Below are 94,254 nucleotides of genomic sequence, written 5' to 3'. Positions count from 1 at the left end.
CGGGCGGCGGGGGCGGCACGGGTTGGGCCGAGGCGGCACGGAGCCAGCCGCCGGTGCCGACGAAGGCGGCGGTCAATCCGATGGCGCGCAACCAGGAGCGTCGATTCATGGCGTGTCCTGTTCAGTATTCGAGGCTGCCTTACATTAGCCGGCCGGTCCGCCGGGCGGGTTACGCGCGCGGTCAAGGCTGTTACCGTGTGTCACGGCAGGCGGGCGAACCGCCAGCGGGCGGAGGCCGGTCTCCCTGTTTTTCTGCGGCTGACGACGGATGTTGCCCGCGCTGCACGAATGTCGCGTCCTGTTTACCGGCTGACGGATGTGTTTTAGGCGCTCGGAGCCCGAAATTCGAGATCGGATCGAGTAAAATTTGCCGATTTCGGGGTGCCGCACCGAATCCGTTTGTTGTTTCTATGCAACCGTCAAGACGATGACATGAAAGAATGGTGCGATGAAAGCCTTCAAAAAGCCCCCGTCAAGAAGTCAAAAACAAACGTCAAAACAAATACTTATAACTCGGCCCCACTTTCATTATTTCTAGTTCTGGAAAAGCTTATTTCTTTATTTGCGGATCGCTCCCCTAGGGTACACCCCTAAACTCACGGTTCCCAAACGGGCAACTATCCGGGCGCGGCCAGCAGGATCGATGGCGCTCCCGGGCGGTTGCAGACCGTTTATGAACAAGGTCGCGAGACCTGCCTCTTTTTAGAAGGGAGCTCCACGAATGAACAAGACTCTGATCGTTGCAGCAGCTGCAGCATCGTTCGCAACCGTCGCTCACGCGCAAAGCAGCGTCACGCTGTACGGCGTGCTGGACGCAGGCATCACCTACACGAGCAACGTCCAGCCGGCACTGGGCCAAGCTGGCAAGTCGCGTTGGGCGATGGGTTCGGGCATTGACCAGAGCCGTTTCGGCCTGCGTGGCTCGGAAGACCTGGGTGGCGGCCTGAAGGCAATCTTCACGTTGGAAAGCGGCTTCAACATCGGTAACGGCAAGTTCGCGAACGGCAACGGCGGCATGTTCAACCGTCAAGCTTTCGTCGGCCTGTCGAGCCAGTACGGCACGGTTACGCTGGGTAAGCAGTACGACGCAACGCAAGACTACCTGGCACCGCTGACGGCAACGGGCTCGTGGGGCGGCACGTACTTCGCGCACCCGCTGAACCTTGACCGTCTGAGCACGAACGGCGACGTCGCACAGAACAACACGATCAAGTTCACGAGCGCAAACTACGCTGGCCTGCAATTCGGCGGCACGTACTCGTTCTCGAACAACACGAACTTCGGCAACAACCGTGCATACAGCGCGGGTGCTGCATACCAGTTCCAAGGCCTGAAGCTGGCAGCAGCTTACTCGCAAGCGAACCTGGGTGACGGTACGAACGCAAACGGCGCAACGTCGTCGGCGATCGGTGGCATCGCTAGCCAAGGCCGCGTCCGCACGTACGGTGCTGCTGCTGGTTATGCATTCGGTCCGGCACAAGTCGGCGCAGCATGGACGCAAGCGCGCCTCGACAACAATGCAGTTGGTAGCCTGGGTTCGGTCCGCACCGACAACTACGAAGTCAACGCAAAGTACAACCTGACGCCGGCTCTCGGCCTGGGTGCTGCTTACACGTACACGAACGCGAAGATCAACAACGGCAGCACGCACTGGAACCAGTTCGGCCTGCAAGCTGACTACGCACTGTCGAAGCGCACGGATGTCTACGCTCAAGCTGTGTACCAGCGTGCAGCGAAGAACGGCGTTGGCGCATCGATCTACAACGGCGACAGCTTCAGCAACAACCTGCCGAGCTCGTCGATCAACCAAACCGCAGCAACGGTTGGTCTGCGTCACCGCTTCTAAGCGTGACGGCGGGGTAACCCGCTTCGCAGCATCGAAAAAGGCGCCTTCGGGCGCCTTTTTTTCGTCTGTGGAACGAGATGTCGGCGATTGGCATCGTCCGGATGCAAAAAAGCGAGGCCCGTGCCTCGCTTTTCTCGTTGTGCGCCGTTGCGGGGCAATACCCGCTGCATACGGCTCAGCGCGTGTATTCGCCGTTGGCTTCCGGCTGGAACACGATCGCGGCGACCTTCATCAGCTTTTCGGCACCGCTCGGCTGCATCACCTTGACCATCTGGCCGCGTTGGGTGCCTAGCAGTGCCATACCGACGGGCGAGAAGACGTTCAGGCGGCCCAGTTCGAGATTGGCGGCGTCCGGATAAACAATCGTCCAGGTGGCCTGTTCCTGGGACGCTTCGTCAAGCAGCGTGATTTGCGAATTCATCGTGACGACGTTCGCCTTGATGGCATCGGGCTGGACGATGTCGGCGCGCTCGAGCAGCGTGTCGAGCATCGTCTGGAAGCGCGGGTTGTGTTCGGCGTGCTTCTCGAGGCGGGCAACGTCGAGTTCGGTCAACTGGTAAAGGCGTTGTTTCATGGCTGTTCTCCAAATGATCGGCAGGGGCAGGCGTGGCGTGCCTGTGAGGATCGCCCGGAGCCTGTCTGACCTGGCTCCGGGAGGAGGCCGAGCCGTCAGATCAGGCGCCGGGCAGGGGCGAGCGGCGCCTGGGCCGTGCGTCGAGCGAGGGGATGCGCCGGATGGCCGGCGCGCGCGCGCACGCCGGCCGGGCCGGACGGCGAAACCGAAAGAGGCGTGAGCGCGTACATGGTGGATGGAATATCGACTGGCGAATAAAACCTTACGATTCTACAACACAACCTTCGGTATATGTGATCTGGTCGTCAGCAGTTCGTCAGCGATTGTTGTGCTGCTGAAGCAAGTTGCCGCGATATCGCCCGAAAACGATCGGCTATTTTTGTCGAAATCGCAACGCTGTTTGTTCAAACTAAGGGTTTCCCCTTGGGAATGCGAGAACTACACTGCATTCAATCGCTTCAGACAGTCCTGCCGAGGCGACGTCATAAGAGAACATATTCCGGAGGTAAATCATGAAGTCGATCATCTACGCAGCCATCGCCGCATCCGTCCTTGCCGCCCCGATCGCATCGTTTGCACAGTCCGAGCAGGGTTTGACCCGCGACCAGGTCAAGGCCGAGCTCGTGCAACTCGAACAGAACGGCTACAAGCCGCTGGCGAGCGATTCGCAGTATCCGGACAACATCCAGGCCGCCGAACAACGCATTCAACCGAACCAGCCGATGCTCGCGCAAGCCGATACGAGCGGCTACGGTGCCGTGGCAACGGGCGCCGGGCAAGCCGGCCGCCGCATGACGCGTGAAGCACCGAACCCCGTGAACTCGGTCTACTTCGGGAACTGAACACCGCCGGGTCTGCCCGAGCGCACAGCTTAATCGGCGAGACGCGCGCCAGTTGAGCGCGTCATTCGCCCGCAGGAGCAGAACCTCCGTCGCCGCATTCCGGCGGCTTTCCGCCCAGACGCTCACGCGTTTGGGCCTTTTTTGCTGGGGCGGGTCAGGCGGACGTAACCGCAGGCGTGCCGTGGATATAGTGTTCGAGCTGGCTGATCGTGAACTGCTGATCGGCAATCACGCTCTTGACGAGGTCGCCGATCGAGATGAGGCCGACCAGCTTGCCGCCGTCGAGGACGGGCAGGTGGCGCATCCGGTGTTCGGTCATCAGCGCCATGCACTCGTCGGTGGATTGCGACGGTTCGACGTAGCGCACCTTCGCCGTCATGATTTCCTCGACGCGGGTGGCTTTCGACGAGCGATCCTGCAGGACGACCTTGCGCGCGTAATCGCGCTCGGTGACGATGCCTGCTATGTCGTCGCCGTCCACGACCAGCAGCGCGCCGATGCCCTTTTCGGCCATCAGCTTGATGGCGTCGTAGACGAGATCGGTCTTCGTGACGGTATAGATGGTGCGGCCCGAATCCGGCTTGGCCTTGAGAATCTGCGCGACAGTCGTGCTCATTCGCTTTCTCCGTGTGCAGGTCGATGCTGGGCAGGCAGGGCGTGATGCGTGTCACCCGACGAGCCCAGTATAGCCGCGCAGGTGGCGGCAGTCGCGTGACGATTCCAGATTAGCGGTAAACTCCCGTCACGCACTATCCACACAACTCCTACATTCCTGAACGTTTCGATTGAATTCATGATGTCTTCGCGTCCACAATCGCCCACGCCGGGCAATGGCCAGGCCGACGAGTGCGTGACGCTCGTCGCCACCGCGTCGCTGCCCACACGCTACGGTACGTTCAAGTCGTACGCTTTCCGCGTATCGGGCAGCGATGCCGAACATCTCGCGCTCGTGATGGGCGACGTCGCCGGCGAGCAGTCCGTGCTGACGCGGCTGCATTCCGAATGCCTGACCGGCGACGTGTTCGGCTCGTACCGCTGCGACTGCGGCGAGCAACTCGATCTCGCATTGCGCTACATCGCGGCCGAAGACCGCGGCGTGCTGCTGTATCTGCGCGGGCATGAAGGGCGCGGGATCGGCCTGAGCAACAAGATTCGCGCTTACGCGCTGCAGGAGCAGGGGCGCGACACCGTCGAGGCGAACCTCGACCTCGGCCTGCCCGACGATGCCCGTGAATACGACTCCGCCGCCGCGATCCTCCGGATCCTCGGCGTGACGTCGGTGCGGCTGATGAGCAACAACCCGGCGAAGTTCGACACGCTCGCGAAGCACGGTATTCCCGTCTGCGAACGCGTGGCGCTTGCGGTGCCGGTGCGCGAGGAAAACGAGCGTTATATCCGCACGAAGCAGACGAAGTTCGGGCATTACTTCGAAGAAAACGAGTAACGGAAACAAGGGGCTCTGCGGAGCCCCTTGCTCCATCTGGCTTTCGCACCTCGAAGCCTTTATGGTAAAGGGTTTGAGCCGAAAGTTGCGTTTGTCAGGTGCCTTGTCTGCACTTGACGAAATAGGCGAAAACTTGGCGCTCTGGCGTAACATTTTCCTGCGCCAGACCGAAAAGCTACGCTGCGGTCCCGGCCCACAACAAAAACCTACGCCGACCGCTGATGAGATTCGACGCACGAACCGCGAGCAAGCTGCCTGCCGGCCAGCACATGACCTTTGACGGATTCCCGGGACTCCGCTTTCAGGCCAGCGAGAGCCGTCGCTCCTGGATCTACCGATATAAATCCCCCATTGACGACCGGATGCGTCAGGTGAAGCTCGCCGCTCGCCTCCGCATGGAGTTATCCGACTAAGTAATCTGGTGTAGAAAGCGAGGTTTGATCAAACGGACAGCGTCAGATCGTCTGACTCGGTCCGGCCGGTTTCGCTCACTGCACACGGATTGCGGAACCGTAAACAATATGACAGTACAAAAAACTCATGCGAGTTCCAGGAGTCTGCGAAACATCTCGTTTCCCTTTGGCGTGACGCTGACGAGACGGGATTTGGGTGAGCGCACGATCCAGCTTTGACCGATGTAGAGGTTGAGCATGTGCGCGCCCAGTGCACCGCCGAGATGGGGGCGCCGTTGCGTAAGATCTGCACAGGAGCGTGCAAACACGCGACGCTCATCTCGCGCAGAATCAAAGTCAACGCCAAGCGCGCGCAGCTGATGCTCGCCGAGCCGAGTGGCGATCAGTTCGCTATCCTTCCGTCGCAACCAACGCGCCTTCTGCATGGAGGCAAGTACGCCCACCGCGATCTCCCCGGCCAAGTGGTCGTAGCAGGTTCGGGCATGCATGAATGCCTCGGTCGACGAACGCGCAGACGAAAGGGACTGCGGCAGGCCGAGCTCCGTTCCCGAAGCGAGGGCGGCCATGCTCTCGATCATGCAGGCTACCTCGGCGTTGGCGATCCGAAAATAGCGATGACGCCCCTGTGCCTCGACGGCCAGCAGGCCGCCATCGACCAGCTTCATCAAATGTCCGCTGCACGATTGTGCCGAGATGCCCGCTTGATGGGCCAACTCGCCCGCGGCACGAACTGAACCATCGATCAATGTCCACACGATCCTGGTGCGTGCTACGTCAGCTAGGAGTTTGGCAACCCGTGGAATATCCGGCGTATCGTCCATAGTTCACCGTCTGATGAAACGTTGTCGAGGCTGATTCGCGGATACTAACACCGCCGTCCAATGCAGACTCGCCCGCCTCAAGCTGGGCCGAATCCCCGCAGGATTGAGGTTATACCGGGTACAAGAAACAACGTTTCACTCATACAGGAAGGGTGCGTGACATGGAAATTGCCAACATTCAAGAGGCTCTGCAACTTTACTTCGATGTTATGTATGAATGCGATCTGGAGAAATTTGACTTAATATTTCACCCGACCAGTTCGCTTTTCACGATGAAAGACGGGGAGTTCAACCTTCGCCCATTCGCCCAGTATCGCTCGGAGATTGCTACCCGCAAGCCGCCGAAGAGCATGTTGCAACCGCGCGTGGACGAAATTCTGCAGATTGGTATCCTGTCTCCGGAGATTGCGTTTGCACAGGTTCGCGTTCGCATCTTCGAGAAGATCTTCGTCGATAACCTCAATCTGCTGAAGTTCGACGGGCGTTGGATGATTGTGGCAAAAATCTTTCATCACGCTGAGACGATCATGGCCTAGAAGAGAAGGTCGCAGCTAGCTCGAATCTCGCCGCAAGCCAGTTGTCGAACGAGTTATTGTGGCCGATCGGCGACAATCAGATCGTGGAGTACTCGCGCCAATAACTCCATGCTTCTGGAGCACGGTTAGATGGCAATCAATTGATGGTGACGGACCTGGCGCGGTTAGCACCCACTGTGTACGGATGTGGCTGGCCCGCGCCATAGCGTTCCCCGTCTATTGCCGCGTTGATGAAACACCGGGCATCGCATCCAAACAAATCCATGGACATCAGAACCCTTAGCGCATACGACGAAAATTCCGCCGCGTTTGCAAAAGACTGGGAGGAGCAGCCTTCAGCGGCAGACTTGCACGCGCTGATACGGAAGTACTTCCGTCCGGGACGCACGGCGGACGTCGGCTGTGGCAGCGGACGCGATGCTGCCTGGCTGACCGCACATGGTTTCCCGACCGTGGGCTTTGAGCCCTCAACGGGTTTGTTGCGAGAAGCTCGACGACGCCATCCCGACGTCGAGTTTCAGGTTGCCGCTCTACCAGAGCTTGAGGGCATCGCAGAAGGCAGTTTCCAAAATGTACTGTGTGAAACGGTTGTTATGCACCTACAAGCTGAACGGATAGTGCCTTCGGTTCGCAAGCTCCTGCACATCACCGAACCGGGTGGCACCCTGTACTTGAGCTGGCGCGTCACCGAGGGAAGCGACCGGCGGGACGAGCACGGACGGCTCTACGCTGCTTTCGATCCTTCGCTGGTTTTTGAAGCCCTGTCTGACGCCGCTGTTGTTTTGGATGAGCAAGTGGCGAGTCCTTCGTCGGGTAAAGCTGTCCGGCGCATCATTGCTAGGAAGGCATAGACGCACTCGCCGAGTATTGGAATCGGCAGTCAATATGGCGCAGGTCTTTCGTCTGCCCTTGCAATTCTGCATGCCGTTGATGCCAACGGTTGAACAACAGGCCCGCGGCGGATCGAACTGTCAACACATGCGCCATATCCGACCGCATCGGGCACAGCTCGGCCATGAAGGGATCTTCGACATTTCCACGTAGTTCGTGAGCGATAAGTTCAGTGATCGCATAACAATCTCCCTTTGCGCCATGCCGTCGGAATGCGGTAGCGAAGTACGAAGCACGATGGCCGATTAGCTTATGCGCACGAGACTAATTTTTGACGAGGGAATACCCGTATGAAAATGGACGCATTTGCCTTCGGCACGACCAACTGGGTCGAAGTCGAGGCGACGGAGCACAGAGGGGAAACTGGAATAGCTTATTGGCGCACACGTTTTTTCGGTGAAAAGCCGAACCAAATCCGAGTGCGGATGGTGGAATATACACCTGGCTATCTAGCGGACCATTGGTGTCAAAAAGGGCACGTCCTTTTCTGCCTCGAAGGCGAGCTGGAAACAACCCTCGAAGATGGACGGAAATTCGTCTTGACCGCCGGCATGAGTTACCAGGTTGGCGATAACGCAGAGCCACACCGGTCCAATACGAAGACGGGTGCAAAGCTCTTTATCGTTGACTGAGCGGCCGCAATTGAGCACGTCAAAGGACCGTTCTGGGCTGCGGATTCAACCCGTCCATAAAAGTGCGGGCGTGGGTTTCAGCGTAGCTTCGTGAGGCTTCAGATATGGCGCAGGTACTGCTGCATCATTGGAGTGACGGGTGCAGGTACTGCGGTGAGTTGCATGCTCGTGTGACCGGGAAAAGTTGCTTTGGCTGATGTCCGGTGAAATGACGCCCTTACTTCGCAAACGTTGTCAATTTCGTTTTGTTCCACGAGAGTCGAACATATAATCGCGCTTCGTCAACCAACCTATTCCACGCGGAAGGAATCCATGACAAAGAATAGAGTATGGACCACTGTCCTGACGCTGTCACTGACTGTGCCGATGTCAGGATGCGGAAACGTGGTTCCGACCATACCGGAGATGGTTGCCCGCTCCAAATGGGAAGGCAAGCCTATGAGTCAGGCCTACCAGAAATGGGGCCAACCGGCCGGATACGCACAGGCGAAGGACGGTGAGAAGGTGGCGTACTGGAACACGGCCTCGCTGGGTACGGTGCGCAGGGCCGCTGGCCAGACCATGGAACAAACGGCAGGCGGTTTGGCTATCACTGACCACTGGGTCGACGAGACGATCACCTACGAGTGCACGCTCGTGTTGAAGTTCAACCAGAACAACGTCATCACTCAGTTCAAGACGCTCCAAAACCGGTTGGGTGGTTGTACGAATTTTTATTGGGGAGGTAACGGCCCCTGACGGCCCTTGCGGCGGGCGCGGACATTGGATCAGCCTCGCGCCGTACCGCTAGGATGTGCTGGCTGACGAAGATGAACAGAGCGGAGGGCGCAATGGCGGAATTGAACATCGCGGAAGTTTTGTATCCAAGCGGTGCGCTTAGATATCGCTATAGCAGATACATGGCTGCTGATGGGCGGCGATGGATTCGGCACGGTCTCTTCGTTGAATACAGAGAGGACGGCACTCTCGCGTCTGAAGGAACCTACGAACACGGCGTTGAGCACGGAGCCTGGAAGGATTTCCATCCAAACGGACAACTAGCCGCCCTTGGGGACTACGATCACGGAACCGAAGCGGAGAACTGGACGTATTGGGATGCTGAAGGCCAACTCGAGGGAACGTGACGGCCGATCTCGACAGCGGCGCGCGTAGGTCTCAGCGTAGCTTTCTACGCTAACCTTTGTCAGCTAAGGCGCAGGTACTCCTGCATCATTGGCGTTACGGTGGCAGGTGCTGCCGCGGGTTACATGCTCATGTAACCGGGAAAAGTTGCTTTGAAAGTCCAGTTTCCCAGTGCCATTGACTGGAAACCATGGCGTGCCCTCGGGCGGGATTATGCGCAGCTTCTGATGTAATAGCCTTCGATCGCCGGTATTCACGTGATATCGTCGCGGAGCGACAGAAGCATCCACCGTTCATCCGTTATGTGGGGCGACATGCGTCTAGCCGATTTCATCGTTCGGAACATGGAACCGATTCTGGTGCAGTGGGAAGCGTTCGCTGCCACGCTGCTACCGGCCGCACGAAGCATGGACTCGCGCGGGCTCCGCGACCACGCACGCCAGATCTTGGAGGCCGTGGTCAAGGACCTGCGTAGCCCGCAAACGAGGGAAGCGCAACGCGAAAAATCGCTTGGGCGCGCTCCCGAACCGACGAACGCCGAGGAGACGGCGGCGCAGACGCATGCCGTCCTGCGCGCTCGGCGAGGCTTCGACATCAACCAGTTAGCGGCCGAATATCGGGCTCTGCGTGCCAGCGTGCTGCGCTTGTGGATCGATGAGTGCCAGCCGAGCGCACCACACCTGGACGATATGATTCGCTTCAATGAGGCGATAGATCAGGCGCTCGCAGAATCGGTCGCTTTTTTTACCGCGCAGGTCGAGCAGGCTCGCGACCTGTTGCTGGGTATGCTGGGTCACGACATGCGCACGCCGCTGCAGGCCATTCAGTTAACGGCCACATATCTGGCGGCGCTCAATGCGGGCGAGGAAATATCGGACGCCGCAGCCCGGCTGATCAGAAGTGGTGGCCGCATGCAGGCTCTCCTTGACGATCTCTGCGATTTCAATCGGACTCAGCTCGGGTTAGGCATCGGCGTTGTTCCTCGCAATATGGATCTCGCTCAGGTCCTCGCGAATGTAGTCGATGAATTGCAGGCAGTTCATCCGAATCGCGAGATCAAGGTCGACGCGAGCGGCGACCTGCGGGGAGACTGGGATTATCAGCGACTGCAGCAACTCCTGAGTAATCTGGTGAGCAACGCCGTCAAGTATGGCGCGCCCGATACCCCGGTGCGGGTGGCGGCGACGTCGGACAATACTGAGGTGCATATCGAGGTGGAGAATGGCGGGGTTGCCATCGATCCGCTCGTGCTCGACCGTATCTTCGACCCGCTTCAGCGTGGAGTCGACAGATCGGAAAGAAGCGATGAGGATGTCGGACTGGGGCTCGGCTTGTACATCGCCAGCGAGATTGCTAAAGCCCATCACGGGCGAATTGAGGCGCGGTCCGATCACACAGCAACGGTATTCGCGGTGCATCTGCCAAGGGGCACACAAAGTGAGCATCCGGGAGCCCGTGTTGAGCCGCAATAGCGCGGCGTAGCTTTCGCACTTTCCCGTTGTCAGATAAGGCGCTGGTACTGATGCCTCATTGGGGTGACGGTTGCAGGTGCTGCGGTGGGGTGCGTGCTCATGTGACCGAGAAAAGCTGCTTTGGCTGCCCGAGATTACCAGCGGCTTGCACGGGATCGGTTGAAGTTCGCCGTTCGGCCAGTCGCCGGAGATTACGATCGGCGGCTACCACCGCCAGTTTCGGCCATTCAACCAAATTCGTGAGGATCGTCGTGCTTCCCGAAGCGGACGTTCAAGGCTGTGCGGGTATTCGGCCCTCCTCAGAAGTAACACGGGAATGGATGCGGCAGGGCACTACAGACATAAGTGGGATGCCGCTACCACCAGCACCACGACAATTCGCCCGAACAAATTTCGCTGACAGAGAAAAATATTTGACTCTTGCGAGAGGGAGCCGTATAGTTCCTGACAGCAGCTAGCGGAGACTTTATCTCGTGTTGTTGGGGCGCGAGCCTCGTGGGGAGGCAACTCTCTAATGTTTGCCCGTTCATGTCCTTCTGGACGCGTCGGGATAGGCGGGTTCCGCGAGAACGGAACCCGGTGAGGTAGGTGGGGGACAAGGCACTGTTCACTCCGCGTTTTTGCTATCCAAAGATGTGCGAGAGGCCGTCACTGTTGTGCGCATGGTGCTCACGACGTAGTAGTGAAGGTCATTCTTTGGAGTTGTAAATGCAAAAACTGAAACAAGCTGCAGATCAGTGCCCGTCCGATTCGAAGCTCTCTAAGTGGATCGTGCTCATCCGAGTGATTCTTCGGCTCTGCACGGTGCTGTACCACCTGTTTAATGCAGTAGACAAGCTGATTGCCTACCTGCTTAAGCTGGGAGGACATTCGTAAAGGGCTTACCCCCTTATTTTCACTCGATCTTATGGGAGGGCTGCCATGTTAGGCGAGGCGCTTCGACTAGTCCGTGTGTACCACGACCTTTCGCAATCTCAACTGTGCACGGAGCTCGGCGTATCCAATTCATACGTCTCAGAAATCGAATCAGGCAAGAAGCAGCCTACTTTGGAGCTGCTACAGAAATACTCGGCGGAGTTCGGCATCCCCGTTTCATCGTTAATGTTTTTTGCGGAAAATCTAGACGATCCGAAACCGACGGACAAGCTACGCAAGATGGCTGCTAGCCAAGTGATTTCGTTGCTTCAATGGGTGGAGAATAAGAATGCCCGTAAACGCATCGGCGAAGCTTCTAGCAAGAAGAAATCATAGTGAGCGCTATGACATTGATCAAAGCCACCTGTTTCGCGTCGGGTCGCCTGCGCGCCTCTCGAAAGTCTTGGGTGTCAGCTTAGACAAGCTCCTGGAACTGTCTCGACGCACTGACAATTACAAGCTCTTCCAGAAAGAAGATGTCGACCCATTTGCACGACATCATCGGAGACGACGAGACATTCAGGAGCCCAAGACGGCGCTGAAGAAAGTCCACGAGAGAGTCGCCAAGTTGCTCAAATTTGTTCGCGTACCCGCATATCTTCATTCGGCAGTAAAGGGGGTTTCGTATCGAACAAATGCGCTCGAGCATGCGGAGCGCGGCGTATCTATCCTTACGATGGATATCGCGGATTTTTACCCTTCGACACGTGAATCTCGAGTGTTCGATTTCTTCCGCAATGACTTGAAGTGCGCACCAGACGTTTCAAGGCTCATGGCGAAATTGCTGACGTGGCGCGGCGTGCTAGCGACGGGTAGCCCTGCAAGTTCTCTCTTGTCTTTCCATTGCAACCGGCCAATGTTCGATGAGATGGCTGCGGTAGCAGCGAAGCACAAGTTCACGTTCACGTGTTACGTCGACGACGTTACGTTTTCGGGTGTGAACGTTCGACGTGGTTTTGCAAGCGAGATTGCGCGCATTGCTCGTCGACACGGTCATCGCATCAAGGAGCACAAGACTCGCTTCTATTGCGGAGGCCAGGCAGGAATCGTCACTGGCGTGGTAGTTGAAGATGGCTCAGTCAGCGTTCCCCACGAGCGACGCCTCAAGGGACGGCGCATCGAGACAGCCATAGACGGCGCGACAGATCTTGTCGAACGCATCGCGCTTACCGAAAAACTGATGGGCCTTGCTGGCGAGGCGGCGTACCTAGATAAAACGTTTCGTCCTTGGGTGGACTCGATCAGAGGAAAGCTTAAGATATTGCGTCGCTCCTACGCGCCAAGGCGATAACGGATTTGCTCTTGCCTACGCGTGGCGCTGCCCCCAAAAAGCTTGCTGACCCGCTCATCAATGGGACCATGCGGGCGCAAGAAAGTCCGTCAGACTGTCCGTTTAATGTGTGATTCGAGCCGGTCGCACGATATTCCCGATGGGCCGCTCCGGGTCGATGACGGCCCTTGAAGAGGTGGCGGCGATGTCACTCAGATGTGATCTGATGCTGACCTAGAGTTCGGGTCTTGGCTTGCGCAAGTGAACTTGCGGCGCCGGTTACTATGGCCGGTATTGGGAGGAGGCGCGAGATCCGATTCCGGGCATGCTTCTGCCCAGGCTTCAATCTCGCGCGTCAGCCATGCCACCCGGCGGTCGGAAAGAAGGCGCGGCTTCGGAAATTTTCTTTCGCGTACCAGTTTCTGGACGGTCGCTTCCGATAGACGACTGACCGCGCCCGCATCGCCGGCCAGCAGTGTGAGCGCGACTACGACGCACTGACGATTGCGCACTGATCGTCGATCGTATGTAGCGGTTCTAGGTCAGAGCCTCCGACCGTTAGATCTTGGGGTTTAGCACTTCAATCATTCGAATCACGTCTCGAAGTGCCCCCCACTGTTCCGGTATGTTTCCCCACCACCGCAGTCGCGTCATGTTGAATCCGGCGGTCAAGTCTAGCTCGTAAGTAACGCCGTCGCATCCTATGGCGAACGGCGGGAGCGGTGGTAGTCGAAGCTCTTGGATCCGGTCATAGATATCGTCTGCCGCTTGTACAGGCACATGGAGCGGCTGAGGTGTAGTCGCGTTACGAGGGGTGTCCCTGTTCGATTCCTTCCAGAATGGCGGAGATACATCGAAATCGAGTCCCAAGCCGCCTTCTTGGAAGAAGAGCTCTGCCTCCGCCCCGACTTTTTTCGTGCGCCGAAGGAAGTAGGAGTACGAGCTCTCGAAAGAGGGAATGACAGAGTAGCTGATCGTCCAGATCATATGATCGTTTCACTTCGGTTGAGAGGTGGGGCGGACGATAGCAGAATGCATGAAAGACCTATCTCGAAATTTGAGAGCGGTTGATTTGAGCCCATGCTCGAACTAGCGTCGCTGATGCAGCGTGACCAATCACATCATACCGGCGCGTCCCTTTTCCTTCCTGAGAAGATGGCGCAGCTCCTGAAATTTTCCAGTTTCGCCGCTCAGTTCACCGCGGTCGGGGATGTTCTTGTCGACGTAGTCGAACCACTCCTGAACCCTGTCCAGCGATTTTCGAAGAGCAAGTATGTCGAGGATGAGCCAGCGCACCTGAAGGTCGGTGTACTCGCGCCATAGTGCTCGCAACTCGGCGCAGCGCGCGTTTCCTTCCCGTCAACGGCCCCGGCGTGAGCAGCCACGCGGCTCGACTCGATGACACGCATATTTTTTTATCCCCGAGCTCCATTTGCATCCAGCATTCCAGGAGCAGCTTGCGGACTTGTTTGTTGCTGCCGCGACCGGCGATCCAGAGATTCATAACGGAAAGACGCGAATTCGAGTGATTGCTGAGACTCATAGCTCTAGCTTGATTAATAGGCTTGGGGAGCTGATTGCAGAAAAAAAGGTCTCGCGAGATGATGTGCAGGTTGTTATGTTCGATCAAAAATCCGTTGATGGCGAAATGGAAATACGGATTTCTGAATTTGATGGGGACGGTGTTTTGACGAATTGGCCGTACGGCTTCTTTTCGACGGGGCGTACGGAATGATTATATTTTTGGATGACGAATTTGAAGAGATAGATTTCTCTGTTAACAAAGCGGCACTTGTTGGCTTGGAAACCATCGCCCTGTCAGTGAGGCGGGGTGAGCATTACGTGCTTGCTAAACGATCGGTGATTTTCAGGCTTTGTGATGATGCAAGCTTGAGTGAGCATGCGCGTGGCGTATTTCAGTCTTTGAGGGGTGAGTATGCTTTTATCGCTGAAAGGTTGAAGTCGTTCAGATTTAGAGTGACCGTTTCCGTTGCGGGCGAATTAACGCGTGTATCGAAAATGCGCTGGATTATCCCTGTGACTCTAATTGCAAACAAGGGGTTGTCGGAAAGTATTTTGTTGGCGGAAAATTCCGACGATGCGGATATGTACACTCACGCCGCTCGGCACTACCAGGTGCACGAGAAAATATCCGGAATTCAGATCAAGATTACACCCAGAAACGGGAATGGCGCGGGAATATACAAGGAGCTTGGGCGAGTAGTCGAGCAGGAGAGGGAATTTTGCCTATGCGTGACAGATAGCGATCGCCTTTACCCTGGTGCGAACTTGGGGGAAAATGGATCTAAGTGCGAAAAGACATTGGCAGATGCGAAGTGGGTTGCTTACCATTGCGCGCCAGTGGGCAGGGAGATTGAGAACGTCATTCTATTTAAGCTGATTATCGAGGCTGCCGAAAAGAACAATGCGAAGCATTGCGATGCCTGGTTGGACGGAATGAAATTAATTGGGGATGAGCCGTCGTTGTACGCTGATCTTAAATATGGCACCAGTTTAAGAAATGTTTTTTCTCACGCTGAAAAGAGTCGGGCTAGATTTTACTGGAATAAGGTAATAGATAAACTTCCGACGATTAGGCAATCGAAGTGTAATGGTGAAGGGGAATGTTCGGCCGCGAAAGAAGAGAAGTGTCAGTGTAGCGTGGTTCCCGCGCTGGGCGAGAATATTGCGAACCATGTTCGAAAGGTTTTGGGGGACGACGGACCCCATGCAACATATAAGCGAGCGAAGTCATCGACAAACTTTGATGACTGGCTCAGGCTGGGGCAAGATGTTTTCGAAATCGCGGCCGCACCGAAACCGATGCGGTTGTAGATCGATAAGACCCATCATCCGACTGCCACTGCTACGAGCCAGCGGATCTAACGCCACTGTTCAGAACACATAGGTAAGTGCTTGATTCTTATGGCGGCAAGATGCACACTCTGGCGGGTAATTTCTGCCGAAATGTGCGTCCAACCAATTGAAATCTCAAGAAAAACTGCCGAATCGTCCCGCCTATTTGATTGAAACGTGTTCTGCCCGTTGAGATCGGCGTAAGTTTTGGCGTAGGTATGCTGTTTTGTCCCTGACCGATAAGATGTCAGCATTACTTCGAAGAAAACGAGTAATCCCCACGGGTGCTGCCGGCGCCCGTTTCTCGTCATCAGTTCCCGTGATCGTCGCCGGCGGACGCGACGATCGCGATTCCCCCTTCGTCCGCGCTGCCTTCGGGTCGGTGACGACCCTCCTGTCACGCCGCCTGAACGATCCTGTTCCCCATGTCCACACCGTCGAAAATCGAAACCGCGCGTCTGACGCTGCGTCGCTGGCAGCCGGTGGATGCGGGCGCGCTGTCGGCGCTGCATGCGGATCCGGACGTGACCGCGTGGCTCGCGCGCGGCCCGATGTCCGTTGACGAGGCGAGCGACGTCATCGCGCGCTTCAACGCGCATTTCGATGCGTACGGTTTCGGCCCGTGGGCGGTCGAGCGCCGCGCCGACGGGATGTTGATCGGGGTGTGCGGCCTGTCGCACGAGGTGCGCGCAACGCACCCGATGGCGCCGTGCGTCGAGATCATGTGGCGGCAGGCTCGCCACGCATGGGGGCATGGCTACGTCGCCGAAGCGGCTGCTGCCGCGTTGGCCGACGGGTTCGAGCGGATCGGGCTCGGCGAGATTCTCGCGTGGACCGCCGACACCAATCTACGATCGCAGCACGTGATGCAGCGGCTCGGCATGCAGCGTCAGCCCGCGCGCGATTTCGACCATCCCGCGTTGCCGGAAGGGCACGCGCTGCGTCGGCACGTCGTGTATGCCGCGCGCGCCGCCGGCCTGGCCGGCGCATAACGACTCACGCGGATTCGCCCGTCAGCGCCACGTACCGTTCTGCAGCACGATCCGGTAGCCGTCGGCGTCCTCGAAGGTCTGGCCGGATATTTCCCAGTACGGATTGAACGAGGTCACGGGCATGAAGCCGTGCGCCGTGGCGCGTGCGCAGGCGGCTTCCCATTCCGGCCGATCGGGCAGGTAGAACACGATCAGGTCTTCCGGCGTCGGCGACGGCGCGATCGGATGGTCGGGGCAGTGCGTGAATTCGAAGTGATAGTCGAGGCCCTCGCGTCCGAGCATCACGCCGGAAAAGCCGTCGTGATCCTCAAAGCGTGCGAGAACGGACAGGTCGAGAGCGTCGCGATACATGCGCTCGGTTCGGGCGAGGTTGCTGACCGGGCGGGCAATGCGCAGATGGGCGTGCAAGATGGCCTCGGGGGAGCGTGGCAGACCCGCCGATGATAATCGATCCGGTTCGTGGCGCGCCGGAATGCCCGGGCAGGCAATCGATGAAGGAGGGCGGTGGTATGGCCCCGCAATTCGAGCAGGCAAGAAAAAGCCCGCTACATTGAGCGGGCTGAATCCATGTTTGGAGACATGGAGGAGACAGACATGAATTTAAGGGAAAACCCGAGTCATGGCAAGCCCTAGTTGTATCAATACAACTTCATGTTGCGCTGCGTTCACATACCGCCGGCCCGCGCGTGCGCCGCAAACGCGCTGAATCGCTCCTGCGCGACCGGCAACGCGAACTTGTCGCGCATCTCGGTCTCGATCCATGCACAGGCCTCGCGTGCGCAGTCGGTCAGCGCGTGGCGTGTCGCATGCCCGTCGATGTCGTAGAGGAAGCGCACGCCGACCTCGTCGTCGGCGACTTGTCGCTCGAGCTGATTGAGCTGCAGTTGCGGCCCGTGCTGTTGCGACAGCGCGCGCAATTCGTCGAAGTGATATTCGAGCCAGTCGGCAAAGAACAGCGCGTCGCTGTGGCACGGCAGCCGGAAGGCCGCGCTGCGCGATGGACGCGGCCCGGCTTCACCGGCCGGTGCGTGCGGTTCGCCGTCGGTGGCGATGGACGTGTCGACAGGGGCGAGCGGGTGCTGAAGCCGGCGGTAGGGCTCGCGATCGCGCAGCGCATGCCACAGCAATTCGTCACCGGCGGCGCCGGACGGCTGCATCGTCAGGTCATGCCGGCCTTCGCCGGCCGGGGCGATGTCGCGGATCACGAGGCGCAGCGAGCAGAGCGGCTCGTCCGCGACCAGCAACGTCGCCGCACGCGGCAGCCCGCAGACCAGCGGCGCCGCGCCGGCGGCACGGAACACAAGGCCGCGACGGTCGAGCCGCACGAGCGGCAGCGGCCGTGGAAACGACGGGTAGGCGACCGTAATGCGGGCGCCGCCGGCGCTCGTCAACCCGGGCATCATCGCGCGAAAGACCTGAGACTGGTCCACGTTGATTCTCCTTCGTTACGATGCCGCCCGGCAGGAACGCGCGTTCCGGGTCAGGCGGCGATGGCTTGCCGGGCGGCCTGCCCCGGCTCGATTCCTAGTGCGGCAAACGTTTGCGGATCGATGTCGATCCAGCACGCGACCACCAGACGCCCATCCACCTGCTTCGGCGGGCCTGCGCGGTGCGCGTGTATGCCGATCCGGCGGAACAGCCGCTCCATGCTCGCGAACGTCACGCCGATCAGCTGCCGCGCGCCGAGCTGCGCCGCGCACTCGACGACGGCCGCGAGCATCGGGCGCACGGCCCATTCGGCATTGCCCGGCCCGCCTTCGTCGTCGGTCGCCGCGAACCGGGACAACTCCCAGACAGCGGCCGATTGCGGCAGCGGCATGTCTTCGGCGATCAGGTCGGCGAACAGCGACTTCAGCAGATACGGGCGCGTCGTCGGCAGCAGGCGCGCACATCCGCACATGTCGCCGCTGGCGTTTCGCGCAAACACGTAGACGGTATCGTCGCGATCGAACTGGTCGCGCTCGAAGCTTTCGTTCGCCGACGGGAGCGCCCAACCGAGCTGTTCGACGAACACACGGCGCCGATAGCGCCCTAGATCCGCTGCAAGTTCGTGTGGCAACCGCCCTTCCTCGTGAACGAAGGTCCGCATGGTGTCCTCGGATCTGTGCTTTTGTATGTGCGCATTACATCGCGCCGCACGAGGGGGCTGTAACTGGTAACTCTTACAGGGTGACGGTGGAATGATGCCGATCAGGACGTGGTAACGGTTTCTTGATCAACGGGATTGAAAACCGTGCCGCTTTTGCTTATAAAGAGCGCCAGCACTGCGTAAATTGTCAGAGGAATGCGGGGCCAGTTGTCACTGGAGCGTCGGACCGGCATGATAGGCGTCGTTGTGCCCGAGCAGGGCTGACGCGACCGCTGCGGGCCAGTCGATGCGCGCGAGCCGCGCGGCAAGCGCGGCGGCCGTGCGGAGCATGCCGATGTCGGCACCCGTAGCGTCGACGGCCATCACGTTGCTGCGGACGTCGCCGCCCGCGATCACGAACGTGCCCGTCGCGCGTTCGAGGTACCAGTCCCAGCCGACCGTCACGTAAGCGACGCCGGCGCTGGCCGGGCGATGCCATTCGGTATAACCGGCGAGGCGTGCGTCGATTGCGCTGTCGCGCAGTTCCGCATGCAGCGACGCGTCGAGGCCGCTTGCGACATGGTCGAGCGCAAGCACGGCCAGTGCGCTTTCTGACAGGCGTACGTAGCCGTCCGGGGACGGGCCGGGGACCGGGTGCAGCAAAGGTGAAGTCATGCGCGGAATGTATCAGCGTCGAACGGGTGCTGGAACCTGACAAGTATGACAGCGTGACGTTGTCGGAGAATGAATGGAACTGCGCTGGCAGGATGCCTATCAACAATTCAGTGCCGCGGAAGACGAGCAGCAGCTCTTCCAGCGGATCGCCGCCTATTCCAAACGGCTGGGATTCGAATACTGCTGTTATGGCATTCGCGTGCCGCTGCCGGTATCGAAGCCGTCGGTAGCCATCTTCGATACCTATCCCGACGGCTGGATGGCGCACTATCAGGCGCACAACTACATCGAGATCGATTCGACGGTTCGCGACGGCGCGCTCAGCACCAACATGATCGTCTGGCCGGACGTCGACCAGATCGCACCGTGCCCGCTGTGGCAGGACGCGCGTGATTTCGGGCTGTCGGTGGGCGTCGCGCAATCGAGCTGGGCGGCCCGCGGCGCGTTCGGCCTGCTGAGCATCGCACGCCATGCGGACCGCCTGACGCCGGCCGAAATCAACATGCTGACGCTCCAGACGAACTGGCTCGCGAACCTGTCGCATTCGCTGATGAGCCGCTTCATGGTGCCGAAGCTGTCGCCGGCGGCGGGCGTCACGCTGACCGCGCGCGAGCGCGAGGTGTTGTGCTGGACGGCCGAGGGCAAGACCGCGTGCGAAATCGGCCAGATCCTCAGCATCTCGGAGCGAACGGTCAACTTCCATGTCAACAACATCCTCGAGAAACTGGGTGCGACGAACAAGGTCCAGGCGGTCGTCAAGGCAATCTCGGCCGGGCTGATCGAGGCACCCTGACCTCAAACGAGGGCGACCGGCAGCGCGAAATGCCGCTGCCGCCAGGCCGCTCACTCCATCATCGGCTCCGCTTCCTTCGCGGTCCAGCTCACGCTGGAAATGCTCTTCTCCATGCTCATCCGGCTCGCGATCTGCTCGAGCTTCTGCTGATCCTTCGGATGCAGCTTCAGTGTCGCGGTCACCTTCAGCCGATCCGGCTGGTCGGGCACGTCCTCGCTCGTGAGGCTCTGGAACGACAGCGGCTTCGCGTACATCGAGTTCGACAGCAGCGTGCGGATGTGCACTTCGTCGGCGGTCAGGCAGATCACGGTGATCTGGTATTCGCGCACGAGATCGGCGTTCGACACCGGGGTTGCGTTGATCGCCTGGCTGACGCCGCGCAGCACCGTGTTGGTGAGGAGTACGACGCCCGTGCCGGCAAGCGCGGGCACGTAATGACCGGAGCCGGCCAGTACGCCGACGGCGGCCGAGCACCACAGGGTCGCGGCCGTGTTGATGCCCTGGATCGAGCCCTTGTCGCGCATGATCACGCCGCCGCCGAGAAAGCCGACGCCCGACACGACGTATGCGGCGATCTGCGTGACGCCCGCGACGCCGTTGCCGGTCAGCACGCCGAGCGTGACGAACAGGCACGCGCCGCTCGCGACGAGCGTGATCGTGCGCAGGCCGGCCGTGCGCTGGCGCATCTGGCGCTCGAGGCCGATGGCGACGCCGCAGGCGAACGCGGTGAAAAGGCGGAGTGCGAAATCGAAAGTCATGGTTGTCCTGCCGTGCAAGAAGCGCGTGCCGTCCCGTGCCGCTGCGGCGCAAGGCCGAAGGCGACACGACGATAGCCGTCATCGCGCGGTACTGTACCGCGCGAATGCGTCATTCAGTGTGAAACGGTAGGCGTGCGGCTCGCGGAACGCGAGCCGGGCAGGAGAACTGCGTCGGACAGGCGTTCAGGCGGCAAGCGGCGCACGCAACGGAGTGCTGCAACTGTCCACGATGGTTCCTGAAGGAAGAATCGCCGGCATTCTAGTGGGCGGCGCGCGCATGCGTCAACCGCCTCGCGGCGGTCGTGCTACTGCGCCGAGCCGATCGTCCCCGTTGCGAGCGCGAGCGCGGCGGCAGCGGACAGCGCACCGGCATAGCTGTCGACCTCCGCGTTGCGCGCGGCGAGCAACTGGCTTTGCGCGATCGTCGCATCGGTGACCGAACCGACGCCGCTCCGGTACGCGGTCAGCGCCGCGTCGTAGCTCGTCTGCGCGGCATCGACGAGCGCCTTCGCGGCGTCGTGCGACGCAAGGCTCGTCTGCACCGCGTTCTGCGCGGCGACGACCTGGCGGACGGCTTCCTCCTTCGTCCGCGTGAGTCGCGCGGACGCGCTTTCAGCGTCGTTGCGCGCCTGCATCAGCACGGCCGAGCGCATGCCGCCGTCGTACAGCGGGATCGTCACGCCGAGGAACACGCCGCCGCCGTAGCGGCTGCCGTTCAGGTTGACGGTCGGTGACTGGTCGCCGATCGCGGGCAGCGCGGAGATGGACGTGCCGCCGCTCGCATACGACGTCGACGCGGACAGGAAGATCTTCGGCATGAACGCGGCTTCCGCGGCCTTGATCTTCGCGCGATTGGCTTTTTCAAGCGCGAACGCGCCCTGCAGGTCGGGGCGGCGCGCAATTGCGTCCGACACGATCGCGTCGACCGACGAGCCGAGTCCGGGCGGCAGCGGCCGCTTCGGCAGCGCGGCGATGGTCGGCTTCGACAGCGGCGAGATGCCGAGCGCGGAGACGAGGGCGAGATAGCTGTCGCTCTCCGCGCCGTTCGCCTGCACGAGCGCGAGGTTGGCCTGCGCGCGGTTCTGCGTCGCCTGTGCGAGCTCGACGACCGTGCCGACGCCGTGCTTGAGCCGCGCGCGGGAGGCCGCGAGGATCGCGTCCGCGTTCGCGAGGCCCTGCTGCGCGCTGAGGGCGCGCGAGCGTGCGGCTTCGTAGCGGTAGTACGCGACGGTCACGTCGTGGATCACCTGCTGGTGCACGGCCGTGAACGCGACGTTCGACGCGATCGACGCCTGCTCGGCCGCCTCGACGCGCGCCGCGCGGCCGCCGAAATCGAACAGCAGCCATTGCAGCGACAGCGCCGAGATCGTGCCGTGAACGGTGGTGTCGCTCGACGAGTCGCCGAGGATCGTCGACGTCGAGCCGTGGTTTGCCTGGTATGCGCCCATGGCCGTCGCCGACAACCTCGGCAGGTAGGCGGCCTTGGCCAGGCCGACCGCGAGCGCCGCGTTGCGCGCGTCGTTCCAGGCGATGCGGGTCAGCGGGTTCGCCGATTCGGCGAGATCGATCAGTTCGGGCAGCGTGTACGCGTGCGCGGCATCGAGCGCAGCCGGCGGCGAGACGGACGCGAGCGCGGGCGACGCGGGCAGCGTGTAGTCGTGCGAACCTTGCGCGGACGCGCGCGGCGGGCCCGGCACGATGTCGCCGGCAGCCGACGTTTGCGGCTGCCATGGGCGGTCGGACGCCTCCGGCGCCAGATCGATCGACGACGTCGCGCAGCCGGCCAGCACGACGGCGGTCGCGAGGGCGGCGGCGGCGATCGAGGCGGCCGGCGGTTCAGGTAAGCGCATGGGGGGCAGGCTCCTTCGGTGTGGCTTGACGGGCGGCGTCGGCGATGTGTGCGAGCCGCGTGTCGATCAGGTTCAGCAGCGCGTCGCGCGCAGGGTCGGCAGGGGCGAGGCCCGGCGCGGTGGCCGGCGGCGCGGGCGAATCCGCATGACGCGCGGCTTCGTCGTCGCGCGGGTCGGTCACGCGCGCGAGCTGCGCGGCGATCGCCGCGTCGCCGGGCTTGCGTTCGGCGAGCAGGAACAGCGGGCCTTCGAGCGCGCCGAGTTCCGCGAGCGCGCGCCGCCGTGTGGCGAGCCACGTGGCGGCCGGACGCACCCACGACGGTTCGTAGTGAACCAGCCCGAGCGCCTGCGCGATCGCGCCGTGGCGGGCGAACGCGTCGGCCGCGAGCGCGCGCCGCTCGGCCGGCTGCGCGACCTGTGCGACGCGCCGCCACTGGTCCGTCAGCGCGGCGAGCCCGGCGTCGATCTGCTTGCCGATGCTGACGGGCCAGATGCGCGTGAACACGAGATACACGACGACGTTGCCTAGCAGGATGCCGATCGTGCGGTCGCGCGCGATCGTCAGGTCGAAACCGGGGCCCGCGCCCTGGATCACGCACAGGAAAAACGCGAACGCGATCTGGAAGCCCGCGTATGCGATGCGCGGCGAGCCGAATGCGACCCACGCGGCGAGCCAGCCGCCGGCGAACACCAGCGCCATCAGATGGCCGACCGACGACAGCGACGGCACGACGAACACGAGCGCGGCGGTGCCGAGCAGCGCGCCGACGATGCAGCCGAGAATCCGCAGCGTGAGCTTCTCGACCGTCTCGGCCGTCGAGCCGAGCGACACGATGTAGCAGGTGACGACGCACGTATGGATGCCCGACCAGTCGAGCTGCGAATACAGCAGGTAGCAGAAGATCGCCGCGGCGGTTGTCTTCAGTGCGTAGCGGATGTGGTCGGGATTGGTGCGCGCGTCGGGCAGGAAGAAGCTGTTGCGCGGTGCGGGCGGCGCGGCGGCAGGCGTTCCGGGCGCGGCCGCCGGCGTGTTGGCCGCAGCAGCCGGGGCATCCGTCGCCGCTTCGGCCGCTGCGACCGGTTCCGCGAAGCGCGTGATCGCCGCATGGATATCCGTGACGGCGACGCGCGCGAGCGGCGGCAATGTGTCGGCCGGCGGCAGCGTGAGCGTCACGTCGACGGGGTAGCCGCCCTGGTCGAGGATGTCGGCCATCTCGTCGAGCGTCGCGGCGATCGGGGTGGCGTATGAGTCGGGCAGCCGCGCGCCCGGTTCGCGATCGGCCAGCGCGACACCGACGAGCAGCGCGGTGCTCGATGCCACGGCCTGCCGCAACGCCGCGAAGTCGGCGGCGGACGACGAGCCTTCGAGCGTCGACAACTTGAGCCATGTGAGCAGCTGCTTGTCGCCTTCATGAAGGCCGGCATCGAATGCGTCGCGTGCCGCATCGTCGCCGCGCAGCCGTTGCGCGGCGAGCCGCAGGCGCTTCGCGAGCTGCGCGTGCGCGAGCTTGCGCGGCGACGGCGCGATCAGCAGGTTGACGACGATCGCGACACCGGCCGGGATCGCGATCGTCAGCCAGATGTACAGCAGCGCGCGCGTCGCGGCTTCGCCGAACGGCGCGAGGCCGAGCTGGTCGAGCCCGAAGCCGACGATCATCGCGAGGATCGCGCCCACCGGGCGCAGCTTGCTGGCGGAAGTCAGGTACAGGAGGGCGACCGACAGCACGGCCATGCACGCGACCCGCAGGATCGAATAGTCGATGCTGAAGATCGCGATGCCGAGCACGAGCCCGATCACGATCGTGACGATCAGCAGCAGCGCGGCCGCGAGCACGACGCTCGTCACGCGGTCGGCACGGATCATGAAGAACACGACGTACGCGGACAGGGCGGCTTCGGGCGTGCCGTATGCGGCCGTCACGAACGCGGTCAGCGCGCAGATCAGTGCGACCCGCGCGGCAATCGACGCGCGCCCCGGAAACGGTGCGAGCAGCCGCAGGACTTCGCGCGGGCCCGGCGAGCGAACCTCAGCGGCAGGCAGTGCCATGCCGGACCTCGACGATCGCGCTGGCGCCGACGCGCACGAGCGTGCCGTCGGGTTCGTCGAGCTTCACGCGCACCGGGAAGCGCTGCGCGACGTGCACCCAGTTCACCGAGTTCTGCACGATCGGCAGCGAGCGCGGCAGGTTGATGCGCGCGCTGTCGGCGATGCCCGCGCCGATGCCGACGACCTTGCCCGTCAGCGGGCGGCTGCGGTCGATCATCGAATAGACGGTCGCGCAGTCGCCGACCGCGATGCGGCTCAGCGCCGTCTCGCGGAAATTGCCGACCGCGAACCATTCGCGCGCGTCGATCAGCGTGAAGATCGACTGGTTCGGCGCGAGGGTTTCGCCGGCGAGAACGGTCAGGCCCGTCACGATCCCGTCGTGCGGCGCGCGCACGACGGTGTCTTCGAGCGCATGCTGCGCGCGCGCCAGCGCGGCCTCGCGCGCATGCAGCGTCGCGATCGCGTCGGCTTCGTCGCCGATCGTCTGCGCGGACGCGCGCTGCTGTTCCTGTGCCTGCGTGAGCGACACGGCCGCGTCGCGCTGGCGAACCTTCGCCTGGTCGAACTGCTGCGCGCTGACGTAGCCCTGCGCGGCGAGCGGTGCGAGCCGGTTCACGTCGCGCGTCGCGAGATCGTGGTTCTGCGTCGCGCGCTTGACCTGCTCGGCGGCCACGGCCGCGTTCGAGCGCTCGCCGATCAGCGAACGGCGGCGCGTGTCGAGCGACGCGCGCGCGAGCTCGAGGTCGGCCTGCGCCTGTGCAACCGTCAGCCGGTACGGCACGGGATCGATCACGTACAGCAGGTCGCCCTTCGCGACGCGCTGGTTTTCATGCACCGCGAGCTGCACGATGCGGCCGCCGACCGGCGACGCGACGTGCACGACGTCCGCGTCGATCGACGCGTCGTCGGTGGACGGGTAGGCGGTCGTGCGGAGGTACGCGTATGCGAGTGCGGCGATGCCGAGCGCGACGATCGCGAGGGCGATCACGCGGCCTTTGACGGAGGGGCGGGCGGTGCCGGCGGCCTTCATGCGAACGGCCCCGTGCCGGTGAGCCACACGATCACGGCGACCACGAGCCCGATCGCGGTGCAGACGGCAAGCTGGTAGGGCACCGTGGCGGCCCAGCCGGTCGCGACGAATACGCGGTGCGCGACGATCGCACCGATCACGCCGACGATCGCGCTGACGAGCCAAAGCGGGAAATATGCGCCGAACAGGACGTACGACGGTGCACCGCGCGATGCGCAACCCGCGAGCGGCAGGGCTGGCGCAAGGACGGCGGCGACGCGCAAGGGCGCGCGCGGCGTTGTTTTTCTCATGATGTGACGAGCTCGACGGTGGGGGTGGATGCCGGGCGCGGCGCAATGCGGATCGTCGCCGCGACGACGGTTCCGGGATACGGAGCCGATAATAAATCAGCGCGGTGCGGATCGCCAGCCATCCGTCCCGCGCAACATCGCGGCGCGTTGGCGGTTCAGGGAGGCCGGTCCGCACGGCCGGCATCGCGTTTTCGCAACCGGGGGCAGCGCAGACCGGGCCGTCGCGATTCTGCCAGTGCGGGCACGCGTAGGGTTGCTAACGAACTGTAAAGGATCGTCAGACGAACGGAGCGGGCTGAATTTGCGATGTCGGGAGAGCGGAATCGGTGCGCAATCAGCGCGGAAGCGGTCGATTGTCGTTTGAACGCATGGTAATCAGGCGGCCCGGCGGGCCGATGAGGGCGCGGTCGCGCGCCGTGCCGGACGGCATCGACGCCAAACCCGGCGACCGGTCGTCGCCGCCGCGATCTGTGTACCATCGTACGCATGGCGCGGCGCGCGGAACGAAGCCTCACGGCCTCGTGCAACGCGCGTCGCGGAAGCGTCAAGGCCGTATCGCAACGAAGGTGAACGTTCCATGCGAAGTTTTTTTGTCCGGTTCATTGCAATCGGCGTGTTGTTCCATCTGTACGTCGGGATGCGGATCATTCCCGATGCGTTCGCGTCGCCGGTCGTGCGCACGATCGCGGCGCTCGTGCTGGCGAGCTTCGTCGTGCTGATCCCGGTCGGCATGTTCTCGCGCCGCTTCGACGAAGGCTGGGCCGCGACACTGGCCGGCTGGGCCGGCTCGGTCGTGATGGGCTTCTTCTCGTCGCTGCTCCTGCTGACGTTACTCCGCGAATTCGTGCTGCTCGGCGTGTTTGCATGGCGGCATCTCGGGCACGACGGCGCGTGGCCAGGCGCGGCGACCGGCACGGCGCTCGGCGTGCTGGCCGGTGCGGTGTTCGTTACCGTGGTCGGGTTCGTCGGCGCGCGCCGCACGGCGGCGGTCAAGCGCGTGTCGATCCCCGTCGAGGGGCTGCCGGCGGGGCTCGACGGGCTGACGATCGTGCAACTGTCCGACATCCACGTCGGGCCGACGATCAAGCGGCCCTATGTCGAACGGATCGTGCGCGCGGTCAATGCGCTCGATGCCGACCTCGTCGTCGTGACGGGCGACGTGGTCGACGGCTCGGTCAAGCGCCTGCGCGAACACACGGCGCCGCTCGGCCGCATGCAGTCGCGGCACGGCAGCTTCCTGGTGACGGGCAACCACGAGTATTACGCGGGTGCGCACGCGTGGATCGACGAATTCCGGCGCATCGGGCTGACGGTGCTGCTCAACGAGCACGTGCTGATCGACCACGACGGCGCGCACGCGGTGCTCGCGGGCGTCACCGATTTCACGGCGGGCGGCTTCGATCCCGCCCATCGCAGCGATCCCGAGCAGGCGCTGGCAGGTGCGCCGCGCGAGGTGGCCACGAAGATCCTGCTCGCGCACCAGCCGCGCAGCGCGGAAGCGGCGAACCGCGCGGGGTTTACCGTGCAGTTGTCGGGGCACACGCACGGCGGCCAGTTCCTGCCGTGGCCGCCGTTCGTGAGGCTGCAGCAGCCGGTGATCGGCGGGCTGAGCCGCTTCGGCGATCTGTGGCTGTATACGAGCCGCGGCACCGGATACTGGGGGCCGCCGAACCGCTTCGGCGTGCCGTCCGAGATCACGCTGATCCGGCTGACGCGCGGCGGGTAGCGCACGGTTACCATTCGCGGGGCTGCCGCCCGCCCGTCGTCAGCGGGAGCCGGGCGGCAGCCTGCCTCGTCTGCGAATGACAGCGCATGGCGGCGTGCGATGCCGTTGGCTAGTATGCAGGCATGCACCGTTCGCTCCGCTCATCGCCCGTTCCTCCCGACATGTCGACGCCCGATCTCTTTGCCGACACGCCCGCTCCCGACGTGGACTGGTACCCGGACTGGCTGGCGCCGCCCGATGCCGATCGCGCGCTGGCCGCGCTGATCGACGAGGTCGCGTGGCGTCAGGACACGATCCGCACGCCGCGCGGACGCATTCCGTTGCCGCGGCTCACCGCGTGGCAGGGCGAGCCGGATGCCGTCTACGTGTATTCGGGGATCCGCAACGTGCCGGCGCCGTGGACGCAGGCCGTGCTCGACCTGAAGCGCGCGGTCGAGGTGACCTGCGGCGCGCGTTTCAACAGCGTGCTGCTCAATCGCTACCGCAACGGGCTCGACAGCCTCGGCTGGCACGCGGACAACGAGCCCGAGCTTGGCGATGCGCCGGTGATCGCGTCGGTGAGCCTCGGTGCGATGCGCGTGTTCGACCTGCGCCATCGCGCGACCGGTGTCACGCATGCGTATCGCCTCGTGCACGGCAGCCTGCTCGTGATGCGCGGACGCACGCAGGCCGAATGGCAGCATCGCGTGCCGAAGGCGCCGGGCGTGCAGGGCGAGCGCGTGAACCTGACGTTCCGGCGCGTGATGCCGGCGGGTACGGGCCGGTAACGATCCTCGTCGCCGAGGTGCCCGGATCGCCGGGCGATTCGCGCCCCGATTTTGCGAGCCACGGGCGACCGATGCAGGCAAGCGGTCGAGCATGCGGCACGTTGCCGCATGAGTACCGAACCGTGTGCGATCGATCGGCGCTGAGACCCGTCCCATATGGGTTACAGGTAGATTCGATCGACCGCCCGGTACCGATAGATGAGTGAAACCTCTGATGGTGCGTCGCAACAATCCTTGACTAGACTGTCGAATGGCAGAAGCGCGTCGTATCCCGGCGCGACCCTTTCGACATGCCCCGAGCGTCGCCGATGCGGCGCGCAAGGGGGCAGGAGTAAAACGCGTGACCGTAATCGACCCTTCCTTCGAACCCTCGCTGCACGTCTTTGAACAAGACGGCGGATGGCAATGGGCGCTGACGGTGAAGCGGGCGACCGGCGTTGGCGTGAAAGTCGTTGCGTTCAGCCGGGAAGGCTTTCGCGGCGAGGCCGAGGCTTATGCCGCCGGCCAGCTTGCCCGCGCCGCGTATGACGCCGCCGTGACCGCCTGACGCCGTCGCGTCGATCCCGCCCGAGGATCGCCTTCACCGCTCACCACCCGCTGCCGGGTGTTTCTTTCGATCGCTTCCCGTTTTCCATCCGTTTGCCCGCCCGCCGGGCCGCGTCGTGCCGTGCCCGTCGCGCGATAGCGGAGGCGGCGCGCCCGGGCGCCCGTCCGTCCGGGCTGCCCGCGCCAAATGGTCCGTACCATTCGACACGCGTGTGCCATACGCCGCGCTTAACGTCCCTGCACGGCGTCCGTCGCGCCGGCGATGCGGTTGTGAGCCGCGATCGGCATACCGGACGCCGGACGACGATCCATCGACAAGAATGCAGGTCATGTGCGACGACAGAACCGACTACAACCGCCATGCGCGCGGCGGATCGCGCACGGCGCGGGCGCCGCAACGGGGATTCACGCTGATCGAGGTGCTGATCGCGCTGGCGATCGTCGCGGTGGCGCTGGGTGCCGTAATGCGCGCGATCGGCGCGCTCGCGTCGGATACCGACATGGCGCGGATGCGCCTGCTCGCGTTATGGAGCGCCGACAACGCGCTCGGCGAGATCCGCATCGCCTCGACCTGGCCGTCCGTCGGCACGAACACGTTTGCATGCCCGCAGGGCCGCTACCGGTTCGTGTGCCGCCAGTCGGTGGCCGCGATGCCGAGCCCGCTCGTGCGGCGCGTGACCGTGAGCGTATATCCGTCCGCGTCGAGCCGCAACGTGCTCGCCGAGGTCGTCACGGTGATCCAGAATGAAGCGCGCCGCTAACCCGCGCGCGACGGCGCGTGCCCGAGGCTTCACGCTGATCGAGATGCTGGTCGCGATCACGCTGCTCGCCGTGATCGCGCTGCTGTCGTGGCGCGGCCTCGATGCGACGATCCGCGGCCGCGACGATATCGCGTCGAATCTGGCGCAAACGCGTCTGCTCGGCCGCTACTTCTCTCAACTGCAGTTCGACCTGACGAACCTCGTCACGCCCGACGAAGTGTTCGGGCCGCCGCTGCGCATTCGTCCGGGCGAACTCGTGATGGTGCGTCATCTCGGCGTCGGCGGCGGACCGACGCAGATGCAGGTCGTGCGCTACCAGCTCAACGGGCGCGAACTCGTGCGCAGCGCGTCGCAGCCGCTTGCGTCGCTTGCCGAAGTCGACGACGCGCTGCATCACATGGATGCGCTCGCGCGCGTCGTGGTCAGCAACGATGCGCGCTCGATGCAGGTATCCGTATGGATCCCGCCCGGCGGCTGGACGACGAGCCAGGCTGACATCGAACAGTCCTATGCGCAGTTTCTCGCGCAGCACGGCATCAGCAACTCGACGTCGATCGGCGTGCCGGTGCCGCGCGGGGTGCGCTTCTCGGTCACGATGGGCGCGCCGGCGGTCGAATACGTGCGGACGATCCCGATCGGACAGTAAGCGCGATGCCGTCCGGCGTACGCGGCGAGGCCCCGAAAGCCGTTCCGTCCCCCGGACAAAATGGTCCGTAACTTTCGTCATACGTCTGTTATTGGCCGTCCGTTAGTCTCGTGACGAGCATGACCGCCGCGACCGGTTCCATCGGCCGGTTCAGCGGCGGCGTCGGCAAACGGGAAGGGGGCGAACGTGACGGTCGAGCACCGGCATGATGCACACGCGGGCGCGTCGGGACACGACGCGCGCGGGCAATGGCAAGCGGCGGCGATTCTGGGCCGCGCACAGCAGTGGCATGGCGCCGGTCGCTTCGACGACGCGGCACGGGAATACCTCGCGGTGCTCGCGAAGGAGCCCGATCATCCGCAGGCGCTGCATCTGTACGGCGTGCTGCAATTCCAGCGCGGAGCGGCCGATCAGGCCGAAGCGCTGCTGCGCCAGTCGGTTGCGATCGCACCCGACGTGCGCGCATTGTCGGATCTCGGGGCGATCGTCGGCGAGCGCGGCCGCGTCGACGAAGCGCTCGGCCATTTCGCGAACGCGCTGCGCGCGGCGCCCGACGACGTGCAGACGCTCGTGCGCCACGGCAACACGTTGATCGGCCTGCGCCGCTACGACGACGCGCTTGCGTCGTTCGACCGTGCACTGGCGGTGTCGCCGCTCGTGCTCGACGCGCTCTGCAATCGCGGCGGCGCGCTGCGCGCGCTCGGCCGCCTCGACGACGCGCTCGACACCTACGACCGCGCGCTGATGGTCGATCCGCAATCGTTCGAATCGTGGTTCAACCGCGGCCTCGTGCTGCGCGCGTTGCGGCGCGCGGCCGATGCGCTGCATTGCTTCGATCGCGCGAACGCGATCCGCCCGGGCATCGTCGCGATCATGGCCGAGCGCGGCCGTACGCTTGCCGAGCTCGACCGCCTCAACGAAGCGCTTGCCGCCTTCAACGACGCACTCGCGGCCGATCCCGCGCGGCTCGACGCGCTCTGCGACAGCGCGGCCGTGCTCGAACGGCTCGGCCGTGCGGACGAGGCGCTCGCGCGTTGCGAACGTGTGCTGGCGCTCGATCCGGATCACGCTCGGGCGCTCGCGAGCCAGGGCAATGCGCTACTGCAACTCGGGCGCCACGACGATGCGCTCGACAGCCATGACCGGTCGCTCGTCATCGATCCGCGCTCGCCCGACACGCTGTGCAATCGCGGCACCGTGCTGCGTGACCTGCAGCGCTTCGATGCGGCGCTCGCGAGCTATGACGCCGCGCTGGCACTCGACGAGCGGTTTGCTGAAGCGTGGGCGAACCGCGGCACGGTGCTGAGTGACCTGCGTCGTTACGAAGAAGCGATCGCGTCGCTCGATCGGGCGCTCGAGCTGCGTCCCGATCTTGCGACGAACTGGCTGGCCCGCGGCAACGTGCTTGGCGAAACGGGGAAGGTCGAGGAAGCATTCACCGCCTACGATCGCGCGCTCGCGCTGCAACCCGACTTCGCCGCCGCACATTGCGCGCGGGCAGCGCTGCACCTGGCGGAAGGCGATTTCACGCGCGGCTGGCGTGGCTACGAATGGCGGTTACGCGATCCGCGGCTCGCGCGCCATGCACGGCCGTTCACGCAGCCCGTGTGGCGTGGCGACGAACCGCTCGATGGCAAGACGATCCTGATTCATGCGGAACCGGGCATCGACGACACGCTGCAGTTCTGCCGTTATGTCCCGCTCGTCGCGGCGCGCGGCGCACAAGTGGTGCTCGAGGTGCAGCCGTCGTTGCGCGTGCTGATGGCGTCGCTCACCGGTGCGGCCCGCGTGATTGCGCGTGGCGAGCCGCTGCCCGCCTTCGATTGCCATGTGCCGCTGCCGAGCCTGCCGCACGTGTTCCGCACAGAAGCGGACACCATTCCCAATACTGCCGCGTACCTGCACGCGGACCCGCAGCGAACGCGCCAGTGGGACACGCTGCTCGGCGAACGGCGCAGGCTGCGCGTCGGACTCACGTGGGCGAGCGAGTCGACACGACCCGATGACGCCGGCCGGTCGATCGATTTCGCGCAACTCGCGCCGCTGTTCGATCTGAACGTCGACTGGATCAGCCTGCAGCAACCGCTGCATGAGTGCGACGCCGCGCGGCTGGCGGATGCGCCGGTATCTCGCGTCGACGACGAACTCGGCGATTTCGCGGACAGGGCCGCGCTGATCGGCGCGCTGGATCTCGTGATCGCGGCCGATTCCGCGGTCGCGCATCTGGCGGGGGCGCTGGGCGCGCGCGTGTGGGTGCTGCTGCCCGACCCGCCGGCGTGGTGCTGGATGCGCCGGCGCGACGATAGCCCGTGGTATCCGTCCGCGCGGCTGTTTCGCCAGCCGGCACCCGGCAACTGGGCCGATGCGATCGACGCGGTGCGTGCCGCGCTCGAACCGATGACACGTTAGACACGACACGCGATACGCGATACGAACAGCGACCAGTGGGGGCCACACGATGACACCGAACGGGGAAGGGACGACACTTGCGAGCGCGCCGGTCGCGCCGGATCGCCGCCCGCCCGACACCATGCAGCTCGAACGGCTGCTCTTGCGCGCGCGCAAGGCGCATCATGAGGGCGCGCTGCAGCATGCGGAGCATGCCTATGCCGAGTTGCTGGCGCTCGATCCCGAGCATCCGGAGGCACTGCATCTGCTCGGCGCGGTACGGTTCCAGCAGGGGCGCCTCGACGATGCCGAGCCGCTGATGCGGCGCTCGGTCGAGCGCCAGCCGGTGCCGCTCGCGCTCGCGAACTACTCGGCGGTGCTGGCCGGGCTCGGGCGCGAGCACGATGCGCTCGCGCGGCTCGACGAGGCGCTCGCGATCAATCCCCTGCATCAGCGCGTGCTGTTTCAGCGGGCCGGGCTGCTTGCGCAACTCGCGCGATACGACGAAGCATGCGCGGTCTACGATCGCCTCCTCGAACTGACGCCCGGGTTCGCCGACGGTTACGTGAAGCGCAGCGACATGCTGCGCGCGCTCGGCCGCGCCGGCGATGCGCTCGCCGATTGCGATCGTGCGATCGCACTCGCGGGCCGCACGTTCGACGCGATGCGCGCGCGCGGGCTTGCGCTGCGTGATCTCGGCCGCTTCCGCGATGCAGCGGACAGCTATGGTCACGCGCTCGCGCTGCGGCCGGGTAGCGCCGATGCGCTGTTTCTGCGCGGCGTCGCGTATCTCGACCTGCACGACCCCGAACATGCGCTGGCGGATTTCAACGCGGCGATCGCGGCGAGCCCGACGTTCGTCGATGCGATTTTCAACAGCTCGGTCGCGCTCGAACAGCTCGGCCGACACGAAGAGGCGTTGATGCGTTGCGACCGTGCGCTTGCGATCGATCCGCGCCATGCGCGCTCGCTCGCCAATCGCGGCAATGCGGCGAGCCATCTGGGCCGCTTCGCGGATGCGGTCGACAGCTATGCGCGCGCGCTCGAAGTCGAGCCGGGCAGCACGGGCGTGCTGTGCAACTATGCAAGCGCGCTGATGCGGGTGGCGCGTCACGACGACGCACACGAGATGTGCGACCGCGCGCTGGCGCTCGACCCGCACTATGCGCCCGGATCGTTCACGCGTGCGCGTGTCCGACTCGAAACGCACCGCTACGACGACGCGCTCGACGATCTCGCCCGCGTGATCGCCGCGACGCCGCGCGACAAGCTCGCGCACTTCCATCGCGGCAGCGCGTTGCGCGCGCTGCGGCGGCACGAGGACGCACTGCACGCGTATGCGGAAGCGATCGACATCGACCCCGACTATGCGCTGGCGCACTGCATGCGCGCGTTCCTGTGCCTGTCGATCGGCGACTTCGAGGCCGGGTGGGCCGAATACGAATGGCGCTGGCGCGACAGCCAGCTCGACGGCAGCCGGCGCGATTTCGCGCAGCCGCGCTGGACGCACGGCATGCCGCTCGACGGGCAGACGATCCTGCTGTATCCGGAGCAGGGGCTCGGCGACACGTTGCAGTTCTGCCGCTATGTGCCGCTCGTGAAGGCGCTCGGCGCGCGCGTCGTGGTCGAGGCGCCGGTCGAGCTGAAGGCGCTGTTCGCGACGCTCGACGGCGTCGACGTGCTCGTCGCGCGCGGCGACCCGCTGCCGCCGTTCGACCTGCATTGCCCGCTGTTGAGCCTGCCGCTCGAATTCCGCACCGACCTGTCGTCGATTCCGGCGGGCGGGCCGTACCTGCGCGCCGATCCCGCACGAGTCGAGCACTGGCGCGCTCGGCTGGGGGAGAGCGACCGGCCGCGCATCGGCCTCGTGTGGTCCGGCAATCCGCTGCACCTGAACGACCGCAATCGCTCGATCACGCTCGCCGACCTGTTGCCGCTGCTCGATGAACGCTACGAATGGATCAGTTTGCAGAAGGTGATCCGCGACGAGGATCGTCCGGTGCTCGATGCGAGCCCGATCCGCTTCGTCGGCGACGAACTGACGGATTTCGCGGAAACGGCCGCGCTGACCGAGGCAATGGATGCGGTGATCAGCGTCGATACGTCGGTCGCGCACCTGGCGGGCGCGCTCGGCCGGCCGCTCGCGGTGATGCTGCCGCACACGCCCGACTTCCGCTGGCTGCTCGATCGCGACGACAGCCCGTGGTATCCGGGTGCGCGACTGTTTCGCCAGCCGGAAGGCGGACAGTGGGCGCCCGTCGTCGAGCGGCTGCGCGACGCGCTGCCGGCGCTGGTGGCGGGAGCGTCGCGATGAGCACGGCGCAGGCACCGGCGTTCGGCGCGGGTGCCGCGCCGCTGCGGGCCGCCGTCGACGATGCGCTGCGCAATGCGCGCGCACGACTCGAGCAACGCGACTACGCGAGCGCGAGACGGCTCTACGAGGGTGTGCTGGCGATGATGCCCGATCACGTCGAGGCGCTGCATCTGCTCGGGTTCGTGCATCTTCAGCTTGGCGACGCCGTGCGCGCGGAGCCGCTGATCGCGCGATCGATGCAGTCCGGGCTGAATCACCCGTGGAATTTCGTGAATCATGCGCAGGCGTTGAGCGGCACGGGCCGTCATCGTGAAGCGGTGAACGCGGCTGCGCAGGCGCTCGAGCGCGATCCCGGCCATGCGCAGGCCTACGCGGCGCGTGGCGACGCGCTGCATGCGCTCGGCCGGCACGGCGAAGCGGTCGGCGCCTACGATCTTGCGCTGACGCGCGAGCCGGGCCGCGCGGTGTCGTGGGTGCGGCGCGGCGAGGCATTGCGCGCGCTCGGCCGGCCCGCCGACGCGCTGATCAGCATCGAGCGCGCGCTGCGGATCGCGCCGGACGACCCGGCGGCGCTCGCCGAGCGCGGCCATGCGTTGCGTGCGCTCGGCCGCGGCAACGAGGCGCTGCATTGCTTTCGGCTTGCGATGGTGGTGCGCGGCAAGACGCCCGATCTCGTCTACGCGTGCGGCTATACGCTGATCGAACTGGGGCGTCCGGCCGAAGCGCTGGCGTGTCTCGACGAAGCGCTCGCGCGGATGCCGGACGACATGCAACTGCTGTTCGTGAGTTGTGTCGCGCTCGACTTGCTGCATCTGCGTGACGAATTGCTGAAGCGTAGCGACCGGCTGCTGGCGCGCGACCGCGACAACGTCGGCGCGTGGGTCGGCCGCGGCAACGCGCTGCTCGGGCTGCGGCGGCACGAGGAAGCCGCACACGCATATGGCGAAGCCCTCGCGCGCGCACCGGCGGATTTCGACGCGCTGCGCAACCGGGCCGGCGCGCTGCGGGCGCTCGGTGCGTTCGACGAAGCGCTCGCGCATTACGACCGTGCGCTCGAAGCATGCGGCCTGCACGCGGAAGTGCTGTGCAATCGCGCGATCGCGCTGCAACTGCTCGGCCGCTACGACGATGCGCTCGCGAGTTACGCGGCGGCCGTCAGCGCGCCGGGCCGGACGGCGCAGGAGATCTACGCGCGCGCGGTTGCACGGCAGCAACTCGGCGACCATGAAGCCGCGCTTGCCGATTTCGCGCTGGCGAGCCGGCGCGACCCGAATCACGGCGTCGCGCGCCGGTCGGAGGCGTTCTGCCGTCTGTTGACGGGCGACTTCGACGCCGGCTGGCAGCAGCATGAAGCGCGCTGGGATGCCGCCGACGTGACGCTGCATCGGCGTCACGCGGACCGCCCGCAATGGACTGGCGACGAACCGCTCGCCGGCCGCACGCTGCTGCTGCATGCGGAGCAGGGATTCGGCGACACGCTGCAGTTCTGCCGCTACGCGAGCCTCGCGCACGAGCGCGGCGCGACCGTGGTGGTCGACGCGCCGGCCGCGCTGGCCGACCTGCTCGGGACGCTGCGCGGCGTGAGCCGCGTCGTCGCCGACGGACAGCCTGCGCCGGCGTTCGATTTGCATTGCCCGCTGATGAGCCTGCCGTTCGCGTTCCGCACGACGCTCGACACGGTGCCGGCCGACGTGCCGTACCTGCATGCCGACCCGCAACGGCGCGCCGCATGGGTCGAACGGCTCGATGCGGCCGCTTCGCCGCGACGAATGCGCGTGGGGCTCGCGTGGTCGGGCAATCCGGCTCATGCGAACGACGAAAACCGGTCGATGACGTTCGCCGCGCTCGCGCCGCTCGTCGCGCTCGATGCGACGTTCGTGAGCCTGCAGGTCGGCGTGCGCCCGCGTGACGCCGAAGCTTTCGAGGCAAGCGGCGTGCTGTCGTTCGAGGCCGAGCTGAAGGATTTCGCGGAAACGGCCGCGCTCGTCGACACGCTCGATCTGGTGATCGCCGTCGATACGTCGGTCGTGCACCTGGCCGGTGCGCTCGGACGCCCCGTGTGGGTGATGCTGCCGCGCGTGCCGGACTGGCGCTGGCTGCTCGAACGCGACGACAGCCCGTGGTATCCGTCCGCGACGCTGTTCCGGCAGGGGCTGCCCGGCGACTGGCCGGCACTGGTCGAACGCGTGGCGCAGGCGCTCGCGGCCCGCATCCTTGCGCATCGCGACACCGCGTGACCGGCCCGGCCGACTGTGACAAAAGCTACGGACCTTTGGCAAGCGGCCCGAATGGTCCGTAACACCCGCCACGCGGCTGCCATCGGGCCTTCGTATGTTCTTGGGATTCCAGTGGCCGGGGTCGATCCCGGTTGCAACGACCGAGCGCGAAAACGGATTGGCGCCGCTTTCCGCGCGACCGTCGTCCAGCGCAATTTCATAGGATTCGGGGTGAAGAATGGCAGCACGCGCACGCACGGCACGACAACCTGACGCGACGGGCTCGCGCCCGGTCCTGAAATCGGAACTGCGGCCGCTGGTCCGGGCCGTGGCCTTGATGCTGCTGGCGGGCGCGTCCGCGCACGTGCACGCGGCCGGCATCATGAACCTCGGGGCGGCGGCCGCGCGTGCATCGGGCGGCGGCGCGGGCGGTGCCGGCGGCGCGCCGGGCATGCCGAATCTGGGCGTGTCGGCGCAGCAGGCGCTGCAGGCGAGCCAGCCTTCGATCCGCAACCTCGGGTATGCCGCGCATGCGATCGCCGCGCAGATCGCCGCGCAGCAGAATGCGGCGGCTGCGGCGGCGAAGCTGCCTTCGACCGTGCCGAACGGGTTGACGCCGGGCGGGCTGCAGGTGGCGGCCGGCGCGTCGAGCGATACGAACAATCCCGTGCTGTGGTTCAACGCGAATGCGCCGACGCAGAATGTCGACAGTAGCGGGCACGTGAACGTCGACGTCAAGCAGACCGGGCAGAACGCGGTGCTGACGTGGGAGACGATGAACGTCGGCCGGCAGACGACGCTGAATTTCGATCAATCGGGCGGCACGCAGACGAACGGCGCGAACAACTGGGCCGTGCTGAACCGGATCAACGATCCGAGCGGCAGGCCGAGCCAGATTCTCGGGAACATCACTGCGCAGGGGGCGGTGTATGTGATCAACCGGAACGGGGTGCTGTTCGGCGCCGGGTCGCAGGTCAACGTGCATTCGCTGGTTGCTTCGTCGCTGAACCTGCTCGACATGAAGAACCAGCTCGTGCCAACGCCCGCGGGCATCGTCGCGAGCAACCAGCAGTTCCTGAGCCTGCCGGCGGGGACGACGGGCGGGCTGGCTTATCCGCAGTCGGGGAGTTCGAGCGGAACGGCCGGGGACGGGGGCAAGCCGAACGAGGTGCTCGGGCTCGGTAGTCAGGCGCTGCTGAGCGGTGCGTATCAGCCGCCGGGCGACGTGACCATCGAGCAGGGCGCGTCGATCACGACGCACACCAACGGCACGGCCAGCGACGGCGGTTTCGTGCTGGTCGCCGCGCCGAACGTGACGAACGCGGGCAGCATCGCGGCGACGTCGGGACAGGTCGTGCTGGCGGCGGGCGTGGGGGTGAGCCTGCGGCCGAACGGAGCCGGAACGTTGGGCAATCCGCAAGTGCTGCTGCCGGAGCTGAGCGGGCAGATCGTGACCGTCGACCCGGCCACCGGCGCGTCGATCGACGTCACGCCGGCCGGCACGCTGACGAACACCGGTATCGTGCAGGCTGCGCGAGGCAACGTGAACCTGCTCGGCAGCCGCGTCGCGCAGAACGGCGTGGTGGGCGTGACGACGAGCGTGAACACGCCGGGCACGATCACGATCTCGACGGCGGACGAATATGCGTCGAACAATCCGCTGGGCAATCCCTATACCGGCTCGACGCCGGTCACGGGCGGCCCCGGCGGCGGCGACAACGTCAATCGCGCCGGTCTGCTGAGCTTCGGGCCGGGATCGGTGACGACCGTGCTGCCCGACAACAACGGCCAGACCGCGACGTCGACGCCCGGCACGACCTTCACGCCGGGCGGCATCGCGATGACGGCCGGCTCCGTCTGGTTCCAGGGCGGCTCGCTGATCGAGGCGCCGGGCTCGAACGTGTCGGTGACGGCCTATGCGCCGTCGGTCGTGACGAACCAGGTGTCGGGCCAGACCGCGGTGCCGGGCCGCATCTACGTGGACGACGGCGCGACGATCGACGTGTCGGGGCTGGCGGACGTGCAGGCGCCGATTTCGCAGACGCTCGTGACGGTCGACCGGATCGGCCAGAACGAACTCGCCGATTCGCCGCTGCTGCGCAACAGTTTCCTGTTCGGGCTGAAGGGCGTGGTCGTCGACAGCACGCTGACGGGCACGCGCAGCGACGGCGTGCAATGGGTCGGCAGCCCGATCCTGAACCTGTCGGGTTATGTGAACCTGATTCCGCGTACCGTCGACCAGTTGCTGACCAACGGCGGGACGATCACGCTGTCCGGCAACGAGGTGATGACCGCGGCGGGTTCGTCGATGAACCTGAACGGCGGGTATGTGCATTACAGCGGCGGGATCGTCAACACGACGCGGCTCGTCGATGCGAACGGCGCGATCGTACCGATCGGGCAGGCGAGCCCTTACGACAACTATGTCGGCATCGCCGGGCAATTCGTCGAAAATCATCCGCGCTGGGGCGTGACGAAATCCTGGTACAACCCGCTGCTGACGAGCGGCACTTACCAGTCCGATTACATCGTCGGCGGCAACGCGGGCACGCTCGATTTGTTTGCATCGCAGGCGCTCGTACTCGACGGCGACATCAGCGCGCAGGCGTTCGGCGGCGCGAAGCAGATGCAGGGCAACAGCCTGCCGTCCGGCGGCACGTTCAACCTGGGGGCCGATCCGAAGCTGGCCGGCAATGCGCTGGCCGGGATGACGTGGAACGTTGTCGCCAACACGACGCTCACGATCAACGGCACCTCGGGCTCCGTGGTCCTGCAGGACAATGCACCGCAACTCGGCGCGTTGTTGCCGGGCTTCTCGATCGACACGCCGCTCGACAAGACCGCGCTCCAATCGCTGGCGGCCAACGATCCGAACAACCTGCTGACGACGCAGGTCGTACCCGTTGCGAAGCTGAACAACGGCGGGTTCGCGAACCTGAACGTGACCGAGGACAAGAACGCGGGCAAGGGCATCGTGGTGGCGCAGGGCGCACAACTGAACCTGCAACCGGGCGGTTCGATCTCGCTCAACAGCCCGGCGGTCGGCGCCGACGTGACCGTCGCGGGGCGCCTGTCCGCGCCGTCCGGTTCGATTTCGATCACGAGCGGCGGCAATGTGGTCGTCGGGCCGCAGGGCGCGCTCAGCGCGGCCGGCCAGTGGGTGAACAACGACGTGCAGGCCGCACCGGGCACGACGCCCGGCAACAGCCAGTTCATCAACGGCGGCAGCATTTCGCTGTCGGCGAGGGAGAATGCGACGTTCGTGAACGGCACCGCCGTGGATGCGACAGGATCGATCCTGCTGCAACCGGGCAGCGTGCTCGATGTGTCGGGCGGCGGCGAAATGCTCGCGAACGGCCAGTTGCTGATGCAGAACGGCGTGCCGGCCGGGCGCGGCGGCAACGTTGCGTTGCAGACCTATGCGGTGCCGGCGGGCGGCGCGCAGTTCGGTCATACGAACGACGGCGGCGCGAACCTGCCGGACATCCAGCCGACTGCCGGCACGATTGCGATGGGCGGCACGATCCTGAGCGACGGTTTCTCGGGGGGCGGGACGATGACCCTGGGCGCGCTCGGCTTCCGGATCGGTGGAGACAAGGCGGCAGCGGCGCCGTGGGACGTGTATCTGCCCGAGAATTTCTTTGCGCAACAGGGCTTCGGCAAGTACGTGCTGAACGCGTACTACGACTCGACCATCGCGCCGGGCGCGACGGTTGCGCTCACGCAGAGAAATCTGCTTCCCGACGCGCTGGCGCTGCAGCAGACGGGTTCGGGCGCGAGCTTGTCCGCGGGCGGCCTGACGACGGTCGGCCAACTCGATGCGTATCACCGGCAGCCGACAGGGCTCGTGCTGACCGGCGGTAACGTCGTGTCGTGGCTGACGGCGGCAAACAACGGCGCGGTGCCGTCGTATCCGGGCGTGACCGGTGCGGTGACGCTGTCGTCGGGGGCATCGATCCACGCGGACGCCGGTGCAGGCATCGTGCTCGCATCGCCGAAGCAGGTGACCGTGCTCGGCTCGGTGGTCGCGCCGGGCGGGTCGATCGTACTGAGCGCCGATACCGGCACCACGGCCCCTCAACCGGGCCAATTCAATGTCTTCACGCCAAGCAACAGCCGATCCGCGTGGCTCGGGTCGGACGCAACGCTCGACGTATCCGGTGTCGCGCTCGCCAATCCGCTTGCCGCGCCGGTCAAGATCGGTGGAACGACCGTCGTGCCGAATACCGGCAAGGTTCTGCCTGGCGGTTCGGTGACGCTGTCGAGCGATGCGGGCTATGTGGTGACGCAAGCCGGGTCGAAGATCGACGTGTCGGGCACATCCGCGAACTTCGACCGATTGCAGGCGAACGGCACCTATGCGTCGCAGCCCGTGTGGAGCGATGCGGGCTCGATCACGCTGGCGCCCGCGTACGGCCTCTTTGCGGACGGGACAATGGCCGGCCATGCCGGCGCGTCGCAGGCGCGCGGCGGTACGCTGACGATCCTGCCGCGGGCGAACAGCAGTGCGCCCGGTGCGACGGCGCTCGTCGTGCAGCAAAGCGGGATGCTGTTGCCCGCGGGGCTTGCGCCGGGCAAGGATTTTCCGACGCCGATCGATCCGACCACCGGGTTGCCGACCGGATTGCCCACCGGCGTGATCCAGTTCGCCGTCGATCGCCTGAACGATTCGGGAATCGCGAATCTCGTGCTGGGCGATGGCACGCCATCCCCGTTCGCGGCGCCGCCGATCGCGTTTGCCGGCAACGTGAACCTGACGCTGCCCGAATCCGTCACGCTGAATACCGGCCGGATCGCGGCGATCGGGATGGATCAGCTTTCGACGCTGCTGTCGACCCCTGCGAAGCCGGCGGGTGGCAACTCGGCGCTCGCGGACCTGCTCGCCCAGCCGCCGGCCGTTCCGCTCGGCACGACGGTGACGATCAGCGCGCCGTACGTCGCATTTGCCGGCCCGATGGCCCCTTCGGGGACACCCGCCTTCACGCCGGTCGCCACGCGTTCCGACGCGACGCTGAACGTGAATGCGTCGTTCGTCGATCTGCGCAACCAGTTCCAGCTCAACAATATCGGGCAGGCGAATTTCACCAGCAGCGGCGACATCCGTCTGAGCGCTTCCAATCCATCGGGCAAGGGGCTGTCGCCGGGCGTGCTGTACACGCCAGGCAACGTGACGTTCAACGCGGCGAGCCTGTATCCGGCGACCGGCAGCACGTTCATCGTCGATGCGGTCGGCCCGGTCGATTCGACCACCGGCAAACCCGCGCCGACCACCGTCACGTTCGGCACGACCGGTGTGTCCGGCACGCCGCTGTCGGCCGGCGGCACGCTGCTCGTCGATGCAACGAACATCGTGCAGGGCGGCACCGTGCGTGCGCCGTCCGGCACGATCGTGTTCGGCGTCGGTGACCCGACGAACAGCGCCACGCAGAGTCAGTTCGGCAACCTGCTGCTCGTGGCGACGGATTCGGTGACCTTCGCGAACGGCAGCGTGACGTCGGTTTCGAACGGCGGTTCGATCATTCCTTACGGTACGACGGTCGATGGCGTCGAATGGCAATTCAATCCGATCGCTGGCACGACGGCGTCGGACCTAACCGCGCCGCCAGCGAAGTACATCGGGGTCAACGGCACCAGCGTCGCACTCAACAAGGGCGCGACGATCGACCTGTCCGGCGGCGGCGACCTGCAGGCCGCCGAATGGGTGCCCGGCACGGGCGGCACGCGCGACGTGCTGTCGCAATACAACGTGAGCTATGCGAGCGGCAAGGGCGCGACGGCGGTGCCGGTCAATGCGGGCGGCGGGAACGTCTATGCGATCGTGCCGGGCACGCAATCGCCGGTCGCAGCCTACGATCCGCTGTTCGCGCAGACCGTGCAGCCGGATGTCGCCAGCAACGGCACGCCGACGACCAAGACCGTGACGCTCGGCGTCGGCCAGGCCGGGTTGAACGACGCGATCGGCAAGGCCGTGTACCTGTCCGGCGTGCCGGGACTCGCGCCCGGCTATTACACGCTGCTGCCGGGCAAGTATGCGACGCTGCCGGGCGCGTACCGCGTGACCGTGTCGGCGACGACGGGCAACGTCGTGCCGGGCGCGTCGCAGGTGCTGCCGGACGGCACCGTCATGACGGCCGGGTATTTCGCCGATGCGGTGACGGGCGGCCGCAGCGCGACGCCGACGCTTTTCAACGTGCAGTCGGGCGCGACGTGGCAGCAGTATTCGCAGTACACGCTGAAGGGTGCGAACGACTTCTTCACGGCACTGGCCGCGAAGCAGGGCAACGTGACGCCGCCGCTGCCGGTGGACGGCGGCCAGCTCGTGCTCGCCGCGACGAAGGCGCTGACGCTCGGCGCGACGGTGAACGCGGCGGCCGGCCCGGGCGGCGCGCCGGCGGAGGTCGACATCGCGTCGCAGGACATCCAGATCACCGGCAACGGCAACGCCGCATTGCCCGGCTATCTGCAGATCGGCGGCGATGCGCTCGATTCGCTGAATGCCGGCAGCCTGCTGATCGGCGGCACGCGCGCGGCGACGACCAAGGGCGTGACGATCACGCCGATCGCGAACAGCGTCGTGGTGTCGAACGACGGGAATTCGTCGCTGAAGGGGCCCGAGATCCTGCTCGTGACTAAAACCGACGCGAGCGGCGCGGATCCGAGCGCGGCGAACGGTTTGCGCGTGGACGCGGGTGCATCGATCACGGCGGCGGGCGACTACCCGGCGGCGAAGGATCAGCCGATCACGATCGCCGGCGACGGCGCACTGCTGCGCGTGTCGAATGGCGCGATGGCGCCGCTCACGCGCACGGGTGGCACCGGCACGGGGCTGCTGACGGTCGGTGCAGGCGCGACGCTGTCGGGCGGCCAGGCGCTGATGCTCGATTCCTCGGGCAACCTGAAGGTCGATCCGAGCGCGGTGCTGTCCGCGAAAGCGATCACTGTGGATGGTTCGGCGATCACGTTCACGAACGCGAGCGGCGCGGCCGCGGCGGCGCTGCCGGGTTTCGTGATCGATCCGGCGGGCCTGGCGCAACTCGCCAACGCCGATCTCGTGTCGCTGCGCAGCTACGGTGCAATGGGCTTCGTCGGCGACGTGAGCGCGACGTTCGGCAAGCGCGTCGACCTGAGCGCGGGTACGTTCACGAGCGACGGCGGCCGCGTGACGCTGAACGGACAGCAGATCGCGTTCACGAACGAGACGGGCGCGGCGAACGGCACCGTCACGCCGGGCAGCGGCGTGCTGACGGTCAACGCAAAAGAGATCGACTTCGGCGCGGGCACGAAGACGCTGAGCGGATTCTCGTCGGCGAACCTGACGGCGACCGGCGGCATCGTCGGGCAAGGCACGGGGACGTTCGATTTCGGGGCGCTGCCGGTGACGCTCAACGCGCCCGTGTATCTGGCCGATACGAGCTCCGCGTCGACCGTGAAGACGACCGGGGCGCTGACGTTGAGCGGCGCGGCCGGCACCGCATTGACGAATACGCCGGTCGGCGGCGCATGGAAATTCGTTGGCGGCACGCTTGCCGACAACGGTGCGACGATCGCGGCGCCCGCCGGCAACGTGAGCCTCGAGGCGACCACCGGCAACCTGACGATCGGCGGCGGTTCGACGGTCAGTTCGGCGGGCGTGTCGAAGCAGTTCTTCGACGTGACGCAGTACGCGCCGGCCGGTTCGATCATCCTGAGCGCCGATGCGGGGACGGTCGACGTGCAGCCGGGTGCGACGCTCGACTTCTCGGGCGCGAAGGGGGGCGGCGCGGCTGGCAGCCTGACGCTGTCGGCGCCGAAGCAGGTCGTGAACCTGAACGGCACGATCAAGGGCGGCGCGACGAACGGCTACGCGGGCGGCTCGCTGTCGCTCGATACGGCCGGCGCGGCCGATCTCGATGCGCTCGCGAAGACGCTCGCATCGAGCGGCGTGAACCAGTCGATCGACATTCATACGCGGTCGGGCAACCTGACGCTGTCGGCCGGCAATGCGCTGACCGCGCGGGCGGTGTCGCTGACGGCCGATGGCGGCGCGGGCAACGCGTCGGATGCGGCGAACGGCAACGTGAACGTGCTGGGGACGATCGATGCGTCGGGCAAGGCGGGCGGTCAGATCAGCCTGTACGGCAAGAGCGGCGTCGATATCGAAGGTTCGCTGCTCGCGAAAGCGACCGATGCGAGCCAGCGCGGCGGCAAGGTCGCGATCGGCACGAGCGCGACGTTCGATCCGGCCGTAGCCGATCCGTACAACGCGACTTACGGCTACGAGAATGTATCCGCCGCGCAGTCCGGGTTGATCCGGCTCGGCTCGAATGCGTCGATCGACGTGTCCGGCGGTACGCCGGGCGGCACGCTCGACGGCACGGTCAATTTCCGTGCACCGCTGCTGCGCGACGGCACGGTCAATATCGCGCTCGATGGTGGCGGCGTGCATGGTTCGCGCAAGACGACCGTCGAGGCGTATGCGGTGTGGAGCGCAGCGGATGCGACGACCGGCTCGCAGCATTTCGACGGCCTCATCGATCCGGCCGGCTGGTACGACGGCAGTGGCCATCTGCTTGCCGGAACGTTCACGGTGCCGGGCAGCACGCCGGCGACGTACAGCTATACGCCTGGCGGCGCAGGCGGCGGAACGCTCGTCAACAACGCGACCGGCGAGTCGACGGCGGTCACCGAGGATCAATTGCGCAACGGGATTTCCGGCAGCGGCTTTACCGGGCTGACAGGTGCGTATTTCGTCGCAGGGGCCGCGAATGCCGATCATGTCGCGTTCTATGGATATCGCGCCGACGGTTCCGGTACGTCGCCGGGCACGTTGATGGCGTTCGTTCAGCATGGCCCGGATGGCGTCGCCGGCCAGTTCGCCGGTGCATCGCTGCAGAATTTCAGCGTCGTGCCGGGCATCGAGCTCGACAATCCCGGCAATGCGGTCAACGGCGGCAATATTTCGGTGCTGTCGAACTGGAACCTCGGCGCGGGCGCACCGAACAATAGCGGCAGCATCACACCCGATTTCCGCTATCGGTCGACGATCGCGCCGACGCTGACGTTCCGCGCGGCGAACGATTTCGATGCGTACGCAAGCATTTCGGACGGGTTTTATCAGAGCCAGGTCGCGTCGATTCTGGGCGGGGTGGGGCCGGTTACGGCAACCGGTACCTACACGGACGCGAAGCAGAAGTTCGATCAGCTTGTGTCGATCGATGATCCGACGCAGGTGACGGTGTCTTTTAACGATGGAGCCACGGCGAACCTGACGGCACTCGATCCGAATGCGACGCTCGCCTCACCGCTAATGGGTCAGACGGCCGGCTATTACTCTGCGTATTTGTCATATACCGGAGCTTGGCAACAGGATATCGAGGCATGGACGTCGCCGGACACGGCATCGAATTACATTGGGCACATCCTGCCGGTCAGGCCGTCGACGACGCCGGCGCCGGTGCTGGCTGATTTCGCCACATACTCGGATTATCTGACTGCCTATTGGGGGCCGGACCTGACAGGCGCCAAGAGCTCGACATCGTATCTGTATGGGTACGCTCGCGCGTCGGTAATCCGATTCGGGACGCCCGCTGCGCCTACGCCTCCGGTCGGGTTACAACCCAATTCGGGCAATTCTGCCCAAGCGGCGTACTTGGCAGACTATTCAAACTACATGCTGGCGTACTCGGACTACTTCAATAGTCGATGGCCTAGTCTTTTCGCACCTAGAAACTCCTACAACATGTTCTATGCACCGATCGCACCCGCATCGGTGCCAGACACAGGCATCGTCAACATCGGTGCATTGCCCGGTAACGCGGTAGCCAACGTGCCGACGCCAAACAACCCGATGCCGGTAGCTTTCGCGACCTTGCTTGGCGGTGGTAGCTCGTCATACCGGATCGTGTCGGGTGCCGATGTGCAGAGTGCGAATCCGCTCGCATTGCAACCGGTTTCGACGCTCACGAATGCAGGGGCGACCTCAGCCGGTACCGGCAATGTGATGCTGAGCGGGCATACCGGCTACGTCGACAGCAACGGTCTGACACTCGTCGAGCCCGTAACGATCCGCACCGGCACGGGATCAATCGATGTGGCGGCCGGCAACGGAGTGTCGCTGTTCGATACGAACAAGACAGCCGATTCGTCAACCTTGATCGTTCCTGGCGTGATCTACACGGCCGGTGCGCCTGCTGCAGGGGCGCCATCGGTGGGTACTGCCGTTGCGATTGCCCATGCCCCGAGTGGCGGCCTGCAAGACGTCCTGGTTACACCTGCCGTGAATCCCGATTCGGCCGGTGATATCACGATTCACGCGCAGGGTGATATCGATGGCATGCAAAGCGTGATCGATACGAAAGGAGCCGTGACAGGGAGCACGGGTAACGACATTGGCCAATACTGGTGGCAGTGGATGCAGATTACCGCGGGGAAAACAACCGACGGTCAAGTTGTTGTCGCGCCGCTGACCCGAACCTCGATCGACTTCGGCGCATTCGACCAAGGCGTAATGAGTGTCGGCGGTAATGTATCGATCAGCGCCGGTGGCAATATCTCGGATCTCGCCGTATCGCTGCCGACCACGTGGTACCTGAACGGCAGCGGCAAGCCTGTCACCGTCGGTGGAGGAAATCTGACCGTACGCGCAGGTGGAGACATTCTGAGCGGTGACTATTTCGTTGCGAAGGGAGCCGGCACGATATCGGCTGGCGGTCGCATCGGGTCCGATATTTCCGTCGCACCTCGTGTGCTCGGCGCTGGTCCGATCGACGTGTCGACGGTGCTTGCGACTCAGGACGGCATATTCGACGTTACCGCACGTCAGGGTGTGGGGATTGGCGCGGTATTGAATCCGTCTTATTCAAGCAGCTTTTTTCAGAGCGGTGGACAGCCGACCGGTGTCATCAATCTTTCGAGCTATGGCCAGTATCCCGACAATCAGGTCTATTCCCCGACTTCGGCGGTCAATGTGCTGTCCACGACCGGCGACGTTCAACTCGGCGCGCTCGGAGGAGCGTTGACCGGTGCAAATGGCGTGTTGCCTGCGAGCCTCGGCATGACCGCATTCGACGGTGCAATCGACATCCAATCCGGAGGCGTTCTCTATCCTTCGGCAGTCGGTCAGTTGAACTTGATCGCGGGTCAATCGGTGTACCTGTCCAATGTATCGGCCACGCGGATCGACGCAGCATTGCCGAAAACGTTCGGTCTATCGGACGCCGATCCATCGCAGATGCCGTCGCCGACGAATCCGAGCTTGACACCGAATATCCCGGCGTTGACGAATACGACGCTTGCAGCTCATGCGCTGAATCCGCTTCACGGTGCAGATTTGCAGCCTGTGCGCGTTTACAGCTTGAACGGAAGCATCGTCAATGGCGGGATAAATACATCAGTTACCGGCGACGGCTTTTACCAGAATCTCGTCACGTTTTCGGTCGACAAACCCGCGCTTTTGCAGGCCGGGCAGGACATCGTCAATCTGGCGTTCTGGGGGCAGAATCTGCGCAGCTCCGATGTGACGCGCGTCGTGGCGGGGCGGGACATTTACGATACGCCGATTTCGACGACCACCGGTGCGGTGCCGGTACTGTCGCTTGGCGGACCGGGATGGTTCGATGTTCAGGCTGGACGTAATATCGGCCCGCTGACGAGTCAAGCCGAGTTGTATAACCGGAAGGTCAACGTGGGCGGACTCGTGCACCTTTTCACCGGCATCGATGCAGTCGGAAACGCGAACAACCCGAATCTGCCGCACGAGAGTGCGAGCATCAATGTGCTGTTCGGCGTAGGCCCAGGCATCGATCTTCCCGGCTTCGTCTCGACCTACGTCGCGCCGGGCAGTTCGGTTGCCGGCGTACCGAGCGCAACGCCCGCACTGATTGCATTCATGGAGCAGTACGACGCGGGAATTGGCGTCGACACGGGCCTGCAGGCCGACAAGGATGCGGCGCTGGCGAAGGTTGGCCGGCTGACGGCCGACGAAGCGTGGAAGCAATTCCAGGCGTTGCCGTCGTACGTTCAGCAACTCTTCGCGGAGAAGGTGCTGTTCGGCGTGCTCGCGCAAGTCGGTGCCGACTTCAACGATCCTGCGAGCCGATACAGCGGTCAGTACGCAAGAGGCTATCAGGCGATCAACACGCTGTTTCCGGCTTCGTTCGGCTATACCGCGAACAATCTGGGCGGTGGCTCGAATGGTGCGAACAAGCAGGTCGCTACCGGCGATCTCGACATTCGCAGCACGACGATCCAGACGCAGCAAGGCGGTGACGTGACGATCCTCGGTCCCGGCGGGCAGGCGCTCGTCGGCAGCACGACGGCGCCGCCGCAGATCGTCGACAGCACCGGAAACGTCGTGGCCGGCCCCGGCACGATGGGGATCCTGACGCTCGAGAAGGGGAACGTCGACATCTTCACGGATCAGAGCGTGCTGCTCGCGCAGAGCCGGATTTTCACCGAGCAGGGCGGCGACATGACGATCTGGAGTTCGAACGGGGACATCAACGCGGGTAAGGGTGCGAAAACGTCGGCCGACACGCCGGCGCCGCAGTATGTCTGCGATGCGAACCATTACTGCACGGTCGATTCGCGCGGTCAGGTGACGGGGGCGGGTATCGCGACGCTGCAGAGCATCCCGGGTGCGCCGAAAGGCACGGTCAACCTGATCGCGCCGCGCGGGACCGTCGATGCGGGCGACGCCGGCATTCGCGCGGGCAACCTGAACGTTGCCGCTTTGCGTGTTGTGAATGCCGACAACATCCAGGTGACGGGCAAGGCGACCGGGATTCCGCTCGTGCAGGCGGTGAACACGGGCGCACTGACGGCGGCGAGTTCGGCGGCGTCGGCGGCGAGCCAGGTCGCGCAGGACATCGCGAAGAACAACGCATCGGGCGTCGCGCCGCGTCGCTGGACGATCAGCGTGCAGGTCGAGGGCTTCGGTGATAACGGCGCGGATGGAGGATCGAAGCGGCGCAGGTCGGAGCAGGTTGGCTACGATTCGTCGAATTCGGTTTCGCTGCTGGGATTTGGGGCGGCGGCGGGGGCGACGCAGAAAGCGTTGCTGAGCAAGGAGGAGTTGGCGAAACTCAACCGGCTCTGATTGGCGTGTAAGCGGCCACATAGCCGAGACGAAAGCTGTGTTTTCGCCAACCGGAAGTGGGATGCCCGGCTTGATTTGGCCAAGCTAACCGGTTGATACATCAGCCGCCTTGATTATCGAGGCGGCTGCCGTGCGTTGTTGCGTTAGTCTCGATTCTGGTTCCGGTCAATGTCCCTCGTCGCCTCCAAGGCCGCAGACGCGTGAATTGTCGGTGCCGAGAAAAAATGCGTTCGTGTCGCTCAGGAGGTTCGCCGATTCAAGAGAATCCGGTCCGTGCCCGAGACCGGATAACCGGATGCGGGTTGGCCAGTGACAGGCATCAGAGCCGGAAAACGAAGCCCGCTTGGTGGAATCGGTCATATCACCACCGGACGCAGAAACAATCGTCCCGTGCGCCCTTGTCGTATTCGGGTGAGTGCGGCTGGAGTCGCATGCATCGAGACATGACGTAAGCCAGCTTCGGCATAAAAAAACCGCCTCGATCACTCGAGGCGGTTCATCAGGACGTTGATTCAGAAGCGATCCTGCGTGTTACCGGCCGGTGAAGCCGCCCGCGCCGCACACACCCGAATCGTTGATATCGAGGCCGTTGCCGCTGGAGTTGCTCAGGAAGTTCGACGAAATCGCGGTCTGGAATCCCGACGGAACGGTGTCGAAACCGTTGCCATGGACGACCGACGCGTAGCTGGCGTTCGTGTAGTGGTTGTTCAGGAAGTCATGAACAGCCGTACCCGCTGCGGCGTTGGAGTAGCACTGGCTCAGGATGATCTGGCTCGTGCCCGAGACCGGATAACCGGAAGCGGGGTTGGCCAGGGCGGCATACGCCGAACCGGAAACCGGAACCCACTGGGTCGGATCGCCGGCAGCGGTGCCCGACGGGGCGGTAATCGTACCGATCGCCTTCGTCGCGTTCGCGTACGTCGGTGCGTAGTACTTCGTGTCCTTCGTGTTGTACAGGCTGGCGATCGGGAGTTGCAGCGCGCCCGACGACGTCACGACCGAGCTTTGCGAAGCAAGGAACGTGTTCGTGTAGTCCGGGCTCAGGTAGGCAACGGCGGCCGTACCGGCCGACGACAGCGACGCGAGCGAACCGCGAACGCCGCCGCTGCCCGAGGCCGCGACGAAGTTCGCCGGCACACCCGACGGGAACGCCGACGTGTTCGCGAACGTCAGCGAATCGATGAACTTGACGCCCGAGGCCGTGTTAGCGGTCGTGCAGACGGCAGCCAGGTGGCGGGTCAGCAGTTCGGTCGTACCGCTGCCGTCCGAACGGTAGACGACCTTGATCGGCTTGCTGGTCGTCGTGTAGACAGCGCCCGTTTCCGGGTTGATCACTTTGTTCCAGTCGGTAATCTTGCCCGAGAAGATGCCGCACAGGTCGTCGTCGTTCAGCGCGATGCTGTGCGCCTGACCCGGCGTCGTTTGCGGCGTCGTCGAGCTCGTCACGGCCGGCGCGTTGACGACCGGCACCGTGATGGCCGTCACGATGTACGGGATCTGGATCAGCGGGCCGTTCGTGGTGCCGAGGCCCGTGTTGTTGTACGCGGTGACCTGAGCGGTGGTCAGTGCGGCATCGCTGTTGGCGAAGTGAACCGTGCCGGTGACACCCGAGCCGAAGAACGTCGGCTGGTTGTTCAGGAACGCGTTCTGGCCGGCGCCCGAGCCGACCGAGTAGTACGTGAACGTGCCTTCGGACGTGCCGAACAGGCCGATTTCGCTGGCGGGGTTGCTGACCGAGCCGATCGTCGGCGCGACGAGCGACGAACCGCCACCTTGAATCACAGGGCCTGCGGCCATCGCGAGCGATGCGCCCATGCCCGAAACGACGAGAGCGAGGACTTGACAGATCTTGCGCTTGCTGGATTTCATGAGAAATTTCCTTGGACGAAGATAAACGGAACCCCTGCTACTGCGGTTTGAATACTTGTGGACCGCCGGGTAAATGTAGGGGGAATTCCGTATGACGCGTGTGAATTTTTAATAACGAATGGTACGGAACATTTTTCTCGATATTGCCAATGCGTTATCCGGATTGGCTGGCGAAAAATCGTGATCGATTCGCGTGGCGAGCGATTCCCAGATGTTGGGAAGCCGGCGGCCCGATGCGGCGCGATGTCGTTCCGCTGGCGTGCTTGTGCGCACAGCGGCGGTATCTCAACATCAAGTCGGTTTCGTGGCAGATGCTACGGAACATTTCTTCCAGAGGTGAATCGATCATCCGGTTGCGATATTCCTGAAATTCATTTAATTGAATCATTGGGAAATCATTGGATCGTGATTGCTGGATGATTAATGATTGAATAATTGATGTCGCTTCCAAGAATGAAATCGTTTATCCAATATAAGAACAAAGGCCGGAAGTAATAAAGCCCGCCAAACCTCAAAAAGGTAGCCCAACATCCGTCACAAATCTGCGCCGGTTCACTCCTTAGTCTTCTCCGACGACTCCGTCCGACTCGTTGCACGACGTCGCCGGGAAAGTCGCACACGTGACCCGAGGGCAGTGACATGTCGGCATTCCGCTACGAAGCGATCGATCCCACCGGCCGCACGCTGAAAGGCGTGCTCGAAGCCGACAGCGCGCGCGCCGGGCGCAGCCATCTGCGCACGCAGGGGCTCACGCCGCTCGTCGTCGAACTCGCCGCGCAGCGCCTGCACGGCGAACGTCATCAGCGCCTGTCGCTCGGCCGCAAGCTGTCGCAGCGCGAGCAGGCGATCCTCACGCGCCAGCTCGCGAGCCTGCTGGTCGCTGGGCTGCCGCTCGACGAATCGCTGTCGGTGCTGAGCGAGCAGGCCGAGCGCGAATACCTGCGTGAGCTGATGGCGTCGATCCGCGCGGAAGTCGTCGGCGGCCATTCGTTCGCGAACGCGCTCGGCCAGCATCCGCGCGATTTCCCCGACATCTACCGCGCGCTCGTCGCGGCCGGCGAGCACACGGGCAAGCTCGGTATTGTGCTGTCGCGTCTGGCCGACTACATCGAACAGAGCAATGCGCTGAAGCAGAAGATCCTGCTGGCATTCACGTACCCAGGCATCGTCACGCTGATCGCGTTCGGCATCGTCACGTTCCTGCTGAGCTACGTGGTGCCGCAGGTGGCGAACGTGTTCACCAGCACGAAACAGCAGTTGCCGACGCTGACGGTCGTGATGATGGCGCTGTCCGATTTCGTGCGGCACTGGTGGTGGGCGTCGCTCGCGGGAATGGTTGCGGTTGTGTTCGCGATCCGCAAGGTGTTGTCGCAGGAAGGGCCGCGACTGAAGTTCGATCACTGGCTGCTCACCGCGCCGCTCGCCGGCAAGCTCGTGCGCGGCTACAACACGGTACGTTTCGCGAGCACGCTCGGCATCCTCACCGCGGCGGGCGTCCCGATCCTGCGCGCGTTGCAGGCGGCCGGCGAAACGCTGTCGAACCGCGCGATGAGCGCGAACGTCGACGATGCGATCGTGCGCGTGCGCGAAGGCTCGGCGCTGTCGCGTGCGCTCGCTCACACGAAGACGTTCCCGCCGGTGTTGGTGCACCTGATCCGCTCGGGCGAGGCGACCGGCGACGTGACGACGATGCTCGACCGCGCATCGGAAGGCGAATCGCGCGAGCTGGAGCGCCGCACGATGTTCCTGACGAGCCTGCTCGAACCGCTGCTGATTCTCGCGATGGGCGGTGTGGTGCTCGTGATCGTGCTCGCGGTGATGATGCCGATCATCGAGCTGAACAACATGGTGCAGTGATGCGCGGTTCGGCTCAGCGCACGAACGCGTTCGCCTTCTCCGTGGCGGGCAGCGCGATCTCGCGTTGCAGGCCGTGGCGATCGACGACGATCGAGCGCGCGCGAACCTCGGCGAGCTGCGCGGCTTCACCGATCGCCGCGCCGAGCGACACGACGTGCGCCGCTTCGCCGCCGACGCTGACGATCGCGGCCGCACGGCGCGCGTCGAACGCGAGCACGCCGAGCAACTGGATCGTGTCTCGGTTGTCGTCGGGTTTCGCGCCGAAGAGTTGCGCGCTCGCGGTGACGTCGATCGGCGCGGGCACTGCGACGGCCGCGGGCGCCGATGCGTCGGGCACGGTCAGCAGCCGCACGGCCCACAGCGAGACGGCGACGAGCGCGGCGCCGGAAGCGAGCGTCGCGACGAGCGGCAGGAGATCGGCGCGGGACGGAACGATACGGTGCAGGGCGAACGGTTTCATGGCGAAGAGTCGATGCGATGGACGAAAGACGATTGCCATTCTTTGATGGAAGGGTGAATGCATGATGACGGGCCCGCACGAAACCCGCATGTTGCGCGCAGGCAAGCCGCAGGAACCTGCATGTCGACGCGCGCAACGCGGCTTCACGCTGATCGAGATCATGGTGGTCGTCGCGATTCTCGGGATTCTCGCGGCGCTGATCGTGCCGAAGATCATGAGTCGTCCCGACGAAGCGCGCCGCATTGCGGCGAAGCAGGACATCGGCACGATGATGCAGTCGCTGAACCTGTATCGACTCGACAACGGCCGCTATCCGTCGCAGGAGCAGGGGCTCACCGCGCTGATCCAGAAGCCGACGACCGACCCGGTGCCGAACAACTGGAAAGACGGCGGCTATCTGGAGCGGTTGCCGAAGGATCCCTGGGGCAACGCGTATCAATACCTGAACCCGGGCGCGCACGGCGCGATCGACGTGTTCAGCTACGGTGCGGACGGCAAGCCGGGCGGCGAGGGAAACGATGCGGACATCGGTTCGTGGCAGTAACGGCAAAGGCTTGGCGCACATGAAGCGCACGAACGCGCGGCAGCGATCGCGTCGATTTCGTCAATCCGGCTTCACGCTGCTGGAAATGCTCGTCGTGCTCGTGATCGTCGGGCTGCTGGTCGCGGTCGTGACGCTCGCGCCGTCGCGCAATCGCCGCACGGATCTCGCCGAGGAAGCGCAGCGGCTCGCGAACCTGCTCGAATCGGCCGGCGACGAAGCGCAGGTGCGGTCGATGCCGATCGCGTGGCAGCCGGTAGGCGGTGGCTACCGGTTCGTGCAGCGCACCGAGAGCGGCGCGTGGGCGCCGATGTCCGACGACCTCTATCGTGCGCGCCGCTGGGGCGCCGAGGTGACGGGTGTGTCGGTGCGTTACACCGGCGGCGGCGAAACACCTTCGCAGATCGTGCTCGGCAGCGAAAGCATCGACGTGCCGGTGACGATCACGCTGTGGTCCGGCGACGTGCGAATGGCCGTCGTCGGCACGGGCATCGGCACCTTCGTCGTGCGCCGGCCTTGAGCGACGCGTGGCGCCGGGTGCGGATACGACGCGCGAACGCGTCGCGATTGAATCATGCCCCTGCACGCTTCACCTGACTGTCACAGTGCCCGCTCACAATCTGTCGTTCGCTTGCGACGGAACCGCTCACGGGGGAGCGCGTTTCGCCGGCAGCGTGCAACTCCACTTCCGTCCAGGAATTCATGACTCGTTCACGGGCGCCGACCGGTGTCCTGGCGCTCGTCGCGGGGCTCGCGTTCGTCGTGCTGTGCATGCGCGGCGTACAGGCACAGGAGACCGGCACCATCGGCCGCCAGCCGGGCAGCGCGGTGCATTTCGATCTGCCCGCGCAGCCGCTCGCGAAGACCTTGCAGGACTTCGCGCGGCTCACCGAGCTGATCGTGCTGGCGCCGGCGCCGCTGCTCGACGGGCGCACGAGTGCGCCGGTGCAGGGCGACTTCGCGCCGCGCGATGCGCTCGCGCGGATGCTGGCGGGAACGGGGTTGCGTGCGGAATTCTCGCGTCCGGACGAAGCGATCATCGTCGCGCAGCCGGCCGCCGAGACGCCGCCCGCGACGGCCGACACGCCGGCGGATGCGGCGCTGCCGATCGACGGGATCGGCGATTCCGGCGAGCGGCGCACGTTCGCGGGTCTGCTGCAGGCGCATCTGATCGATGCACTGTGTGCGCAGCCGGCGGCCGTGCCGGGCAGCTATCGACTCGTCGCGCAGGTGCGCATCGACAACAGGGGGGCGGTGGTGGCGGTCAACATGGTGGCATCGAGCGGCTCGGCCGCCCGCGACGCGGCGGTGATGCGCGCGCTGCGCGCACTGAAGCTGGACGACGCGCCGCCTGCGGACCTGCCGCAGCCGGTCACGATCCTGTTGCGGCCGGCCGGCAACGGCGTGCATTTCCGTTGCCCGGCGCCGCAGCCGGCCGTCCGGGGCTAGGCCGCCATGTCCGACAGCAACCGCTCCGGGCTCCGGAATCTGCTGGCGACGCGCTACGCGTACCTGGTCAGGCGGCTCGAACGCGTGACGGGGTCGAAGGACGGCGCCGCCGATGCGCTGCACGAAACCTGGCTGCGCCTCGAGAACGCGAACGTCTCCACGCAGGTGACGAACGCGGACGCCTATATACTCGGGATGGCGAACAATGTCGCGATCGACCAGCATCGCCGCGAACGGCGGCATCTGCACGACGACGATGTCGAGACGCTGCTCGAGATGCCCGACGAGCTGGCCGATCCCGAGCGGATCGTGGCGGCGCGCCGCAAGGTCGAGACCCTGAAGGACGTGCTGCGCGGCCTGCCGCCGCGGCGCCGCGCGATCCTGCTGGCCGCCCGCGTGGACGGCCTGCTGAACCGCGAGATCGCCGAGCATTTCGGCATTTCGCTGCGGCTCGTCGAAAGCGAGCTGAGCGCGGCGATGAAGTACTGCCTGCAGCGCATGCAGGAAGATGGTGATCCGTACACGGGCACGCGAGGCGGCCCGCGTAAATTTTGAGCATCAGGACGATGACGAAAGCCCAGGCCCAACCTGCCCACGACGAACTCGACGAAGCGAGTGCGTGGCTGCTGCGTCTGCGCTCGGGAGAAGCGAGCCAGGCCGAAGCCGATGCGTTCGAGCGCTGGTGTGCCGATCGTCCGCAGGCCGCCGATCTGCTGCGCGACACCTGGAGTTCGCTGCGCACGGCGGCGACCGAGCTTGCGCACGAGGAGCGGGCGGCCGCTGCCTGGGCAAACGTTGCAAGGCGCGAGCGCACGATGCGCACCGGGCGGCGCGCATTCATCGGTTTCGCGGTCGCGGCCGGCGCGTCGTGGCTCGCGGTACGGCCGCCGATGCAGCTGTGGCCGTCGCTCGGCGATATCGCCGCCGATTACCACACGGGCACCGGCGAACAGCGCAGCGTCGCGCTGTCGTCGCGCGTGACGGTCGAGCTGAATACGCAGACGCGTCTCGACGTGCTGGCCGCGAGCGATGCCGCGCACGGCGTCGAAGTCGTCGCCGGCGAAGCGGAGATCGACGCGGTCGCGCCGCCGGCCGGCCGCGCGACGCCGATTCAGCCCGTCACGGTGGTGGCGGGTGGCGGCCGCATGCAGGCGACCGTCGCGCGCTTCAACGTGCGGCGCACGGGCACGCAGGTGTGCGTGACCTGCCTGTCCGGCACGGTCGCGCTCCAGCATCCGCGCGGCGCGCGCATGTTGAACGCCGACGATCAGGTCGTCTACGACGATCGCGGCGTGCAGCCCGTGTCGCGGATCGATCCGGGCGCCGTCAGCGCATGGCGGCGCGGCATGCTGGTGTTCAACGGCGTGCCGCTGTCGGACGTCGTCGACGAGATCAACCGCTACCGGCGCGGCAAGGTCATCCTGCGCCGCGCGTCGCTCGGCGCGAACCGGATGCAGGCGCAGTTCCCGATCACGCGGCTCGACGACGTGATCGACATGGTCGGCCGCCTGTACGGCGCGCACATCACGCGCCTGCCCGGCAACATCGTGCTGTTGAGCTGACCGGCTTCCCGCGCTTCATTCCCCCGTTTTCCTTCCGCGCGCGATGCGTTCGCGTCGCTTGCGGCCGTCCGCGCACTGCGGGTTACGGCCGTCCGATACGACTTGATCAATGAGGGCCGGCAAACGCCGGGCTGTCCTTGATGGCGGCCCGGTGTGACGTCGTCGGACCCGAGGCGTGGGTGGCAAGCGCCCCGGCCGCGCAGCGATGCGCGGTGCGGGGGATGTGTGTCGATGGAGCTTCGGGCGGTGGCGTGATCATGAACGAATCGCAACGGGACACGGATCCCGGCGACGCGAATACGCGCGCCGATGCGATCCGCGAGGGCGCGGTGCGCTGGCTGCTGTGGCTGCGCGCCGGCGATACGACGGAGCAGGAACACGACGCTTTCGCGCGCTGGCGCGCGCAGAGCGACGAGCATGCGGCCACGGTCCGCGAGCTGATCTGGATGTGGGCGCTGCTGGAGGCGGTCGGCCGTCATGAGCCCGGCGGATCGACACGCACGCATTGACATGGCGGCGATCCGCGCACGCACCGGTGTGGTGCGCGATCGCGTTCGCGCGATCACCCAATGGCGCCGGAAGAAAGTCTGCGGGTTATGCAGGCCCGCTTCGACCTTGTATACGAGAGAGCGAGGGGGCCGTGTAGCAGGACCGTGAAGAGGGGCGGTAAAGCGGAGACCGGGGAACGGGGGCCGGAGACGGCTCCCGGATCGCCGTTCATGCATGGCGGCGGCGCGCGTGGCGAGTACGTGCCGGCCGCGTCACGACAACCCGGATTCCCGATTCAGGATGGCGACCCGGGCTGCAGGCCCGCGCGTGCGCCGTTCCATGCGGCATCGAGCGGATCGCCGGCATCGCGCAGCGGCTCGCGCAGAAAGGGAAAGCGTTCGACGAACGATGCGGATTCTTGCAGGGCCACGATATGGTTGACCATCCATTGCAGCAGTTCGCCGCCGTGCCGGACCTGTTCCGGGCGCCAGTCCGGCATTGTCGCGAAGACCGCCGAGAAGCCGCTCCAGCGCGACGGCCGGTCGTTGTCGCCGGGCCGGAAATACGTGTTCATCGCGACGTCGTCCGCATCGGTCAGCGCGCCGACGAACAACCCGTGCGGCGTCGGCACGCCGATCTGCCGCCAGCCTTCCGCGAGCGCGAGCGAGCGCATCACGCGCGCCGCGACGAATGCGATGCGCGTTTCATGTTCGACTTCCGCCAGCGACATCACGCCGTTGCGCTGCATGCAGCGCGCGACCGCGTGCGGCCGGATCACGTTCGATGCGAAGCTGCGCAGCACGAGGTCGGGCACCGTCAGCTGAAGCTGGAATTCGCGCAGCCCGTGCTCGGCGCTCATCGTCGAGAAATTGACGAACAGCCCTTCGGCCCGGCCGAGCGCACCGACGTACGGTTCGAGCCCGAGGCGCGCGAGTTTCGGCGCGATCTGGCGTTCGAGCAGCCGCAGCAGGTTGCGGCGGTTGCGCACGCCGTTGAAATCGTCGATGCCGCGCGTGACGACGTCGCTGATTTCCCAGCGGCGCTCGTCGGCGACGAGCCGTGGCGAGCCGCTCAGGTCGAACCGGGCGCGGCCGTGCGCCACGCGGGGATCTACGTACATGCCGGTGCCTCGTGCATCGATTGCGGGCGGACCGTCGCGACGGCGTGTCGTCGCGCGGATCGGGTCGCCCACGATGCTGCGGTGTCGACCGCGCGCCGTCAAGTGCGAACGCATCGCGCCGCACGCGTGCGCGTACCGTTGCGGCGGCCCGCGCGGTCAACCGGACAATGTGGGGTAACCCGATGATGCGCACGATCGTGGAACGCTTTGTCGAGCAGAGCCCGATGACGATCATGGCGCGGCTCGTGCTGCAATGCGCGCTGCACGACGACTGGGTCGGCGCCGCGGCGGACGCCGGCGACGAACCCGACGGCGAGTCGATCCGCGAGGCACTGTTTGCCCTGGCCGTCGACGCGCTCGCGTCGATTGCGGGGAGACGGCGGATGTCCGACGGCGAGGCGGCCGCTGCGCCGGGGGTGGGTACGGCCGTGACGGCGCTGCACGATTGCATGAGCCGGTGGCGGGCCGGCTGGGGGCGCGCGCTGGTAAGGGACAGCGTCGACCTGCTGCTGCCGGTCGCGTCGGTGCGCGGCGTCGACGGTGCGCGTGCAGTCGACGGGATGCGGCTGCGCGTGCTGGACGGGGCCGGCGAGGCTTGTGCGCCGCGGGCCGGCGGTTGCGACTGCGGGCGCGCGTGCGACGACCCCGCGCGCGATGCGGCGGCGGGCGGCGTGCGCGTCCTGCCGGTCTACGATCCGGATCTCGGGATGATCGTCGACCTGCTGCCGTGCGAGCGGGGTCGGTCGCAAGAGCGTGCATTCGTCGGCGCGCTGCTGGAAACGGTTCGGCCCGGCGAGCTGTGGATCGTCGACGGGCGCTTCGATACGGACGCGATCCTGTCCGGCTGGCCGCGTCGCGGCGGTGCGTTCGTGCTGCGCGAATACGCCTGCCCGGCGGCGTGCCGGCCGCTCGGCGACTGGCGGGAAGCGGGCGTGTTCGGCGCCGGGCGCGTGCGCGAACAATCCGTCGGGATGGCCGGCGAAGGCGGCGTGTCGGGCGCGTTTCGGCGGATCGAATGGCGCGGCGCAGAGGCCCCCGGCGACATCGTCACGCTGTTGACCGATCTGCCGGCCGGGCGGTTCGACGCGCCGCAGGTCGTTGCACTGTCGTGCCGGCGCTGGCGTGACGCGTTGCCGCTGGCGCTCGAGCCCGTCGTGGACGGCGCGCCGTTCGGCGCCGTGCCCGCGCGTGCGGCACTGCTGGCGAGCGGGATCGCCGCGTTTGCCTACAACGCGTTCAGCGTGATGACGCGTGTCGTCGGCGGCACGCTCGATCTCGACGCGCGCGACGTCGAGCGCCTGCCGGCGCTGATCGCCGACGGCGTGGCGGCCACCTACGCGGGCATGATGATCGCGCTGCCGCCGGACTGGTGGCAGCGTTACGACCAGTTGCCGGCGACCGCGCTCGGCCAGATCGTGCGGATGCTCGCCGCGCACGTCGACCCGCGCAGCGAGCGGCGGCGGCGCCGTGACAACCGGCTGTCCGCGAAGTCGCAGGCGATGCTGCGCGCGGCGACGCTCGAGCGCCTGATGCACGACGACGGCGACGATCCGGCCGCGAACGTGTTCAGTCTGCGCACGATCGCGATGGCGACGCGCGACTTCAGCAGCAATCCGTCGAAGGCGCTGCGGCACGCGGGCGAGGCGCTCGTGATGGTCACCAAGTACAACCGGCCGATCGCGCTGCTCGTGTCGATCGACGACTGGAACCGGCTGCTCGGCGAAGTGCGCGAGACGAGCTTCACGCGACTGTCGTTCGATGCGGCCGCGTCGCAGGGCCTGCGCCCGGTGACGCTGAGCGAGTCGTCGTTGAATTAGCGGGCGCCGGCCGCACGTTGCCGGCCCGGCTTGCCGTTCATCGCGCCGGCACGTGCCGCCCTCGGCTTCAACTCGTCAGCCGACGCACCCAGATGACCGACGTCCACGCGAAATTGCCGCTGCCGTAGCGCGCGATCAACGTGTCGATGCGCGTGTTGATCCGCGCCGAATGCACGCGGCAGTGCACGATGAAATAGCCGCTGTTCACGCCCACGGCCGAGCCGTCCGGCAGCGTCGGGTTGCCGCCCTGCGCGGGCAACAGGTATTCGGCGATGTCGCCGGTGCTGACGAAGTAGGCGGTGGCGCGCCGGTCGACGAGCCGCCTGGCCTGGCTCGCCGACAGCGTCGGAATCGCGGCGACGAGCACGGGTTCGGGCGCGGTGTTCGCGTTGACGACGGTCAGGTCGGGCAGGATCGTGACGAACGGCGCGAGCGTTGCGACCGCATGCGCGTCGTAGCCGGGAATGCGTGCGAGATCGTCGACGGACACGAGCTGCAGCGGCCAGCCGCCCGGGCCGTTCGTGTCGCGCAGCGAGCGCAGCATGTAGTCGGCCGTCGGTTGCGCGAGCGCCGGGTCGAGCGACAGCTGCCCGAGCAGGCGCCGGTACGCCAGCACGCCTTCGCCGTTGGACTGCCACGGCTTGCCGGGCGCGGCGCGCGACACGAGGTTCGTCAGGTTGAAGCGCGCCTGCGCGTCCTCGACGCTGCCCGAGATCCACGCGCGCGACAGCTCGGCGTTGACCGTTAGCGCGTCGGACGGCAACAAGTCCGAGAGCGGCACGTCGGCAACCGGTGCCGACCACGTCTGGCCGGCGAACGTGACGTTCGACGTCGCGCTTTGTGCGCGCAGCGTCGCGCGTGCCCATTCGACCGCGGCGCGCTCGATCCACATCGTCTGCGTCGCGAGCCGCTGGTTCTCGACGTCGCGCGTCGCGACCTGCTGGCGCCACAGCACGCTGGCCGCGAGCGTGGCCGCCAGCGCGACGACGAGCAGCACCGTCACGATCGCGATGCCGCGTTCGCGTCGTGCGTGCGCCGTCCTGTCTTTTCCGAATCGATGCATCCGCGTGCCCCCGCAGTGTCGGCGCGGCGCGCTCACACCTCGAACGCCAGCCACGCATGCGCGATGCTCGCATGCGCGGATGACGCGACGCCGAACAGCGCGGCCAGCCCCGCGACCCACCATGCGAGCGTCGCGGGACGCATGCCGTCGTCGGCAAGCGGGCCGACGAGGCCGGCGATCGCGTGCGACCGCCACAGCAGCAGCACGAACAGCGCGCCGCCGACGGCCATCGCGATCGCGAACATGTGCGCCGCGACCGCCGGGCGCCGCGTGAACGGCGCGCGGTGATGGCGCTGGTTCGTCGTGACGATCGCGACCCCGTTCGCGACGGGCACGATCGCCATCGCGAGCGCCCAGAACAGCGGCTGGTCGCTCGACGGATTGATCAGCAGCAGCGTGCCGATCGTCCAGATCGGCGGCGCGAGCAGCGTGAGCGCGGACCACGACAGCAGTTGCCACGCGAGCCACGGCGTGCGCCAGCGCAGCGGCGGATGCGGCGCGACATGAGCGGCGGGCGGCAGCGGCCGGCCGGGCATTCCGGCGGCGCCGGACAACCGCCCGGCGAGCCACCGGACGAGCATCGTGGCGAATGACATGGAGTGTCCTGTCGTTGACGTGTTCCGTTCTCAATAGCTAGGACGAAGCGGGCGCGCGCAAGCCGCAGGATTTCGTGCGTGCCGTTGCGTGCGTCGCGATACGGCGATGCGCCGGCGATGCACCGTAAACGGTCCCGGCGATCCCGCGCCGTGTTTCGCGAGCGTTTCGTGAATATCTTCAGCGGAATGTCACAAAAACTTCCCGGTTGAAACCCGAGGATTGTCGGGCCGCACGCCGGCACGTCGCGTTTTCGCGAGGGCCGGCCAGACGGCGACACGTTATCCGGTCGTCCGCGCGCAATGGCGGCACGCTGATGCGCCGCAGGTCGGCCGGACGACGCACGTACACGAAACGGGGGCCAAGCAAGGTCATGCACCGCGTCTCGCGCGTCCTGCGCGAGGGAGCGGCTGCGCGCGCATTGCAGGCCGCTTGCGTCGACCGCCTGCCCGTGCCGGCGGACCGGTCGACGTCACGCAAAAAAACATTGCGGCAATGCGCGCTTCGTTCCGTCTAGGTAGGTGGGAGCTGCGACTCGGTATGCCGTATGCGGCCCCGTCCGCGACCGGCGCGCATGCGTCGTGCCGGCGGGCGGGAACACGCGGACGCGCGCATTTTTTCTCATCAGGCGGCGTGAAGCCGACAGGTGCATGACAGTGGAACAGTTCGAGGAAACCCGGCCGGCCGGCGAGCGCGGCACGCCGACGGACGACGTATCGGCGCGGCAGGCGCAAGCGCTGTCGCCGGTCGTCAACCTGCGCGACACGGGGCGTTTCCTGCAGGTGCTCGAGGCGCTCGGGTGCTCGCTGGCCGTGAGCCGCCGCCCGTCCGGCGTGGCCGTGATCGGCGTCGATGACGGTGTGCCAACGTTGTCCGCGTGCCTGTTGCCGCGCTCGATGGGGATGGCCGTGTCGGGTAACCGGCTCGCGGTCGCGACGATGCACGAGCTGATGGTGTTCGCCAACTTGTCGACGCTCGCGCCGCGCTCTCCGCTCCGCCCGGATCATTACGACGCGATGTTCGTGCCGCGGATGTCGTACTACACCGTCGATCTTGACCTGCACGACATGGCGTTCGACAAGCACGTGCTGCTCGCGGCTAACACGCGCTACTCATGCATCAGCGTGATCGACGGTTATTTCAATTTCACGCCGATCCGGCAGCCGCGTCCGCGTGAGGACGATGAACCCGCGAACGCGGCGGAGCAGGCGTGATGACGATCGATCGTTGCGGGTTTCCCGGCGTCGTTTCGTCCTTATCGGTAGACGGAGCGTGCGCAGGGTGGAGAGCGTCGCCGCGGGCCGGCGGGGTGTTGTGGCTCACGGGGCTGTCGGGCGCGGGCAAGACGACGCTGGCCGATGCGGTGGCGGCGCAACTGCGCGGCCGATCCGTGCATCCGGTGGTGCTCGACGGCGACCGGCTGCGGACGGGGCTGAATCGGGATCTCGGCTTTACGGTGCAGGACCGTTTCGAGAACGTGCGGCGCATCGCCGAAGTCGCGGCACTGACGAGCGAATCGGGCGCGCTTGCGATCGTTGCGGTCATTTCGCCGCTCGCGGCGATGCGCGATGCCGCGAGAGCGATCGTCGGGCCGGCATTCCGTGAAGTGTATGTGAGCACGCCGCTCGCCTGCTGCGAGGCGCGGGATCCGAAAGGGCTGTATGCGAAGGCGCGGAGCGGTGTGCTGCCGGAATTCACGGGTGTTTCGGCGCCGTACGAGCCACCGGTCGAAGCCGATCTCACGATCGACACCGGCCGCGCGTCGCTCGCGATGTGCGTCGACGCGCTGATGCGGTTCGCCGTCGCGCAGTTCGGTGGTGCGGCCGATCCGCAGGCGGCACCGCTGCGGCACGGCTGAGTCCGGATCGATAGCAGGAAATGGTATTTCGCAGTTCATGCTAAGGATGACGAACAAAGAGTCATCAAAGTGAAACAGGCAACTGATAGCGGAGCGGCGACAGTTCGCGACAGCTTCGCTTCGATCCGGAACAACAAAGGGGAATGGCGCATGCCGCCGAGAGTAGACCGCAAGTCACGCGAACGATGGCGGCTGAAATGCCGATGCCTGGCGGGCGTCGTGCTGGCCGGAGGGATGGGCCTCGCACCGGGCGTTCATGCGCAGGAAGCCGCGCCGGCCGCGAAGGCGGCACCGGCCGCACCGCAGTCGTTCGACGTGAATGCCTTCGTGGTGCGCGGCAACACGACGTTGCCGACGCTCGAGATCGAGAAGGCCGTGTATCCGTTCGAAGGGCCGGGCCGCACGCTCGCCGACGTGAACGCGGCACGTGACGCGTTGCAGAAGGCGTACCAGGATCGCGGCTACCAGTCGGTCGTCGTCGAGCTGCCGCAGCAGCAGGTGAAGAACGGTGTGATCCTGCTGCAGGTGACCGAGGCAAAGGTCGGGCGCCTGCGCGTGGACGGCGCGAAATACAACTCGCCGCAGAACATCCGCGATGCGGTGCCGGCGCTCGCCGAAGGCCAGGTGCCCGATTTCAACCAGGCCCAGCAGCAGCTCACCGACCTGAACCGCTCGGCGGACCGCCAGGTGATTCCGGTGCTGAAGCCGGGCGCGTTGCCGCAGACGGTCGACGTCGACCTGAAGGTCGACGATCACAGTCCGCTGCACGGCTCGCTCGAACTGAACAACGACAACAGCCCGGGCACGTCGACGCTGCGCACGACCGCGAGCCTCAGCTATTCGAATCTGTGGCAGCTCGGCCACGTGATTTCCGGCACCTACGTGATCGCGCCGCAGCATCCGAACGATGCGCGCGTCTACGCGTTCTCGTATCTCGCGCCAATCAGGGATTCGCGCTGGAGTTTCCTCGCGACGGTCGTGCATTCGGACAGCAACGTCGCGTCGGTCGGCAACACCAACGTGCTGGGCAAGGGCACCACGTACGGCTTCACCGCGATCTATTCGCTGCCGGCGACGGAGACCTACGCGCATTCGGTCAGCATCGAGATCGATCGCAAGCATTACGACGAGGACGTGTCGCTGCCGGGGCAGGGCGGCTCGACGGCGCCGCTCACGTACGTGCCGGTGACGCTGTCGTACAACGGCCAGTTGAGCCTGAAGAACTCGCAGACGTCGTTCTCCGCGTCGCTGACGACGAACATCCGCGGCCTCGGCAGTGACTGGGGCGCATGGGACAACAAGCGCTACAACGCAACGCCCGATTTCGTGTACGGCAAGTTCGACGTGAACCATACGCAGCGCTTCGCGAACGACATGCAGGCCAACGCGCACGTGAACGCCCAGATATCGAACTCGCCGCTCGTGTCGAGCGAGCAGTTCGCCGCGGGCGGGATGAACAGCGTGCGCGGCTACATGCAGGCAGAGGACACGGCCGACAGCGGCGTGATCGCGTCGCTCGAGCTGCGCAGTCCGTCGCTCGCGAAATGGCTCGGCGGCGCGGTCGGCAGCCGCGTGAACGAGTGGCGCTTCCACGCGTTCTTCGACGCGGCGCACCTGTGGCTGCTGAGCCCGCTGCCGGAGCAGACGGCGCGCTTCAACCTGATGAGTGTCGGCGTCGGCACGCGGGTGCAGATCATGAAGTATGCGAGCGCGGATTTCGAGGCCGGCTGGCCGTTGAAGGCGGGCGTCTATACGCGGCAGTACAGCCCGCGGTTCGATTTCTTCGTAAGGCTGGGGTTCTGACGGATTTTTTTGATCGTGCCGGGGCGATGCGACGAGCGCGGCGCCCGCACATTCGGGGAGTGGATCGTGAAGCGAGTCTTGTTTTTCCTGTTGGCGGTGATGCTCGGCGTGCTGCCCGGCATCGCGAACGCATGGTGGCAGAACGACTGGTCGTACCGGAAGGCGATCACGATCGACGCGAGCGCGAAAGGCGCGAACCTCGCGGAGTCGGCCGGCCGCGTGCCGCTGCTGATCCGCCTGCACTCGGGCAATTTCCAGTTCGACGGGCTGGCCGACAACGGTGCCGACATCCGCTTCGTCGCCGGCGACGACAAGACGCCGCTGAACTACCACGTCGAGCAATACGACCCGGTACTCGGCGTCGCGCTGATCTGGGTCGACGTGCCGAAGATGCCGGCCGGTGCCGCGGAGTCGATCTGGATGTACTACGGCAACAAGAAGGCGCCCGACGGCAGCAAGCCGGCCGAGACGTTCGATGCCGACTACACGCTCGTCTATCACTTCAACGGTGCGGCCGGCGCGCCGCCGAAGGATGCGACCGCGTATGGCAACAATGCGCAGAACGCGGCGTTCCGTACGGTCGAGGACGGCATCGTCGGCAAGGGTGCGCGCTTCGACGGTGCGGGGTCGCTGACGTTGCCGGCAAGCGCATCGCTGAATGTGGCGGCCGGCGGCAGCTTCACGTTCAGCGCATGGGTGAAGCCGTCGGCGCTGGCGCCGAACACGCTGCTCTACAGCCGCCGCGATGGCGCGAACGCGCTGCTGGTCGGCCTCGACAACGGCGTGCCGTTCGCGGAAGTCCAGGGCGCAGCCGGCAATCCGGCACCGGTGCGCACGCCGGCCGCCTCGCCGGTCGCCGCGAACCAGTGGACCTATCTTGCGGTCACGGCCGACGGCAAGAACCTCACCGTCTACGTGAACGGCAAGCAGGCCGCGCAAGTCGCGGCGACGCTGCCCGCGTTGACCGGCGCGGCGACGGTCGCGGCGGACACGACCGGCGCGCCGGCCGGGTTCGCCGCGTATGCGGGCGCGCTCGACGAGCTGCGCCTGTCGAAGGTCGCGCGCTCGCCGGCCGCGATCGCGGTCGATGCGCTCGCGCAGGGCTCGGAATCGAAGCTCGTCGCGTATGGCGCCGACGAGAAGCAGTCGGGTTTCGGCTTCGGCTATTTCGGCGTGATCGTGCAGTCGGTGACCGTCGACGCGTGGGTCGTCATCACGATCCTGCTCGGCATGGCGCTCGTGTCGTGGATCGTGATGTGGACCAAGGCGCGCTACGTCGGCACCGTCGACAAGGCGAACCAGTATTTCGTGCAGCGTTTCCGCGAAGTGGCGGGCCGCCACCTGGTCGGTCTCGCGCATGTCGACGAAGCGAGCGCCGACGGCCGCCGGCTGTACCAGTCGTCGCTGTACCGGCTGTACAAGGCCGGCGTGCATGAAATCCACAGCCGCGTGGACGGCAACGGCCGCACGGTGATCACGTCCGAATCGATCGAGGCGATCCGCGCGTCGATGGACGCGACGCTCGTGCGCGAAAACCAGCGGCTGTCGAAGTCGATGGTACTGCTGACGATCGCGATCTCGGGCGGCCCGTTCCTCGGGCTGCTGGGCACGGTGGTCGGCGTGATGATCACGTTCGCGGCGATCGCGGCGGCCGGCGACGTCAACGTGAACGCGATCGCGCCGGGTATCGCGGCCGCGCTGCTCGCCACCGTCACGGGGCTGTTTGTCGCGATCCCCGCGCTGTTCGGCTACAACTACCTGCTGATCCGCAACAAGAACGTGACCGCGAACATGCAGGTGTTCGTCGACGAATTCGTCACGCGCCTCGCCGAAGCGCACCGCGCGCCCGATCACGCGGTGCTGGCCGACTGACCGCATCGCACGCAGGAGACCACCATGCAGGTTCAGGACGACGACAAGCCGTACGACGACATCAACATCACGCCGATGCTCGACCTCGCGTACGTGCTGCTGATCATCTTCATCATCATGACGACCGCGTCGGTGCAGGGCATCAAGGTCGATCTGCCGAAGGCGAGCTCGTCCGCGAGTCTCGCGAAGCCGAAGACGAAGGCGATCACGGTCGCCGATTCGGGGCAGGTGTTCCTTGACGCGTACCCGGTGACGATGGACGAGCTCGAAAGCCGGCTGCGCACCGAGAAGGCGACCAATCCGGAATTCCCGATCGTGCTGAAGGGCGACGCGGCCGTGCAGTACCAGAAGGTGATGGACGTGCTCGACCTGCTGCGCCGCCTCGACCTGTCGCAGGTCGGCCTGGTGACCGGCAAGGCGAAGCAGGGCGGCTGACGCGATGGAAATGACCTACAACGGCGGCCCGCCGGACAAGGGCCCCGGCCGCTACGTGAAGCCCGTCGCGATCGCGCTGGTGCTTGCCGGCGTGGCCGCGCTGATCTGGCGTTTCGCGGGCGATACCGCGGGCGTGAAGCGCGTGAGCGCGCCGCAGGTGACGACGGTGATCCCGCTGCCGCCGCCCCCGCCGCCGCCGAAACAGAAGCCGCCGCCCGAGAAGGTGAAGGAAGAGGTCAAGACGCCGGTCGAGCGGCCGACGATCGCGCCGAAGCCGTCCGAGGCGCCGAAGCCGTCGGACAACCAGCCGAAGCAGATGACGATGAATGCCGACGCGCAGGCGGGCAGCGACAACTTCGGCATCGGCGCGGGCGACGGGTCGGGCATGCTGGGCAGCGGCGGGGGCGGCAAGTTCGGCAACGCGAGCTATGCGCAATACATGGTGTACGTGCTGCAGCGTGCGATCGAGCAGGACAAGGGCGTGCAGGAGGCCGGCGGCGCCCGTTTCGCGGGCAGCCTGAACCTGTGGATGGACACGTCGGGGCGGATCACGAAGGTGACGATCGCGCAGTCCACCGGCGACGCGAAGATCGACGCGGCCGTCGTCGCGGCGGTCGAGGCGCTCGGCAGGGTCGATGAGGTGCCGCCGCCCGCGACCGCGTATCCGGTGCTCGTCAAGCTCCAGGGCCGCAAGCCGGCATGACGATGCGCGACAGAGACCACGCAAGAATCATGGGGCAGCGCCGTCGCACGGATGCTGCCGGAAAAGAAACGAAAATTGTTCGGAGTGCTTCGATGATTCGGAAGATGAACGGGCGGGGTGGGGTGCCCCGCAACGGCGCGCTGCCCGCACGCCTGTCGCGCGTCGGTGCGGCGGTGCTGACGCTCGGGCTGACGTGCGCGTCCGCCGCGCACGGGCAATCGCTCGAGGCGCAGGCGGCGTCGGGGAAGGCCGCGCCGACGGAAAGCGTGGTGATCAACCTGATCAACCTGCTCGTCAAGCGCGGCGTGCTCACGCAGCAGAACGCGAACGAGCTGATCAGCGAAGCGCGCACGGAAGCCGTGCAGGCGAGGTCGGCGCGCGCATCGGGCGCACCGGTCGTGGCGGGCGGCGTGGTCAACCCGCCGACGCAGCCGGGCGACGTCGCGGTGCCGTACGTGCCGCAGCTCGTGCGCGACCAGATCCGCGACCAGGTGAAGCAGGAAGTGATCGCGCAGGCCAAGGCCGAGAACTGGGCGCAGCCGAACACGTTTCCCGACTGGGTGTCGCGCATCAAGCTCGACGGCGACATGCGCGTGCGTGACGAGTACCACTTCTACGGCAGCCGCAACGCGAACAACGTGACGAACTTCGCGGCGATCAACCAGGGCAACGGGTTCGACATCAACTCGAACACCAACACGACGCAGCTGCCGACCCAGAACACCACGCAGAACCGCAACAACCTGCTGCGCTATCGCGCGCGGCTCGGCGTGACGGCGACGCTGTCCGACGAGATGATCGCCGGCCTCCAGCTCGCGAGCGGCAACGACAATGGCCCCGTGTCGACGACGGGAACGGCCGGGGGCGGCTGGGGGAAGAAGAACATCTGGCTGAACAAGGCGTTCTTCGCGTACCGGCCGACGTCGTGGCTGAACCTGACGGCCGGCCGTTTCGACAACCCGTTCTTCAAGTCGGATCTGGTGTTCTCCGACGACCTGATGATGGACGGGCTCGCCGCGAACCTGCGCCATGCGCTGCCGTGGAATCCGGACGTCACGCTGTTCGGCACGCTCGGCGTGTTCCCGATCCAGTACACGAGCGAGAACTTCCCGTCGAACAGCACCGACAAGGCCGGCAGCGACACGAAGTGGATGTTCGGCGCGCAGTTCGGCGCGGACTGGAAGATCGATGCGAAGAACCGGCTGCGTGGCGCCGTCGCGTATTACGACTTCCAGAACATGCGCGGTACGTTGTCGTCGCCGTGCGCACTGTATCTCGGCGCGACGAGCTGCAGCACCGACAACGAGGCGCCGGCATTCATGCAGGGCGGCAACACGCTGATCGCACTGCGCAACATCGTGCAGAACCCGAACCTCGCGCCGGGGATGACGCCGCAGCCGCAGCTGTTCGGTCTCGCGTACAACTACCGGCTGCTCGACCTGAAGGCGCAGTGGGATACGGTCGTCGCCGACCGCTTCAAGCTGCGGCTCGACGGCGAATACGTGCGCAACCTCGCGTACAACGACAACAAGGCGTTCGCGGCGGCGTCGCTGCCGGTCAACAACTACGAATCGACGTCGGTGAACGCGACGCGTGCCGACTACCGCAGCGGCCCGAACGGCTTCCTCGCGAAGGCGACGTTCGGCGAGCCGGAACCGCGCGAGAAGGGCCAGTGGAATTTCTCGATCGCATACAAGTACCTGCAGCCGGACGCCGTGCTCGACGCGTTCAACGATCCCGACTTCCACCTGGGCGGCACCAACGCGCGCGGTTACGTGCTCGGCGCCGCCTACGCGGTTGCACGGGACACGTGGGTGTCGGCCCGCTACCTGAGCTCGAAGGAAGTGTACGGGCCGCCGGTATCGATCGACGTGCTGCAGATCGAGCTCAATGCTCGCTTCTGACCGGAGCCGGGAATGAACACGATCACTCGCACGATGCTCGCGGCCGCCCTGGCCGGCACGCTGCTGTCCGCGGCCGGCGGCGCGCATGCGCAGAGCATCGAGGACAAGCTGCGCAGCCAGTTGCGCTCGACCGTGCAGGAGCTGCGCCAGTTGCAGGACAGCCAGGCGCAGTTGCAGAGCGACAAGGCGGCGGCTGAGAAGCAGCGTGACGACGCACTTGCGCAGCTGAAGGCGATGCAGGGGCAACTGGCGGCCGCGCGCGGCGACTCGGGCGCCGAGGCCGCGGCGAAGCGCGCGCTGGCGCAGGAACGGGCGGGCCGCGAGCAGGACGCGAAGTCGCTGGCGAAATACAAGTCGTCCTACGAGGACCTGCTGACCGTGTCGCGTGCTCGCGACGCGCAGCACACGCAACTGCAGAAGGACGTCGCCGCGCGCGACACGCAGCTGAAAACCTGCCAGGCACACAATGCCGAGCTGTATCGCGTGGGGCACGAGATTCTCGACGCGTACGAGCACGTCGGCATCGGCACGCTGTTCTCGTCGCGGCAGCCGTTCGCGCAGTCGGCGCGCGTGAAGTATGACGACCTCGCGCAACGCTACGGCGATGCGCTGTACGCGGGCAAGTACGATCCGGCCGCGCGGCCGGTTGCCGCCGCGCCGGCACCGGCACCCGCGGCACCCGCGTCGGCCGCTTCGGCGAACGCGCAGTGAGCGCGCGGCCCGCAACCGGGATTGAACCGATCGATTCGTTGAACATGGGGAAGACAGACATGCAAGACAAGCAACCGAACGCCGGCGACGAACGCGCGGCACACGACGCGCCGATCGAAGCGATCAGCGCCGACCGTCTCGCCGACGTGCTGCGCCGCGCGGGCTATCGCGTGACGGCGGCCGAGCAGAACGGCGCGGTGCAGCTGATGAGCGCGAGCCAGGGCATCGGCTTCGCGGTGCGCTTCGGCAACCCGGCTGCCGCGCTCGCGTCGCAGGCTGCCGATGCAACGCCCGCCGCGCTGCCGTACATCGATTACACGCTGTCGTGCGTGCTGCAGGTGCAGGGTGAGTTGCCGGCCGAGCTCGTCGCGGACTGGAACCGGACCAAGCGCTTCGCGCGTCTCGCGAGCCACGGGCAGTTTCTCGCGCTGGAAATGGACGTGATCGTCGCGGGCGGCGTGTCCGAGCGCTACCTGCGCTCGACCATCGAGCTGTGGGACCGGCTGATCCAGGAATTCCTGCTGCACCTGCGCAACCGTCCCGCGATGGCTGGGCAGGAAGCGGCGGCGCGTGCGGCGGCCGGCGACCAGGCACGCGCATCGACCGCCGAAGCGGCCACGGCAGCAGTCGAGGCTGCCGCGCAGTGATGCGCGGCGGCAGCCGGATCGGCGCCATGCTGCGTGCGTGGTTGCCGGGCCGCGCGCGGCACGACGCGAAAGCCGCGGCCGCGAGCGATGTACCCGCCGCGTGGGGCGCGTATGCACAGCGCATCGCGCGGTGGCTGCAGGCGACGCTGGACGGCGACAACGAAAGCGACGACGCGGCGGTTTGCCGCCTGCGCGCCGGCATCGAGCGCTGGGCCGGCGAACGGGCCGATGCGGGCGACGACCGTCCCGTGCTGCCGGTTCGCGCGTGGCTCGACCGGTACGGGCACGTGACGCGCATCGACAGCGGTGCGGCCGGGCAAGCGGCGCTCGACGCGGCGCCGCCACGCGGGATGGCGCAGCCGCTTGTCCTGCGCATGACGCTGACGGACGCGCGCCGATGCGGCGTCCGCAATTCAGGAACGATCGAGAGGGCAGTCGAACGATGATGACGAAGATGAAGATGCTGGCGACGGTGGCAGGCAGTCTCGTGCTGGGTGCGCCGTTCATTGCGCACGCACAGGACGACGTGATCGCGAATGCCGCGCAGGCATCGGTCACGCAGGCCGATATCGCGGGGCTGCTGAAGTCGGTGAGCCCGGAAGGGCGCGAGCGTCTCGCGGCCGATCCCGCGGCGCTCGACCAGGTCGTGCGTTCGACGCTCGCGCAGAAGGCCGTGCTGGCCGAGGCGAAATCGAAGGGCTGGGACAAGCAGGCGCAGGTGCAGGCGGCCGTCGAACAGGCGCAGCGCGACATCGTCGTGCGCAGCTACCTGGCGTCGGCGAATGCACCGCCGGCCGACTATCCGTCGGACGCGGAGCTGCAGTCCGCGTATGACAGGAATCGCGCCGCGTTCACCGCGCCGCGCGCGCTGCACGTCGCGCAGATCTATATCGCGGTGCCGCCGAACGCGGATGCCGCGACGCTCGACAAGGCGCGCAAGCAGGCGGCCGATCTCGCGAGCCGCGCGCGCGGCGGCGATTTCGCGGCGCTCGCGAAGGCGAATTCGCAGGACAAGGCGAGCGCCGCGAACGGCGGCGATCTCGGGTTCGTGCCCGATCAGCTGATGGTGCCGGCAGTCCGTCAGGCGGCCGACGCGTTGAAGCCGGGCCAGGTCTCCGCGCCGATCCAGACGCCGGCCGGCTTTCATGTCGTGAAGCTGATCGACGTTCGCGCGGCCGCACCGCGCCCCCTGGCCGACGTGAAGGAGCAACTGCGCGCGATGCTGCGCGCGCAGCGCACGCAGCAGAATGCGCAGGCGTATCTCGCGAAGCTCGCCGCTAACGCGCCGATCAACGAAGACGCGCTGAAGAAAGCGCTCGCATCCACCCGGTAGGCGCGCGCATGGGAACCGTCCGTTCGACGCCGCGCGTCGGCGTACCCGACGCGGGCACGCCGGGGCGCCGCCGCCCGGCCGGGGCTGCCGACCGCCCGCGCATGCCGAAAGCGAACCCGTGGCCGGGCCGGCCCGGCGAGTGGCCCACGCATTGCCCGCTGTGCTTCGGGGCGCTGGAGCCGTTGCCCGGTGCGGGCGGTTACGCGCGGCACCGGAGCGCGCGATGCTCCGCGCAGTGCGTGCTCACCACGCGCCAGTACCAGCCGGAGGACCTGACGATTCGCGGCTCGCGCGACGCGCAGGTGGCCGCCCGGCATCGCGAGCGCTTCGTGGCGCACTGGGCGCGTCATTACGCACTGATGCGGCGCGCGTGGCCCGCGCTCACGATCGGGCGTTTCATCGCGGTGATCGCCTGCGTCGACGTCGCGGATCTCTGGTCGTACCGGATGTTGCGCGACGACGATCTGGCGGCCGTGCTGCTCGTGCTGGCCGGTTTCCTGCGCGTGCCGGACGCGTCGGGTGCCGATGTTTCGGGCACCGATGCGTCGGGCGCCGATGCGTCAGGTGTCGACGCACGCGCGCCTGGCGTGCGGTGGGTGCGATTCTGGTTCGACGCGAGCGTGCGCGACGTCGGCGATCTGTGGGCGGCCGGTAACGGCGCGCCGTCGCTGTTTCGCGTCGACTATCGCGAGCCGCTCGTCACGCCGTACCCGACCGGCGCGCAGGTGCAGGCGTGGCAGCCGGTCGACGGCATGCGCGACGCCTGGGCGCAGCGGGTCGATACGCAAGAGCCGGCCGTCGACGACGCCGATCGCGCGGCGTTCGCGCGTTTCCTGGCGCGCGCGTCGGCGGCGGGCGCGAACGTGTGACCGCGGCAGCGCGGGTGCCATGGCGTCATTTCTGAAGGAGCGCGCATGAAGATGCGACGAAGCGCGATCGCGACGATCGTCTGCCTGCTGGTGGCAACGGGCACGCACGCGCAGGGCGGCCGCGCGGCGGCGAGCGCGGGGGCGGCCACGAAGCCGGTGTGCGTCGATGCGGAAGTCGACGGCAAGCGTGCGCTGTCGTACGACTGCCTGAGCCGGCAACTGACGCCGAAGGCCGATCCGCAGGCGGGCGCATCGCAGACGGATGCGGAGCGACTGTCGAAGCAGCCGTCGAACCGTCTTGGCACGTTCAACCTGTCGACCGAGCGGAATCGGTTCGGCTCGAACTGGGGCCGGTCGGTGACGCCACAGCGGCCGGATGCGCCGGTCGTGGTGCCGCCGAAGTAATCCGTGCGGCCGGGCGTGCCGCGCGCGTATCGATGAGCCGGCGGCGTTCCGGCGCGAACCGACGAGGAGCAGCGACATGAAGGCGGGCAGGTACACGAACCGGGCGGTTGTGCTGCGAGCGATGGCGGGCGGGCTGGCGCTGGCCTGCGCGTGCGCCGGTGCAACGACACCGACACCGGCACCGGCATCGGCCGCCGAACGGCCGGCGCAGCCGGTTGCCGCGTCGCCTGCGCCGGCCGTTGCGCTGCCGAACTTCGCCGCGCTGGTGCGGCGCGTCGGCCCGGCCGTCGTCAACATCAGCGTCACGCGCGAAGTCACGCAGATGGGCATCCAGCTGCCGCCGGGCATCGCGCCCGATCATCCGCTCGCGCCGTTTCTCGCGCGGCGCGTGATCGGCAACCGCGAGGAAGTGAGCCTCGGCTCCGGCTTCATCGTCAGTGCGGACGGCGTGATCCTGACCAACCGGCACGTGGTCGGCGACGCCGTCGCGATCGACGTGAAGCTGACCGACAAGCGGCAGTTCAAGGGGCGCGTGATCGGCAGCGACCCCGTCTCCGACGTTGCCGTGATCCGCATCGACGCGCACGACCTGCCGGTCGTCGCGACCGGCGACCCGGCACGCACCGAGGTGGGCGACTGGGTGATGGCGATCGGTTCGCCGTATGGATTCGCGAACACGGTCACGCAGGGCATCGTCAGCGCGAAATCGCGCTCGTTGCCCGGTGAGCGCGCGATTCCGTTCATCCAGACCGACGTGCCGATCAACCCCGGCAATTCGGGCGGCCCGCTGTTCGATCTCGGCGGCCGGGTGATCGCGATCAACTCGATGATTTTCTCGAAGACGGGTGGCTACCAGGGGCTCGCGTTCGCGATCCCGATCGACATCGCGCTCGACGTGAAGGACCAGCTGCTGCGCACCGGCAAGGTCACGCGCGGCCGGCTCGGCGTGGCCGTGCAGGAGGTAAGCCAGGCACTCGCACGTTCGTTCGGCCTCGCGAGCCCGGACGGCGCGCTGATCACCATGGTCGAACCGGATGGCCCGGCCGCGCACGCGGGCCTGCAACCGGGCGACGTCGTGCTCGCCGTCGACGGCAAGCCGGTCGCCGAATCGGCGGATCTGCTCGGCACGGTCGCGCTCATGCGGGCCGGGCGGCAAGCCGACCTGCTGGTGTGGCGCGCGGGCAAGGCGAGGCACGTGATCGCGACCGTCGCCGCATTCGACAGCGGGTCGGCACCGGCAAGCGGCGAGCAAGGGCCCGCGCGGTTCGGGCTCGCGTTGCGCGCGGCGACCGAGCAGGAGCGCCAGCGGCTCGGCGTCGGCCAGGCGCTCGTCGTCGAGCAGGCGAGCGGCCAGGCCGCGCGCGCGGGGTTGCAGGCCGGCGATATCGTGCTGTCGGTCAACGGCACGCCGGTCGCGAACATCGGCGCGCTGATGACCGAGATCGATGCCGCGCGCGGCAACGTCGCGCTGCTCGTCCAGCGCGGCGGCACGCGCCTGTATGTGCCGATCGAGATCGGTTGAGCGGGTGGGCGGTTGATCGGGCGGGCAGGTGGGCGGCTGCGCGGGCGATGTCGCGCGGCACGACGGCTCATCGTCGAAACGGGAGGCGGAATGAAGCGAAGGCAGGAATGGCGCGTGTCCGGCGGGTGGCGGGCGATCGTCGTCGCGTGGGCGCTTGTTTTGGGTATCGCGCCGGCCGTCGCGCAGACGACCGACGTGCCGCAGGCATGGATGCGCTACGGACAGCTTGCCGGGCAGCAGTTCCAGACGTGGCTCGAAGCCGACGGCGACGCGGCCGATCGGCTGCACCGCTATCTCGAGGCGCGCGTGCTGAACGCGAGCGCCGCCGCGCCGCCGCCCGCGATCGTCGTGCGCGCGTGGATCGGCCCGAACGGCGCCGTCACGCGTGTCGAATTCGCGTCGCTCGGCGATCCCGATGCAGACGCGACACTGCGGCAACTGCTCACGGCCGGCCCGCTGGCGGAACCGCCGCCGCCCGACATGCTGCAGCCGTTGCGCGTGCGCCTGCGGCTCGCGCCGAATCCCGATGCGGCCGCTGCCGCGCCGGCATCGGCCGCCCGCATGCCGTGACGCCCGGGCCGGAATGCCGGCGTGGCCGGATATCGTAATAACATATGACGTTATTGCGTCGGCAGGACGATGACGTCCTGCTTCTTCACGAGGAGCCACCCATGCAACTGAGCCAGTTAGGCGGGCATGTCGCCCAATCCGGTTTCGCCGAACGGCAGAAGCACGCGCAGGCGCTGATGTTCGGCATGGCCGACATCAACGAGTACGTGTCCGGCGGCGTCTGTTACGACGCCGCGGCCTATGTCCGGTATCTGCTGCGCAGCGACGCGATGATCGCGCCCGGTGCGCTGCTCGACACGATCGGCCAGCACTGGCGGACCCGCTTCAACTTCGAGACCGGCGGCGAATGGGACGGGCGCGCGAGCATTCCGGCCGGAACCGCGGTCGGCTTCTCGCGGGGCGGCACCGTTTTTCATGCCGCGATCGCCGTCGGCGGCAGCCGGATCCGGGCGATCAACGGGGGCCGTCTCGGCAGCGGCTGGATGTACGCGGTCGACCTTGCGCGGGTGCTCGAGCCGGACGCGGCCGGCGGATTCACGTATGACCGCGCGAACATCCGGGTACACCTGTCGCGCCTGTAGGCGGCGCGGCTTCGGCTGCCACGCCGGCCGCCGCGCGCCGCGCCCACGGCCGGCATCGCGTCGTTCGGCGATTTCCGCATGGCGCCGCGCTGTCCATCGCTGCTATCCTCTCGACCGTGAATGACTATTCGTGGGGCCGTGGAAGCGCATGCTGCGCCGCGGCGATTCACGCGGGTGCGAGCCCGCGTGCGCGCCGGGGTCGCATGGCCGCCTGCCCACGACGATCCATGACCCGTTTCGTGATTGATTTCCTTCCGTCCATGTCCACATGGCCAAGACAACGATGAGCGACGCGCCTGAATCCGCGGCGCCCGGCGACGACGAATCGTCCGGCGGCGCATCGTCCTACCTGGTGCCGGGGCTCGAACGCGGGCTGCGGATCCTCGCCGAATTCTCCGCGCGCGAGCCCGTGCTCGGCGCGCCCGAGTTGTCGAAGCGCATCGGCATTCCGCGCACGACCACGTTCCGCCTGCTGCAGACGCTCGAAGCGCTCGGTTTCCTCGAGCGCGTGAACGGCGACCGTTATTTCCGGCTGGGCGTCGGCGTGCTGCGGCTCGGCTTCGAATACCTGAATTCGCTCGAACTGACCGATCTCGGCACGCCCGTGCTCGAGCGGCTGCGCGATACGACGGGCCTGTCGACGCATCTGCTGATCCGCGACCAGCGCGACGTCGTGTTCGTCGCGAAGGCGCAGAGCAACGCGTCGATGTTCGGTTCGGTGAAGGTGCACGTCGGCACGCGCCTGCCCGCGCATGCGACCGTGCACGGCCACGTGTTGATGGGCGACCTGACGCGCGACGCACTGCGCCAGCTCTATCCGGAGAAGAAACTCGAACAGTTCACCGAGCGCACGCCGGGCACCGTCGACGAACTGTACGAGCGCGTGCGCCATTACGCGCGGCTCGGTTATGCGGTCAGCGAGGCGGCATTCGAGAGCGGCATTTCGGCGGTCACGGCGCCCGTGCGCGATCATTCGGGCTCGATCGTCGCGGCGATCACCGCGACGGTGCCGCGCTCGGAGATCGGCGAGGCCGGCGAGAAGGAACGGCTCGTCGAAGCCGTGTGCGGCGCGGCGGTCGACCTGTCCCAGCGCCTGAACTATCGTCCGCTCGAAAGCGACCCGACGTTCGCGCACGCGCGCCACAAGGTCGCGATGTTCTGACGCCGACTTGTCGGGCGGGCCGCCGCACGCGGCACCGCAATCAAAAAAACGAGGGGCCCGCGGGCCCCTCGTTTCGTTTCAGGCACCGGCTGCCTGGCGCCGTTCAGAACGAGTGGTGGATCCCGGTGAGCACGACCACCTGGTTCGCGGTGCTCGACACGCCGGCCGTGAAGAACGCGGCCTTTGCGCCGCCCGAACCGTGCTCGTACAGCACGTTCGCATAAAGCTGCGTGCGCTTCGACAGCGAATAGATGTCGCCGAGTTCGACCTGCGTCCAGCGGCGGCCGGCCAGCGTCGTGGTTGCCGCGCCGCCCGCGATCGTGTTGAACGCGCTGCTGCGATAGTTCACGCCCGCGTCGTAGCTCTGGAACGTGTCCGAATAGCCGTTCGACTGCATTTTCGTGCGCGTGTACAGGCCATGCACGAGGAAGTCGCCGAACTGGTAGGACGCGCCCGCGCCGATGTTCTCGACCTTGTTCGCGATGTAGCCGTTCGCGGTGTTCTGCCCCTGGAAGGACGTGATGCCGGTCGTGCTGATCAGGATCGAGCGGTCGTGCTCGTTCGAGTACACGGCTGACGCCTTGAACGGCCCGTTCGCATAGTTCAGCGCGACGCCGACCGACTTGCCGGTCGAGAAGTTCGTCGTGTTGCCGAGCGCCATCGTCGCCGCGGCCGAGAAGCCCGCGAAGGTCGGCGAACGATACTTGACCGCGTTGTTGTACGGCACGTTGCCGGTCGCGGCGAGCCCGTCGATGTTGCCGGGGTGGAACGCGTACCAGCTCATCGCGAGGTAGGCCGTGCTGAGCGGATCGAGATAGTCGAACGACAGCGGCGTCTGGCGGCCGAGCGTCAGCGTGCCGTAGCGTTCCGAGCTGAGGCCGACGAAGGCCGCGCGGTTCCAGATCGTATTCGCGGTCGCGAACTGGCCGTTGTTCGTATAGAAGCCGTTTTCGAGCTGGAAGATCGCCGACAGGCCGTCGCCGAGGTCTTCCTTGCCCTTCAGGCCCCACCGGTCGGGCTGCGTATTGCCCTGGATCATCGCCCATTTCGCATGGCCGCCGACGTTGTTCACGTACGCGACCCCCGCATCCATGCTGCCGTACAGCACCACGCTGCTCTGCGCCCACGCGCCCGACACGGCGCCCAATCCGATCACTGTTGCTGCTACCGCATGCTTGACCATTTGATCTCCTGAATCTCCAACCTGATGAAAACGTGCCGTGGCGGCCTGCGCGGGAACGGCCTGCCGTTGCGCGTCTTCGCCATCGAGCGGGCATTTTTTATGTTCCATATAAGGAACAACGTGCCTCTGATGGAATGGAGTATAGGGGCGTCGAGCGCCGTATCAAAAATAATTTTTTCGGGACGGATGGAATTCGTGCCGGTGCCCGGTTTCGGTGCGCGACGCCCGAAAAAAGGCCGTAAATGCCCGCTACACAACAAAAAATTACATTTGGCAAGGCAAACGGAAGTGACTGCCGACCCGATGGTCGGTGTTTTCCCTAGGGCGTGCAGCTTTTTGTTTTACTCGTGAAAAGTCGCTCCTATAATCACCATCCATAAACTGCTGTTCCGGGTATGGAACAAATCGGAACAAACCGAGAGTCGATCAGAAGGAAGGGTGTGAGATGTCTGAACAATGGGTTTGCGCCGGGCACGCCGGCGCGCTGTCGGAAGACACGCCGATCGAGTTCAAGCGGACCGACGGCGTCGAAATCGGGATCTACCGCGTCGGTGACGACGTGTATGCGCTCGAGAACGTGTGCCCACATGCGTACGCGCTGCTGACGCAGGGGTTCGTCGACGAAGGCACGGTCGAATGCCCGCTGCACGAGGCCGTGTTCGACATCAGGACGGGCGAATGCCTGAAGGGTCCGGGCGGGCGCGCGCTGAAGCAGTACGCGGTGCGCCTTGCCGGCGAGGAAATCCAGATCAAGGTGGAGTAACCGATGAAAGAAGCGACCGTCAACTTCAATCCCTTCCTGAAGCCGTGGGTGGCGCCGCAGCCGAACAACGTCGCGGGCAAGGGGCAGATCGAGATCCCCGGCCAGGTCGAGAACCAGGTCTGGCAGAACCGCAAGGCCGCCCCGACCCAGTACGAAAACGACCTCGGCGATGCGCTCGAGCGCGTGTTCGAAGCCGGCGCGACCGAGCTGGACGATGTCGTCGCGGGCCTGAACCGCATCGGCTTTCGCGCGCCGGACGGCACGGTTTGGACACCTGAGCGTTTCCGCGCCGAAATGGCCTCGCTGGCGGAATGAGCGCAGCGACCGCGCCGCGCGCGTGAGCGCCTGAGCGCCGACCCGACAACCGCATCCGGAGCACACTGATGACGTCCCCCGTACAACACGCAGTCCAACACGACCCGGTCCGTGACTATCTCGACCGCGGCATCAAGAACTACTGGTATCCCGTCGCGCCGAGCTGGCAGGTGTCGAACGCACCCGTCGGCCTCACGCGCCTGTCCGAGCAGATCGTGCTGTGGCGCGATCACGAGGGCAAGGTTCACGCACTCGAAGATCGCTGCCCGCACCGCGGCGCACGCCTGTCGCTCGGCTGGAACCTCGGCGGCAACATCGCGTGCTGGTATCACGGCATCGAAGTCGACGGCGGCGGCACGGTCAACCGCGTGCCGGCCGTGTCGAACTGTCCGCTCGAAGGCACGAAGTGCGTGAAGTCGTATCCGGTCGAGGAGAAGGCCGGCGCGATCTTCCTGTGGTTCGGCGATGAAGCGCACGGCGAGCCGGCGCCGCTGAACCTGCCCGAGGAACTGGTCGCCGACGAGTACGGCCACTTCCTGTGCGTGTCGAACTGGAAGTGCAATTACCAGTATGCGATCGACAACGTGATGGACCCGATGCACGGCGCGTACCTGCACGCGACGTCGCATTCGATGGCCGAAGGCGACAAGCAGGCCGACATGCGCGTGCGCAAGACGGAAACGGGCCTGATGTTCGAGAAGATCGGCCAGCGCGACGTGAATTTCGACTGGGTCGAGCTCGGCGAAACCGGCTGCCTGTGGATGCGCCTCGCGATTCCGTACAAGCAGAAGTTCGGCCCCGGCGGCAACTTCGGGATCATCGGCTTCGCGACGCCGGTCGACGGCGACAACTGCCAGGTCTATTTCTGGCGCACGCGCAAGGTCAGCGGCTGGCAGCGCGACGTGTGGCGATTCATGTACCGCAACCGCCTCGAGGGCCTGCACTGGGACGTGCTCGAGCAGGACCGCTACGTCCTCGAAAGCCTCGCGCCGCACGCGCGCGATCACGAATACCTGTACCAGCACGACGTCGGCATCACGCGCGTGCGCCGGATGCTGCGCCAGCGTGCGCAGGAGCATCTTTCCGCGCTCGACGCGCATCGTGCGGCGCAGGCCGCGGCGGAGCCCTCGCATGGCTGAGCGCGCTCCGGTCGTGTCGCTGCCGGGGCGCCGCGTGCTCGTCACGGGCGGCGCGCGCGGGCTGGGCGCGGCGTTCGTGAAGGCGCTGGTCGCGGCGGGTGCGCAGGTCGCGTTCGGCGACGTGCTCGCCGAAGAAGGCCGCGCGCTGGCCGCGCAGCTCACGCAAGCCGGCCATACCGCGTTTTTCTTCACGCTCGACCTGGCCGATCCGGCGAGCGTCGATGCATTCGTCGCGCAGGGCGCGGCGGCGCTCGGCGGCATCGACGCGCTGATCAACAACGCGGCGATCACGAACTCGGGCGGCAAATTGTCGACGGAGCTCGACGTGTCGACCTGGGACGCCGTGATGAACGTGAACGTGCGCGGCGTGTGGCTCGTCAGCAATGCGGCGTTGCCGCACCTCGCGCAGTCGGGGCGCGGCGCGATCGTGAACCTCGCATCGGACACCGCGTTGTGGGGTGCGCCGAAGCTGCTCGCGTACGTCGCGAGCAAGGGCGCGGTGATCGCGATGACGCATGCGCAGGCACGCGAGTTCGGCGCGCACGGCGTGACGGTCAATGCGATCGCGCCGGGGCTGACGGAAGTCGAGGCGACCGCCTACGTGCCGGCCGAGCGCCACGCGTTCTACATGCAGGGCCGTGCGCTGACGCGCGCGCAGGTGCCCGACGACGTGACGGGCCCCGTGCTGTTCCTGCTGTCGGACGGCGCGCGCTTCGTGACGGGTCAATTGCTGCCGGTAAACGGCGGCTTCGTGATGAATTGAATTGAAGTTTTCACTCTGATGAAGGAGAGGACGATGGCGGACGCCGATCTCGAACGCAAGTCGTGGGACCAGCCGGAAGGCGCAAGCTTCAACGACTGGATGGAAGGGCGCGTTGCTCGCTACGCGACGCGGCGCTACGACTGGGACGCACTGAAGTTCCAGGCCGACTACGACCCGAAGTACCGCCGTGCGCAGATGCGCTACGTCGGCACGGGCGGCACGGGCGTCGCGAAGGACGTCAACACGGTGCCGGCCGGCAACTTCACGTTCTCGACGATGGTCATCCCGGCCGGCAACATCGGCCCGAGCCACATCCATATCGACGTCGAGGAAATCTTCTTCGTGCTGCGCGGCAAGATGAAGGTGATCTGCGAGCGCGACGGCGAGACGTGGGAAGCGATCCTCGGCGAGCGCGACCTGATCTCGGTGCCGCCGGGCGTGTATCGCACGGAAATCAACATCGGCGAGGAAGATGCGCTGATGTGCGTGATGCTCGGTTCGCCGAAGCCGGTCACGCCGACGTATCCGCCCGATTCGCCGCTCGCGAAGATCAAGCGCTGAGACGGGACGGGTGAAGCAATGAGTGTCATCGACAAACGCGAGCGCGACCGCACCGCGGCGTTCGTCGCGCTGCTCGGGCAGTTTCCCGAGCAGCGTTGCGCGGCCGGCGCGGCGGGCACGATCGGTTACCGTGAGGCCGGCGCGCAGCATGCGGGCCGTGCGCTGCCCGTCGTGCTGCTGCACGGCATCGGCTCGGGCGCCGCATCGTGGGTCCGCCAGCTCGACACGCTCGGCGCATCGCGGCGCGTGCTCGCGTGGGACGCGCCCGGTTACGGCGTGTCGACGCCCGTGCACGGCGCGTCGCCGGCCGCCGCCGATTACGCGGCATCGCTGAACGCGTGGCTCGAGGCACTCGGCATCGAACGCTGTGTGCTGGTCGGCCATTCGCTCGGCGCGATCGTCGCGGGCGGTCTCGCCCGCGTGATGCCCGCGCGGATCGCCGGCCTGCTGCTGGTGTCGCCCGCGGGCGGCTACGGCAGCGCACCGGCCGAAACGCGCGAATCGCGCCGCGACGCGCGGCTCGCGATGCTCGCCGAACTCGGCCCGGCCGGGCTCGCCGAGCAGCGCAGCGGCAACATGCTGTCCGGTTTCGCGAACGAGGAGGCACGTGCGTGGGTGCGCTGGAACATGGCGCGTATCGTGCCGGCCGGCTACGCGCAGGCCACGCATCTGCTCGCGAACGCCGATCTCGCGGCCGATCTCGCCGGCTTTCGTGGCCGCACGGCCGTGGCCGTCGGCGCGAACGACGCGATCACGCCGCCCGCCGCGTGCGAGCGGATCGCCGCGGCCGCGCACGTCGGGCTCCAGGTGGTTCCGCAAGCCGGTCATGCCGGTTATGTCGAGGCGCCGGCCGTCTATTCCGCGCTGATCGACTCGTTCTGCCGTCAGTGCGACCAACAGCGGGGGCTGGCATGAACGAACCGCTGCAACGACCCGAACCCGAAAACGACAAGGCCGAAGCCAGCTACGTGGTGCCCGGCCTCGAACGCGGGCTGCGAATCCTCGCCGAATTCTCGCCGCGCGAGCCCGTGCTCGGTGCGCCGGAGCTGTCGAAGCGGCTCGGCATTCCGCGCACGACGGTGTTCCGCCTGCTGCAGACGCTCGAATCGCTCGGCTTTCTCGAGCGTGCGGACAAGGATCGCAACTACAAGCTCGGCATCGCCGTGCTGCGGCTCGGCTTCGAATACCTGAGCTCGCTGGAGCTGACCGATCTCGGCCTGCCCGTGATCGAGAGCCTGCGCGACGCCACCGGCTTCACGACGCACATCGTGATCCGTGATGGCCGCGACGTGGTGTTCGTCGCGAAGGCGCAGAGCCAGTCGCCGGTGTTCAGCTCGATCCGCGTGAACGTCGGCACGCGCTTGCCCGCGCATGCGACGACGCACGGCCACGTGCTGATGGGCGACCTGTCGCTGAAGGAGCTGCGCTCGCTGTATCCGGAAGGCACGCTGAACCGGATGACGAACGCGACACCGGAAACGGTCGACGCGCTGTACGAAGTGATCCGCGAGGATGCGCTGCGCGGCTACGGCGTCAGCAATTCGTCGTTCGAGCGCGGCATCTCGGTGGTCACGGCGCCGGTGCGCAACGAGACGCAGAAGATCGTCGCGTGCATCACGGTGACGGTGCCGCGTCCGGAAATCGACGCGGCGCTGATCGCGGACGGGCTGATCGACAAGGTGCAGCGCGCGGCGGCGGAACTGTCGCGGCGGCTCAATTACCGCTCGGATGACGAGCACACGTTTATGAAAGCATTAGGACTCCGATGATCCAGATCGATCTGACCGGGCAGGTGGCGGTGGTGACGGGCGGTTCGTCCGGCATCGGCCTCGCGACCGCCGAACGGTTCCTGCAGGCAGGCGCATCGGTCGCGATTTGCGGCCGCGACGGCGAGCGCCTGGCGCGCGCCGAGGCGATGCTCGACGAAAAATACCCGGGCGCTCAACTGCTCGCCGCGCGCTGCAACGTGCTCGACGAGCATGACGTCGCCGCGTTCGCGCAAGCGGTGTCCGCACGCTTCGGCCGCGCCGACATGCTGGTCAACAACGCCGGCCAGGGTCGCGTGTCGACCTTCGCGGACACGACCGACGACGCGTGGCGCGACGAGCTCGAACTGAAGTATTTCAGCATCATCCGCCCGACGCGCGCGTTCCTGCCGCTGCTGCGCGATGCGCAGGCGCCGACGATCACCTGCGTGAACTCGCTGCTCGCGCTGCAGCCGGAGCCGCACATGGTCGCGACGTCGTCGGCGCGCGCGGGCGTGCTGAGCCTCGTGAAGTCGCTCGCGAACGAACTCGCGCCGCAGCGCATCCGCGTGAACTCGATCCTGATCGGCATCGTCGAGTCGGGCCAGTGGCGCCGCCGTTACGAAGCGCAGGCGCAGGCCGGCGAAAGCTGGGAGGACTGGACGGGCGCGATCGCCCGCACGAAGCACATTCCGCTGAACCGCTTCGGCAAGCCCGACGAGGCAGCCTGGGCACTTTTTTATCTCGCAACGCATCTGTCGTCCTACACGACGGGCAGCCATATCGACGTTTCTGGAGGCTTTGCACGCCATGTCTGAAAAAACCACGGTTGGCGAGCTGATTGCCGCCTTTCTCGAGCAGTGCGGCGTGAAGACCGCATTCGGTGTCATCTCGATCCACAACATGCCGATCCTCGACGCGATCAACTCGCGCGGCAACATCCGGTACGTCGGCGCACGCGGCGAAGCCGGCGCATTGAACATGGCCGACGGCCTGGCCCGCGTGTCGGGCGGCCTCGGCGTCGCGTTCACGAGCACGGGGACGGCGGCAGGCAACGCGGCGGGCGCGATGGTCGAGGCGCTGACGGCAGGCACCGCGCTGCTGCACGTCACGGGGCAGATCGAGACGCCGTATCTCGACCAGGATCTCGCGTATATCCACGAAGCGCCGGATCAACTGTCGATGCTGGACTCGATCTCGAAGGCCGCCTTCCGCGTGCGCACCGTCGAAACCGTGCTGCCGACGATCCGCGAAGCCGTGCGCATCGCGCAGACGGCGCCGACGGGCCCGGTGTCGGTCGAGATTCCGATCGACATCCAGGCTGCTGAAATCGAATGGCCGGAAGACCTCGCACCGGCGCACGTCACGGTGCGCGAGCACGATTCCGCACGCGTCGCCAAGCTCGCCGATGCCCTCGCGGCGAAGCGCCGTCCGCTGCTGTGGCTCGGCGGCGGCGCGCGCCATGCACGCGCGGAAGTCGAGCGCCTCGTGAAGCTCGGCTTCGGCGTCGTGACGAGCGTGCAGGGCCGTGGCGTGCTGCCGGAGGATCACCCGGCGACGCTCGGTGCGTTCAACGTGCACGCGTCCGTCGAAGCGTTCTACAAGACCTGCGATGCGCTCGTCGTCGTCGGTTCGCGCCTGCGCGGCAACGAAACGCTGAAGTACAAGCTCGCGCTGCCGCAGCCGCTGTTCCGCATCGATGCCGACGCACTCGCCGACAACCGCGGCTATCGCAACGAGCTGTTCGTGCATGGCGATTCGAAGCGCGTGCTGGCCGAGCTGGCCGACCGGCTCGAAGGCCGCCTGTCGGTCGATCCGCAGTTCGCGGCCGATCTCGCGGCGGCCCGCGAGCAGGCGGTGGCCGACGTGTCGAAGGGCCTCGGGCCGTACAAGAAGCTGGTCGACACGCTGCAGGGTGCGGTCGGCCGCGACTACAACTGGGTGCGCGACGTGACGATCTCGAACAGCACGTGGGGCAACCGCCTGCTGAAGATCTTCGAACCGCGCTCGGGCGTGCATGCACTCGGCGGCGGCATCGGCCAGGGCATCCAGATGGGCATCGGCGCGGCGCTCGCGGGCGCGGCGGCGAAGACGGTCTGCCTGGTCGGCGACGGCGGCCTGATGGTCAACGTCGGGGAGCTCGTGACGGCCGTGCAGGAAAACGCGAACGTGATGATCGTGCTGATGAACGACCAGTGCTACGGCGTGATCCGCAACATCCAGGACGTGCACTACGGCGGCCGCCGCTGCTTCGTGCAGCTGCACCAGCCCGATTTCGCGCAGTTCTGCGCGAGCTTCGGCCTCACGCATTACCGGATCACGTCGCTCGACGACGCCGAGGCGATCGTGCGCGAAGGGATGGCCAAGGAAGGGCCGGTGATGGTCGAGGTCGACATGCTGTCGGTCGGCTCGTTCGCATCGCAGTTCGCGGGCCCCCCGGTGAAGAAAGAAGCGCCGACGGAGCGCCAGTATGCTTAACGGGCAAAAGCGGGCCCACGCCCCCGTCGATGTCGCGATGATCGGCTTCGGTGCGATCGGCGCGGCCGTCTACCACGCGGTCGAGCACGATGCGTCGCTGCGCGTCGCGCACGTGATCGTGCCGGAACACCAGCGCGCGGCGGTGCAGGGCGTGCTGGGCGGCGCGGTGGAGGTCGTGTCGTCGGTCGACGCACTGGCCCGCCGCCCCGAGTTCGCGCTCGAATGCGCGGGCCACAGCGCGCTCGTCGATCACGTCGTGCCGCTGCTGAAGGCCGGCACCGACTGCGCGGTCGCGTCGATCGGCGCGCTGTCCGACCTCGCGCTGCTCGACGTGCTCGCGCAGGCGGCCGACGAAGGCGACGCGACGGTCACGCTGCTGTCCGGCGCGATCGGCGGCATCGACGCGCTGGCCTCCGCGAAGCAGGGCGGCCTCGACGAAGTGCTGTACGTGGGCCGCAAGCCGCCGCTCGGCTGGCTCGGCACGCCCGCCGAGGAGATGTGCGACCTGCGCGCGATGAGCGAGGCGAAGGTGATCTTCGAAGGCACCGCGCGCGACGCCGCGCGCCTGTATCCGAAGAACGCGAACGTCGCGGCCACCGTGGCGCTCGCAGGCCTCGGCCTCGACGCGACGCACGTGCGCCTGATCGCCGATCCGGCGGTCGAGCGCAACGTGCACCGCATCACCGCGCGCGGCGCATTCGGCGAGATGTCGCTGGAAATGAGCGGCAAGCCGCTGCCCGACAACCCGAAGACGTCCGCGCTGACGGCGTACAGCGCGATCCGCGCGCTGCGCAACCGCGCGGCCCGCTGCGTGATCTGACCGGGCCATTGAATGTCCGCCCGCGCCACCGCGAGGGCGGACGTGCAGAGACAGATTTGTGGGACTTGTGACATGACTCCTTTCGATACGAGCCTCGTGCCCGACGGCAACATCCTGATCGGCGGCGAGTGGCGGCGCGGCCGTGGCGCGCCTTACGCGAGCATCTATCCGGCCGACCAGTCGCTGAACATGGAGGTGTCGACGGCGAACGCGGAAGACGCGGCCGAAGCCGTCGTGGCCGCCGACGCCGCCTGGCGCCGCGCCGACTGGGCCGGGCTGAAGCCGCACCTGCGCGCGCAGGTGCTGTACCGCATCGCCGACCTGATCATGCAGCGCCACGAGGCGCTTGCGAACCTGCAGCGTCGCGACAACGGCAAGCCGATCGGCGAGACGCGCGTGCTGGTGGCGAGCGCGGCGAACACGTTCCGCTATTTCGCGGCGTGCCTCGAAACGCTCGACGAGGAACTGACGCCGTCGCGCGGCGACTACCTGACGATGAGCGTGCACGAGCCGATCGGCGTGATCGCGGCGATCACGCCGTGGAATTCGCCGATCGCGTCCGATGCGCAGAAGCTCGCGCCGGGGCTCGCCGGCGGCAACGCGGTGGTGCTCAAGCCGGCCGAGGTCACGCCGCTCGTGTCGCTCGCGCTGGCCCGCATCTGCGAGGAAGCCGGCGTGCCGAAGGGCGTGCTGAGCGTGCTGCCGGGCAAGGGCTCGGTGATCGGCGACGTGCTCGTGCGCCATCCGCTCGTGAAGAAGGTGTCGTTCACGGGCGGCACGGAAGTGGGGCGCGGCATCGCGCGCATCGCGGCGGAAAAGCTGATGCCGGTGTCGCTCGAACTCGGCGGCAAGTCGCCGACGATCGTGTGCGACGACGCCGATCTCGATCATGCAGTGAACGGCGTGCTGTACGGCATCTTCAGCTCGTCGGGCGAAGCGTGCATCGCGGGTTCGCGGCTGTTCGTGCAGCGCGCGGTGTACGACGAATTCATGCAGCGCCTGGTCGCGGGCGCACGCAAGCTGCGCGTGGGCGACCCGACGCGCGCCGACACGCAGATGGGGCCGCTGATCACCGCGAAGCATCGCGAGTCGGTGGAGCGCTACGTGGCGCTCGGCCTCGAGGAAGGCGGCCGCCTGCTGTGCGGCGGCGAGCGGCCGTCGGGCGACGGTCGCGAGAACGGCTTCTTCTATCAGCCGACGATTCTTGAAGGCCTGCCGAACAGCGCGCGCATCTGCCAGGAGGAAATCTTCGGCCCGGTGCTCGTCGCGATGCCGTTCGACGACGAGGCGTCGCTGATCGCGCAGGCGAACGACAGCGTGTTCGGCCTGGCAGCCGGCATCTGGACGCGCGACTACAAGCGCGCGTGGCGTATCGCGCGCGCGCTGGAGACGGGCACCGTCTGGATCAACACGTACAAGCTGTTCTCGATCTCCACGCCGTTCTCGGGCTGGAAGGAGAGCGGGATGGGCCGCGAGAAGGGGCGTCTCGGCATCCGCGAGTACATGCAGCAGAAGAGCCTCTACTGGGGCTTGAACGACGCGCCGCTGCCGTGGGCGAACTGAGCGAAGGGGAAAAACGCAATGAGCATTCTGGGAATCGAGCAGATCACGTACGGGGTCGACGATCTCGCCACCTGCCGGCGCTTTTTCGCCGACTGGGGGCTGAAGGAAGTCGAGCACGACGACACGCAGGCGCGCTTCGAGACGCTGAACGGCTGCACCGTGCTGGTCGTCAAGGCCGACGACCCGGCGCTGCCGCCCGCGTTCGAAGCAGGCCCGACGCTGCGTGAAGTCACGTGGGGCGTCGCGACGCAGCAGGAACTCGACGCGCTGCGCGGGAAGTTTGCAGGCCAGCCCGGCTTTTATGCGCGGAAGGATGCGTTCGGTTGCACCGACCCGAACGGGATGGCGATCCGCATCGAAGTCACGCGCAAGCGCCCACTCGACATCACGGGTTCGCCGTCGAACGTGTGGGGCCGGACGCTGCGCGTCGACCAGCCGAGCCCGATCTACGCGCGTGCGGAGCCGGTCGAGGTCGGGCATGTCGTGTTCTTCACGAACTGCCTCGACGCGCAGGAAAAGTTCTATCACGAGCTGCTGGGCTTCGAGACGTCGGACCGCTACCCGGGCCGCGGCGCGTTCATGCGCTGCGCGCCGCACGGCGGCCACCACGACCTGTTCCTGCTCGCGCTGCCGAACGGCAAACGTGGCCTGAACCACGTCGCGTTCACCGTGCGCGACATCCACGAAGTGTTCGGCGGCGGCCTGCACATCGACCGCTGCGGCTGGGAAACGCAACTCGGCCCGGGTCGTCATCCGGTGTCGTCCGCGTACTTCTGGTACTTCCAGAACCCGGCCGGCGGCCTGATCGAGTACTACGCGGACGAAGACATGCTGACGCCCGAGTGGCAGCCGCGTGAATTCGAACCGGGCCCGACCGTGTTCGCCGAATGGGCCGTCGACGGCGGCCTCGACGGCAACACGCGCCGGCAGAAGCACGCGAAGGCGCCGGAAGGCAAGTTCATGACGGAGCGCAAATCGTGAGCGAAGAGAACGGACAGGCGCACGCCGCGCCGGGCACGGTCGTCGTGATCGGCGGCGGCCAGGCCGCCGGCTGGGTGCTGAAGACGCTGCGCGCGGAAGGTTTTGCGGGCCGTCTCGTGATGATTGCCGACGAGCCGCATCTGCCGTACGAGCGGCCGCCGCTGTCGAAGGCCGTGCTGGCCGGCGACGCCGATATCGAAACCGTGCGCGTCGTGCGTCCCGACGAATTCGACGCGCTGAACGTCGAGGCGTGGCAGCCGGAACGCGCCGCGTCGATCGACCGTGGGCGCCGCGTGGTGCGTACCGAAAGCGGCCGCGAGATCGAATACGACCGCCTCGTGATCGCGACCGGCGGCACGTCGCGCCGCCTGCCGGACGCGCTCGTGAAGACGCCGAACCTGCATTACCTGCGCACGCTCGACGAAGCGGCCGCACTCGGCGAGAAGCTGCGCGCGAGCCGGCGCGTGCTCGTGATCGGCGGCGGCTGGATCGGCCTCGAAGTCGCGGCGACCGCGCGCAAGCTCGGCGTCGAGGCGGTCGTGGTCGAAGGCGCGCCGCGGCTGTGCGGCCGCTCGGTGCCGCAGATCGTGTCGGATTTCCTGCTCGACCTGCATCGCGCGAACGGCGTCGACGTACGGCTCGGCGCGGCGCTCGCGTCGCTCGACGCACAGCGGGACGATGCGTCGAAGGTACGCGCGACGCTCGCCGACGGCACGACGATCGACGCCGATTTCGCGGTGGCCGGCATCGGCCTTGCGCTGAACGCATCGCTCGCGAGCGACGCGGGGCTGGCGATCGACGACGGCATCGTCGTCGACGAATTCGGCGCGACGAGCGACCCGGCGATCTTCGCGTGCGGCGACGTCGCGAACCATCACAACGGCTGGCTGAAGCGGCGCGTGCGGCTCGAATCGTGGGCCAATGCGCAGAACCAGGCGATCGCGGCCGCGAAGGCCGTGCTGGGCGTGCGCGCACCGTACGCGGAGATTCCGTGGTTCTGGTCGGATCAGTACGACGTGAACCTGCAGATCCTCGGCGATCTGCCGGCCGATGCGCAGCTCGTCGTGCGCGGCGAGCTTGCCGCGCGCCGCGCGACGCTGTTTTTCGTGGGCGAAGGGCATGTGAGAGGTGTCGTCGCCGTGAACAACGCGCGTGAGCTGAAGCTCGCGCGCAAGTGGATGAACCAGGGCCGGGCAGTGGATACGGAAGCGCTGGCAGACACGAGCAAGACACTGGCCTGACCGGGCGACGAAACCCAGGAGATCCCCCGCATGAGCACTTTCGACAATGTCGTGGCCGGTCGCGCCACGATGGAAGCTGCCGCCTCCACGCCCGGCGCGATCATCGCGCGGCTCGAGCGGCTTCCGGCCAACGCAATGCAGATCCGCGCCCGCGTGCTGATCGGCACTGCGACGTTCTTCGACGGCTTCGACGTGATCACGATCGCGGCCACGCTGCCGCTGCTGATTCACAAATGGGGGCTGTCGCCGACCCAGATCGGCCTGCTGATCGCGTCCGGCGCGATCGGCCAGCTGATCGGTGCGTTCCTGTTTCCCGCGCTGGCGGAGAAGCACGGCCGCGTGAAGGCGATCGCGTGGAGCTCGGCCGTGATCGGCATCACGAGCATCGCGTGCGGCTTCGCGCCGACGTTCGAGATCTTCGTGGTGCTGCGGATCCTGCAGGGCCTGGGGCTGGGCGGCGAGCTGCCGGTCGCCGCGACGTACATCAACGAGATCACGCGCGCACATGGCCGCGGCCGCTTCGTGCTGCTGTACGAGATCGTGTTCCCGATCGGCCTGCTCGTGTCGATGGCACTCGGCGCGTGGCTCGTGCCGCGCTTCGGCTGGGAGATCATGTACTTCGTCGGCGGGCTGCCGCTGATCCTGTCGCTCGTGCTGACGCGCCTCGTGCCGGAATCGCCGCGCTGGCTCGCGTCGCGCGGGCGGCTCGCGGAAGCCGGGCGGGCGACGAGCGCGTTCGAAGCGTCGGTGCGCGGCGAACTGCCGCCCGTCACGCAGGTGGCCGCGTTCGACGAGATGGTGCGCCAGCACCCGAAGCGCCGGATGAGCGACCTGTTCAGCGCCGCGTATCGCAAGCGCACGCTCGCGGTGGCGACGTTGTGGGCGACCTGCGGGTTCATCCAGTACGGGCTGTCGACGTGGCTGCCGACG

At 66.3% G+C, this 94,254-nt stretch carries 86 protein-coding genes and 1 pseudogene (1 of these 87 running past the window's edge); 66 read left to right on the top strand and 21 right to left on the bottom strand.

Translation table 11 applies throughout. The annotated features are described in order from the left end of the window. Positions 1-721 precede the first annotated feature (721 nt). Positions 722-1,846, top strand: coding sequence for a porin (locus tag FOZ70_RS19865; RefSeq protein WP_021162293.1), 1,125 nt, complete (start codon positions 722-724; stop codon positions 1,844-1,846). Positions 1,847-2,021: 175 nt separating this feature from the next. Here the strand turns inward: FOZ70_RS19865 and FOZ70_RS19860 are convergent, their stop codons facing one another. Next, positions 2,022-2,420, bottom strand: a complete 399-nt coding sequence (locus FOZ70_RS19860; RefSeq protein ID WP_021162294.1) for a GreA/GreB family elongation factor — start codon at positions 2,418-2,420, stop codon at positions 2,022-2,024. Between the two features lie 512 nt (positions 2,421-2,932). Here FOZ70_RS19860 and FOZ70_RS19855 point away from each other — a divergent pair. Then, positions 2,933-3,262, top strand: a complete 330-nt coding sequence (locus FOZ70_RS19855; RefSeq protein WP_027789405.1) for a DUF4148 domain-containing protein — start codon at positions 2,933-2,935, stop codon at positions 3,260-3,262. 154 nt (positions 3,263-3,416) lie between these two features. Here the strand turns inward: FOZ70_RS19855 and FOZ70_RS19850 are convergent, their stop codons facing one another. Further along, a complete protein-coding gene (locus FOZ70_RS19850) occupies positions 3,417-3,878 on the bottom strand; it encodes a CBS domain-containing protein (RefSeq protein WP_021162297.1) in 462 nt (153 codons plus the stop codon). A gap of 177 nt (positions 3,879-4,055) precedes the next feature. Here FOZ70_RS19850 and ribA point away from each other — a divergent pair, with 177 nt between their 5' ends. After that, positions 4,056-4,706, top strand: coding sequence for a GTP cyclohydrolase II (ribA, locus tag FOZ70_RS19845; protein ID WP_059484771.1), 651 nt, complete (start codon positions 4,056-4,058; stop codon positions 4,704-4,706). A gap of 221 nt (positions 4,707-4,927) precedes the next feature. After that, a pseudogene (locus FOZ70_RS38110) lies at positions 4,928-5,086 on the top strand (alpha/beta hydrolase); the annotation flags it as partial. A gap of 158 nt (positions 5,087-5,244) precedes the next feature. Here FOZ70_RS38110 and FOZ70_RS19840 read toward each other — a convergent pair. Next, positions 5,245-5,940, bottom strand: a complete 696-nt coding sequence (locus FOZ70_RS19840) for a winged helix-turn-helix domain-containing protein (RefSeq protein WP_060126312.1) — start codon at positions 5,938-5,940, stop codon at positions 5,245-5,247. A gap of 161 nt (positions 5,941-6,101) precedes the next feature. Between FOZ70_RS19840 and FOZ70_RS19835 the strand changes: the two genes are divergently transcribed. The 9 genes from FOZ70_RS19835 to FOZ70_RS19795 all read left to right on the top strand — a co-directional run bounded on the left by FOZ70_RS19835 (position 6,102) and on the right by FOZ70_RS19795 (position 12,799). Next, complete coding sequence (locus FOZ70_RS19835) at positions 6,102-6,476, top strand: nuclear transport factor 2 family protein (protein WP_048022671.1); 375 nt, start codon at positions 6,102-6,104, stop codon at positions 6,474-6,476. 263 nt (positions 6,477-6,739) lie between these two features. Continuing rightward, positions 6,740-7,327 carry a class I SAM-dependent methyltransferase gene (locus FOZ70_RS19830; RefSeq protein WP_059588564.1) on the top strand — a complete coding sequence of 196 codons (588 nt, stop codon included), beginning with the start codon at positions 6,740-6,742 and terminating at the stop codon, positions 7,325-7,327. A 330-nt stretch (positions 7,328-7,657) separates the two neighbouring features. After that, positions 7,658-7,999 (top strand): DHCW motif cupin fold protein, encoded by a 342-nt coding sequence (locus FOZ70_RS19825; protein ID WP_219706554.1) that lies wholly within the window; start codon positions 7,658-7,660, stop codon positions 7,997-7,999. Between the two features lie 312 nt (positions 8,000-8,311). After that, positions 8,312-8,737 carry a hypothetical protein gene (locus FOZ70_RS19820; protein WP_219706553.1) on the top strand — a complete coding sequence of 142 codons (426 nt, stop codon included), beginning with the start codon at positions 8,312-8,314 and terminating at the stop codon, positions 8,735-8,737. Positions 8,738-8,829: 92 nt separating this feature from the next. Next, entirely contained in the window at positions 8,830-9,123 is a 294-nt protein-coding gene (locus FOZ70_RS19815) for a hypothetical protein (RefSeq protein WP_219706552.1), read from the top strand. Between the two features lie 312 nt (positions 9,124-9,435). After that, positions 9,436-10,593 carry a sensor histidine kinase gene (locus tag FOZ70_RS19810; RefSeq protein ID WP_219706551.1) on the top strand — a complete coding sequence of 386 codons (1,158 nt, stop codon included), beginning with the start codon at positions 9,436-9,438 and terminating at the stop codon, positions 10,591-10,593. Positions 10,594-11,301: 708 nt separating this feature from the next. Further along, the gene (locus tag FOZ70_RS19805; RefSeq protein ID WP_175904101.1) at positions 11,302-11,469 is read left to right on the top strand and encodes a hypothetical protein; all 168 of its coding nucleotides are present in this window, start codon (positions 11,302-11,304) and stop codon (positions 11,467-11,469) included. A 45-nt stretch (positions 11,470-11,514) separates the two neighbouring features. Further along, entirely contained in the window at positions 11,515-11,844 is a 330-nt protein-coding gene (locus tag FOZ70_RS19800; RefSeq protein ID WP_151289739.1) for a helix-turn-helix transcriptional regulator, read from the top strand. After that, positions 11,798-12,799: a reverse transcriptase family protein gene (locus FOZ70_RS19795; protein WP_219706550.1), complete on the top strand. Its 1,002-nt coding sequence runs from the start codon at positions 11,798-11,800 to the stop codon at positions 12,797-12,799. Before FOZ70_RS19800 ends, FOZ70_RS19795 begins: the two co-directional genes overlap by 47 nt. Positions 12,800-12,990: 191 nt before the next feature. Here FOZ70_RS19795 and FOZ70_RS19790 read toward each other — a convergent pair whose 3' ends face one another. Together FOZ70_RS19790 and FOZ70_RS19785 are read right to left on the bottom strand one after the other, a co-directional pair. Next, a complete protein-coding gene (locus tag FOZ70_RS19790) occupies positions 12,991-13,290 on the bottom strand; it encodes an AlpA family phage regulatory protein (protein WP_244113295.1) in 300 nt (99 codons plus the stop codon). 604 nt (positions 13,291-13,894) lie between these two features. After that, positions 13,895-14,074 carry a hypothetical protein gene (locus FOZ70_RS19785; protein WP_244113294.1) on the bottom strand — a complete coding sequence of 60 codons (180 nt, stop codon included), beginning with the start codon at positions 14,072-14,074 and terminating at the stop codon, positions 13,895-13,897. A 136-nt stretch (positions 14,075-14,210) separates the two neighbouring features. Here FOZ70_RS19785 and FOZ70_RS19780 point away from each other — a divergent pair, with 136 nt between their 5' ends. From FOZ70_RS19780 to FOZ70_RS19770, 3 genes are all read left to right on the top strand, one after another. Further along, entirely contained in the window at positions 14,211-14,513 is a 303-nt protein-coding gene (locus tag FOZ70_RS19780; protein WP_219706549.1) for a hypothetical protein, read from the top strand. Between the two features lie 8 nt (positions 14,514-14,521). Next, positions 14,522-15,613, top strand: coding sequence for a hypothetical protein (locus FOZ70_RS19775; protein WP_219706548.1), 1,092 nt, complete (start codon positions 14,522-14,524; stop codon positions 15,611-15,613). Positions 15,614-16,059: 446 nt separating this feature from the next. Beyond that, positions 16,060-16,626, top strand: a complete 567-nt coding sequence (locus FOZ70_RS19770; protein ID WP_059677437.1) for a GNAT family N-acetyltransferase — start codon at positions 16,060-16,062, stop codon at positions 16,624-16,626. Between the two features lie 21 nt (positions 16,627-16,647). Here the strand turns inward: FOZ70_RS19770 and FOZ70_RS19765 are convergent, their stop codons facing one another. The 4 genes from FOZ70_RS19765 to FOZ70_RS19750 all read right to left on the bottom strand — a co-directional run bounded on the left by FOZ70_RS19765 (position 16,648) and on the right by FOZ70_RS19750 (position 19,369). Further along, positions 16,648-17,034 (bottom strand): VOC family protein, encoded by a 387-nt coding sequence (locus FOZ70_RS19765; RefSeq protein WP_048022665.1) that lies wholly within the window; start codon positions 17,032-17,034, stop codon positions 16,648-16,650. 257 nt (positions 17,035-17,291) lie between these two features. Continuing rightward, complete coding sequence (locus tag FOZ70_RS19760) at positions 17,292-18,056, bottom strand: hypothetical protein (RefSeq protein WP_063778376.1); 765 nt, start codon at positions 18,054-18,056, stop codon at positions 17,292-17,294. A 50-nt stretch (positions 18,057-18,106) separates the two neighbouring features. Then, the gene (locus FOZ70_RS19755) at positions 18,107-18,715 is read right to left on the bottom strand and encodes an acyl-homoserine-lactone synthase (RefSeq protein WP_042976961.1); all 609 of its coding nucleotides are present in this window, start codon (positions 18,713-18,715) and stop codon (positions 18,107-18,109) included. A gap of 210 nt (positions 18,716-18,925) precedes the next feature. Next, complete coding sequence (locus FOZ70_RS19750; protein ID WP_219706547.1) at positions 18,926-19,369, bottom strand: DUF4902 domain-containing protein; 444 nt, start codon at positions 19,367-19,369, stop codon at positions 18,926-18,928. A 73-nt stretch (positions 19,370-19,442) separates the two neighbouring features. Between FOZ70_RS19750 and FOZ70_RS19745 the strand changes: the two genes are divergently transcribed. After that, the gene (locus FOZ70_RS19745) at positions 19,443-20,162 is read left to right on the top strand and encodes an autoinducer binding domain-containing protein (RefSeq protein ID WP_021162347.1); all 720 of its coding nucleotides are present in this window, start codon (positions 19,443-19,445) and stop codon (positions 20,160-20,162) included. A 50-nt stretch (positions 20,163-20,212) separates the two neighbouring features. Here the strand turns inward: FOZ70_RS19745 and FOZ70_RS19740 are convergent, their stop codons facing one another. The 5 genes from FOZ70_RS19740 to FOZ70_RS19720 form a co-directional block, all read right to left on the bottom strand. After that, complete coding sequence (locus FOZ70_RS19740; RefSeq protein ID WP_021162348.1) at positions 20,213-20,920, bottom strand: MgtC/SapB family protein; 708 nt, start codon at positions 20,918-20,920, stop codon at positions 20,213-20,215. A 305-nt stretch (positions 20,921-21,225) separates the two neighbouring features. Next, positions 21,226-22,770 (bottom strand): TolC family protein, encoded by a 1,545-nt coding sequence (locus tag FOZ70_RS19735; RefSeq protein ID WP_219706546.1) that lies wholly within the window; start codon positions 22,768-22,770, stop codon positions 21,226-21,228. Beyond that, positions 22,757-24,817, bottom strand: a complete 2,061-nt coding sequence (locus FOZ70_RS19730; protein WP_219706545.1) for an FUSC family protein — start codon at positions 24,815-24,817, stop codon at positions 22,757-22,759. The genes FOZ70_RS19735 and FOZ70_RS19730 overlap by 14 nt, the downstream gene beginning before the upstream one ends. Continuing rightward, entirely contained in the window at positions 24,798-25,847 is a 1,050-nt protein-coding gene (gene mdtN, locus FOZ70_RS19725) for a multidrug transporter subunit MdtN (protein ID WP_219706544.1), read from the bottom strand. The genes FOZ70_RS19730 and mdtN overlap by 20 nt, the downstream gene beginning before the upstream one ends. Further along, positions 25,844-26,137 (bottom strand): hypothetical protein, encoded by a 294-nt coding sequence (locus FOZ70_RS19720; protein WP_011354664.1) that lies wholly within the window; start codon positions 26,135-26,137, stop codon positions 25,844-25,846. Before FOZ70_RS19720 ends, mdtN begins: the two co-directional genes overlap by 4 nt. Before the next feature lie 577 nt (positions 26,138-26,714). Between FOZ70_RS19720 and FOZ70_RS19715 the strand changes: the two genes are divergently transcribed. From FOZ70_RS19715 to FOZ70_RS19675, 9 genes are all read left to right on the top strand, one after another. Beyond that, positions 26,715-27,863 (top strand): metallophosphoesterase, encoded by a 1,149-nt coding sequence (locus FOZ70_RS19715; protein WP_059497047.1) that lies wholly within the window; start codon positions 26,715-26,717, stop codon positions 27,861-27,863. Positions 27,864-28,024: 161 nt separating this feature from the next. Further along, positions 28,025-28,630: an alpha-ketoglutarate-dependent dioxygenase AlkB gene (locus tag FOZ70_RS19710; protein ID WP_258025668.1), complete on the top strand. Its 606-nt coding sequence runs from the start codon at positions 28,025-28,027 to the stop codon at positions 28,628-28,630. A gap of 340 nt (positions 28,631-28,970) precedes the next feature. Continuing rightward, the gene (locus FOZ70_RS19705) at positions 28,971-29,177 is read left to right on the top strand and encodes a hypothetical protein (RefSeq protein ID WP_021161906.1); all 207 of its coding nucleotides are present in this window, start codon (positions 28,971-28,973) and stop codon (positions 29,175-29,177) included. A 328-nt stretch (positions 29,178-29,505) separates the two neighbouring features. Continuing rightward, positions 29,506-29,937, top strand: coding sequence for a type II secretion system minor pseudopilin GspI (gene gspI / locus FOZ70_RS19700; protein ID WP_042976664.1), 432 nt, complete (start codon positions 29,506-29,508; stop codon positions 29,935-29,937). Continuing rightward, positions 29,921-30,583 (top strand): prepilin-type N-terminal cleavage/methylation domain-containing protein, encoded by a 663-nt coding sequence (locus tag FOZ70_RS19695; RefSeq protein WP_060277811.1) that lies wholly within the window; start codon positions 29,921-29,923, stop codon positions 30,581-30,583. Before gspI ends, FOZ70_RS19695 begins: the two co-directional genes overlap by 17 nt. Before the next feature lie 186 nt (positions 30,584-30,769). Continuing rightward, the gene (locus FOZ70_RS19690; protein ID WP_219706542.1) at positions 30,770-32,992 is read left to right on the top strand and encodes a tetratricopeptide repeat protein; all 2,223 of its coding nucleotides are present in this window, start codon (positions 30,770-30,772) and stop codon (positions 32,990-32,992) included. Between the two features lie 49 nt (positions 32,993-33,041). Further along, positions 33,042-35,285: a tetratricopeptide repeat protein gene (locus FOZ70_RS19685; RefSeq protein ID WP_219706541.1), complete on the top strand. Its 2,244-nt coding sequence runs from the start codon at positions 33,042-33,044 to the stop codon at positions 35,283-35,285. After that, positions 35,282-37,522, top strand: coding sequence for a tetratricopeptide repeat protein (locus FOZ70_RS19680; protein ID WP_219706540.1), 2,241 nt, complete (start codon positions 35,282-35,284; stop codon positions 37,520-37,522). The genes FOZ70_RS19685 and FOZ70_RS19680 overlap by 4 nt, the downstream gene beginning before the upstream one ends. 316 nt (positions 37,523-37,838) lie before the next feature. Beyond that, a complete protein-coding gene (locus FOZ70_RS19675; protein WP_258025671.1) occupies positions 37,839-50,576 on the top strand; it encodes a filamentous haemagglutinin family protein in 12,738 nt (4,245 codons plus the stop codon). 531 nt (positions 50,577-51,107) lie between these two features. Here FOZ70_RS19675 and FOZ70_RS19670 read toward each other — a convergent pair. Continuing rightward, positions 51,108-52,445, bottom strand: coding sequence for a substrate-binding domain-containing protein (locus FOZ70_RS19670; protein ID WP_219706538.1), 1,338 nt, complete (start codon positions 52,443-52,445; stop codon positions 51,108-51,110). 154 nt (positions 52,446-52,599) lie between these two features. Then, positions 52,600-52,896, bottom strand: a complete 297-nt coding sequence (locus FOZ70_RS19665) for a hypothetical protein (protein ID WP_219706537.1) — start codon at positions 52,894-52,896, stop codon at positions 52,600-52,602. 188 nt (positions 52,897-53,084) lie between these two features. Between FOZ70_RS19665 and gspF the strand changes: the two genes are divergently transcribed. Further along, positions 53,085-54,302: a type II secretion system inner membrane protein GspF gene (gene gspF, locus FOZ70_RS19660; RefSeq protein ID WP_021161924.1), complete on the top strand. Its 1,218-nt coding sequence runs from the start codon at positions 53,085-53,087 to the stop codon at positions 54,300-54,302. A gap of 13 nt (positions 54,303-54,315) precedes the next feature. On the opposite strand, the gene FOZ70_RS19655 is transcribed toward gspF, so the two are convergent. Beyond that, positions 54,316-54,762, bottom strand: coding sequence for a general secretion pathway protein GspC (locus FOZ70_RS19655; RefSeq protein ID WP_059622560.1), 447 nt, complete (start codon positions 54,760-54,762; stop codon positions 54,316-54,318). Positions 54,763-54,850: 88 nt separating this feature from the next. Here FOZ70_RS19655 and gspG point away from each other — a divergent pair, with 88 nt between their 5' ends. From gspG to FOZ70_RS19625, 6 genes are all read left to right on the top strand, one after another. Beyond that, on the top strand, positions 54,851-55,306 hold the full coding sequence (gene gspG / locus FOZ70_RS19650; protein ID WP_051392336.1) for a type II secretion system major pseudopilin GspG: 456 nt from the start codon (positions 54,851-54,853) through the stop codon (positions 55,304-55,306). A gap of 19 nt (positions 55,307-55,325) precedes the next feature. Then, positions 55,326-55,823 carry a type II secretion system minor pseudopilin GspH gene (gene gspH / locus FOZ70_RS19645; protein WP_258025667.1) on the top strand — a complete coding sequence of 166 codons (498 nt, stop codon included), beginning with the start codon at positions 55,326-55,328 and terminating at the stop codon, positions 55,821-55,823. 182 nt (positions 55,824-56,005) lie between these two features. Further along, positions 56,006-56,752, top strand: coding sequence for a secretin and TonB N-terminal domain-containing protein (locus tag FOZ70_RS19640; protein WP_059622564.1), 747 nt, complete (start codon positions 56,006-56,008; stop codon positions 56,750-56,752). Positions 56,753-56,758: 6 nt separating this feature from the next. Continuing rightward, positions 56,759-57,307 (top strand): RNA polymerase sigma factor, encoded by a 549-nt coding sequence (locus FOZ70_RS19635; protein ID WP_011354683.1) that lies wholly within the window; start codon positions 56,759-56,761, stop codon positions 57,305-57,307. An 11-nt stretch (positions 57,308-57,318) separates the two neighbouring features. Next, entirely contained in the window at positions 57,319-58,314 is a 996-nt protein-coding gene (locus tag FOZ70_RS19630; RefSeq protein ID WP_048022651.1) for a FecR domain-containing protein, read from the top strand. Between the two features lie 257 nt (positions 58,315-58,571). Continuing rightward, positions 58,572-58,823 (top strand): DUF4880 domain-containing protein, encoded by a 252-nt coding sequence (locus FOZ70_RS19625; RefSeq protein WP_225723339.1) that lies wholly within the window; start codon positions 58,572-58,574, stop codon positions 58,821-58,823. Between the two features lie 275 nt (positions 58,824-59,098). Here the strand turns inward: FOZ70_RS19625 and FOZ70_RS19620 are convergent, their stop codons facing one another. Further along, entirely contained in the window at positions 59,099-59,923 is an 825-nt protein-coding gene (locus FOZ70_RS19620) for a hypothetical protein (protein WP_048022649.1), read from the bottom strand. A 182-nt stretch (positions 59,924-60,105) separates the two neighbouring features. Here FOZ70_RS19620 and FOZ70_RS19615 point away from each other — a divergent pair, with 182 nt between their 5' ends. After that, positions 60,106-61,740, top strand: coding sequence for a type II toxin-antitoxin system Phd/YefM family antitoxin (locus tag FOZ70_RS19615; protein ID WP_219706535.1), 1,635 nt, complete (start codon positions 60,106-60,108; stop codon positions 61,738-61,740). A gap of 67 nt (positions 61,741-61,807) precedes the next feature. Here FOZ70_RS19615 and gspK read toward each other — a convergent pair whose 3' ends face one another. Beyond that, entirely contained in the window at positions 61,808-62,803 is a 996-nt protein-coding gene (gspK, locus tag FOZ70_RS19610; protein ID WP_193093432.1) for a type II secretion system minor pseudopilin GspK, read from the bottom strand. Between the two features lie 32 nt (positions 62,804-62,835). Beyond that, positions 62,836-63,399 (bottom strand): hypothetical protein, encoded by a 564-nt coding sequence (locus tag FOZ70_RS19605; protein ID WP_219706534.1) that lies wholly within the window; start codon positions 63,397-63,399, stop codon positions 62,836-62,838. A gap of 648 nt (positions 63,400-64,047) precedes the next feature. On the opposite strand from FOZ70_RS19605, the gene FOZ70_RS19600 reads away from it, so the two are divergent. The 17 genes from FOZ70_RS19600 to FOZ70_RS19520 all read left to right on the top strand — a co-directional run bounded on the left by FOZ70_RS19600 (position 64,048) and on the right by FOZ70_RS19520 (position 79,772). After that, a complete protein-coding gene (locus FOZ70_RS19600) occupies positions 64,048-64,611 on the top strand; it encodes a TIGR03032 family protein (protein WP_258025666.1) in 564 nt (187 codons plus the stop codon). 95 nt (positions 64,612-64,706) lie between these two features. Beyond that, the gene (gene cysC / locus FOZ70_RS19595; protein ID WP_230954431.1) at positions 64,707-65,255 is read left to right on the top strand and encodes an adenylyl-sulfate kinase; all 549 of its coding nucleotides are present in this window, start codon (positions 64,707-64,709) and stop codon (positions 65,253-65,255) included. 150 nt (positions 65,256-65,405) lie between these two features. Continuing rightward, positions 65,406-67,058, top strand: coding sequence for a ShlB/FhaC/HecB family hemolysin secretion/activation protein (locus FOZ70_RS19590; protein WP_059588536.1), 1,653 nt, complete (start codon positions 65,406-65,408; stop codon positions 67,056-67,058). Positions 67,059-67,124: 66 nt separating this feature from the next. Then, positions 67,125-68,930, top strand: a complete 1,806-nt coding sequence (locus FOZ70_RS19585; RefSeq protein ID WP_219706533.1) for a MotA/TolQ/ExbB proton channel family protein — start codon at positions 67,125-67,127, stop codon at positions 68,928-68,930. Positions 68,931-68,954: 24 nt separating this feature from the next. Further along, entirely contained in the window at positions 68,955-69,365 is a 411-nt protein-coding gene (locus FOZ70_RS19580; protein WP_027780971.1) for a biopolymer transporter ExbD, read from the top strand. A 4-nt stretch (positions 69,366-69,369) separates the two neighbouring features. Further along, a complete protein-coding gene (locus FOZ70_RS19575) occupies positions 69,370-70,068 on the top strand; it encodes a TonB family protein (RefSeq protein WP_053076265.1) in 699 nt (232 codons plus the stop codon). A 92-nt stretch (positions 70,069-70,160) separates the two neighbouring features. Beyond that, the gene (locus FOZ70_RS19570; RefSeq protein ID WP_219706532.1) at positions 70,161-71,972 is read left to right on the top strand and encodes a putative porin; all 1,812 of its coding nucleotides are present in this window, start codon (positions 70,161-70,163) and stop codon (positions 71,970-71,972) included. Between the two features lie 12 nt (positions 71,973-71,984). Continuing rightward, positions 71,985-72,683 carry a hypothetical protein gene (locus tag FOZ70_RS19565; protein WP_219706531.1) on the top strand — a complete coding sequence of 233 codons (699 nt, stop codon included), beginning with the start codon at positions 71,985-71,987 and terminating at the stop codon, positions 72,681-72,683. 59 nt (positions 72,684-72,742) lie between these two features. Next, positions 72,743-73,330 (top strand): YbjN domain-containing protein, encoded by a 588-nt coding sequence (locus FOZ70_RS19560; protein ID WP_219706530.1) that lies wholly within the window; start codon positions 72,743-72,745, stop codon positions 73,328-73,330. A gap of 26 nt (positions 73,331-73,356) precedes the next feature. Further along, positions 73,357-73,776, top strand: coding sequence for a hypothetical protein (locus FOZ70_RS19555; protein ID WP_258025664.1), 420 nt, complete (start codon positions 73,357-73,359; stop codon positions 73,774-73,776). Further along, positions 73,773-74,663 carry a peptidylprolyl isomerase gene (locus FOZ70_RS19550; RefSeq protein ID WP_219706528.1) on the top strand — a complete coding sequence of 297 codons (891 nt, stop codon included), beginning with the start codon at positions 73,773-73,775 and terminating at the stop codon, positions 74,661-74,663. The genes FOZ70_RS19555 and FOZ70_RS19550 overlap by 4 nt, the downstream gene beginning before the upstream one ends. Positions 74,664-74,671: 8 nt before the next feature. Then, complete coding sequence (locus FOZ70_RS19545) at positions 74,672-75,532, top strand: hypothetical protein (RefSeq protein WP_219706527.1); 861 nt, start codon at positions 74,672-74,674, stop codon at positions 75,530-75,532. Positions 75,533-75,577: 45 nt separating this feature from the next. Then, on the top strand, positions 75,578-75,937 hold the full coding sequence (locus FOZ70_RS19540; RefSeq protein WP_059854273.1) for a hypothetical protein: 360 nt from the start codon (positions 75,578-75,580) through the stop codon (positions 75,935-75,937). Between the two features lie 76 nt (positions 75,938-76,013). Next, positions 76,014-77,459: a Do family serine endopeptidase gene (locus tag FOZ70_RS19535; protein WP_219706526.1), complete on the top strand. Its 1,446-nt coding sequence runs from the start codon at positions 76,014-76,016 to the stop codon at positions 77,457-77,459. A gap of 90 nt (positions 77,460-77,549) precedes the next feature. Further along, complete coding sequence (locus FOZ70_RS19530) at positions 77,550-78,029, top strand: hypothetical protein (RefSeq protein WP_059484800.1); 480 nt, start codon at positions 77,550-77,552, stop codon at positions 78,027-78,029. Positions 78,030-78,130: 101 nt separating this feature from the next. Next, positions 78,131-78,610 carry a type 6 secretion system effector deamidase TecA gene (gene tecA, locus FOZ70_RS19525; RefSeq protein WP_021161519.1) on the top strand — a complete coding sequence of 160 codons (480 nt, stop codon included), beginning with the start codon at positions 78,131-78,133 and terminating at the stop codon, positions 78,608-78,610. A gap of 268 nt (positions 78,611-78,878) precedes the next feature. Beyond that, positions 78,879-79,772 carry an IclR family transcriptional regulator gene (locus FOZ70_RS19520; protein WP_042976374.1) on the top strand — a complete coding sequence of 298 codons (894 nt, stop codon included), beginning with the start codon at positions 78,879-78,881 and terminating at the stop codon, positions 79,770-79,772. 103 nt (positions 79,773-79,875) lie between these two features. On the opposite strand, the gene FOZ70_RS19515 is transcribed toward FOZ70_RS19520, so the two are convergent. Further along, a complete protein-coding gene (locus tag FOZ70_RS19515; RefSeq protein ID WP_042976372.1) occupies positions 79,876-80,955 on the bottom strand; it encodes a porin in 1,080 nt (359 codons plus the stop codon). Between the two features lie 24 nt (positions 80,956-80,979). Between FOZ70_RS19515 and FOZ70_RS19510 the strand changes: the two genes are divergently transcribed. From FOZ70_RS19510 to FOZ70_RS19440, 15 genes are all read left to right on the top strand, one after another. Continuing rightward, entirely contained in the window at positions 80,980-81,306 is a 327-nt protein-coding gene (locus tag FOZ70_RS19510; protein WP_219706525.1) for a hypothetical protein, read from the top strand. 94 nt (positions 81,307-81,400) lie between these two features. Continuing rightward, on the top strand, positions 81,401-81,718 hold the full coding sequence (locus tag FOZ70_RS19505) for a non-heme iron oxygenase ferredoxin subunit (protein WP_021161517.1): 318 nt from the start codon (positions 81,401-81,403) through the stop codon (positions 81,716-81,718). 3 nt (positions 81,719-81,721) lie between these two features. After that, a complete protein-coding gene (locus FOZ70_RS19500; RefSeq protein WP_059588521.1) occupies positions 81,722-82,033 on the top strand; it encodes a recombinase-like helix-turn-helix domain-containing protein in 312 nt (103 codons plus the stop codon). Positions 82,034-82,101: 68 nt separating this feature from the next. After that, positions 82,102-83,172, top strand: coding sequence for an aromatic ring-hydroxylating dioxygenase subunit alpha (locus FOZ70_RS19495; protein WP_021161515.1), 1,071 nt, complete (start codon positions 82,102-82,104; stop codon positions 83,170-83,172). Further along, complete coding sequence (locus tag FOZ70_RS19490) at positions 83,165-83,935, top strand: SDR family oxidoreductase (protein WP_048022637.1); 771 nt, start codon at positions 83,165-83,167, stop codon at positions 83,933-83,935. Before FOZ70_RS19495 ends, FOZ70_RS19490 begins: the two co-directional genes overlap by 8 nt. A gap of 33 nt (positions 83,936-83,968) precedes the next feature. Next, positions 83,969-84,496, top strand: a complete 528-nt coding sequence (locus FOZ70_RS19485; protein ID WP_021161513.1) for a cupin domain-containing protein — start codon at positions 83,969-83,971, stop codon at positions 84,494-84,496. An 18-nt stretch (positions 84,497-84,514) separates the two neighbouring features. After that, the gene (locus tag FOZ70_RS19480) at positions 84,515-85,411 is read left to right on the top strand and encodes an alpha/beta fold hydrolase (protein WP_219706524.1); all 897 of its coding nucleotides are present in this window, start codon (positions 84,515-84,517) and stop codon (positions 85,409-85,411) included. Further along, positions 85,408-86,265 (top strand): IclR family transcriptional regulator, encoded by an 858-nt coding sequence (locus FOZ70_RS19475; RefSeq protein ID WP_059497041.1) that lies wholly within the window; start codon positions 85,408-85,410, stop codon positions 86,263-86,265. Before FOZ70_RS19480 ends, FOZ70_RS19475 begins: the two co-directional genes overlap by 4 nt. Next, positions 86,262-87,059 carry an SDR family oxidoreductase gene (locus FOZ70_RS19470; protein WP_059484804.1) on the top strand — a complete coding sequence of 266 codons (798 nt, stop codon included), beginning with the start codon at positions 86,262-86,264 and terminating at the stop codon, positions 87,057-87,059. Before FOZ70_RS19475 ends, FOZ70_RS19470 begins: the two co-directional genes overlap by 4 nt. Next, entirely contained in the window at positions 87,052-88,719 is a 1,668-nt protein-coding gene (locus FOZ70_RS19465) for a thiamine pyrophosphate-binding protein (protein WP_219706523.1), read from the top strand. The genes FOZ70_RS19470 and FOZ70_RS19465 overlap by 8 nt, the downstream gene beginning before the upstream one ends. Then, entirely contained in the window at positions 88,712-89,539 is an 828-nt protein-coding gene (locus FOZ70_RS19460; protein WP_021161508.1) for an aspartate dehydrogenase, read from the top strand. The genes FOZ70_RS19465 and FOZ70_RS19460 overlap by 8 nt, the downstream gene beginning before the upstream one ends. Positions 89,540-89,611: 72 nt before the next feature. Then, positions 89,612-91,102, top strand: coding sequence for an aldehyde dehydrogenase (locus FOZ70_RS19455; RefSeq protein ID WP_219706522.1), 1,491 nt, complete (start codon positions 89,612-89,614; stop codon positions 91,100-91,102). Positions 91,103-91,120: 18 nt separating this feature from the next. Further along, complete coding sequence (locus FOZ70_RS19450) at positions 91,121-92,083, top strand: VOC family protein (protein ID WP_059553650.1); 963 nt, start codon at positions 91,121-91,123, stop codon at positions 92,081-92,083. After that, positions 92,080-93,324 carry an FAD-dependent oxidoreductase gene (locus FOZ70_RS19445; protein ID WP_219706521.1) on the top strand — a complete coding sequence of 415 codons (1,245 nt, stop codon included), beginning with the start codon at positions 92,080-92,082 and terminating at the stop codon, positions 93,322-93,324. Before FOZ70_RS19450 ends, FOZ70_RS19445 begins: the two co-directional genes overlap by 4 nt. Before the next feature lie 30 nt (positions 93,325-93,354). Beyond that, on the top strand, positions 93,355-94,254 hold the 5' portion of the coding sequence (locus FOZ70_RS19440; protein ID WP_219706520.1) for an MFS transporter. It continues 501 nt past the right edge of the window; 900 of the gene's 1,401 nt are visible here — the first part of the coding sequence; its start codon is at positions 93,355-93,357; its stop codon lies beyond the right edge, outside the window.

Origin of the sequence: Burkholderia sp. COPS, from assembly GCF_019425585.1 — a bacterium.
Taxonomy (GTDB): domain Bacteria; phylum Pseudomonadota; class Gammaproteobacteria; order Burkholderiales; family Burkholderiaceae; genus Burkholderia; species Burkholderia cepacia.
The sequence above is the reverse complement of the archived record's forward strand: the minus strand, read 5'-3'. Positions and strand labels throughout refer to the sequence as shown.

Coding starts and splice junctions, on each gene's coding strand:
- FOZ70_RS19685 (WP_219706541.1), top strand. CDS start 33,042: ATGACACCGAACGGGGAAGGGACGACACTTGCGAGCGCGCCGGTCGCG.
- FOZ70_RS19615 (WP_219706535.1), top strand. CDS start 60,106: ATGATGCGCACGATCGTGGAACGCTTTGTCGAGCAGAGCCCGATGACG.
- FOZ70_RS19850 (WP_021162297.1), bottom strand. CDS start 3,878: ATGAGCACGACTGTCGCGCAGATTCTCAAGGCCAAGCCGGATTCGGGC.
- FOZ70_RS19675 (WP_258025671.1), top strand. CDS start 37,839: ATGCTGCTGGCGGGCGCGTCCGCGCACGTGCACGCGGCCGGCATCATG.
- FOZ70_RS19770 (WP_059677437.1), top strand. CDS start 16,060: ATGTCCACACCGTCGAAAATCGAAACCGCGCGTCTGACGCTGCGTCGC.
- FOZ70_RS19575 (WP_053076265.1), top strand. CDS start 69,370: ATGGAAATGACCTACAACGGCGGCCCGCCGGACAAGGGCCCCGGCCGC.
- FOZ70_RS19860 (WP_021162294.1), bottom strand. CDS start 2,420: ATGAAACAACGCCTTTACCAGTTGACCGAACTCGACGTTGCCCGCCTC.
- FOZ70_RS19755 (WP_042976961.1), bottom strand. CDS start 18,715: ATGCGGACCTTCGTTCACGAGGAAGGGCGGTTGCCACACGAACTTGCA.
- mdtN (WP_219706544.1), bottom strand. CDS start 25,847: ATGAAGGCCGCCGGCACCGCCCGCCCCTCCGTCAAAGGCCGCGTGATC.
- FOZ70_RS19515 (WP_042976372.1), bottom strand. CDS start 80,955: ATGGTCAAGCATGCGGTAGCAGCAACAGTGATCGGATTGGGCGCCGTG.
- gspK (WP_193093432.1), bottom strand. CDS start 62,803: ATGCATCGATTCGGAAAAGACAGGACGGCGCACGCACGACGCGAACGC.
- FOZ70_RS19520 (WP_042976374.1), top strand. CDS start 78,879: ATGGCCAAGACAACGATGAGCGACGCGCCTGAATCCGCGGCGCCCGGC.
- FOZ70_RS19825 (WP_219706554.1), top strand. CDS start 7,658: ATGAAAATGGACGCATTTGCCTTCGGCACGACCAACTGGGTCGAAGTC.
- FOZ70_RS19560 (WP_219706530.1), top strand. CDS start 72,743: ATGCAAGACAAGCAACCGAACGCCGGCGACGAACGCGCGGCACACGAC.
- gspH (WP_258025667.1), top strand. CDS start 55,326: ATGAAGCGCACGAACGCGCGGCAGCGATCGCGTCGATTTCGTCAATCC.
- FOZ70_RS19495 (WP_021161515.1), top strand. CDS start 82,102: ATGACGTCCCCCGTACAACACGCAGTCCAACACGACCCGGTCCGTGAC.
- FOZ70_RS19815 (WP_219706552.1), top strand. CDS start 8,830: ATGGCGGAATTGAACATCGCGGAAGTTTTGTATCCAAGCGGTGCGCTT.
- FOZ70_RS19565 (WP_219706531.1), top strand. CDS start 71,985: ATGAACACGATCACTCGCACGATGCTCGCGGCCGCCCTGGCCGGCACG.
- gspG (WP_051392336.1), top strand. CDS start 54,851: ATGTTGCGCGCAGGCAAGCCGCAGGAACCTGCATGTCGACGCGCGCAA.
- FOZ70_RS19540 (WP_059854273.1), top strand. CDS start 75,578: ATGAAGATGCGACGAAGCGCGATCGCGACGATCGTCTGCCTGCTGGTG.
- FOZ70_RS19510 (WP_219706525.1), top strand. CDS start 80,980: ATGAAAACGTGCCGTGGCGGCCTGCGCGGGAACGGCCTGCCGTTGCGC.
- FOZ70_RS19465 (WP_219706523.1), top strand. CDS start 87,052: ATGTCTGAAAAAACCACGGTTGGCGAGCTGATTGCCGCCTTTCTCGAG.
- FOZ70_RS19620 (WP_048022649.1), bottom strand. CDS start 59,923: ATGTACGTAGATCCCCGCGTGGCGCACGGCCGCGCCCGGTTCGACCTG.
- FOZ70_RS19865 (WP_021162293.1), top strand. CDS start 722: ATGAACAAGACTCTGATCGTTGCAGCAGCTGCAGCATCGTTCGCAACC.
- FOZ70_RS19745 (WP_021162347.1), top strand. CDS start 19,443: ATGGAACTGCGCTGGCAGGATGCCTATCAACAATTCAGTGCCGCGGAA.
- FOZ70_RS19750 (WP_219706547.1), bottom strand. CDS start 19,369: ATGACTTCACCTTTGCTGCACCCGGTCCCCGGCCCGTCCCCGGACGGC.
- FOZ70_RS19545 (WP_219706527.1), top strand. CDS start 74,672: ATGGGAACCGTCCGTTCGACGCCGCGCGTCGGCGTACCCGACGCGGGC.
- FOZ70_RS19590 (WP_059588536.1), top strand. CDS start 65,406: ATGCCGCCGAGAGTAGACCGCAAGTCACGCGAACGATGGCGGCTGAAA.
- FOZ70_RS19500 (WP_059588521.1), top strand. CDS start 81,722: ATGAAAGAAGCGACCGTCAACTTCAATCCCTTCCTGAAGCCGTGGGTG.
- FOZ70_RS19855 (WP_027789405.1), top strand. CDS start 2,933: ATGAAGTCGATCATCTACGCAGCCATCGCCGCATCCGTCCTTGCCGCC.
- FOZ70_RS19835 (WP_048022671.1), top strand. CDS start 6,102: ATGGAAATTGCCAACATTCAAGAGGCTCTGCAACTTTACTTCGATGTT.
- FOZ70_RS19800 (WP_151289739.1), top strand. CDS start 11,515: ATGTTAGGCGAGGCGCTTCGACTAGTCCGTGTGTACCACGACCTTTCG.
- gspI (WP_042976664.1), top strand. CDS start 29,506: ATGTGCGACGACAGAACCGACTACAACCGCCATGCGCGCGGCGGATCG.
- FOZ70_RS19680 (WP_219706540.1), top strand. CDS start 35,282: ATGAGCACGGCGCAGGCACCGGCGTTCGGCGCGGGTGCCGCGCCGCTG.
- FOZ70_RS19475 (WP_059497041.1), top strand. CDS start 85,408: ATGAACGAACCGCTGCAACGACCCGAACCCGAAAACGACAAGGCCGAA.
- FOZ70_RS19470 (WP_059484804.1), top strand. CDS start 86,262: ATGATCCAGATCGATCTGACCGGGCAGGTGGCGGTGGTGACGGGCGGT.
- FOZ70_RS19695 (WP_060277811.1), top strand. CDS start 29,921: ATGAAGCGCGCCGCTAACCCGCGCGCGACGGCGCGTGCCCGAGGCTTC.
- FOZ70_RS19605 (WP_219706534.1), bottom strand. CDS start 63,399: ATGTCATTCGCCACGATGCTCGTCCGGTGGCTCGCCGGGCGGTTGTCC.
- FOZ70_RS19450 (WP_059553650.1), top strand. CDS start 91,121: ATGAGCATTCTGGGAATCGAGCAGATCACGTACGGGGTCGACGATCTC.
- FOZ70_RS19810 (WP_219706551.1), top strand. CDS start 9,436: ATGCGTCTAGCCGATTTCATCGTTCGGAACATGGAACCGATTCTGGTG.
- FOZ70_RS19535 (WP_219706526.1), top strand. CDS start 76,014: ATGAAGGCGGGCAGGTACACGAACCGGGCGGTTGTGCTGCGAGCGATG.
- FOZ70_RS19580 (WP_027780971.1), top strand. CDS start 68,955: ATGCAGGTTCAGGACGACGACAAGCCGTACGACGACATCAACATCACG.
- FOZ70_RS19715 (WP_059497047.1), top strand. CDS start 26,715: ATGCGAAGTTTTTTTGTCCGGTTCATTGCAATCGGCGTGTTGTTCCAT.
- FOZ70_RS19555 (WP_258025664.1), top strand. CDS start 73,357: ATGCTGCGTGCGTGGTTGCCGGGCCGCGCGCGGCACGACGCGAAAGCC.
- FOZ70_RS19805 (WP_175904101.1), top strand. CDS start 11,302: ATGCAAAAACTGAAACAAGCTGCAGATCAGTGCCCGTCCGATTCGAAG.
- FOZ70_RS19655 (WP_059622560.1), bottom strand. CDS start 54,762: ATGAAACCGTTCGCCCTGCACCGTATCGTTCCGTCCCGCGCCGATCTC.
- FOZ70_RS19570 (WP_219706532.1), top strand. CDS start 70,161: ATGATTCGGAAGATGAACGGGCGGGGTGGGGTGCCCCGCAACGGCGCG.
- FOZ70_RS19710 (WP_258025668.1), top strand. CDS start 28,025: ATGTCGACGCCCGATCTCTTTGCCGACACGCCCGCTCCCGACGTGGAC.
- FOZ70_RS19640 (WP_059622564.1), top strand. CDS start 56,006: ATGACTCGTTCACGGGCGCCGACCGGTGTCCTGGCGCTCGTCGCGGGG.
- ribA (WP_059484771.1), top strand. CDS start 4,056: ATGATGTCTTCGCGTCCACAATCGCCCACGCCGGGCAATGGCCAGGCC.
- FOZ70_RS19730 (WP_219706545.1), bottom strand. CDS start 24,817: ATGGCACTGCCTGCCGCTGAGGTTCGCTCGCCGGGCCCGCGCGAAGTC.
- FOZ70_RS19830 (WP_059588564.1), top strand. CDS start 6,740: ATGGACATCAGAACCCTTAGCGCATACGACGAAAATTCCGCCGCGTTT.
- FOZ70_RS19505 (WP_021161517.1), top strand. CDS start 81,401: ATGTCTGAACAATGGGTTTGCGCCGGGCACGCCGGCGCGCTGTCGGAA.
- FOZ70_RS19840 (WP_060126312.1), bottom strand. CDS start 5,940: ATGGACGATACGCCGGATATTCCACGGGTTGCCAAACTCCTAGCTGAC.
- FOZ70_RS19630 (WP_048022651.1), top strand. CDS start 57,319: ATGACGAAAGCCCAGGCCCAACCTGCCCACGACGAACTCGACGAAGCG.
- FOZ70_RS19460 (WP_021161508.1), top strand. CDS start 88,712: ATGCTTAACGGGCAAAAGCGGGCCCACGCCCCCGTCGATGTCGCGATG.
- FOZ70_RS19530 (WP_059484800.1), top strand. CDS start 77,550: ATGAAGCGAAGGCAGGAATGGCGCGTGTCCGGCGGGTGGCGGGCGATC.
- FOZ70_RS19485 (WP_021161513.1), top strand. CDS start 83,969: ATGGCGGACGCCGATCTCGAACGCAAGTCGTGGGACCAGCCGGAAGGC.
- FOZ70_RS19625 (WP_225723339.1), top strand. CDS start 58,572: ATGAACGAATCGCAACGGGACACGGATCCCGGCGACGCGAATACGCGC.
- FOZ70_RS19490 (WP_048022637.1), top strand. CDS start 83,165: ATGGCTGAGCGCGCTCCGGTCGTGTCGCTGCCGGGGCGCCGCGTGCTC.
- FOZ70_RS19820 (WP_219706553.1), top strand. CDS start 8,312: ATGACAAAGAATAGAGTATGGACCACTGTCCTGACGCTGTCACTGACT.
- FOZ70_RS19480 (WP_219706524.1), top strand. CDS start 84,515: ATGAGTGTCATCGACAAACGCGAGCGCGACCGCACCGCGGCGTTCGTC.
- FOZ70_RS19795 (WP_219706550.1), top strand. CDS start 11,798: ATGCCCGTAAACGCATCGGCGAAGCTTCTAGCAAGAAGAAATCATAGT.
- tecA (WP_021161519.1), top strand. CDS start 78,131: ATGCAACTGAGCCAGTTAGGCGGGCATGTCGCCCAATCCGGTTTCGCC.
- FOZ70_RS19550 (WP_219706528.1), top strand. CDS start 73,773: ATGATGACGAAGATGAAGATGCTGGCGACGGTGGCAGGCAGTCTCGTG.
- FOZ70_RS19670 (WP_219706538.1), bottom strand. CDS start 52,445: ATGAAATCCAGCAAGCGCAAGATCTGTCAAGTCCTCGCTCTCGTCGTT.
- FOZ70_RS19635 (WP_011354683.1), top strand. CDS start 56,759: ATGTCCGACAGCAACCGCTCCGGGCTCCGGAATCTGCTGGCGACGCGC.
- FOZ70_RS19735 (WP_219706546.1), bottom strand. CDS start 22,770: ATGCGCTTACCTGAACCGCCGGCCGCCTCGATCGCCGCCGCCGCCCTC.
- FOZ70_RS19740 (WP_021162348.1), bottom strand. CDS start 20,920: ATGACTTTCGATTTCGCACTCCGCCTTTTCACCGCGTTCGCCTGCGGC.
- FOZ70_RS19600 (WP_258025666.1), top strand. CDS start 64,048: ATGACAGTGGAACAGTTCGAGGAAACCCGGCCGGCCGGCGAGCGCGGC.
- FOZ70_RS19720 (WP_011354664.1), bottom strand. CDS start 26,137: ATGAGAAAAACAACGCCGCGCGCGCCCTTGCGCGTCGCCGCCGTCCTT.
- gspF (WP_021161924.1), top strand. CDS start 53,085: ATGTCGGCATTCCGCTACGAAGCGATCGATCCCACCGGCCGCACGCTG.
- FOZ70_RS19455 (WP_219706522.1), top strand. CDS start 89,612: ATGACTCCTTTCGATACGAGCCTCGTGCCCGACGGCAACATCCTGATC.